Below are 115,343 nucleotides of genomic sequence, written 5' to 3'. Positions count from 1 at the left end.
CCGTAACCCGGTTTTGAGGGAAGTTGTACGTCCGGATTCGTTCCGAACGGTCCCCAGTTCCAACAGCGCTCTTACGTTGCTCGTCGTATTCGCTCTGTTCACGAGAAGCGTAATAATCGTACACACGCTGTTTCAGAATTTCCATCGCCTTGACACGGTTTTGCTGCTGCGACCGTTGATCCTGCATTGACACAACCACGCCGGTCGGAATATGCGTCATTCGAACGGCTGAACTTGTTTTGTTAATATGCTGACCACCGGCACCGGATGAACGAAACACATCAGTCCGGATGTCTTTTGGATCTAAGTCGATATCAACATCCTCGTACTCTGGCATCACACCAACAGTCGCGGTACTGGTATGCACACGACCAGCAGATTCTGTCACCGGAACCCGTTGAACCCGATGTGCACCATTTTCAAACTTCAGTTTGGAATAAACTTTATCGCCCGTAATCATCAGGACAATTTCTTTAAAGCCACCCACTTCAGTCGCATTTTCGTCGATGACTTCTACTTGCCAGCCTTGCTTTTCAGCATAACGAGAATACATGTTGAATAAGTCCGCAGCAAATAAGCTAGCTTCATCACCACCGGCAGCTCCATGAATTTCCATGATGATGTTCTTGTCATCATTTGGATCCTTAGGTAGCATCAAAACAGTGATTTCCTGTTCCAACTGGGCTTTTTCGTCTTCCAATTCTTTTAGTTCTTCCTTAGTCAGCTCTTCCATGTCAGGATCAAGCTTTTCATGAAGTAAATCATTATCGTCGCTGATTTCATCCATCACTTTGCGATAACGACGGTACTTTTCGACTGTTTCACGAATGCTCCCCTCTTCTTTGGACAGCTTCATAAAGCGATCTGAATCCGCAATGACCTCAGGGTCGCTCATGAGTTCATTAAGTTCCTCATAGCGGTCCGACACGGCCTGCAGTTTATTAAACATTTCATCCATAACTTCTGTCTCCTACTTCGCTCGTTCTGTCAGTTTACTTCTGTAAAGGCGGGTTAAAATAATGCTCACGGCACACTGGATAATAACTTTCATTTCCGCCAATCTGGACCTGTTCACCCTCATAAACGGGTTTATTATCGTGAAAACGAAGATTCATGATTGCTTTTTTGGCACAGAACCAACAAATCGTTTTCATTTCTTCAATCTTGTCAGCGTAAAGTAATAGGTATTTTGATCCCTCAAACAATTCGTTGCGAAAATCATTTTTCAGTCCAAACGTCATCACCGGAATGTGTAGTTCATCCACAACCTTAGTTAACTCCAAAATGTGGTGTTTTTGTAAAAATTGAGCTTCATCAACCAGCACGCAAGACGCTTCCGGATCAATTTCATTAACGGCCTCGAAGACGTTAGTATCTGCTTTGATGGTGTGAGCCGGACGCTTCAAACCAATTCGGCTTGAAACGTAACCTTCACCATCACGAGTATCCACGGCACTTGTCATAATAATGACGGACTTGCCTTGTTCCTCGTAATTGTGCGCGACTTTTAAGATTTCAATCGTCTTACCTGAGTTCATTGCCCCGAACCGGAAAAATAACTGTGCCATGCGTTGCCTTCCTCTGTCAAAAATTTTATCGCTTTCCATTATACCGAATGGACCAATACTTGAACAGCACGACGGCCAAACATGTTTGAACTTGCTTTCTCTGATCGACAAGTTAAGTAGTTAGTGAATTCATTAAAACTGAGCATTGGACCGTGGGTTTTAGACGAGATGTGCTAAACTGGCTAAAGTTAATTACAGATTAAAGGAGCTTTTCATGTCATTACGAAGCGGGGTTGCCACAGCAGTTGGCAAGACATCATACTGGTTTTTACACACATTTATGCACGGTGGTTCATCATTACCTGGCAAACTAGCCGCTCGGATTGACCCCGAAATTTTGAAACATTTGGGACAAAATTATGATGTTATCGTGATTACTGGAACAAACGGAAAGACACTGACGACCGCTCTAACCGTCCGTGTTTTACGCGAAAAATACGATCATGTTTTGACAAATCCTACTGGTTCAAATATGGAACAAGGTATTGTCGGCACATTTCTTCATGCCAAACGTTCCCGGGGTCAACGCCCACTGGCCGTCTTGGAAGTGGATGAAGCAAACGTTATTAAAGTAACGCGTTACATTAAACCCATTGCGTTTGTGTTCACCAACATCTTCCGTGATCAAATGGATCGTTACGGTGAAATTTACACGACGTACAAAAAGATTATCGATGGCGTGCGGCTTGCACCTGAAGCGACTATCATTGCGAATGGTGACGCTCAACTCTTTAACTCAGTTGATCTGCCTAACCCCAAAATTTACTACGGCTTCAATCACCTCCCACAAGGCGATATGAAGGCCCCGACGAATACGGATGGCATCTTGTGTCCAAAGTGTCAGCACGTTTTGCACTATCATTTTATGACCTATGGTAATTTAGGCGATTACTTCTGCCCTAATTGTGGTTTCCATCGTCCAGAGCTTAACTATGCAGTTACTAAATTGGGTGCCATGACGCCCACTGCATCAACGTTTGATTTGGATGGTGAATCATTTAAGATTGGCATCGGCGGTTTATACAATATCTATAATGCCCTCGCTGCATACGCTGTTGGCCGTTTTCTCAATGTAGAACCTGCTCAAATTCGCCAAGCTTTCACCAGTGATGAACGTGTCTTTGGCCGCCAAGAGGTCATTCACGTCGGCGATAAGGACGTTACCTTGATTTTGATTAAGAATCCCGTTGGTGTGAACCAGGTTATCGACATGATTTTAACGGAACCTGAGAACTTCTCATTCGTCGGCTTACTCAACGCCAATTATGCTGACGGTATTGATACTAGTTGGATCTGGGATGGTGAGTTTGAAAAGCTTGGTGCTGCCGGTACTGGCGAGAATCCCAAAATAAAAGCATTTTTGACCGGTGGCGAACGCTATAAGGACATTACGTTCCGACTTAAGGTGGCAGGTATCGATCAACCAATGATTGAACCAGATTTAACTAAAGTCACTGCCAAGATCAAGGAACTGCCAACCAAAAAAGTGTATGTACTGGCAACCTATACGGCCGTGCTACAATTACGTAAACAATTAGCCAGTGAAGGTTTGATAAAGGAAGGAATGGGTGCTTAATGGCTAACTATCATTTAACAATCGCCCATCTTTACGGCGATCTGATGAATACCTATGGTGACGTCGGTAATATTTTAGCAATGCAGTATTACGCCAAAAAAATGGACGCTGATGTGACAACAAAATTGGTCAGTCTCGGTGATCCATTTGATCCTAATGATTTTGATATTGTTTTCTTCGGCGGTGGACAGGATTTCGAGCAAACCATCGTGGCTAAAGATCTGCCAACAAAGGCGGCAGCTATTACCGACTTTATCGAAGACGGCGGCCCTACCCTAGCTATCTGTGGCGGCTTTCAATTACTGGGTCAATATTATATTGGCGCGGATGGTGAGCGGATTACTGGAACCAAGTCTATGAGCCACTACACGAAGAATCAGCATGACCATCGTTTTATCGGTGATACGATTATCAAGGATGAACAAACCGGCGAAGTTTATCATGGCTTTGAAAATCATCAAGGAATGACCTTTCTTGGTAAGGATGAGGCGCCACTAGGAGTTGTTTCCGAAGGTGCTGGTAATAATGGTGCGGATGGCACTGAAGGTGTCCATTACAAAAATGTCTATGGCACCTACTTCCACGGTCCCATCCTGACCCGGAATGGTGACATTGCTAAACATCTACTAGTCGCCGCATTAAAGCGCAAGTATCCAGACCAAGATTTTAGCGAACAGGAAAACATGGTGATTCCAGCAACGTTTTAGCGTTTGCTAGAATTCAAACAATTAAAAACGACACAGCGTGAAAAATCACGTTGTGTCGTTTTTGCGTAACGCTAAAACCAAGATTCAAAGGACACTCTTTGATAACTAACTATGCTCGTGCATGTGGTGCTGCCAACTGTGGCCGTTCGCCGTTGCGGGCCTGGACCCAGTCGTCATTGTCCCACTCTTCTGTAGCACGGCGACCACCAAAGTAATCCCATTCGGAATTACGCTCAACTTCAACAATCTTGTTGCCACCAGCAACCGTGACCCAATTATACGACCCATTCTCATGAGCAAATTTGACCCACAAAACTGGGAACTGGTGCTCCTCACCATTAGCGTCCACATAGGAACGTTGCTGATTTTCCACAACCAACAAGGATAGACCGCGCGCAAAATCTGGATCCGTATCGGTCCAAACATCTTCGGCCAGCTTCTCTGCCTCCTGAGTGCCCGGCAATGGCTGATCGGGTGCCTGTGTATAGTTGTGGTAACTTTGTAAGTCCTGGCCATCGTTTGCATAGATAGTGGTTACCTGTGCACCATGTAATAAAAACGTTGGCTGCTCCTGATACCGTTCAATTGTGATTGGTTCGCCGTTACGTTCATGCGATTCAGTTGAAATCAAAGTATAGTCGTCTGGAATCCATAAGTAACGTGATTTATGATCCTTTAATTGAACAAATGCCATGTTAATTTCCTCCATTCATAAACCGGTATTGTTGATTAAATTGCGTGCTATTTCGTCCGTTGAATAATGTCCGTCTTTGTTCGTTTGATGACAAACAGCAAAACCAGCCAACCGCCGACAACGAAGACTGACACAATTGTTAACGCATTAAATAACATCACAATAACAACAAATGCCAAAAAGCCCAGTACAAAATAGTCACTTACAGGTGTTAAGGGCGTCAAAAACGTCCCGTCACCGACACCTACCTTCTGCCGGTATCGTAAATGAGCCACAACAATCATGACCCAAACAAACAAGAAACAAGTAGTCGACATCGTTGCTAAAATCGTAAAGATTTGATTTGGAATGATGCCATTTAAAATTAATGCAATCATGATAATGCCCGCCGAAAAAGTCAGTGCGTTGCCCGGCACCTGTGTCTTAGATAAACGGCCCAGCTTAGCAATTCCCCGACCATGATAACGATTCGTCAAGGTATAAAGCATCCGACCGGTCGAAAATAACGCACTGTTACAAGCCGATGCTGCCGCAGTGATAACCACAAAATTAATAATGCTGGCAGCGGCCGGTATTCTAGCAGCTGCGAATACTTGAACAAACGGGCTTTGGTTCGCATTGGCCACCGTCCACGGAATGATCGTCATGATAATGAATAGTGCGCCGACGTAAAACAAAATGATTCTTACCGGCAGTTCATTGATTGCCTTGGGGAGAATCTTTCGGGGGTCTTTCGTTTCAGCAGCGGTGAGACCGATTAATTCAATGCCAGCAAAACTGAAGACAACCATTGGCAACGCGGTCACGAAGCCGCGCCAGCCGTTTGGCATCAAACCTCCATGACTGACCAGATTCTGCAAACCAACGACCCCGTTGGCCGTTCTGACATGCATGACAATCATGACCGTACCAATGATAATCAATAAGATGATGGCCGCCACTTTGATCAATGCAAACCAAAATTCCGTTTCACCGAACAAACGAACTGTGATTAGGTTCAACCCCAGCAAAACCAGCAGCAATACGAGCCCTGGTAACCATTGAGGTAGCGAAGGCCACCAGAATCGAAAGTAAAGCCCAACAGCAGTCAGTTCGACCATCGCCGTCACTAGCCAACACAGCCAGTACGTCCACCCTGCGATAAAACCAGCCGTCTCTCCTAAATATTGGCGAATAAAATCAACAAACGAATTAAATCGTTCATCAGACAGAAGCACTTCGCCTAGCGCACGCATGATGATAAACGTGACTACCCCCGTTAACATATAACTCAGGAGAATTGACGGGCCCGCCAGATGAATTGCACGGCCAGATCCTAAAAATAGGCCGGTGCCAATGGTGCCACCAATCGCAATCAACTGAATTTGACGATTGCGCAGATTACGTGCCAGTTGTTGTTGTGCCATACAGATGCCCCCTTACTGTGAGCCTGCTACCCATGGTGCCTGTTGGAACAAAGCTAATGCCGCCGGTCCGTCCAAATGCTGTGTTTGATAAATAAACGCATCGTCCTGCAATCGATTATATAAATCTAAGTCCGTCTCACGCAGATGAATCATATCTGTGACATTAATCTCAAACGGTGAAAAAGACCCATCATCATTAATGATTGTCAGAAAAATACTATGGTGACCGACAGCCGCCAGCATCGCGGAAATATTATTCTGCAGTCCCTTCAGGAATTGTTGCTCAGCAGGGGCCACCTCATCGTCAATCACAACGCCGGCAAGCTGATGCTGATATTGTGCTGCGACATCATCTGTTAACGTGTCGTGTTCCACGAGCTGCTTCATTCGTTCATACATCATCATAAGTTGATTAAGTGCCGAACTTGGCATAATTGTCACCTTCTTGTCCCTTTGTCAGTCTCACTGAACCTGCTTAAATATCAGATCCACTATGTAGCCTACCCATTTTCAAAAATGACAGCTATCAATGATAACTACATTTTCGATGCAAACATTAATTTCCTTATTTCAATTGGTAAGTTCGGTTGATTTAATTTAGTTCACATCGCTAATCACCAAAACCACTGTTTTTCGAATATGTTTACTTGGCAAGATTAGCTTTTACGCTCGATTGATGAGTACACAAAAAGACCTGCTACGTGTTAGTAACAGGTCTGGTTGACTTCTTAACTGTTCAATTAATGCCCCTTCCGGTGACAGTGATTGTGACACTAAGCCTTAGCGCCGGGTTCGCTGGCGATGATTTGTACGTCGCCTTTAACGGTCCATTCCTTGATGCCAAACGGAATAATGAAGTGCATTCCCTTAACCAGGGTATATGGCTGCTCACCGGGAACAATCAGTTCACCACGGCCATTAAGTACAGATGCCAAAGTGTAAGGCGCCTTGCCGCGACTAAAGTGGGCTTCCCCACCGTTTGTCCGCCATTCATAAACCGCAAAGAATTCAGAGGCAACGAACTTTGTGATTGTGGCCTTGCCAACTGTTGTTTTTGTAATATCAAGCTTTGGATCAACATGCGGTACCGTGGTCACATCGATACTTTGTTGCTTGTGTAATGGGCGTTTGCGACCCTTAGCATCCGTCCGGTCCCAATCGTAAACACGGTACGTTGTGTCCGAACTCTGCTGTGTTTCAAGCACCATGATCCCAGCGCCGAGCGCATGGATCGTGCCACTAGGAACATAGAAGAAATCGCCGGCCTTCACCGGTACCGTGCGAAACAACTTGTCCCACTGGTCATTATTGATCCAGTCAGCGAGTTGTTCGCGAGTTTGTGCATGGTGGCCGTAATAAAGTTTGGCACCTGGTTCTGCGGCAATCACGTACCAACACTCAGTTTTACCAAGTTCATGCTCATGTTCTTCCGCGTAAGCGTCGTCTGGGTGAACTTGCACTGACAGGTCCTCATGGGCATCCAAGATTTTTGTCAATAATGGGAACACATCACCCTTAGCATTGCCAAATACTTCACGATGCTGAGCCCAAATTGTGTCCAATGATTCACCTTTGAATTCACCATTTACAACCGTTGCGGGACCATGTGGATGAGCAGAAATGGCCCACGCTTCACCGGTGTGATCCGTTGGAATATCATAATTAAAGCGGTCGTGAAGACCAGTGCCACCCCAAATTTTTTCATGGAACACTGGAATCATAAACATTGGTTCAGTCATCAAACGCACCCCTAATTGTAATTAATTTGGCTTTAGCCCACAGCTGGACTATACACTTCTCTCAGTTTAGCACAGTGTGTCGGCCGTTATTTTAACCACCAGCAACTTCATCTAAAAAGGTCCGGTATAGGGACGGTCGCCACTCAATAAAGCGGTGATTTTTCTGGCTCGGATGCACTCGATTTGTCAATAACACTAACCCCTGTTTCGTAACCCGATCCAAAATGATGATGGTGCCGGTAAAGCCGGTGTGAAAACTGACCAAATGTGTGTTATCCGAACTCGCTAATAAATTCCACCCTAATGAACGGCCCAAGTTGTGCGATGGTGTTTGATCTGTCCGCAACAAGTCACGCGTCTTGGCAGTCAAGACGTCGTCACGATCACTTAAAAACCACTGTGCAAAAGTTGTCATATCAGCTAATGATGCAAACAACCCAGCAGATCCGCAATGCTTACCTAAAATAGCGGCTTTCGGATCATGAACACGCCCGCGAATCAGACCCTGTTGAGTCAATTCGGTTGGCACACTGTTTGACGGATCTGGTGTAAATGTCGCCGCACCCATTTTCAGCGGTTTCAAAACGTGCTCCTCAATAATCTGTTGCACTGGTTGATGACAAACGGCTTCCAACACATAGCCGATAAAAATCAGGCCAATATCGGTATAATGGTCGCGCTGTTCAAACGTGTCACCGACTGGCAACTGTAATAACGCTTGTTTAAGCTGATTGGCGGGCAACTCATTACGATGTGGAATGTATCCCGCAATTGCCGACGTATGAGTCAGCAGATCCCGTAATGAAACGCGTTTATCATGCCATTCAGGAACGAACTGGGCCAATTTATCATCGACACTAAGCCGACCCTGTTCGACTAATTGTAATAATGCGGTCGTGGTACCAACTACCTTAGTCAACGAGGCCAAATCGTACAGCATCCCCGGTTTTAACGGTTCATGTTCCGGCCACCACTGGGCATCACCCTTCACCTTTTGATACACTTCTGAGCCATCGATCAACGCGTAACTGACCCCAGGTACAATCTGATCATCCAGCAAGTCCTGAATTACACGTTGTGTTTGTTTATAATCACGCATTTACTGTCACCTTTTTCAATAAAAGGCGCTGTCGTCAACTACTTCAGTGAACAACAACGCCTAGCACTCAATTTAAATAACAATCCTCATAAACTGAAAATCCTGAATAGATCATGGATGTTTAGCATCCGTTACACTGACCGGAAACGCCGTTCCATGGGACTGGGTTCAACCCGCACAAAACGCGGTTTTCACCCTTGATTATGAGCCGCCAAACCACGTCTCATAAGTCATCCCGCAACACTAAGCGGCCAAATTCTCGCCGCCAAGTGTTGCCGACACGGAACTCTGTTTCCGGTCAGCTCCACTCTTGTACCAATCAATAAAATGTTTACACGCAAGCCCATTCTGTCAAATGATAGCTGTCATGAAGCTTTTACTATATTAGCTGGAGGGCGTCAACATTGATACCGAGCCGTGAAAATTGTGTTAATTCGACTGTTTCTCTCGAATTTACACAACGGACTGTCGTTAAGACTCGGATTTTCACGAGGCTTTACGGCGAGGTGAAAGACCGCGAACTTCGGGCTCGAACCGGTCCCACGGCGAGTGTATCAATGTTGACAACCGTAAGCGTAATCCACGCTCATTAAAGTAGTGGCGCCTAATTATTGAGGTTACAAATACTGTCTACTCTTCTGCACCCTGCGCATGATTGCGTCGTGCCGAGGGATCAAATAGCTTTTGTAGCCAACCCAACACTGCGTCGGAAACAATGGCCATTAAGGCGGTCGGCAACGCACCAGCTAAAATGATTGCACCACCATTTGTGGCATTCGTCCCTCTGATAATGATATCACCAAGGCCACCAGCGCCAACGAATGAACCAATCGCAGTGATTCCGATTGCCAACACTAAAGCGTTTCGAATGCCTGCCATAATAACAGACAATGAAAGCGGCAGTTCAATGTAACGCAGTACTTCAAGACGGGTCATTCCCATCCCCTTGCCGGCATCCAGAACATCTGGATTAACGTTTAACATCCCGGTATACGTATTTTTGATAATTGGCAATAGCGCATACAGAAACACTGTCACGATAACGGTATTTACGCCGAGGCCAAGGCCAAGCATCAACACCGACAGCATCGCTAAAGACGGAATTGTTTGAATAACATTGGCAATTCCGATTACCCAGCCACTCAAATGACGGTTACGGGCAATCAAGATACCAATCGGAATGCCAACGATTGCAGCAAACAACACACCATAAATCGAAATAAGGAAGTGTCGGTTAAACTGACTCAAAACATATAAGCCATTATGCTGAAAATAATACAGTAATTGTTGCCATATATTTAGCTGACTCATATTACCGGCCCCCTTCAAAATAATGATGTTGATGCAAGTAACGTTGGGCAACCGTCGCAGGTTCCTCAAGATTATTGTCCACTTCGTAATTCAACTTCTGCATCGTGTTCAAACTGATTTTGCCGCTCAGTTTACGCAGTGTCTTTTTCAGTTGAGGATACTTCTTCAAGGCAGCATCGTTGGCCACAACGCTACAGTTATAAGGCGGGAAGAAATTCTTATTGTCCTTTAAAACCTTTAAGTTATAACTCTTAATGCGCCCATCTGTAGAATAGCCTAACACAGCATCCATCCGGCCTTGTGACAACGCTTCATAAACCAGACCAATTTGCATAGGATATAAATCGCCAAACGAGTACCCATAAGTCCGTTTGAAATCGGCGTAACCGTCGCCATGACGATTCTCCCAAATCGGATCGATCCCCACTTTCATCTGACTAGCGTGTGACTTTAGGTCGCTAACTGTATCCACATGATTCTTTTTGGCATAATCTTTCGTCACCATCCACGCATAAGTATCCGCAAATCCATAGCTCGGGAAGTACGTCATGTGATAATGCTTCTTAAAGTATTGATGAACGTAAGCATCCGTTTGGGCCTGCGTGCGAGAGCGGTCAATCTTTTTACCCATGATTGACTCTAAATCCGTTCCCGTATAACGCACCGCAGATAAATCCGCATCGTTACGCTTTTGCGCGTTGAAAGTAACGTTACCTGAACCCAGGTTTGAAACAATCGTTGCCTTATAACTTGTGTCATGCTCAATCAGATCTTTCAGCATTTCTGCCATGATCTGTGATTCCGTTGTCGACATGGATGCGATCCGAACTGTCCCTGTTGACGAGTTGTTGAGACCGGGGAAACCACAGCCACTCAAAAGCATCACACCAGCTAGCGCAACAATGACTAATGACCAAACTTTTCGTTGTAAATGTCGCATTAGCTTTGACCTCCTTCATCGCCGGTAACCCGCGGTGTTAGAGCCTTTTCTAACAGACCCAACAAATAATCAACAACTAGCGCCAAAATAATAACGGGAATCGAGCCACCAAGAATCAGGTCACCCCGGTACAAGTTCAAACCGTTGAAGATAAAGTCCCCGAGGCCGCCTGCCCCGATATAAGAAGCCAACGTTGCCCACGCGATGACGTAAGTGCCTGACAAACGGACACCGGCCATAATCACCGGCGCTGCCAACGGTAACTCGACCATTCGAATGGACTCAAGTCGGCTCATGCCCATCCCTTTGGCAGCATCCAAGACACTGGGATTCACATCTTCTAATCCTAAGTACGTATTTCTTAAAATCGGTAACAACGAATAGATAAATAACGCAATAATAGCTGGTTTAGCACCGATACCAAACAGCGGAATCATCAATGCTAGTAGAGCCATCGCCGGCACCGTTTGTAAGACGCTGGCTAGTCCAATAACAATTCCGGCAATCTTTTTAAAGCGTGTCAACAAAACGCCAAGTGGAATCGCCACGATTACGCCAAGAAACAAAGAAATTCCTGAAATATACAGATGCTGCCACGTTTTAAAGATTAATTGGCCACCAAAATTTTGTAGGAAGGTGATCATCATTAATCACCCACCTTTGTCTCATCGGATGTTGCTGTGCCAGCAGATTCTGCACTGGCTTGCTGGCTTGGGGTAGACTTAGCGATTTGACTCGTGGCGCTGTCAGAACTCGGTTGAGTCGTCCCCGTTGTCTCCTGATCCTCATTGCCCGTACTATCCAATTTATCATCGACAAATAGCGCATCGTACACGATGTCCACCAATGCAGCCCGTGTCACGATACCGACCAGCTTGCCATCGTCGTCCACAACAGGGACGTTTTTATAACCGTGTTTCAAGATACGATCCACAGTATCACGAATGACCGCATTCTCATTTACATAGAAAATGCGTTCGTTAAAAATATCACCCAGTTGTTTAGTTGGTGAGTAGTTATCATTTAGGGTCTCAATATCAACAAAGCCACGCAAATGGTTTTCTTTATCCGTGACCAGTAGCGTATCAACCCGTCGGTCATGCATCAACTTCAACGCTTGCACCAAAGTAGCAGATGAAACCATCGCAACCGGCGTTTTTAACATCACCTGACCAACAGTGGTGATACTTGGCTTAGCCTGAATAAGACGGTCACGGCCAATCAATTCTTCAACGAAGTCATTGGCCGGGTGGCGCAAGATTTCTTCTGGCGTGGCCACTTGGACCATTTTTCCATGAGACATCACGACAATACGTGTTGCTAACTTCAACGCCTCGTCCATATCATGCGTAACAAACACAAAGGTCTTACCAGACTTCTGCTGCAAACTTTTCACGAGGTCTTGTAACATTTCACGGGTCACGGGGTCCAATGCACTAAAGGCTTCATCCATCAGGATAATGTCCTGATCCGCTGCTAACGCACGGGCCACACCGATTCTTTGCTGCTGACCACCAGACAATTCAGCCGGATAACGGTCTAGGAAACTGTCTGGCAGTTCAACCATCTCAATCATTTCTTTAGCGCGTTGATTACGTTTGTCCTCGGGCCATTTCAAGAGGCGGGGCACCAACGTAATGTTGTCACGAATCGTCATATGCGGTAACAAACCAATATTTTGAATCACATAGCCAATTCGACGTCGCAATTGGACCGGATTCATCTTGGAAATGTCCTGACCCTCAATCTGAATCGTACCAGAAGTTTGATTCAACATCCGGTTGATCATGCGCATGGTCGTTGTTTTGCCGGAGCCAGAGGTCCCGATAAAACAGATAAACTCGCCTTTTTCAATTTCCAAATTAAAATCTTCAACGGCGACCTTGTTACCGGAGTATGTCTTGTTTAAGTGGCTCATCGATAAGAACACGGTTATTCACCCTTTTTCTCTAGTTTTACAAATTTACTTGCCTAAATTCATTAATTAATTGATGTTACCTACCACCCTAACGTGTTCAGCGTGTAAAATGCAAGAAAAGAGGAAGGATTGGTCAGTTTGTCTCAACAAGAGCTTCGTCAGCACCTCGACGCCATTCAACGACGGTTAGTAATCGCCGCTGTTCTGGCCTTAGGATTGTTGGTCGTCCGAATGTTTATCATCAACACTTTTATTATCGTTGCCTTCTGGGCATGCGCCCTTTACGTGCTGGTCTTGTTTGGCCTGTGGCTGTGGTTGGAGTGGCAATTGCTGTTCCGCCACTAATCCAGCTTATTGAAAGTAACTGAATATGCTAAAATTAGTTTAATCATTCACAATGATGGGCACTTAGTGTCGCAAACGGAGGAAGTTAACATGGCAAAACACGTAACGTTAGCAGATGTTGCCAAACGCGTCGGAATGGCCCCGTCGACTGTTTCTCGCGCTCTGAGGGATAGTCCCCGCGTGACACCTGCCACACGAGCACGAATTCATCAAATTGCAGAAGACATGAACTTTCAGCCAAATACGTTGGCGCAAAGTATTCGTAACCAACAAACAGACACAATTGGCATCATTGTCAGCAACATTCTTAATCCTTACTTCACGGAACTTCTTCGCGGTATCGGTGATGAACTAGCTTTGTCCGGTAAACGCATGGTGCTGTTTAACACGGACGAACAAGCCGCTAAAGAGACGCGTTTTTTAAATGCATTGACGGGTCAGATGGTCGATGGCTTAATTATTGCCAGTACTGGCGGGATTGATAATTACGATAAGTTAACGCAAACCACACCCACTGTTTTCGTGGACCGAGTGCCCAATGCAGATAGCATTCATCACTATGACGCCGTGTTGACGGATAATCCGACGGCTGCCCGTGATCTGACCCAACGCTTGATTGATGCCGGTGGCAAGCGGATCGGTTTCATCGGTAGCCAGGTCGCGTTTTCAGCAATCGAACGTCTCAATGGTTATCAACAAGCGCTCACGGACAATGGTTTGCCGGCCAAACGCAACCTCACCCGTCAAACGGACTATACGCCTGCTGCCACGGCCAAAGCGCTCAACGAACTCCTACAACAGGAAAAAATCGATAGCCTGATAGTTGCCGACAGTGTTATCCTCAGCCAAGTCATGAAATTGCTCAAACAACAGGGAAAACTAGCAGCCTTTAGGTTAGGTACGTTCGATTACCTCAGCTGGTTTGATTACCTCGACGTGGATCTGGTTGCTGTCCAACAGTCGACGTATGCGATTGGTCATGCCGCTGTAACAACTCTGCTCAACCGAATTGCGACACCGACTGCGCCAGTTACGACCCAATGCTTACCTGTCACGTTACACCAGAACTTTTAGCGTTCAACAGCCAACAGAAAGGACGCCATAGACCATGACTACAATTGCCCCATTGACTCAAAATAACGCTGAGCTAATTGCTAATACTTGGCATTATGACGGAATGTACAGTTTTTATGACATGTCAGCAGATCCTGAAGACTACGAAGAGATACTTTCCCCTAAATTACGTTCCGATCATTATTTTCAGGTGGTGACACAAAACCAACTCACTGGTTTTTTCATGGTCGAACCGACCGATCAATCATCGATTGTTGAAGTTGGTCTCGGAATGAAACCATTATTGACGGGCCAAGGGGCGGGCAAACAATTTGTCCAGTTAATTTTGGCTTACGTTAGTGCGCATCATCATCCAGAAACTATTATTTTTGATGTTGCTGAATTCAACGTTCGGGCTCAAAAATGCTATCGTAACTTAGGCTTTATGCCAGTAAAACGTCACCTGCAAGCCACAAATGGTGGTCAGTATCCATTTGTAGAAATGCAATTAATCTTAAACGCAGATTCGGATCATCGCTAATTAAATAGTTTCTGTAGTAAGTAAAAGCACGCGTTCTCCTCCTTTTTAGTGAGGGAACACGTGCTTTTTGCATACAACAAAAATTTAATTCTGGAAAAATATCACTTAACTATTTAACACTTTCGCTAACGTTGACGATGGCTTTGTTGACTTTGTGATCAAACTTGCCACCAAGAAAATCAGCAACTTGATCAAACGTTAATTCATCTGAAATTAATGATTCAACTAATTCCTGATGACCTGCCAAAAATGCCAGTGAATCTTCAAAAGCGTATGGGTTGATGAAGGAACCTTTAATTGTCAGTTCTTTTTGGAAAATGTCGTAAGAGTTCAGTGCGAAAGTTTGATCTGGGTTAGCAACCCCAAACATCAAGACCTGACCACCCTTCCCTGCAGCGTCAACCGCGGCAGCTTGAGTCGCAGGCGCACCAACAACTTCAACGACCACGTCATAACCAGAGGGAACGGTTTCGGTGCCGTTGTTATAAACGTTCTCAGCACCCAAACGTTTCATCAGGTCACGTTTTTGATCATTGTGACCACTAACGTCAACATGTGTCACACCCAGTGACTTAATCATCGCTGTAAAGAGTTGGGCGATAAAACCATCACCAATAATTAACACGTGTTGAGCAGGATCTAAATCCAGTAATTTCACCCCATGCACTGCGCAACTAACTGGTTCGGTTAAAGCAGCCGCTTTAAATGAGAGTTCATCAGGAATTGGGTAAACGACAGATTCTGGTGCAGTAACAAATTCTGCAAGTCCACCGTTCCGTGTTACACCAACGGCTGACAAGTTCTCACACAATTGAGGACGACCTTCACGACAGTAACGACAATGACCACAGTAAATGTTGGGGTCAATTGTCACCCGATCGCCAACTTTAATTGTCGTGACGTCAGCACCAACTTCAACCACTTGACCTGAATTCTCATGACCTAAAACGATTGGTGGCGTTGCTTGAGCCGAACCTGGGAGTCCTTGGTAAAGATGCGTATCCGTGCCACAGATGCCTGCATATTTCATTTGGATTTTTACTTCATTGGCTGGAACCTTGGGTGCGTCGATATCACGCACATTCATATCTTTTAAGCCTTCAAGAACAAGTGCCTTCATTTCATAAACCCCGTTTCTGATTTGTATGTGAATTTCATAACATTCGTTATTGTAAAAATTCCCCGCGGATGAAACAACCCACTTTTAAAGCAAATTAGGCCAAATTGACCCCAGTTGTCGACCTTGTCCAAGCAGTATCTTCCCTTGCCTCAGGCCTGTTACTTCAATGTTTTACTCACCTTCATTGCGTTTAAAACAAACGTTTGTCTCTATTGTTTTTAAACTATCCTCATGAAAACGATTAACCATTTTCATACTGATTTTTCGACTTTCAAAGACAAACGTTTGTCTCGGTGCTTTGACCTTCCATCGGCTTTCACAGCCGCCTAATTGATTTCCTTTACCCCCTTTAAAAGCCCATCACAACGGGAGTATAACAATCAACATGGTTAGTGATTAAGTTAACAATATCCTCAAATAAAGATTGTTCTCCTTTCTGTGTGTGGCTATGATTAGACATTGTAATCGCTTACAAGATTTAAATTAATCATTCACATTTTTATTTCAACCACATTTACTGAGTATCAGAAAGGAAGCATCACTATGTTATTAGGCAGCGTTGAAGCAGGCGGTACTAAATTTGTTTGTGCCGTTGGTGACGAAAATTACCGAACGAAAGATATTGTTAGTTTCCCCACGACCACGCCGGCGGAAACCCTCCAAAAGACGATTGACTACTTTCGTCAATTCGATATTAAAGCACTATCGGTGGCCTCATTTGGCCCAATTGAACTACGCCGTAACGATCCCAAGTACGGTTACATCACCAATACACCTAAGCCTAACTGGGCAGATACAGACTTCATCGGCACCTTAAAAGAAGCCTTTGACATTCCCATGTTTTGGACAACTGACGTCAATGGTTCAGCTTATGGTGAGTATGTTATGTCGACGCTAACTAATGAACGAATCAATTCATTGGTTTATTACACCATTGGTACCGGTGTTGGCGCCGGCGCCATTATTGATGGCGACTTTCTTGGCGAAATGGGCCATCCAGAAATGGGCCATGTGCGTCTCAAACGTCATCCTGATGACCTCGATTTCAAAGGCATTTGCCCATTTCACGGCGACTGTCTTGAAGGTTTAGTCGCTGGGCCAACGTTTGAAGCTCGGACTGGCAAACCTGGCAAGGAAGTCCCGTTAACTGACCATGTCTGGGACATCATGGCGTATTACGTTGCCCAAGCAGCATTGCAGGTCACGCTAATTATGAGACCTGGCAAAATCATTTTCGGTGGTGGCGTGGTCAGCGAGCCATTTTTAAAGAAAGTTCGCCAACAGTTCAGTGAACTTCTGAACGATTACGTTAATGTTGGTAATCTTGACGATTACATCGCCATGCCTGCCATTAAACATAACGGCTCAGCGACACTGGGTAACTTTGCATTAGCATTGCGAGAACTACAAGCATAACGCGTTTATTTGGTCCTATATTTAAGTGAGGAGTTTTCAACATGACGACACAATCAAACAATGGCCGTACCATTTCCATGGGATCTGCAATCGGCCTCTTCATTCTTTCATTGGTAATTAACTCGGCGGGAAATGTTTTAACTTTGGTCACGTCGTCAAAGATTCACCCATCTTTTCTCGGTTCCGCGTATTGGACAGCTGCTGAAGCGAATTTAGGGACTGCCATTCACTGGAATCTGTTCTGGGCATTCCTTATCTTTGGAATGTTGACCACTGTCTTAAACGCCATTTTAGTGGGCAAATGGGAATGGCGCCGGGCTCTCGGCAACTTGATTTTTATGGTGCCCTTCTCAGCCTTGATTCAACTATTTGCGGATTTCTTTAACGGTGTTTATCCACAATTATTTGCTGGTCTCCCGCAAGCCCATGGTATTTGGATGATTAGCTTTTACGTCATTTTAAATTTTCTCGGCGTTGCACTCATCGCTATCGCAATTTCAATTTACCAACGCGTCAACCTCGTTTTGCATCCAGCAGATGATTTAATGCAGATTCTCCGTTTCAAATATTGTCGTGGTAACGCCAACCTAGCAATGTGGGCTTCTTACATTCCACCGACCATCATGGCCATCATTGCGTTTGCCATCACCCGCGACTTCACTAACTTTGGGATTGGCACCCTGTTTGCCTTCGTCTTCCAAGGCGGCATCACGGGAATCGCAGACCGTGTTGTGTTCCCCAACTTAAAACATCAAGCGTTGGATGTTGGCCATGCAGAAAACGCCACACCATCCCCTTCGAAACAAACGAATGCTTAACCAAAAGTCACTCAAACTTGAAAGGATATCATTATGAAAATTACAGATTTTATCGACGACGTTCAACACGTGGGTATTCCAACGACAGATTTATCTAAGTCCATTGCTTTTTGGGAATCACTTGGTTTTACTAAACGGGGCCAATTCAAGAATGGCGACGGTCAAGTTGCTTTCATGACGCTTAACCACCTCACTATTGAAACTTGGACTGCTGATGAAACGCCAATGAAGCCTGGTGCAATCAATCATATTTCCCTAAATACTAGTGACGCGGATAAAGCATTCATTGCTGCTAAAGATGCCGGTTTCACGATGATTGACCACGAAGTTCAATCACTGCCCTTCTGGGAGCACGGGATTAAATACTTTAATATTCAGGGTCCTAATGGTGAAATTGTTGAATTTTGCCAAATCCTCACTGCATAAAAACAGCATCACAAAAAGTTGAATATAAAAACACAAAAAAGTTTGCCAATTTAAAACGGCAAACTTTTTTTGTGGCCTACTATGTTATCCCGACATTTACCAAACGTTTACATAGTCAATATAAACGCAACATTAAGACGTTACATTGCTCCGTTATACTGTGGCTAAAAGTTAATTGGCCTCATCCATCACCTGCCAATCAACTAACTACAAAAAGCGGGGGAAACAACGTGTTAGATATCATCAAAGCAGCTATTTTAGGCATTATTGAAGGCATTACCGAATTCTTGCCGGTCAGCTCAACTGGCCACCTTATCCTAGCTGACCAGTTTATTAAGTTACACCAGTCCACCGCATTCATTAATATGTTCAACGTCACCATTCAACTTGGGGCCATTCTCGCCGTTGTGATCATCTATTTTCATAAGTTGAACCCCTTTTCACCTCGTAAGACATTAGCCGAAAGACAAGCTACATGGCAAATTTGGGGGAAAGTCATCTTTGCCGTTCTTCCATCTGTAGTCGTTGGCCTGTTGCTCAATGATTGGATGGACGCTCACTTAATGAACTGGGTTGTTGTCGCCATCACACTAATTCTGTACGGTATTTTATTTATCCTCGTGGAAAACCACAATGCCGCACTAACGCCCACCATTTCAATAGTTCCGCAAATTTCTTATCGCGTTGCCTTTCTAATTGGCTGTTTTCAACTCTTATCCCTCGTACCAGGAACTTCACGCTCTGGCGCAACGATTCTTGGCGGTATTTTTCTTGGGGCCTCACGCCTGGCATCCACTGAGTTTTCCTTTTTTCTCGCCATTCCAACCATGTTTGGCGCTACGCTGCTCAAACTCCTTAAGTTTTTCATGCATGGTGGCACACTCGCTGGCGAGGAAGGCCTAATCCTGTTAACTGGCGTTGTTGTATCTTTTGTCACCGCCTACATTGCGATCAAGGCGTTGCTCGATTACGTCAAAACAAACAATTTCAAACCATTTGGCTGGTACCGAATTATCTTAGGAATCATCGTTATTCTTTATTTTCTAATCGCCTAATCTGCTCAGTATTAATCATGAAATGGAGGATTATTATGTTGAAAACGATGGCTTTAAAACTTGTCTACCAAATTCCGTTTGGTGCCGGTGTCTTCTTCTTTTTGTGGGGCCTATTGGCTGGTCTTGATGCCTTACTTCTATCGCCCGTCCACATTCAATTTGCAATTCACCTTGGTACGATTGGTTGGTTACTGATGGTGCTGGGGTGGGCGCTACGTGCGATTCACCATTTGTGGCAGCACAGCTCAAGGCAGCAACATCAGCACCTCAGTGGTCAATTATAATTACAACAAAAACAAAAAAGGCCGAACCAGAAAATGGTCGGCTTATTTTGTAACGACAACGTCAAACACTGTTTAGCGATTAAATTTTATTCATATCAGTTAGCAGTATCTAACACTAAGGCCGTAAGCTTTGCAATACTGTCAGAAACGATGGTAACCTCTGGCAATTGGTAAAACGTGCTGGTTTTGGCAACATTCCAAATATCATGATTTGTAGCATAAATATATATTTTTCTATTTGCGGCTAACGCCAATCCCAGCTCAGTGTTGGCGCCCTTTCCGGCCGGATAAATCATGATAAATACATCGCAACTCATGACTGCCATTTTCTCGTGAATACCAATTTTTTGTAACGCTTCAAGCGTATTGGCTTCATTAACGGTCCAGTCATACACGTTTTGACAACCTGATTGATCCAAACGAGCCGCAACTTCACGAACGAGCGATATGTGAGCAAACGAGCTTGCAATGTAATAATTGATAAAATCACCTGATTATCTTTTTTAAGATTCGATGTGTCATCTGTTTCTGGCAGACTTTGCTTGAAAATCATTCTTAAGAATCCGAATGTACGACACATTTTAGTTTGAAAACAAAAAAGAGCTCTAAGTCTTCAACCATGCACACGAATTGTGCACGGTTTTGAAAAGAAGGCTTAGAAACCCTTTGATACCGGCGTTCTTGTGAACGCAATAATTGGGTATACTGGATTCGAACCAGTACATTACGGATTCAGAGTCCGGTGCCTTACCAATTTGGCTAATACCCAATAATCCATTATTAAAGTCGTAAATCTGCCAAGCAAGCGCCCGGGTGACTTTAAATCACCCCACTGGGGATCGAACCCAGAACTCCGCCTTGAGAGGGCGACGTCTTAACCAATTTGACCATGGGGCAAATTTACTTAATTAATTATACAGTACTGACAGATGACGTCAACGCCTTAACGCATAAAAATGACGACTTTTTTAAATTCTCATTTTTCATTGCTTTTTTTAAGTCTAAAACCAAAAATAACGGCCGTTGCAATAATGTAACAGCCGTTAAGCTACCGAAATAAAAACACCACCCTGCGGCGGCCATTATTAGTCTATCGAAATTTGTTTACGAACAATTTTAAATGGCTCCTCAAAGTCTCGATCGTAAATGTCACATAAGGCAACTATCAGCAAAAGTGGAATCGACTTAAGGCTAGTATCAGGATCTTCATAACGATAAAAAGCTGATTTACTAATTCGAAAGTTGTAACGCTCCTCCAGTTGTCGCAACACTTCCTTGCCAGTGAGACCCTTTTGCTTTCGCGAAAGGTGTAACCACGTTTGAATATCAGTTGGTTTTGTTTCCATGTTGCAAGTCAGCTCCTTTAGTGCTCATTTTATCAATTTATTGACGGGAATACGCAGTAAATAAGAAATTCAACTTGCGAGCATCGAGAATTAAGGTTACTATTCCCATATAAGGGAACGGTTTAAACATTTAATTATTAGGGGCGTGGTAACCATGGAAATTTTCCCAGTCTCGGGATGGCTGAAATCAAGGGGTATAACACAGCTTGAGGTCGCCGATCTATTGCAAATCAACAAAAGTACTGTAAGTCGTAAGTTACACGGACATTCTCAATTTAACGTTCGTGAGATTTCTTTACTTAACCAGCATTTTGGCATTCCGCTGGAAGTGTTTATGCAAACGACACAAAGTGATGATCCTACTAAATTGTCTTAATAATTATCATGATTGTGGAGAACCAAATTAAACTCAAAAAAAACGACGTCCTGAATATCAGGTACGTCGTTTTTTGTTGTCAATTCCGAATCTATTCAGTTTCATCTTCCTTGACAACTAGCACATCCACGTCTGCATTGCGCACCACGTAACCTGTTGTTGATCCAAGAATCGCTCGCTCAAATGCGTTTGTTCCAGTAGCACCGATAACAATTAAATCGATGTCATGATGCTCTGGAAAAGTCTTCGCAATCGTCGGCTTAGGCGCGTCTTGCATCGCAAAGGCCGAAATGCGGTCAAAGCCCGTTTCTGCTTGCATCTTTTGAGCTAATTCGCCAACATATTTTTTGGCCTGTGTCAGCATACCTTCCGACATCCCCGCCATTGCGTATTCAGGAGCTGCATATAACGGCGCGACAACTTGTAGTAATAGAATGTCTGCACCAGCAGCTTTAGCAATATCAACTGCTTTACGCAGGGCCAATTGTGCGTTTTCTGAGCCATCTGTCGGAACTAAAATGCGTTTTGGTTTAAATGTCATGTTATGCCTCCTATATTCTATTGCTTTATCTTATTGTATTTATAACATATAACTATTTTCACTGCATTTTTTACGCCTGTATTACTGTTGTTGATCGTCAATCATTATTGTCACAAAACTTGCTAGGCACTGCCGCAGATATTCAGCAATACGCCAGATTGTTTTTGAAGACATTTTTGTTTGCGTCGATCATTAATTTCGTTCATGATTGTCCTATACAGAACCTAACGAAACGGAGCCATTGGCATGGAGAATACATTCTTTCTTCTCATCATTTTAATTGCAGTCGTGGCCGCTGTGATAATTCATAATCACTTGAACCGCGTGCCGCTCCCCATCGTCTTTATTGTGGTGGGGATTTTATTGGCGCTGCTGCCGCTGTATCACCACTACATTTTTAATCCCAATTTATTTTTATTTTTCATCGTAGCACCTTTGCTCTATAACGAAGCACAATCGGCCTCTCGCTACTGGATTGGTCGCGGTGCCATCAACATTTTTTCGCTGTCCATCATGCTTGTCATTGCCACCGTGATTGTCGTTGGTAGTGCACTTCACTTACTGTTTCCATTTCTGCCACTAGCCTTAGCCATTGCGCTATGTGCCATTGTGACCCCAACCGATGCATCAGCAGTCAGCGCATTTGCTCAGCCCAATCCAAACTTCCAAGTGCCCTTCACCATCATGCAAAACGAATCATTATTTAACGACGCATCCGGCTTTGTGGCATTCGATCTGTCCCTACTAGCCTTTACGACTGGTTCATTTTCAGCTAACAGAGCCGTTGGTGTGTTTGCGTTAGAGTTTATCGGCGGCTTGATCACCGGCGCAATTATCGGTGCACTTTTTTTAAGCATTCGCCGCGAGCTTATTCAAGCTAGTGATGACACACCATTCGTCATGATTACATTAGAATTATTAGTGCCATTTCTAGCTTATTTCGTCGCTGAACGCTTAACGTTGTCCGGAATTTTGGCGGTCGTCGCCGCTGGCTTGTTTCAAGGAATGGAAAATGACAGTTTACAGCTTGTTTCAAGTCGGGTACAGCTCGTCCGGTCAAATATATGGGAAATTGTTCAGGAGGCGCTCACAGGTGTTGTTTTCGTCCTTCTAGGCGTATCCTTGCCGACAATCATGGAACAAATCATTTCTAAGCATCCAGGTCTCCTTGGTTTACTGATTCTTATAGGAATTGTGCTGTATGTTTTGAAATTTGCTATTCGCTTGCTGTGGTCGCGTTTTTTAGTTTGGATGCACATTTCTAGCGATCATCGCTGGCAGGACGCTTGGTTAATGGCGGTCAGTGGTGCCAGTGGGACTATTTCACTTTCATTAGCCTTTCTGCTGCCAACAATAAACGGTCACAATTTAACTACTGACCGGAACGCACTCATCTTCGTCGTCACGGTGGTCATTTTGGTCAGTCTGACGGTAGCCGCCATCGCCGTGCCGATCATCACAAAAATGCCCACCGGCACTCAGACAAAACCGATGAGTCAGTGGACACGAGAAATGATTATGACGGCTATGAACAAGGTCCGCTCAACCAAGGACGCGCCAACTGAAACGCACATCGTGGTTGATGCGTTGAGCCAACAACTTCATCAAAACAATCGTCCGCATCGTCGTGAACAACGCCGACTGTTTGAAATTACCGATGCTGCTGAACGTGAAGTCATCAACCGTAAACACGATCAGGGCGATTTTAACGATGACGAAACGTATTATTACCTGCGTTTTTTAGACCTGACCAAGTTCACGTTCAATAATACTGTTTGGCAGAATCTATGGCTCCGAGTGCGTTTTGGTGTTCACTCCAGTCGCTTGAGCCGCGACCTTAAGTTTGGCGAAGAAATGTTTTTCACCACGCCGTTGATTGCTGAACAATTTTATTGGCAACGTCAATTCCATGCACACGGCGAAGATATTCGTCCTTTAGAAGAAGTTGGCTATCAAGCTGTCATGCACGCCCTACGACAGGAACGTCATCAACACGGCGAGGTAACGACCGTCGAGCTACATGATGTTCAACGTTTTTATCGGGAACGCCATCGTCGGATGAACATGCCGGATCCCGTCCCTCAAGTCGTTTATCAACTTTTTCTAACCGCATTCCACGCTGAATATGAATTTGTTCAAAACGCCCTTGATAAGGGCACCATTGATGTCGAAACAGCCGAATCACTTCAGCAACATATTATCTTTGATGAAATGGCTTATATTCAAAATAATGCTGCGTTTATCAAACAGTAAGCGTAGATTGAGATGCGGTCGACAGCTTTTCAAAATGAATAATCCCAGCAATATCGTCGTTCATCGTTAGGGTACGCTCATGCAGTGACTGTCCTTCAAAATTTCCTTCCATAATTTTGAAGGTCCCGGTAATATCGTTAACTTCCGTGACATAGGCCACGTGCATCGATTTAAACGACACCACGGAACCTACCGCTGGTCGAAAATCGACCAATAATCCCCGTTGTGTTGCCGATTCGGCCCATTGGTCGCCGTTGCCCAAATAACTGTATGTGTTAACCGGGATTTGTTGTTGGCGCAAAATGGCTGCGACAAATCCCGTACACTGCCCCACTGGATATCCATCAATGCCGTCATAGAATCCTTGTTGCCCAGCTTGTTGGGCCGCCATCAATGCTTGCCCAGATAACAAATGAGTTCCGCTTATGTTCCCTGTTATCAGTGAACTGCTGTCCTGATTTTGAACCGCAGATGTCGTTTGGACTGTCGTTGCACCCGGCCAAGAAACTTGATCAGCTGATACTTGAGTATCTGAAAGACCAACCGTAATACAGCACGCACACCCTACTAACTTTAAACTAGTGCCAATTTGCTTGAGTAATTTCATTTTGTCCCTCCTACACTGTCCTTTTAATCCGCTTCATCCTGATAATGATTGTCTTAGCGACTATAAATGTACGTATAGGTACCGTCATTATTTTTCTTAAACGTAAATTCATGTTGACGCGCATCTGAACAACGCCAACGCGAAAGTTCGTAATGAAGTGAACCACTTTGTTTTAATTTATAACTGACAGTTTTGATGGTTTTAGTTATATCCTCGTCGGCACGTTTAGCCGCACCGCGTAAAACTTTGTGTAAATCGTGAATAAATTCCGTTGCGTTTGTAATCATAATAATGGCCTTCTTTCGACTAATTTTTTGCGTAACCATAATTTATAATTAATCGTTATTATTATTCAAAACAAATGCTTGTGAATTTTAAAATCATTTTTTGGGCATGTAAGTTTATTCTGCTAAAAAGCCTTTTATTGGCGTACACTTGGGTCAATATAATATCTGGGGATGACTTCATGAAATTAACCTTATCTGAATTACAGCCAAACGAAGTTGCTGACTTTTGGCAATTGGCTTTTAGCAATCCAAACGCTGAGTGGACAAAATGGAACGGCCCTTATTTTCGCGACGTTTTACCGACACGTGAAGAATTTGTGAACGGTCCTGCAAAAGACAAATATGTTCAAAATCCATTTTGCCAAGTTATTCGTGTCGATGACAAAATGGTCGGTATGGTCTCGGCCTATTACGACGATGGCAGACTTAAGCGGTGGTTAGATGCTGGCATTGCCATTTATGACCAAACAAATTGGCATCATGGTCTTGGTCATCAAGCGCTTGCCAAATGGATCGACACACTGTGGCAAATGGTCGACCTGCCTCACATTGGCCTCACAACCTGGTCCGGCAACGTTCGTATGATTGGTGTCGCTGAACATTTACACTTGAAACGAGAAGCAACGGTCAGACAGGTTCGTTATTGGCAGGGTCAATACTGGGATTCTGTGAAATATGGCGTCTTGCGAGACGAATGGCAGTCTCCCAAAGATTAATACGTTGCAAAACAAAACCGCACCTACTGAATTACTCAGCAGATGCGGTTTTACTCGTATAGTTGTAAAAATAATTGTTCAGCGTCGCTTACGAATAATTATTTTTGAACGCGTTTTTGAATTTCGGCAGTTTCTTTTTCAAAGCCAGGTTTACCCAAAAGAGCAAACATGTTGACTTTATACGCTTCAACACCTGGTTGGTTGAATGGGTTAATCCCGTTCAAGTAGCCAGAAATACCCACAGCAGCTTCGAAGAAGTAGATTAAGTAACCAAGCGAGTATTCCGTTTGATCAGGAATGTGAACGGCCATAACAGGAACATCGCCGTCTGTGTGGGCTAGTGTAACAGCGCGGAATGCTTGCGTGTTAACATAATCCATCGTCTTCCCTTCGAGGTAGCCAATTTGGTCAAGGTCGCTGTCTTCCTTAGGAATGTCAATGTCATAATTTGGTTTATCAACCTTAACAACGGTTTCCATTAAGTTACGACGGCCTTCTTGAATGTACTGGCCTAGTGAGTGCAAGTCAGTGGAGAAGTTAGCACTTGATGGGTAAATGCCTTTTTGGTCCTTTCCTTCTGATTCACCCATTAATTGCTTCCACCATTCAGAAAATGAAGCCATGGTTGGTTCGTAGTTTTCCAACAATTCTGTCGTCTTACCCTTGCGGTATAAAATGTTCCGCAAAGCAGCGTAACGGTAAGCATCGTTGTCTTCAATCTTGTCTGATGTGTAATCTTTAGAAGCGTCTGCAGCACCTTGCATCAATTTATCAATGTCGGCACCAGAAGCAGCAATTGGTAACAAACCAACCGCACTCAATACAGAGAAACGACCACCAATACCATCAGGAACAACGAATTCTTCGTAACCCTCAGCGTCAGATTCAGTCTTCAGCGCACCGCGAGCACGGTCAGTTGTTGCATAGATACGTTTCTTAGCTTCGGCTTCACCGTATTTTTCAACCAACTTATCTTTGAAGATACGGAAAGCGATTGATGGTTCAGTCGTAGTCCCAGATTTCGAAATAACGTTAACAGAAAAGTCACGGTCACCAATAACATGAATCAAATCGTGAACATATGAAGAAGAAATTGAGTTCCCAGCAAACAGAACCAAAGCGCCCTTACGTTCACTAGCAGGTAATGCTGTGTAAAAGGCTTCGTTTAAAAAGTCAATGGCTGCACGTGCACCAAGATATGAGCCACCGATCCCAATGACAACCAATACTTCTGAATCACTTTGAATTTTCTTTGCAGCGGCCTTAATGCGGCTGAATTCGTCCTTATCGTAATTCGTGGGTAAATCAATCCAGTCACGGAAATCAGCACCCGCACCTGTACCATTACGTAATTCTGAGTCAGCTGCAGTGACCATTGCCTGCATTTCACCCAGTTCATTATCGTGAACAAACTTTGTCAGATTCGAGCTATCAAAGGAAATATATGCCATGCTTCTCCTACCTCTTTCTTATAATGATTACGGTTACAAGTATACACTAATACATTGGTCTGTGGGCAATGAAAGCCAATTCATAAAATTGGTATATACCAAAATCAATAATATTTTTGCTCGTCATCCCCACGCTATCAGCACCTAGACCACTCAAAATTTTTTTGGTCTAATTTTTAATTTTCTTTTCAATTGAATGATATAGATCCTGTTCGTTTCTTTGTTTGCCAAACAAAAAACAGCAGACATCCATCGTCTGCTGTAACTTTTTTAAAGGCTATTACATCGTTCCAAGCATGATACCACCAACGATAATCAAGACAGAACCGATGATGATATTGACCATTTCCCAATGAGTCTTGCGTTCTCCCAACAGCCAAATAGAACCAAAGGTAGAGATAATAATTCCCATTTGAGCCATTGAATAGGCAACTGCCAAACCAACTTTGATTGTGGCCAAGAACATGAACAGGTTACCAGTACCCCAGAATAACCCGGTAATGATGTTTTTCCAAGATGGTAATTGCCACATTTCTTTACGAGCACCAATCATGATAACGAACACGATTGCACCAAGGAACATCCCAATGGACTGCGGTAAAACAACCGCATGGGTAAAGTTCGTCACATCGCCAACGTTACCCCATTTTTCAAAGCTCTTGATCACGATCGTGTAAGCAACGTAACCAAGGGTTGAGTACGTCAAAGCACGGGCACCGGCGCCAGTATTTTCATGACGATCCGTCTTTGTAGCATTGCGTTTGTCAACTCTTGACGTAAGCGCTGCCCCAATAATCAAGGCAATCACAGCAAGCGTGCCCAACGTGTACTGACGGCCTGTTGTCCATTCTCTGAACAACAACACGCCAGCTAGCGCGTTACCAGCAAGCTGCATCCCGGTCGAAATCGGGATTGTCTTGGAAACACCCAGTGCCTTCATGGAGGTAAACTGGCCACCTTGACCAACTACCCAGAACAAACCGGACAAGATTCCGGCAATCCAAACCTTGGCATCCAATGTTGGTCGATAAATAAACCAAGCAATGATCCCAAAAACAACAGCCCCCATTGTCATACCAAGCGTTTGCTGAGCAGCAGAACCACCCAAACGGCCTGAAACAAGACCGATACTCCCCCAGGCAATGACAGGGACTAAGGCAATAAGAATGTTTGTAACTCCCATGATTCAAAAATCTCCAATTCTCTAAATCTCTTCGTTGTCTAGTTTATTCAATTATTCAGCAACCGTTGCCGCAACATTGGCTACTTTAGCAGCTTCGCTTAAGTCAGCACCGTCGACAAAACGTAATGCTAGTGATGATGCACCGATAACACCGGCATCGTTGCCCAATTTAGCCAATTTCAGTGTTGTTGAAGCACGGACGGTTGAGAAGGCTTCCTGTTGGAACGTCTTGTCAACAAGGTCAAGTAAGAACTGGCCGGCAGCTGATACGCCACCACCAATAACGACGTAACTTGGGTTCAACACGTTTGCCATGTTAGCAACGGCTAACCCAAGGTACTGGCCTACTTTGTTTGTTACTTCGTTAGCCAAGAAGTCACCTTGTTTAGCTAAATCAAAGACAATCTTGGACGTGATTTCATCACCGTTGTCGACCATTTTTTTAAGTTTGGAGTTGCCCGAATATTCTTCAGCAAAATCGTGTGCCAAGTGAACAACACCTGTTGCTGAAGCGTAGGTTTCTAAACAACCATGTTTGCCACAGGTACATAAGTAACCACCAGGTTGAACGGTCACGTGACCAATCTCACCACCGGCGCCGTTAACACCGTGTTGCAAACGACCGCTGGCAATGATACCGCCACCAACACCGGTTCCTAAAGTAATGAAGTCAACGTCTGGTTCGTTGTTACCGGCACCCTTCCAACGTTCGCCTAAAGCCGCAACATTGGCATCATTGTCCAACGCAAACTTCATGTGTGTACCGGCTTCTATCTGTTCCTTAGCGTTTTGAGTGGTCTTCCAGTTCAAGTTGAATGCTGCAGTGACAGTGCCATTTGCAAGATCAACTGTCCCTGGCGTCCCCATCCCAATACCAGCGAAATCGTTGGCACTCATTTTGTACAAATCCAAGTGGTGATTAATTGATTGCACAATATCAGGAATAATGTGTGAACCCTCATCAAGAATGTTGGTTGGTACGCTCCACTTTTGTTGAACGTCACCATCTAGGGTTAAAATCGCAAATTTAATTGTTGTCCCACCAAGGTCAACACCGATTAACTTTTTCTTCTTAGCCATAAAACTTTCTCCTCAATTCTCTTCTTATACAACTGAACATGTAAAAGGTTTACGGTTTATTCTCTTACAATGAAAGCGTTTTTACAACCCCTTTTACATAACTTTTCTAATTTATTGATAACGTTTGCAACTCACAAAGTTGTTAATCCGCACGGCTTAGCGGATTGTGGACTAGTCCATTACGAATTAATTTTTAAACGAAAAAAGTTTTCATTATTTACTAACTATGTTTATATCTTTAAAACATTGTGTCTGCAAACGTTTCTACACGCGTATTTTATAAAAAAAGCCATTCTGACTTTAAAATCAGAATGACTTTTTCTCAGTAAGACGATAATGAAGTTGAACACATATTTTCGTCTTACTGGCTATAATTTTATGGAGGTGGCGGGGATCGAACCCGCGTCCAAGCATATCGCCACCCGAACCTCTACGCTCATAGTCAAACCATTTAAATTTCACTAACCAAAACGCCGTTTGACCGGGCAACCGTGATTAGCTAAGCCTGATTAATCTCTTCTGCTCACTTCAGGCGTGAGTTAACAGCGTAGCCCAAATTTTTGAGACCCGTAACCCGCCACCTGGGCCGTAACGGACGGATCTACGTCAAGCTACAATTAAGCAGCTAAAGCGTAAGAATTGTTATCTTTTGCAGATAAAAATTAGGTAGCGTTTTTACGTGGACGCAACCCACGAAGCGCAGTTCAAGCTCGACCTATACCTGTCGAATCCAGAACACCCCCAAAAGGTGCTTTATTATCATAACACGAGACCTTATAAACGTCTACGTATGAGGCTTGCCTCAAGGCTAACAAAAACGCCCACCAAATATTGGCAGACGTTTTATTTCCTTACAAAGTAAATTCACGCTTTAAACCTGATCAGCCAGTGAAAACCCCAGCAATCAACCATAGGTTTAAAATAATCAATACAACAGTGACGAGCCATGCCGTCCACTTTACCCATGCCTTATTGCGGAAATCACCCATCAATTCTTTGTTACTGGTGAACAGAACCAGTGGCACCATGGCAAACGGTAACGCGACACTCAAGAAAACCTGTGATAACGTCAGCAAGTTTTCAATTTTGGCCTCATTGCCATGATAGATAAAGGCAAATATCAGCACCGGTGTAATGGACATCAGTCGTGTTAAGAGCCGCTGAGCCCAAAGCGGAATCCGAAGATGAATGAACCCTTCCATAATAATTTGCCCGGCCAGCGTACCGGTAATGGTCGAACTTTGACCGGAAGCAAGTAAGGCGATGGCAAACAGCATGCTGAGCAACGGACTGGCAATTGCACCCACAATCTTTGAGTTGCTTAACGCATTGAATAAATCAACGAAGCGACCGAGTTCACTGTTAGTGCCGTAGAACAACGCCGCACCCAGAATCAACAACAGACAGTTGACCACAAATGCAATCGTTAATTGAATGTTTGAGTCGGCAACTGTAAAACGAATGGCCTTTTTAACACTGTCATGATCCTCACGATCCAAAGCCCGCGTTTGAGAGATAGATGATCCCAAGTACAAGTCATGTGGCATAACCGTAGCCCCCACAATCCCTAATGCCAGATAAAGCATTGGTTTGTGCGTTAGCAATTGTCCCGGATGTGGCACGAAGCCAGCGAAGATCTGTGGTACGTTTGGTTGGGCCAGAATGACTTCATACAAGAAGACAAACAGGATAACAGCCACCAGTGTGGCCACAATGGCTTCAATTTTACGGAAGCCCATTTTCATCAACACTAGCAGCAGCAAGACATCAAACGCCGTGATAATCAAACCAACGATCAACGGGAAACCAAACAACAACTCTAGCGCAATCCCTGAACCAATAATTTCTGCGACATCCGTCGCCATAATTGCAAGTTCTGTAATGATCCATAGAAAGATTCCCATACCACGGGACGTTCGCTCACGGGTCATCTGTGCCAAATCTTTACCGGTTACAATTCCTAACCGAGCTGACATTGCTTGCAACAACATCGCAATTAAACTCGACAACAGAATGACACTGATTAATGCGTATTTGTACTGAGCACCACCAGCAATTGACGTGATCCAGTTACCAGGATCCATGTACCCAACGGCAATCAATGCTCCTGGTCCAGTGTAGGCTAGTAACGTTCTGAAATAGCCTGCGTGCTGCGGCACCAGAATGGAACCGTTCACTTCGTCCAAACTCTTGGCATGATTACCAGTTGTATCAACAAAGTGTTTTTTCTTAGAAGTCTTCTTCTCGGCCACCAACGTGTCGTCCATGACTTCTTTTTTTTCGTGCTTTTTGCTCATTTTCGTGCCCTCTTTTCCGTTTTGATTCCTGAATAATCAGGTCTAATCCTTCAAAGATGGTCGCTAGCGTCGCATCATCAAAAAACACATCAGTGATACTGATTGGCTTTTTGCTAAGTCGACGTAACATCGGACTGTTACGCATTTAATTTTTAGATTTTAAAACCGTCACAATCACTCCGTCTTTGCGAAATTGATAGTCCTTTTTGAACCACGTATACTATGTGCCGAAATTGCCCAAATTACAAGCCATAAAGGTCGTTTGAAAATGGTTACATTGAAATTTTTTTGTTATTTTTATCAAATCCATAAAAAAAGATGCTGATCAACTCAGCATCACGTTAATTTCATTAAAATAACAATTCTCAACAGGTGTATAAATTTCATCTTACTGCAACTGATGTATCTGTCCCGCCGCGTCACGCCAAGAGACCACATTAACATCTTGGTTAGTCGCATCAGCTAGCGCATCACCAATTGCGTCCTCTTTTTCGTTCATTAACGAGACGAGTTGATCTGCACTCACATTGCTATTAGTCAGAACCAATAATACGCCCTGCTCAACATCGTGAATCTCAAAATGAGCTTGAACGCTCGCACCATTTACTAAATCAACACTGCCCTCATTCACAACGACTGTTGTCATTCATCAACTACCCCGTTTTCATTAAAATTAACTTATCTCATTTTGGCTTGCGCGAATCGTGTGTGCCATTTGGATCGGCAAACTTAGTTCCAAATTCACGAATAAAGGCTAACACTTGTTTAGCCTGATCCTCACCGAATTCATTAATCCAAACACTGAAGCGGTGAGTAACCCGTTCACTAATTTGCGATTCCGCCTTGCTACCTTTAGCAGTTAGGCTGAGATTCATTCGACGACGATCATGACTATCCGCAACTTGCTTAATCAAGTCCTTAGTTAATAAGGCACGAATTTGACGAGAAACTGCGCTCCGTGTGACATTCCGACGCGCTGCGATTTCCATCAACGTCAAGTTTTTCTCCCGCGAGACATCGTGTAAAATCAAATACTGTTCAAACGAAATTTGATACTCTGCCGCTGGTCGTGACACAAATTCATCTAAGTATTTTAAAAAGTGAATATAAACATCAATTGATTCGTTCAATAATTCTTCGTTGGCCATTTGCTTCTTCCTCCATTTACAAACGAGGCACCACCCAAAAAACGACTACCGTGGCCTACATACTCATCTACTATTATATACATAAACGGTGTGGCTTCTAGGAAAAAGGCCTACGCCTTTGCACAACCGTTTTAACCACATTAATTGCGTTAACAAATAAAATAGTGCACGATAAAATAAACGTCAGCTGCGAAAATATAAATATACCTTTTAGGAGGTTTTCATGAATAAAATCGTCTCTTCTTTATTGGCCACGGCTATTTCAGCCACTGTATTGACTGGTTGTGCACCATCAGCAAAGCACTCGCCATCATCTCAACGTCAAACATCGAGTAAAAAAGTTTCTAGTGAATCAACACGAACAACTCGTACAAACAAAAAAGCACCGGTAGCGACGTTTGCAAACAATACGCTTACAGCCAGCACCGGTACTATTAAAATTACAGGCCAACGTCAAGTTGCCTCGGCATTTCCAAACCATCAGCAATTGCTCATCACTTACGAGTACTCAAATCAATCGACAAAACAGCAAGTGCCATCAGATTTGTGGTCAAAACATTTCAAGGCCGCCCAGGATGGTAAAAACTTAGTTAGCGGCTCATTATCACTATCGGGTCAAAACAGTGACAGCGACAATGACGACATCAACAATTCTGTGACGCCAGTTGATGCTGGCCAACACGTCACAGTGGCTGCCATGTATAAAATTTCGCCGTCAGATGGACCGGTCACATTGACCGTGCATGATGGTCAGAAAAACATCGGCACGACGACATTGACAATCAATGGAAACGAATAGATTAACTGAAAAATCATCTACTGTCGCCACTGCTTAGGACTCCACAGTTGCCCTTCCATCGACCCATGCAAACTTTCAATTTCATCGCGCTGTTCCTTGATTAAATCAATTGCTGCATCAACAGTCACCCGATTGTCGTCAGTTCGCAATTTTGCTAGTTCATCTAATACCCATTTTGCATCATGATCATTCATAAAGGGTCTTCCTCCTTAGGCGTGCTACGGGTAGTGTAGCATGTCCTCCGGTGAAAGACCCTTTATTTTGCTTGCCACTTTATGAGCATTGGTTTCGAGTCGGTTCAAATTATCCCTTTAAGAAATTTTCATCCTCAAAGGCTGGGTTAGGATAATGGTAAAATCCTTCTCCGCTTGAGACACCAAGCTTTCCTTTATCAAGGTACTCCGTTTTCATCATTGTCGCCAACTGTTTGAAGTCTGGATCCCCAGTTGTTGCGACATAGTTCTGGATAATATTGTAAACCGTCTGAATACCGACCATATCTAAGATTGCAAACGGACCCATTGGTGAACCTGTGGCAATCATCCAAGTTCGATCAATTGTTTGTGGATCACCGACACCCTTCAAATACAAAAGTTGTGCTGCATGTAAAAACGGGACCAAAATAGAATTCAAGATGTAACCGGGCTGTTCTTTTTTAACTTCAATTGCAATCATGCCAATATCTTTTGCAAACTGAACGATCGTCTGATAAATATTTGCATCAGTCCCCGCGTGTCCCATGATTTCAGCAGTATTGTTCTTCCAGATTTCATTAGCAAAGTGCAACGCAAGAAACTGTTTAGGACGCCCGGTTGCTTCTGCAAATTGACTTGGAATTAGTGTAGACGAATTAGTCGCAAAAATCGTTTTGCTGGGGGCTACTTGGCTTAACTGTTGATAAAATTTTGTTTTTAAATCCAACAGTTCAGGAATAGCTTCAATCACCAGGTCGCTGTCCTGAACGGCGGTTTTCAGATCCGTCGCATAGCTTATTCGAGCTGGGGTCTCTCGCGCAACTTTTTCCGCATCCTGAATCCTGCCAATAATGGCGTCCGGTAATCCGGGCAGCAAGTTAGCATTATAGTTTGTTCCCTTCACAAGGTTACTAAACTGACTTTGCGAGCTCGCAATTTGACTAGCATAGATTTCAGCCAGTCCACCAATACGCGTCTTGGCTTTATCAATTACATCATCATTGATGTCATAAATAGTGACGTCAAACCCCTTAAAGGCGACCTGAAACGCGATTTGACTCCCTAAAACACCGCTACCTGCAACGGTTACATGTTTAATTGACATGATTATCTCCCTTTCCAAATCTTAGTTCGGTTATAAAGCAGCCGCTAAAAACTTTCCGCCTTCACTATATGATTCTGTTAACGTAAGAGATATTATTCATCCTTAAAAATGAACCAATTACACTGTTTTGCTGACAATGAACGAACGGTAACTTTTCCAACAAAAAAGGTAACTACCAGTTGTCATTCAACCTAGCAATTACCTTGATATTTTTTTAATTTCCAAAATCACAAACCAGTCTCCCTAATTATTCTCATCAGAAGTGGTGTGTTAGTTTTTTGTTAAAAAGTTTAAAACATTGGGTGGCCGTTTGCACTATGATTTGGAAACGGTTGTTTCACAGCCCAGTGTTCAACTAACTGACCATCGCGAACCCGGAAGATATCAACTTCGGCCATTTCGGTCGCTGTCGGAGAATCCTGTCTAATAACATGCAAATACACAAGATCATCTCGATCAGCTACACTGACAACCGTCCGTTTCGACTCGCGCAAACTGCCCTGAGGACCAAACAAAACTCGATAATAATGTGTAAATGTTTCCGCACCATCGGCAATGCTTGGATTATGTTGAATGAACTCTGGCGCCACATACTGTGCCACCGCAGAAACATCGTGACGATTAAAGAAGGCATTCCAAAAAGCTAACACGATTTGGCAATTCGTAAACGGACTCAAGTCAGGCGTTCCATCATCATTTAATAATTGAACACTACCGGCAAACCGTTGTGGTCCCTTTTCCGAATCAAACCGAACGCCGACTAATGTATGCCGATTAAAATCCATCGTTTCTGACATTGCGCCGCGTAATCCCAACCAATTCAAGTTGAATACGCCGTCAGCGAGCCGCGTGATTACAGCATCCACATCGCGTTGTTGTAATGTTTCATCAACTGTAGACGTCCAGGATAAATGCGTTGCATCCTCGATGACATCAATAAATTGACGTCCATCATCTTGTTTTACCAATATTTTTCGATTAAAAAGTTGCTTAGTCATCTAACCCCACCCCCGTTTTATTAATCTTACGGATATTAAGTGTGTAGGTGACGACCGTCATGCAGTCCCAAAATGCCCAACAACACCATAATTACAATTGCGGTAATGGCAATGATTGCTAGTTCAACCTGAAACCCCATAAGCTCATCTCCTTAAGTAATAGCTTCTTTCTACACCTCTATTCTAACCGATTTTGCATATTTTGTAACCGCTTACAACTCGAATTATTTTAAATCCCGTCTTTTGCTAAATCGTGGGGCTGCTACCCAAAAGACTATCAGACTAATATAGAAACTTGCGGATCTCACAAGGCTTTGATACTGCAATGAAAATCTTTGAATCACATGGTTTTTGAACTGATCAAGTAGTCCCTAATGATCAATTCCTGATAATAGGTCTCTTGGAACAAGAAAACTGTAAAGCACGCTATAAAAGTATTTTTAAAATAGTCATTGACAGCGCTTTCATTATTAGGTATATTGTTCTCGTAAGGTATTTAGTAATTACCTTCTAATCAATTCTCTTTCTCTCTTATGCCGGCCACCGTCGCAAGATGGTGGTTTTTTTTTACTCTTTTTTCGTCAACAAATAAGTTTCATGCGATAATAGACTAGCGTTGTTTTTACAGAAAGGAGTCATATACGATGGCAGAAGAACCAGCACCATTAGAAGAACCAGGCCATGAATCGTTAGACATGATCGAGGAAATCACCCGAAATGATGGCTCAAAGTACATGGAAATTGGCAACATGGTTCACAATGGACGTGCAGAATTTGCAGCCGAGAAAAAGTTCATTAAAGAAGTCCGTATTCTAAAACTCAATATTCCTGAATCAGCAAACGTGATTAAATATGAAGATTACATTAATCATCATTTTCTCATGCAAGGTTGGGATATGGATCACTGGGAAGAATGGATTAAGACACCAGAAATGCAAGCTGTTGTCGATGCTATTCTCAGAGAAAACCAAGTCGGCTAACTAAAAAAGCGGCCAAAAAAGGAACCGACGGGCATCGGTTCCTTTCAAGGGCCATTTAGGTTAGGAACACCAAATCAACGATGTACCGTTCCAAGGCGTCATTGGGGTGAACGTCCTTGGAAGAGGAAGTAAATAAATGGTAATTTAAAGTTATCACGTATTTTAAATTATGTCTATCCATATTTTAATGTTTTTATTAGAAAAATAACCAAATTGCCATTTATAAATGATGGTTTGGTTATTTTTCTTTATAAACACGCAGGCATTGGAACATAACACTTCAGTTTGAATTTTAGTGAAATGGCAACAAGCAGCTCCCCTTCAATCGCAAAATTTGCGCAGATGAAAATTGTCGTAAATGCGAGCCATAACGCTGCCTTTTGCTCATTTAACACAAATTAGACGTCCATGGGCATATCCACCACCCATGAACGTCTATTTGTGTGACCTGAGAAAGCTTAAACGTGTTATATCTGCTTTCTTTTTATTTCTAGTATTTCTTGCTGAGCTTTGAAGCAGCTGCTTCGTCAATCACAACGATAACATTATCGTGGTTCTGTAATGAGCTAGCAGGTAAATCAGGCGTAACAGGGCCCTCAATCATACCCTTCACTGCATCGGCTTTTTCTTCACCATAAGCTTCCAGCAAAATTTGTTTGTCCTTTAAGATTGAACCAATCCCCATAGAGTAAGCATACTTAGGAACCTCTTCTTCGTTATCGAAGAAACGTGCGTTGGCAGCAATAGTAGATTCTGTTAATTTAACCTGATGTGTTGTGGAATCAAATGGCGTACCTGGTTCGTTGAAACCAATGTGCCCATTACGGCCTAATCCCAGAATACCTAAATCGATTGGGTTATCAGCAATTACCTTGTCGTAACGCTTCGTTTCAGCTTCAGCATCTTTGTTTAACCCATCTGGCAAATATGAGTTTGCAAATGGCTTCTTGTTAAAGAAATGCTCGTGCATGAAGTAGTTGTAGCTTTGTGGATGATCAGGTCCAAGACCAACGTATTCATCCAAGTTTACAGAAGTCACATGACTAAAGTCCAAGTCTGAACTCGTAATTTCATCATATGTTGAAATTGGCGTACTACCAGTTGCCAACCCAAATACCTTAGCACCATTAGCTAATGCGTCCTTAAACACTTGAAAACCTTGCTTACCGCCTTCAGCGGCGTTCTTTACAACAATAACCTTCATGTCGAGTCTCCCTTTTTCTTATTGGTATAGTCCAATTATAACAGGTCTAGACAATTTTACAAGTCACCTAAGCTGTAAATCTGATTTTTGTTTGTCACTGCTTTCTTCATACCAGTAAAGACCGGCCATTTAGCTGATTCAGAAGGACTTGTTAAATAGAGCAGAACCCTCGGCATGAGTCCATTTAGAACAAACACTGTGAGCATTATCGCATTACAAATTTCTTGCCTAACGTAATAGCACCTGATTCCCAAAGTAGGAATCAGGTGCTATTACGTGTAATGCTTATTCTCAAAAACGGAGATATGTCACAGCTCCTGTCCAAACTAAAAACAAGCTATTTATTATTGAACCGTGACACTCTTAGCCAAATTCCGTGGTTTATCAACATCTAATCCCTTCAGCAAACTCGTGTAGTAGGAAATTAGCTGACCCGGAATAATGGTTAATAGTGGCGTTAACATCTCATCGACGTCTTCCAAAATGATATCATCATGTGCTTTAGCCAACGACTTCGTCACAATCGTCATGATGTGAGAACCCCGAGCGGCAGTTTCTGCCAAATTACTACGGGTCAGTGAAGCCGTTCGTTCTTGAGTAATGATACCGATGACCGGCGTGCCGGACTCAATCAATGCAATTGGGCCGTGTTTTAATTCACCGGCGGCAACCCCTTCGGAATGAATATAAGTAATTTCCTTTAATTTCAACGAGGCTTCAAGTGAAACCGCATAGTCAATGCCACGCCCAATGTAAAAGGCATCACGTTGATCGACAAAATTATCTTTAGCAACAGCTTCAAAACGTTCTTTCTGATCAACTAAAGCTTGAATACCATTAGCGACCAGTCCCAATTGGCGACGTAAGTCAAAATCGGCTGCGGCTGCTTGCTGCGTTGCTTCTCCTAATGCCTTAGCAATAATTGCTTCAACAGCAATTTGAGCCGTATAAGCCTTGGTCGAAGCAACCGCAATTTCTGGCCCCGCATTTAACAGCATTGTGTAAGTTGCTTCACGCGATAACGTTGAGTTTTGCACATTCGTGATTGTCAAACTGTGATAACCCTTTGCGTTTACCTCAGTTAATACTTCACGGGAATCAGCTGTTTCACCACTTTGACTCAGGAAAATAAAGAAAGGATGTTTGGAGAGAATGGGTGAATTATAAGCAAACTCTGAGGATACGTGGGCTTCGGTCGGTACCGCTGCCAATCGTTCAAACAAACGTTCACCGACTAGACCAGCGTGGTAGCTTGTCCCCGCAGCAACAATATACAACCGGTCGGCTGATTGCAAATCCGCCAACAGTTCGTCATCGATAGTCACTTGGCCGTCATCATTGAAGTACGTTTGCGCTAATTTACGCATGACAGTTGGTTGGTCATCAATTTCTTTCAACATGTAATGTGGATAAGTTCCCTTATCAGCCTCACTGGCATCCATGCTGACGTGGAATGGCAAGCGGGTAATGTGGTGGCCTTCTTCATCTTCAATGTCCACTTTTTCGGGCGTCAAGATCATGATTTCGCCATCCTGCATCTCAATGAAATCATGGGTGTAGTTCAGCATTGCGATGGCATCTGAGCAAACAACATTAAAGCCATTGCCGACACCAACTAGCAATGGGCTTTTGTTTTTAGCAACAAACAAAGTGTCCGGTTCTTCGCGATCCATCAGCAAGAAACCGTATGAAGAATCCCCCACCAAGTAAAGCACCTTACGGAAGGCCTCTAAGGTTGTTAAATTATCATGTTTGACGAAGTAATCGATTAATTGGACAACGACCTCAGTGTCTGTTTCACTCTTGAACGTCACATCTTGGAGATACTTGTCTCTTAGTTCAATGTAGTTTTCGATGACACCGTTGTGAACCAAGTAAAAACGCCCATCAGCGGATACTTGTGGATGCGCATTGGCAACGCTAGGCTGTCCGTGTGTAGCCCACCGCGTATGCGCAATTCCCGTGGAACCGTGGACATCTTCACCGATTGCCTTAGCCAGATCAGCCACGCGGCCTTTTTCCTTTACTAAGTAATCTTTACCATTTTGGTCGTTTACGTAAATTCCAGCTGAATCGTAGCCACGATATTCCAAACGACGGAGACCATTCATCAACATTTCAACCGCATTTTCGTTTCCTGTCACTCCAACAATTCCACACATAACGTTCATCCTTTTCAAATTGGTATAGACTTTTATAATACCGTTTTCTTTTTTGAAAGCAGTATTATAATAACGTTTTTAAGCATATCACGTCAACTTTTTGCCTTTAGTGGTCTATATGATTACCAAACCTTAATTTTCTCAAAAATGGAACGTTTAGGACAAACCCACCCAGCACGACTAATGACGGATCAGCGTGCCTACCAGATTCGTGTTTGACCACATTAATGTGATATTTCGAATTGCAAACAAAAAAAGCTGTGCGTCCAGAAACGGAAACACAGCTCAAATTTTCGTACTCAGTGACTAACTCATCAGCCAATAAAACAATCAGCCTGCAGTGTGCGTTGTCACTATTCAATGCCGACTTCTTGGCGCACAACCTCAGCAATTTCATCGACATAACCGTCGACAACTTCCTGAGTCGGTGCCTCAGCCATCACCCGCAGCAATGGCTCCGTACCGCTTGGACGAACCAACACGCGTCCATCACCATTCATTTCAGTTTCGACCTTTTTAATGATCGCCTTAATCTGGTCATTTTCCAAAGCTGCCTTTTTATCAGCAACTTTAACGTTAACCAACTTTTGAGGATATGTCGTTACTTCACTGGCCAGTTCAGATAACTTTTTACCAGTCGTTTGAACAATGTACATAAGTTGTAAAGCAGTTAACATGCCATCACCGGTTGTATTGAAGTCCAAGAAAACAACGTGTCCAGACTGTTCTCCACCGACGTTATAGCCATCCGCTAACATCTTTTCAACCACGTATCGGTCACCGACTTGCGTTTGCACGCTGTGCATTTCATTGCCTTCCAGGGCCTTATAAAGACCAAGGTTACTCATCACAGTGGTAACCACCGTGTCCTTCTTAAGACGCCCATGTTCATGCATGTATTTACCACAGATGAACATAATCTTATCACCATTAACGATGTCACCATTTTCATCAACAGCAATACAACGATCTCCGTCACCGTCGAACGCAACACCCATAGTGGCACCCTTTTCAACCACAAATTTTTGTAGTGCCTCAGGATGAGTAGAACCAACACCATCGTTAATGTTCAACCCATTAGGATTCGTTGCCATCGTGTCGAAATCAGTGTCTACATCTGCAAATAAACGCGACACCAACTTGCTGGTAGCACCATTAGCCGCATCCACAGCAATGTGCAAACCATTTAGTTGATCAGGAATTGTTTGCTCCAAGAATTGCGTGTATTTGGCAGCACCTTCTTGATAGTCTTCAACAGTTCCTAATCCTTCTGCTGATGGGCGTGGCAATTCATCTTTAGGCGCATCCAAAAGGGTTTCGATTTCTTCTTCCAAAGAATCAGATAGTTTAAAACCATCACCACCAAAGAACTTAATTCCGTTATCGGCAACTGGATTGTGAGACGCCGTAATCATGACACCAGCATCTGCCTGTTGTACCCGGACAAGGTAGGCTACTCCAGGAGTTGTGATAACACCGAGTTTAAGTACTTCAATCCCAACTGACAGGAGCCCTGCAATCAGTGCTTCTTCCAACATTTGACCCGAAATACGCGTATCATGCGCCACCAAAACCTGTGGTTGATGATCTTCATCGGCGTGCTCCGTTAACACGTACCCGCCGGCACGGCCAAGTCGGAATGCAAGTTCAGGACTCAAATTCTGATTTGCAATGCCTCGTACACCATCTGTTCCAAAATATTTCATTTGTTTCTTCCTCACTTCGTTGTTTGTCCCTAAAGACTTGTTTATTTGCTAACTAGTTGCTACTGGCAGCTGAACTACTGGACGCACTTGTGCTACTGCCCGTTTCGCTGCTACTCGCCGAGCTATTCGTATCACCACTACTAGAAGACGTTTCACTGCTACCAGCCGCTTCACTAGATGATTCATCAGAGGAACTTGTTGACGAATCGCCATGCTGAACCCCATTACTATCTGCGTTACTGGAGGTCACTTTAATCGTGACATTGGCAGTCGTCTCAGAATAGCTTCTAATGCCACTGGCAGAAGGCGTTAAATTAACTTGTTGCTTAGTCGTGCCAATTGGCAGACCAGAAACATCTACGTTAGCTACTATACTACTCTTTAATTTGCTAATCGCACTCTTTGTGCCGTATGCAGTCAAACTATCAACGTCACCGGTAATCGAATAACTCTTACCATCCTCAGCATTCTTCGGCTCGTAATTAACCTTAACCTTCTTAGAACTTTCGTTGGATGTAATTGGCACGGTCACACTAGCCGTTGAAGGTGTCATCACCACGTTAACTGTATGGCCATTAGCATCTTGAGCCTCCAGCTGAACAGTCGCCGTTAAGGTTGATGTACTATTCTTAGTCAAATTAATTGGCGCAACCACTTGGGCTACCTGTTCAACTTCAGATGTCGCACCGGTTACCGTCACGCTATTAACTGACGTTGTCGGCGTACCAACCTGATAGCCGCTCGCCAAACTATTGGCGTCATATTTCACGTGGACAGGCATTGTAATCGTTTCACGATGAGCAATCGTAACGTTGATTGTCTTCGGCTCAATTTGATAGGTTAATTCTTTGTTGAGTCCATCGGCCTTCAACGTCACCTTGTGTTTACCCATTGACAACTTTGACAAGTCTGCATTAATGCTAAAGTTCTGCGTGTTCGTCGTTGCCGTAACCAATGCAGCCGGTCCTGTGATTTTAACTTTAACGCGCTCTGGATAACCTGTTACAAAGTATTTATTTGAATTGATATTTAGTTGCAATGGCATCGACACTGTTTTCGTTTTGGTCGAAGTCAGTGAAGATACCCTACTAGGATTGTCCTGACGTGCTAAACGGGTGTCATTGCCAGTTGAACCGGTGACGTAAACAACTAAGAAAATGGCCAAAACTAACGCTGATAAACGGTAGAAGAGCGTGCTATTGAGAAAGCGATTAAACTTTTTCATTTATGGCCACCTCCCCTAAAAATTCGGTTAACAATGTCCAAGAACCAATTGTGACGTTCTGGCTCTGCCGGGATCAATTGTTTGCGAAGGTAATTTAAATAGTCTTCCTGAGTCAAATTACGCATCATTTCATTATTCCGCGTAAACATCACTTCGCCAGTTTCCTCAGAAACGACGATGGTCAACGCATCCGTTACCTCGCTAATCCCCACAGCAGCACGATGACGTGTCCCTAACTCTTTAGGAATCAAATTACTATCTGATAACGGCAAATATGCGGTAGCAGAAGCAATCCGATTATCCTTAATGATAACCGCGCCATCATGCAACGGTGTATTAGGGATGAAAATGTTGATCAATAGCTCGCCGGTTACGTCCGCATCCAAATCAATCCCAGTTTCAATGTACTCTTCCAAGCCAGTTTCCATTTGAATAGAGATTAGCGCCCCGATTCGACGTTTGCTCATATATTGAATAGCTCTATCCAACGCATCAATTAATTTTTCTTCTTCGTCATGAGCCGTCCGACCTCGTTGAATGAATGAGCCGCGGCCCAAACGTTCAAGTCCTTGCCGAATTTCCGGTTGGAAGATGATCACTAGGGCAATAACCCCCCAGTTAATGATCTGGTCCATGACCCAGGAAACTGTCTCTAAGCCCAGATACCAACTAGCAATCTTAATAATGATAATCACAAGGATCCCGCGGAACAACGTCACTGCTCGCGTGCCTCGTAATAGCATAATCAGCTCATAAATAACAAACCAAATCACTAGAATGTCGAGCAAACGTGCTGCGGCCGTCCAAGTGAACCAGTTGCTAGGATTAAGTAACATAACACTCCTCCTAAAATCGCCAAATATTGGCGTGCAATCTTCGCATTACGCGACAAATCGCTCATTTAAGTATAGCAGATTTACCATCGTGCAAACCAATCCGCTAGCTTGTTGCCTCCGTTTGTAAATCTTCACCAAGCATCAGCACATTTTCCGAGTAATTAACGTATTGACGCAGGTTAGCTGCCATTACAGCATTGATCCGCCCAGCATCCAACAATTCTGTCACCGCTGAACGTTCCGCTGCCAGTGCACGCACCCGCAAGTCTCGTAAATTAGTCTCATACTGGAGCTGTCGAGCACTGCCATTTGTCACAGGATGACGCCGTTCAATCCGGTAGCGGTAGTGGACGATCAAATGGTAAACGCTTTGTCGTTGCTGTGCGTTTTTCTTGGCGTTATGAACTTTAAAGAAACGCGACAATCGGGCAATCGCTGCCTTGGCAGTTTCCGTTTCAACTAACTGACGTTGCTGACGAAAAGTGACCATATCATTGCCGGTCATTAAAATTCGTAGACGCCGTAAACCATGTCGAATCAAACGCCTAGCTGTTCGCCAAGCGGGTAAAGCTTCCCGTCGCTGATGGGCATCCACATTACGTAGCCGCCACTTGATTTGGCGACGGTAATAACGAAAATTCCAAATATTGACTAAGCCAGCATCATGTAACTCTTGTAGCCGTTTCAACTCACCTTGCAAAGCAATTCGACGAATATCAACTTCAAAATCGATCATTGTTTTCACATCTTCGGAAGGCTGCGTTCGCATCTGTAACCGTCGAATAATAAATTGATAATCGAGAATCAAGTCATACGCAGCCCGTTGATTTTCAGGCCGTCGCAGTGACTCCAGCACTCTAACTGCCGTTTTAGAAAGGTATGTTTTTGCCTCATCTACCGACATTAACGGCACCGTTTCACCATCATCGGCCTCTTCTTGCGCAGTCAATTCTTCCAAAGTGTCAACCTGACTACCCCGGGTCAACAGCATGGCCCCACGCCGACTGATCAATGGCAATGTCACTGCCGCGATGACCAAACTCAGCACAATAACACCGGCAGCGACAAACAAAATTAATGAGCGTTCCGGAAAGGCATCCCCATTACTAATGGTCGCCGGAATCGTCAACACACCCGCTAACGTAATTGCACCACGAACACCTGTCAAACCAGAAACAATCGCTGTTTTAACCGTAACTGGCTCCGTATTCTTATGTTCAATACGCCAGTTTTTGCTTAAACGACTCAATGTACCATAAACATAAATCCAAACAGCTCGCAGAATAAAAAGAATGAGCCAAATCACAATGACATAGCCGATTGCACGCCACGTTCCTGTTGCCGGGTCAGCAATTGTTGCCTTCGTCGCGCTAGGCAACTCATCCCCAAGAATAATGAACACAATCCCGTTTAACACGTACACCACAATATCCCATGTCCGCTCAATCAAAAGCCGTTGTTCCGGTAAATCCTCAACAATTCGGTTTTCTGAAACATGAGCTAAAACGCCAGCCGTGACAACGGCAATAACACCGGAAGCATGAATCGCTTCTGCACCTAAGTAGATCACGAAAGGACCCACTAGTTGTAACACTGTGTTAAACACTGGATCATTGATTCCCGAGCGCCTCAACACCTCCCGCAACATTTGCAATCCTGTCATCACGACAAAACCGACCACAAAACCGGCAATACTGGTGTAAAGAAAGTCGCCAGCTGCAGACCAGAGTGAAAAGGTTCCAGTCACGGCCGCTGCTAACGCATATTTAAATCCAATCAGACCGCTGGCATCATTGATCAAACTTTCGCCACTGACCAGATGAATAATTGCGGACGGTAAACTCACCTGCTCAGCAATAGATGTCACGGCTACGGGATCCGTAGGTGACAAAATAGCGGCCAACGCAAATCCCACGGATAACGGCAAACCGGGAATGAGCAAGTGAAATAACCAGCCACCTAGCAACGTGGTTAGGAACACAAGTAAGACTGCGTTTGCCAAAATTGGCCCCCGCAATGTCCACAACTCACTTTTGGGAAAACGTCGCCCATCATTAAATAGTAGTGGCGCGATAAATAATAGTAAGAACCAATCAGTTTCGAGTGGAATCGTAATGTGAAAAATAACGGACCATAATAATCCCAAGGTCACTTGAATCAAGCTGACCGGAATGGCCTCCAAGTAGTGTCCCAGTATGTTTGACAGCAGCACTAGCAGGACAAGAATGATCACCGCTTCAATAATGTTCAAGTTGTTGTCTCCCTTCCTGTGGCCACGTATTGGCACCACACTCAACGTGCATCTACTTCTATCATACAAAAAAATTGACGCATGACCAATCAGATTGGCCTGCGTCAGCAGATAAAATAATATTATTTAAAGTTTGAAAACTCATCTTTGTTTAATTAACTATTTCAATAAGTCAGCAAGTACGTTAATACGCTCAGCCAACAGCAAACATTTAGTTGTCACCAATGATCCTAACTTCTGTTTCAAGATGTACACCGAACTTGGCATAGACTGTTTCTTGAACATGGTGAATAACTGCTAGGTAATCCGTGGCCGTCGCTTCACCAACATTCACGATGAAACCAGCGTGCTTGGTTGAAACCTGTGCACCGCCAGATGTATAGCCGCGTAATTCGCTGTCCGTAATCAATTTGCCAGCAAAGTAACCCTCTGGTCGTTTGAACACGGAACCGCAAGAAGGCAATTCCAGTGGCTGTTTGGCGGCCCGCCGTGCATTCAAATCGTCCATTTTTGCCCGAATTGTCGTTGCTTCGCCTGGCACCAAGGTAAAGCTGGCGCCGACGACAATATCGCCGGTCGTTTGAACCAGACTGTGTCGATAACCAAACGCCATTTCTTCAGCAGGATACGTCACAAACTCACCAGCACGCGTCAGCACATCAACAGAACTGACAATGTCCTTGACTTCCCCACCATATGCGCCGGCGTTCATGAAAACTGCCCCACCAACACTGCCGGGAATGCCAGCTGCAAACTCAAAACCAGTCAGGTGATGTTGATAAGCAACCTCAGTCGCATCAATTAACGCTGCGCCAGCATCAGCAGTGACCGTGTTACCCGTCACAGTAATCGTCTTCATTTGGGTCAGAATAAGTACCAATCCACGAATGCCACCATCACGAACAATCAAGTTACTAGCATTGCCGATGACCGTTACTGGCATCTCGTGAAGTCTGGCAAAATCAACAAACTTAGCCACTTCAGCGCGCGACTCAGGAAATGCGAGCCAGTCAGCTGGCCCGCCTGTTTTCGTATTTGTGTAATTCCCCAATGGTTCGTTTTGCATCACCTTGCTGGACGCAAAAACAGTTTTTAAATCAACCTGTTGCATGATGTCACCCATTTACTTTCTTCATTAATTAACCGTTTCGGTTTCACTTCGCAATAAAGTGGCTGGTTGCCACAATTAGCTGGTGCCCGTAAACCTCGTCCTATTTTACCACGATTTGAGTTCAAACCAGTTTTCCTTATTAAAGACTTCATTTTTATGGCTGTGGTAAAATCAATTTGTTAAACTACATAGCGCGACCACCGGTGGACAACGCCGCTCACACAAAATTCTTGGAGGATAGCATCATGAAATTTGTATCATGGAATGTTAACGGATTACGAGCAGTTTTAAAAAAAGGCTTTGAACAAACGGCGATGGATTTAGATGCCGATGCTATTTGTATTCAAGAAACCAAGATGCACGAGGGTCAAGCGACGGTCAACCTGCCCGGATACCATCAGTACTGGAATTATGCCGATCGTCCAGGCTACTCAGGCACAGCCATCTTTACCAAACATGAACCGGTGGACGTCACCTACGGCATTGGCGTCGATGAATATGATCACGAAGGTCGCGTGATTACGCTAGAATACCAAACGTACTACCTGCTCACAAGTTACACACCTAACTCTGGTCAAGAGCTTAAGCGGCTAGACTACCGTGACGGCTGGGACGCAGCCTTTTCTGCTTATGTAAATGAATTAGCAACTAAGAAACCCGTCATTTTCTGCGGTGATTTAAACGTCGCTCATGAGGAAATCGACCTCAAGAATCCCAAGACCAACCGTCAGCATGCCGGCTTTACAGATACTGAACGTGACAATTTCACAGCCTTACTGGGCACCGGCTTTACAGATAGTTTCCGGCACTTCTATCCCGACCTAACCGGCCAATATTCATGGTGGAGTTATCGTTTTAACGCTCGTAAAAACAACGCAGGATGGCGAATTGACTACTTCGTTGTATCAACGCCTTTGATGGCTAAAGTCACCGATGCTAAAATCCTTAATGATGTGCTTGGCTCTGATCACTGTCCAGTTGCTTTAGAAACAGAAGTGTTGAACTGATCCCAGTTCGTTAATCAGCACCCTGCCTAAACCCGTTAACAGATTTCTTTACATTTAAACGTGAAGGCCTTAGACTGACATAATAAATTTAAGTTTAACGTTACCTAATGATTAAGGAGGTCACAGCGTCGTGAATTTTGTCGCAATGGATTTTGAAACTGCTAGTGCCAAACGCCACAGTGCGTGTTCATTGGCACTGACCATCGTCAGACAAAACAAGGTCGTCGATGAATTTTATACGCTGATTAAACCCGATACAGAATTCTCTTGGCGCAATACGCAGATTCATGGCATCCATGCGAGTGATGTCGCGGACGCGCCAACCTTCCCAGAAATCTGGCCGCACATTAATCAGTTTTATACAAACAACCAACTTGTCGTGGCTCACAATGCCCCATTTGATAATGGCGTATTAAAAAGCACGTTAGCTCATTATGATCTGGCACCAGTCCACTACTTGACCTTAGACACGGTCAAAACAAGCCGTCGCTTTTTCCCAGAATTTCCAAACCACAAGCTTAATACTGTCAGTGAACGGCTCCACGTTAATTTGGAACACCATCACAATGCACTAGATGATAGTTTAGCTTGCGCCAACATTTTAATCTACCAAGATCAACAGTTTGGTGCTTCCGCGATCAAGCCATTTGTAAAATTACAATAACTTGTCTTGATTCCCGTAACCTATCATAGACAATAAAAATCGTTTCGCCATCAGATTTTGTATCTGTTGACGAAACGATTTTTATTTTTGCTAGTGCATTTGGACAGAATTAATACTAGCAACGTTGCCGATCAAGCCTGACCTCAGTGACATTCATATACGAGTTACGCCTGATGCCCATGATGAACGGTTAACGTCATTTGCTGGGCAGGCACCTCATCCCCGACAGCATTCACAACAGAATCGGAATGAGTGACCTTAAACCCTAAATTGCGATATAGCCGTTTGGCATACGTGTTCTCCAGCTGGACGGTTAAAACAATGTTTGTCAGTGAACTGGTCGTTTTCGCCCAATAGAGCATCTCTTCCATGAGGGCCGATCCCAGCCCCTCATTCCAATACGACTTTAAGATGGCTACTCCGATTTCGCCAACGGTTTCGTTTTTAGCAATGATACTGGCAACGCCAATTAACTGACCACCATAATCCGCTACCATCAGATGATTTTGGGGTGAACTGATCATCACCCGTAATTGAGCGGCTTCCTCTTCAACAGACAAATGTGCCAAAGCAGGATCAGCAGTGAATGTGGTAGATTCTTTTTTTAAATCTTCCAATAGGGTTAGCAGGTCTGCTGCATCATTTTCAGTAACAGGCCGAATGTCTACAGTCGGTTCACTCATCGTATTGTGCCTCCAATTTATCAGTCATTTTTTGATAGTGTTCACCTTGTGGATCAAACGTTAAAGTGCGTCGATCAATATTACTTTCATCACGGTGTAAATGAATCGTTAACCGTTCAGCTGGCAACTCACCCTTAACAAACTGTGACCACTCAACGACACTGACACCTTGTCCATTAAAATATTCATCGAGGCCCAAATCATCACCACCGCCATTTTCCAGTCGGTATACATCCATGTGATACAGTGGCAAACGGCCTTCTTTGTACTCACGAATGATGGTAAACGTAGGGCTTTTAACATACCTGTGAATGCCTAAACCGGCCGCCAAGCCCTTAGTCAGGGTCGTCTTACCAGCACCAAGATCGCCATCTAATAAAATAACATCGCCCGCAGACACCAGCTCTGCAAGGTGTCGCCCAATAGCCTGTGTTTCTTCGTCAGTCTTCGTGGTGATTGAAAACATGTGTGATCCACTCCTCAAACGTACTTAACACGTCATTCTTTGAATAAAAATCGCCATCCCAAAACAAGTGGAATCGCGATTAATTGTGACCTTATCTAACTACTTAACGGATTGTGCAGCGGTGATGATTGCAACCTTATAAACATCTTCTTCGTTACAGCCACGAGAAAGATCAGATACCGGTTTGTTCAAACCCTGTAGGATTGGGCCGATTGCTTCGAAACCGCCAAAGCGTTGGGCAATCTTATAGCCAATATTGCCAGATTGTAGTTCTGGGAAGACAAACACATTTGCGTGACCAGCAACTTTTGAGCCAGGTGCTTTGGCCGCGCCGACCGTTGGTACAAACGCAGCATCGAATTGTAATTCACCATCCAGTGCTAAATCAGGCGCCTGTTCGTTGGCTAACTTAGTAGCTTCTTGAACCTTAGTCACCATGTCGCCCTTAGCGGAACCCTTGGTTGAGAAACTCAACATAGCAACCTTTGGATCGATATCAAAAACCTTCGCCGTGTGGGCCGATTCAATAGCAACTTCAGCCATGCCAGCAGCGTCTAATTCGATGTTAATGGCACAATCGGCAAAGACATAACGTTCGTCACCCTTTTGCATCACAAACGCACCGGAAATTCGTTTGACACCTGGCTTAGTTTTAATGATTTGAAGTGCTGGGCGAACCGTATCACCAGTTGGGTGAACAGCCCCGGAAACCATCCCATCAGCTTGGTCCATATAAACCAGCATCGTGCCGAAGTAATTAACATCCTTTAACCAATCTGCCAACTGTTCGCGCGTGTTCTTACCAGCACGACGCTCAGCGAGGGCATCAAGCATGTCCTTTTTCTTATCTTCAGGATATGTTTCTGGGTCAATCAATAATACGCCGCTGGCATCCAAGTTGTTGTCAGCTGCGGTCTTTTCGATATCAGCCTCGTGTCCCAAAATAATTGGCTTTACCAAGCCATCCTTGGCCAACCGAATCGCAGCACCCAAGATCCGCGGATCCTGACCTTCTGGAAAGACAATGGTTTTGTCTTGACCACCAATTTTATCCTTTAAACTATCAAATAAATCCATGCGTGATTCCTCCAATAATTTAGTCTAATTACCCATTTTTTAAATCCGCCATCGAAACTGAAGCTGGCAATTGCCAATTAATGGGGGCTTCCCCCATCGCAACCAACGCCTCATTTGTTTTCGAAAACGGTTTGGAACCAAAAAAGCCACGATATGCAGAGAGTGGACTCGGATGTGCTGACTGCAACACAATGTTAGTATGCGTATCAATCAGTTTAATCTTGTCTCGAGCAGCACGACCCCAAAGAATGAAGACAACCGGTGTCTCACGTTCCGACAATCGTTTGATGGCCGTATCGGTCAGGCGCTCCCAGCCTTTACCAGCATGAGAGAATGCCCTGCCATCCCGAACCGTCAGAACGGAGTTGAGTAGCAACACGCCCTGCTGAGCCCATGATTTTAGAAAACCGTGATTCACTGGCGCAATCCCAAGGTCATCCTGCAATTCCTTATAAATATTTTGAAGCGACGGTGGCACTTGCACACCGGGCATCACAGCAAAACTCAGACCAAATGCCTGATGCGGTCCATGATACGGATCCTGGCCTAAAATAACCACTTTAACATCTTGAAACGGCGTCCATTCGAAAGCCGTGAAGATGTGGTTCATCTCAGGATAAATCGTTTGCGTGCGATATTCCTGTTTCAAAAAGTTGTGTAATTCTTGGTAGTAAGCCTGTTCAAATTCAGGCTGTAAAATATCCCACCAGTCATTATGAATAAACGGTTTCATTCCCTGCACCTCAACGTTTATTGTAGCAGACCTCTAGCGTAAAATACATTATCAACTAACTGTCTTCATCGATCTAAAAGTTAGTCGAGAGAAACAACGAGTTTCCCGCGGTTCAGAGCGTTGACCGTGTTACAATCAAACGTAGACAACAGTTTACTAAATCACTCGTCCTTATAATGGAGACTAATCATGCGTCAGTTATACATTAGACAAACCCCGGGCGTTTTAAACGGTGTCCGCCCCGTATTAGATGTTCATCGACAAACACTCTACCTAATCTCCGGTCAGTTCGGCTGGTCACGGGCACAATTAATTGCTTCTTCTGCCTCAGGTGAAGCTCTGGCGGAAGCAAAACAACTCTCTTTAGGCATTATGCCAAAGTTTGCAATTTACTTTAATGGTAAAGAAGTTGGCTCGGTTCGACGCACATTTGGTTTTTGGCGCGAGGTTATTTATATTCACGGTCTTAACTGGGTCGTTATGGGTAACCTCATGTCTGGAAAATACAAAATCTACCATGGCACCCATATTATTGCCAGTATGCGCCCAGTTGACGGTTCAGACGGTGGCTATGATCAACTCAGTGTAGCTAACCATTCGGCCGAACCTGTCTGCTTGCTGATTGCGGCAATCATGGATCGTTGGTCCAAACAAAATGGGCGGCGGCGCCTCGTTCATAATCAGGCCCTTCGTTTGGGCCAAGAACCAAAAACACTTGGACCCGAGTATCGAGAAAAGGAATGAATTAGTAAAGAAATGCGCTGCGAGTATCATTATTTGATGCTTCACGGCGTTTTCATGTGCGATAAATGCCGTCAAATCAGCGTTTCTAGGGATAGTTACATGTTTGTAATCATGCCCATTGCCGTCAGTGCGGCAACACTTCAATAATTTTCGAGTTATAAACATTATCATGTTACAAAATATTTCAAAAGCATCTTTATGTGACAAAACACTCTGATTTTGTAATGTCTACGGTATTTCGTTGTTATTTACACCATGTATAGTAGGCATCGTTGTTTGGAAGAGAACAACACCCCAGCCACGAATCCTCGTGAGGGGTTGCCAAGCGCGTCGCCAATTAAGATGCGACGCCATACACAATATAGGAGTGAAAATTTCTACATGAAGATCAAACAAATTTTGTTAACTACTTTAAGCGCCGGTGCTTTATTAGCCGCTGGAACTGTTGCCGCAAACGCAGACTCAAACGTTACTGTTAAGAGCGGAGACACTGTTTCCGCATTGGCACATGCCAACAACACAAGCATTGATGCAATCATCAACGCTAACCAGTTGCAAAACCAGGGAGACTTAATCTACGTTGGTCAAAACTTGATTATCCCTGACGGCACTTCCAACACTACAACAACTACGACGACACAAGCTGCAGCCCCTTTACAACAAGCTGCACCAGTTGTACAAACACAGACTGTTGCTAAGACACAAGCTCCAGTAGCCCAAACAACTACTACACAAGCTGCGTCTGCACAACAGACTCAAGCAACTACACAAACAACACAGGCCTCCACTACGCAAAATACACAAGCATCAACTACACAGGCTGCCTCAACTTCAACAGCTTCATCATCTGACGAAGCTGCCATGGCTTATATTGCTGCCGGTGAATCTGGTGGTAGCTACACTGCCCGTAACGGTCAGTACATTGGTAAATACCAATTGAGTGCTGACAAGTTGAACGGTGACTACTCCGCTGCTAACCAAGAACGTGTTGCATCTGCTTACGCTGTTTCACGTTACGGTTCATGGTCAGCCGCTGCTGCCCACTGGGCTGCATACCGCGGTTGGTAATCTACTGTTAATCTAACAACTATGCTCTGACTTAAGACTCATCTTCGGATGGGTCTTTTTTTGTGACCTCTTTTAAATTCTTAAACAAAAAAACGATCCTGTAATTACACAGAATCGATGCGGACCAAACACTCTACGTAGCTGGAGGACGTCAACAGTGATACCGAGCCGTGAAGGTAACCTAAATTCGAGCGGTTTGCTCGAATTTAGGTTACGGACGGTCGCCAAGACTCGGCTTTTCACGAGGCTTGGCGGCGAGGTGAAAGACTCCGAATTTTAGGAGGCTTGAACCGGTCCCACGGCGGGCGTATCACTGTTGACAACCGTAAGCGACAGTAAAATAGGTACAAATACTACAAAAGTAAAGTAATTATCGTCGGCGCGACAATGCACGATCGATATCACGTTGTTGGTCGCGTTTTTTCAGTGTCTCACGTTTGTCATAAGAATGCTTTCCTTGCGCCACACCAATCAGCACCTTCGCAAAACCATGCTTGATGTAAACCTTTAATGGCACAATGGTCATCCCCTTTTGGGACACTGCCGACTGTAACTTGCTAATTTCTTTTTGATGTAGCAATAGCTTTCGTGTACGCAACGGATCGTGGTTGAAACGATTCCCCTGCGTAAACTCGGCAATATTGACATTCATGAGGTAAGCTTCCCCATCTTTAATCGACACAAACCCGTCACCGATCGTGATTCGGGCCGCCCGAACGGATTTAATTTCCGTACCGGTCAGTGAAATACCAGCTTCATATGTGTCGAGAATCGAATATTCATGACGCGCCTTACGATTATTTGCCAGCGCGTCGTTGCCAGTTTGTTTTCGTTTGGCCATGTTCACGCCTGCCTTTCGTTCAGCATTTTGGTCTTAAACTTACTTTTTCCGGTCACCGTGAAAATTGGTTTTACCACTACGACCAGCCTTATTGCGATTACTTTGATAGTGGTTAAATTTCTTGCCACCATTCTTCTCATCACGTTTGGCATTGTTATGAAAGTTACGGTTACCACGGTTGCTGTTTCCACGACGGCCGCCATTGCCATGATTATCATGGGCCACACGAATGTCTGTCGTTGGCGCAGTCCGCGGGTCCACAATGGTAAAGTCCACTGCAGCAGCATCCTTATCGACCTTCTCCAAATGAACCTTGATTGGCTGGCCAATTTGGAAGATGTGATGATGCCGTTCACCGATCAATGCTAAATGACTTTCATCGTAATCGTAAAAGTCATCTTTCATGTTAGAAATGTGAATGAGTCCTTCAACCGTGTTTGGCAATTCCACAAACATCCCAAACTTCAGAACAGAACTGACAACTGCGTCAAAGTCCTCGCCAACATGATCAGCCATGTATTCGGCCTTCTTCATGTCGTCGGTAGCCCGCTCAGTGTCGATTGAACGACGCTCGCGTTCAGAAGTATCTTGGGCAATCTGTGGTAGCTTATCTGCATATTTTGCCTTAGCAGCATCACTGTCACCGTTTGCCGCATACCAGCGAATCATCCGGTGAACCATGTCATCTGGATAACGACGAATTGGTGACGTGAAGTGTGTGTAGTATTCAGCACCAAGACCAAAGTGTCCTAATGGCTGATCTGAATATTTCGCCTGTTTCATGGAACGAAGCATCATGGTTTGAACCATCTGCTCTTCAGGTGTTCCGGCAACTTCCTTCAACACAGACTGTAACATCTTCGGTTTCAGGTTGTTTGGATCACCCTTGGCATTAATGCCAAAGACATTCAACAAATCAAAGAAGCTCTTTACCCGATCACCATCTGGTGTTTCATGGACACGGTATAAGAACGGAACATGCATCCGGTCATAATGTTCAGCCACGGTTTCATTAGCAGCCAGCATAAAGGATTCAATCATCCGTTCTGCCAGGCCACGTTCACGTAACTCAATGTCAGTCGGATGCCCTTCTGCGTCAACAATGATCTTTGCTTCTGGAGCATCGAAGTCAATTGCACCACGCTGGTGACGTTTCTTAACCAGAATCTTGTGTAATTCTGCCATCGTTTCAAACATGCCAACAAGACTGTCATAACGTTCCATGGTTTTGGCATCATGAGCTTCCAAAATCTTATTAACACCCTTATAAGTCATCCGGGCATGACTCTTCATCAAGCTAGGATAAATCTTATGGCTAACGACCTTACCAGTACCATCAATTTCCATGTCACAGGTCATTGATAAACGTTCAACGCCCTCGTTCAGTGAACAAATGCCGTTTGATAAGCGTTTTGGCAACATTGGAATAACGCGGTCAGTCAAATAAACAGAAGTTCCACGTTTGTAAGCTTCTTTGTCGAGCGCAGAACCTTCCTTCACGTAGTAACTAACGTCGGCAATGGATACGCCCAGATGATAATTACCATTTGGCAGTTTCCACGCAACGACCGCATCATCCAAATCCTTACTTTCAATACTATCGATGGTAACTAACGGTTGATCAGTAATATCAACTCGACCGGCCTTGTCAGCTTCTTGCACCGTATCAGGAATTGCATTGGCTTCATCCAATACTTCCTGTGGGAATTCGGAAGGCACATCATGAGCGTAAACGATTTGGAGAATATCGATACCTGGTTCGTCGGCGTTCCCAATCACCTTCGTGGCCACACCACTTAACAACTGTGGATTGAGATCCGTTGGATAACCGGTAACATCGGCCGTGACAACTTCACCATCAACTGGATGAATACCGCCGTCGAGTACATCAAACGTATAACTGCCGAGTTTCTTATCTTTAAGGAGCACTTCACCAATAACACTAGGCAACTTGGCGTCACGTTTGGACCTAAACTCACCGACGATTTGTGTGTAGTGGCGCTCAGTCACTTTTGTTACTTCACCTTCAGGTCCACGATCAGATCCCGGTTTAGATGGGCGTAAAATCTTCATCTCAACCGTGTCACCTGTCATGGCATGCTTGGTATGATCTGGATTGATGTAAGCATCAGGTTGTTCATCATCATATGCGACGAAACCAAACCCCTTGTCGTTACCATGGAAAGTTCCTGATAACCCAGCTGCCACTTTAACAATGGCCCACTTACCGGTGTCCGTAACAGCCACTTTGCCAGCACGTTCCAACCCAGCAAGTGCCTGCACACTTAGCGTGAATTCAGCTTCTGGTTGTTTAAGTGCAGTGCCGATTTCGGCCGCTGTAAACGAGCCCTCCTGATTGGCGTTTAAAAACGTCAAAATTTGTTGTTGTAAATTGCTTTCTGTCATAATTACCTCATTTTTACTTTCGCGTTAGGTTAAAACAGTCGTCCAAGAAATGCTTCAACGTCTGTTTGCAATTGGTGATGCGCGTTATTTACTGTTAAAACATGGCCCGCGTTCGGATACAGCTTAAACGTGACATCTTTATTTAAACTCTCCATTCGTTCATTAAAAGCCGCCCCACTGCCAGGATCAATCATTTGATCCGCATCACCCTGGGCGATAAAGAATGGCTTATTAATCATTTGTAAATTTGCTGCCACTTGTGTTTGGACAAAGGTCTCAATGTCGCTCAACTGTTCTGGATTGTGCTGAGCTAACCAGTCGAGACTTTGTTGCTTTTCATCCGTTGACATTTGTGTACGTGAATAAATTTTGTTGCTCAAACTTAAAAAGCTTTGTGGCACGTTCGTTTGACCAACCCGAATAACTGGCGATGCAAACGTCCCACCACCGACTAACGTGTTATCAATTTCCAATAAGCGTGTGGCAAACAAACCGCCCATAGATAGACCAAAGACTGCAATTTGTTGATAGCCGTGTGCTTTTAAAAAGGTCACTGCATCTTGCGCGTTCTTCAGCCAAGCGGCCACGCCGCCCTTTGTGATAATATCTTTGGGCTCCATGGTGCCATGACCAGCGAACATTGGGGCATAGACTGTATAACCGTCACGCGCCAAGCCACGCCCAATCATCCCCATGTCATTGCTACTGCCAGAGTACGCATGCAGCAACAAGACTGCGTTTGCACCCGCCTCAATAAACAGTGGTTCTGGTTGACGAAAATGAATTGTCATTCTTTCCATCCTTTCACTGAAAAATTGCATGAAAAAAAGCCGGGACTAAGCCCAGCTTTGTCATACATCAATGAAGATGGCACGAGGCCATCACCAATTTGTAAACGTTAGTCGTCAAAAAACAAGCCTACTTATGCGAGGACAAGTACACTAACGCCAAGGCAATAGCAAAGAACAAAATGCCAAGGATTACTGTAACCCGTTGCATAAAGCCTTCAAAGCCCCGTGACTTTTGTTGAGCAAATAAGTCGTTTGCACCGCCGCCAGACAAGGCACCTAATGCATCATCTGTTTTCGTGGGTTGCATCATGACTGCAATAACGATTAAGATTGCGATCACAATCAGTGCAGTTAACAAAAAATTATACAAAGTGGTTCCTCCCATTCAAACTTCGCGGTATGTCTCAACTAATTTAACATAAAATGGTGGGGATTGCTAGTGTGAGCATGCTACTAAACGTACGCAAACAGGTAATCCTTCAGTCTTCACCACGCACACTAATTTGCTCTGCCATCCCGGCAATTCGTTCACGAATAAAGGCACGATTATCATGTTGTGTTTCCACAATCAAGGTATCCCCGGCACGCAAAATCGTATCGCCGTGCGGAATAATCTGCCGTTCGCCACGATGAACACCAATTAATAGAGCATTTGCCGGCCATCTAAATTCCCGTACCTGATGGCCAACTAAAAACGAGCCATCGAACACGGGTACTTCAATTCGGTCCGTAAAACCAGCAGCTCGTTCCGCCGTCGGTGACAGCATTCGTCCCAATAGGGATTCATAAATTGGCGCGCCGCCGCACACATCTACTGTAATATAGGCAACTAGACAAACCACGGCTAATGGCATCAAATGCTGCAGGGACCCGACCATTTCCGTAATCAATAGAATCGCCGTGAACGGTGCTTTCCCAATTCCGGCGAAATATCCCGCCATTGCAAAAATAACTAAGTTAACCACGTAAATACTGGGCAGTAAGCCCATCATGACCATCGCCCGGCCATAAATTGCACCGATGACGGCACCTAACGTTAAAATCGGTAAGAAGATCCCACCGGGTAATCCGGAGCCATACGCCACCATCGAGAATACGAACCGAACCACAAACAGCCCGATGAGCACCCAAATGCCTGGATGGATGCGCGCCAAATCCAAAATAACGCTATTACCGCCACCCAAACTGGACGTCCACCACCAACCAACAGGAACGGTCAGTAGCAGTGCCACAATGCCGTCTAAATAACGCGGTAGTCTTAATTTAGCGTACCAACTTGGCAAACGCAGCAGAACGGTTTGATACAAACGCCCTAATAAGCCCAAAATGATTCCCAGTACAATCAAATGACCGTAATCACGTAATGGTAGTCCACTGGAGTAGGGAATATGTAAGACCGGTGTTTGCCCGAAAAATCCCAGTGACACAAAGTTTGCTACGACGGCACTGGTCAACGAAGTCAGCCAAACTAACGGTGAAAAGTTATGATAAATTTCTTCCAAAACAAACAGTGTACTGGCAATCGGTGCATTGAATGCCGCTGACAAACCTGCCGCTGCCCCACTAGCGATTGCGACCCGACGATTAGTCCCTTGATGGCCACGAAGCGTGGCGTAGCCTTGCCCCACAGCAGCCCCAAGTTGAATCGAAGGACCTTCCCGACCCAGCATCAGACCAGAACCAATCGCTGCAATGCCACCAACAAACTTTTTCCAGAGCGTTGGCCACCATGGTTCGTCAAACTCCCCAGCCAATTGGCCCTCAACCTGGGGAATCCCAGACCCACTAATTTGTGGACTGGTCTTAACCAGCAGCCCCACTAAAATGCCCAAAATAATCATGCCCAAAAGCCACGGTAAAATTAACCAGGGTTGATGATGCATCACCGCATAACCCATTTTCACCAAATCAAGGCCATGCTCAATTGCCAGGCGAAACAAACTAACGATAAGTCCCGTCATTAAGCCAACTGCTAAGCCTGTGATGACAGTTCCAACTCGCGTTAAATCGAGCGAAAGTCGGCGTTTACTTTTTTTCTTCAAATGATCATCTCTCTTTTTAGGACATTTTTTATAAGAACGTTCGATTATACTCATTCACAAAATATTCAATAATCAACCGAACAGGCTGATCATCAATTACGTTTAACTGCTCAGGTAAAAGCAGCTGCGTCTTCTTTAAATTATAGTAATCAGTCAATACCTTCGTGAGGTTCAAACTATGGCGCAATAAAAAGTGACGGTCAATTAGGCCGCGTACCATCACGCGATCTTGCAGTAATAAAACATCCCACTGATACGTGCGAAAGAGGCCGCGTTTTACGCCGGTCTCGAAGTAAATAATTGCTTGCTGCTGTTGCTGATTAAGCGCATCTTGCAAATTGCGATAATCTGAATCATTGGCTGACTTCAGGTCAGTCAAGAATTCATCAGAAATTGTTCGTGAAATTGTCAAAGATTGATCGAACAGCATTTGAAACTGACGAAAGAAATTTGCCACATCCCCATCAAGCTGAGGAATGTCAAGATCCTCTATGTAGTCTAAGTACAGCTTAACAACGGCGTGCACGATGTCTTCTTTCGAGCTGAAGTATTTATAAGCCGTTCTTCGCGAAACCCCCATTACTTTAATCAGGTCGTTCATTGTTAGCTGATTAAAGCCTTCCCGCATGAAAACAACGGCCATGCGTTCTAATAGCGCGTGCCGTTTTGCCACCTCATGTTGTGTTGCCATTTAGCTCCCCCGTTTCATTGTTGCCAAAAACATTCAAATTTAGTATAGGTGAACAAAGTAAACACATTAAGGGCTTCATGTATATTTCAGTTTTTCTTTTAAATCTTTAGAAATTCATAATCTATCAAAACTTGGCGACAAAAAAACTCCCCACTTCGAAAAGTGAGGAATTTTATTATCATAACAACCTATTTCAAGACGAAATTACTTGTTAATGATGGCGTTACGAGCTTGTTCACTCAAGTTGTAGAATGAGTGGATACCCTTGTATTCAGCGGTTGTGCCTAATTGGTCTTCAATCCGCATCAACTGGTTGTACTTAGCGATCCGTTCAGTCCGGCTCATTGAACCAGTCTTGATTTGGCCGGCGTTTGTAGCAACAACCAAGTCAGCAATCGTTGTGTCTTCAGTTTCACCAGAACGGTGGGAAACGATGGCAGTGTAGCCAGCTTCTTTAGCCATTTCAATAGCTTCAACAGTTTCAGTCAAAGTACCGATTTGGTTCAACTTGATCAAGATAGCGTTAGCAACGCCCATCTTGATACCCTTAGCCAAGTAGTCAGTGTTAGTAACAAACAAGTCGTCACCAACAAGTTGTACTTTCTTACCTAACTTAGCAGTTAAAGTTGCCCAGTCATCCCAAGTGTTTTCATCCAGAGGATCTTCGATGGAAACGATTGGGTACTTGTCAACAATACCTTCAAGTAAGTCAGTGAATTCTTCGGCAGTGTAACTCTTGCCGTCACCAACTAAGTCATACTTCTTAGTGTCAGTGTTGTAGAATTCTGATGCAGCACAGTCAAAGGCAATTGAAATGTCCTTACCAGGTACATAACCAGCCTTGGTGATAGCTTCAACCAGAATTTCAAATGGTTCTTCATTGTTCTTCAAGTCAGGTGCAAAACCACCTTCGTCACCAACGGCAGTGGAGTAACCACGGTCGTTTAAGATGCTCTTCAAAGCGTGGAATGTTTCTGAACCGTAACGAACAGCTTCTTTAATTGTTGGCGCACCAACAGGCATAATCATGAATTCTTGGAAGTCAACCTTGTTGTTGGCATGCTTCCCACCATTGATAACGTTCATCATTGGTGTTGGCAGAACGTGCGCATTGAAACCACCTAAGTAGTTGTAAAGCGGAACTTCAAGTTCGTCAGCAGCTGCACGGGCAGCGGCTAATGAAACACCTAAGATGGCGTTCGCGCCTAATTTACCCTTGTTTGGTGTACCATCAAGCTTGATCATTGCTTGGTCGATAGCAACTTGGTCAGTAACATCGTAACCAACAATTTCCTTAGCGATGATGTTGTTTACATTATCAACCGCTTTAGTAACACCCTTACCTTGGAACCGGCTCTTGTCGCCGTCACGTAATTCAACAGCTTCGTGTTCACCAGTTGAGGCACCTGAAGGAACGATTCCACGGCCCATTGCACCACTTTCTGTGTACAATTCAACTTCAACAGTTGGGTTACCGCGTGAATCTAAAACTTCGCGTGCATAAATATCTGTAATAATAGACATCTTATTCTCTCCTTATATGGGTAAATGTAGTCGCAATGACTTCCCTACTATTATATGTGTTACGCGTTTCACTATCAAGATTATGAGCAATTATTTTCCAGGATCATTGCTAATAAGTTCCAGAAACGATTCAGGTTGAAGGCTAGCGTTGCCGACCAAAACCCCATCGACATCCTGTTTCTGCATGATCGTGTTTATATTTGCAGGCTTAACAGAACCGCCATATAATACCCGCACTTCGTCAGCAATTTCATCATCATAAACGTCTGCGACCGTTTGACGAATCAGATAACAGCCTTCCTCAATTTGATCAGGTGACGCGGGTGTACCAACGCCAATCGCCCAGCTTGGCTCATACGCAATAATCGCAGTTCTTGCCTGCTCCTCATCAACGCCCTTTAACGCCTCAATTACCTGAGCAACAACCCAGTGAACAGCATCATTAGATTCTCGCTGCCCCATCGTTTCATCACAACAGATAATCGGTCGCATATGGTTCCGAAAAACGGCTTGAACTTTTAAATTAATCATCTCGTCGGTTTCACGGAAAATCTTCCGACGCTCAGAATGTCCTAAAATAACAAAATCAACGCCAGCTTTGCTTAACGCATATGGACTGGTTTCACCGGTAAACGGACCATTGTCCTCAAAGTAACAATTTTCCGCACCAACTTCTAAAGGCATGTCGCGAGTCTGATCAACCATTTGTTCTAAAAACAGGGCAGGTGCACAAATAGCTGTTTCTAACTGTATCGCATTAGGCAAATTGCCTCTAATACCATTTACAAACGATTCTACTGAGTCCGCAGTCTTATTCATCTTCCAATTTCCAACAATCATTGGAATCCGCATGGGTTAGCCCCCTCTTCATAATGGGTCTTAGCATTACTCTTTTAATCTGTCAAAGTACTCGTTGCCAAACGAACACTCACAACTCTTTCTCCTACACATGCATTGTAGTGAAGTCAGTCCTAAAAAGCTAGTTTCACCTGTTTGCTGATCGACTTACTACCTTGCTAAACAGCGTCATGCCGTTGCGATGGCCGAAGACGCCGTTTCGTGGGGAACGTTTCAGCCCGCTGAAGTACACGGTCTTCAAACTCGATTCTGAACCGAACACCACGTTTCAGAACTCGTCCCGCAATACTAAATGGCAGAACCCGCCATCAAGTATTGTCGACACGAAACTCTGTCTTCGGTCATCTCCACTCACATATAAGTCGTCAGGACCTTCAACAGATATATTAGTGCACATTTAAATTCGCTGCTCGACCACTTCTTGGGCTTTTCAAGGTTATATGAATATGAGCTGAAGGGCGTCAACATTGAAATCAAGACGTGCAAGTGGTGTTAATTCGGTTGTTTTGTACCGAATTTACAGCACGGACGGTCGTGGAGACTCAGGTTCTCATGAGGCTTCACGGCGAGGTGAAAGACTCCGAATTTCAGGAGGCTTGAACCGGTCCCACGACGCATTTCAATGTTGACAACCGCAAGCGTCCTTAACCACTCAAAACACAAAAACGCCCGTCAACCCGTTAAGAAACAGACTGAAGGACGTTAATGTAGAACGGTATTAAACTAAATTACTTGTCGCTGATTGCTGCGATCCCAGGTAAAGTCTTACCTTCAAGGTATTCAAGGGAAGCACCACCACCAGTGGAGATGTGAGTCAATTTATCTGCAACACCCAATTGTTGAACGGCAGCAGTTGAGTCACCACCACCAACAATTGTCGTAGCATCCAAGTCACCCAAGAACTTACCAACAGCTAAGGTACCCTTAGCAAAGTTAGGCATTTCGAAGACACCCATTGGTCCGTTCCAAACAACAGTCTTAGCGTCACGCAAAGTGTTTTCAAATAATTCAACAGACTTTGGACCGATGTCAAGAGCCATGTAGCCATCAGGAATTGAACCATCAACAGTTTCTGCAGGTGAGTCATTCTTGAATTCCTTAGCAACAACAGAGTCGATTGGCAACACAAGCTTGTCGCCAGCCTTTTCAATGATTGCCTTGGCTGTGTCGATCTTGTCCTTTTCAAGCAATGAGTTACCAACTGAAAGGCCTTGGGCAGCGAAGAAGGTGTAAGCCATCCCACCACCAACGATAACCTTGTCAGCTTTGCTCAACAAGTTGTCGATGACGCCGATCTTGTCAGAAACCTTAGCACCACCCAAGATAGCAACGAATGGGTGAACAGGGTTATCAACAGCGTTACCTAAGAACTTGATTTCCTTTTCCATTAAGAAACCAGCAGCAACTGACTTGCCGGCTGCTTTCATGGCCGTTGCGATACCAACGTTTGAGGCATGTTCACGGTGAGCAGTACCAAAGGCGTCGTTAACGAAAACATCGCCAAGTGAAGCCCAGTATTGACCCAATTCAGGGTTGTTACCGGATTCCTTCTTGCCATCCAAATCTTCAAAACGAGTGTTTTCGAATAACAGAACTTCGCCGTCTTTCAAGTTGTTGATGGCGTCTTCGAGCTGAGGACCACGGGTAGTTGGAACAAACGTTACAGGTTTGCCCAATAAGTTGCTCAAACGTTCTGCAACAGGACGCATGGACAATTCCTTTTTGTCCTCTTCAGTCTTAACACGACCTAAATGACTGAATAAGATGGCACGGCCACCATGATCCAGAACATAGTTAATCGTAGGTAATGCAGCCACGATTCGGTTGTCGTTACCAATCACGCCGTTTTTAATCGGCACATTAAAGTCAACACGCATTAAAACTTTTTTTCCAGTTAAATCTAAATCAGAAACAGTTAATTTAGCCAAGGTAGTTTCCTCCCAACGATTTTTGCGTACGCATATATTTTAACGATTTTTAATGGTAAAAGCCACTCACAGCCCAATTTTCTGAAAACAAACGTGACTATTTGTGAACCATTCCACTAAATCATTCAAAGAAAAAGGCGGGCGGAGTCTTCCTCCTCCCGCCTTTGCCACATTTAATCAAAAACGTAATGATTTAAATTAAGCTTCCAAAGTGGCGAACTTCAACAACGTACGGATCATGTTGCAAGTGAAGCCCCATTCGTTGTCGTACCAAGCAACAGTCTTAACTAATTGGCTGTCACCGGCAGTTGTAACTTCCGTTTGAGTTGGGTCAAATACGGAACCGTGTGAATCGTCGATGATATCGCTTGAAACGATTTCGTCGTCGTTGTAACCAAAGGCTTCGTTGCCTTCAGTGTGCTTCTTGATAGCTGCGTTAACTTCGTCAGCAGTAACTTTCTTGTCCAGAACAGTTACTAATTCAGTTAATGAACCATCAACAACAGCAACACGTTGTGCGTGTCCTTGTAATTTGCCGTTCAAGTCTGGGATAACCAAACCAAGGGCCTTAGCAGCACCAGTTGAGTGAGGAATCGTGTTAACAGAAGCAGTACGGTTGTTACGAGGCTTTGAACCACGAGGGCCATCAAGGATTGATTGGGTTGATGTGAAGGCGTGAACCGTCGTCATCGTACCAACCTTGATACCGAATTCTTCGTTCATGAAGTAAGCCAGTGGTGCAAGACAGTTGGTCGTGCATGAACCAGCGGAAACGATCTTATCGTCGTTGCTCAAAACGTCCAAGTTAACGCCAGGAACAACAGTTGTGATCTTACCAGCAGGTGCTGAGATCAGAACACGCTTTGCGCCGGCATCCAAGTGGGCTTGTGACTTTTCTGCTGAAGTGTAGAAACCAGTACATTCAAGCACGTAGTCAACACCGTCGTTCTTAACCCAAGGAATGTTCTTTGCATCGCGTTCTGCGTATACAGGGATTTCCTTACCGTCAACGACAATGCCCTTGTCCGTTGAACTAACTTCACCAGGGAACTTGCCATGAGTGGAGTCATACTTGAGTAAGTAAGCCAACATTGAAGGTGTAGTCAAATCATTGATTGCAACAACTTCGATGTCGTTAGTGTTCAATTCGTGGATCCGCTTTAAAGCTAAACGACCGATACGGCCAAATCCGTTGATACCAATTTTAACAGTCATTGGTGAACTTCCTCCCTTAAGGAAAATATATGTTTAACACAGATGTAATTATATGACAATCGACCAAATCCTGCAAACGTTAGGATCGTTTTCACAAGTGCTTTCATTCGCTTACATTTGATTGTTTCATAAGCGTGACGCGACTTAGCAGAAGATTCTTCCGTTTGCTAAAAGTTCAAATTCTTACCAAACTCTAAGCGTATTTGTGTGCCATTTTTGCAGCCACCGCTGCCGCAATCGCACCAATGATATCGTCAATAAAGGTATTGACCTGGTCGGTTTTTTCTTCATCCAGCCGTTTGATCACGCCTTCTTTAACCTTATCCACATAGCCATAGTTGGTTACACCGATCGTGCCATAGATATTTGCGATGTTGAGCGCCAGCCCCTCATCGACACCAAACACGCCGGCATCATTTCTGATAATCGATTCCAACGGTTCTTTCAGTTGATTCTCAGTTGCCAGTCGATCCAACTCAAGCGCCACCATCACGTTGTTCATCACTTCGCGTTTGTGGAGTACATCCTCAGTTTCCGTTTCAAACTCGCTGAGCGGAACGTCTGGCAAATAGTCGCGTTGCATGTCCTGCGTAATCGCAGCAATTTCTTTGTAAGTAATGTTCTTTGCTGCTAACTGGGCAGTTACTAGTTTATAAGCAGCCTGATCTGGGTATTTAAATGATGCGTTATTCATATCTTAAGTGTCATTCCTTCCGTAAATCTAAATGTGTTCACTATCATCCCACTAGGATGACGGTCTTCTGCACACCTATTCTAGCGTACACACTTTAGGCAAAAAAAGCATGTTTGACGGGTCAAGATTCTTCCTAATTACCCATAAAAAAAGACGGAACATAAACGTCAAAATATAAACGTTAATCCGTCCATCTTTTATTAGCTGCTTTAAATCAACCCAATCACTGGAACATTATGCCACCATCAACTGCTAAGGATTGTCCAGTAATATAGTTGGCCTGATCAGAAACTAAGAAGGATACGTAGTTCGCAATATCTTCAGGTTCCTCACCACGGCCAAGCAAAATTGAATCGACAAACTTTTGACGTGTCTCGCCAATAGCCGCACCAGTACGCTCTGCAAAACGCGCATCAATTTCGTCCCACATCGGTGTTAAAACAATACCAGGATTATATGCGTTAACCCTAATCTTATCTGGACCAAGTTCCTTTGCTGCTGCCTGAACTAGTCCGCGTGTGGCAAACTTTGTTGAAGAGTACAGGCCTAGCATTTCAAAGCCCTGCATTCCAGCAATTGATGATGCCAAGATAATGGACCCACCAGCATCGCCATTCTTACGCAATGCCTTTGGTGCCGTTTGTAGAGCCCATACTTGGGATTTGAGATTGATGTTTAAAATATTGTCAACCTGTTCTTCAGGGGTATCTTCAATGGTGTCCACCCAATCAATCCCAGCGTTAGCGACAAAAGAATCGAGACGTCCATATTTATCCAGTGCAAATTGAACTAAATCTGTATTGGTTTTCTTGAATTGAACGTCACCAGCAAATGCTGAGGCTTCGCCACCATTAGCTTTAATCTTATCAACAATAGAAGTTAGCTTTGATTCAGTTCGCCCATTGACTACAACAGCCAAGCCATCCTGCGCTAATCGCAAAGCAATTCCGGCACCGATGCCCTGACCGCCACCAGTAACAATTGCAACTTTCTTACTCATAAAAAATACCTCATTTTCTGATTTGTCTAAAGTGACTGAGACATTGTTATTGTAAGCGCCCTCATAACAACTGTCTATTACTTTCGTTTTACATTCATCAGGTAAATAAAAATGAGTTTGGAACATAATATTTCAACTTAAAGTTCGGTGAAACCGCAACAAACAATTTTTCTGCAATCGTGAAATATAACACTGACATCTGTCCATCTAACACAAAAATGCGATGCTCATGGTAACCACCCATAAACATCGCATTTGTATTATCCAAGAAAGCCAAACCGCGTTAAATCTGCTTTTAGTCCTGTTCAAAATTTTGTGCTTTCACGTTGAACCAACCGCGTACCCAAAACGATTTTCTTTGCTATCGGATGATCGGCCTTAGTAATCTCCTGGGCTAACTGAACCGCCGCCTCGCCCATGTGATTAGTTGCGACGTGCACCGCAGTTAATCCTGGAATCGCATAACTGGCGATTGACGTGTCATCAAACGTAACTAGTTGAACCCGATCAGGCACGCTGATGTTAGCTTCGTTCAACGCTTTCAACGCCCCAACTGCCATGGCATCATTCGTAATGATAAAACCGTCTGGCAACTGGTTCTGTAAGTCACCAATCAATGCTTTCATTTGTTGGTAACCCGATTGACGCGAATAATCGCCTTGTGTAACGAACGCTTCATTGTAGTCCAGGCCCATTGCCATCTGAAACGGCGCTTTTCGTGGATCCTCAATGACTCGCTGACGGTCTGTGGTCATCTCCGTACCGCAAATCATCCCAATATGGCGGACACCGGCGTCAGTTAAGTGATGAACTGCATCACTTATCGCATATTGAAAATCCGTAACGACCGAATCATAACCTAATCCCATCGCATCGAAATCCACAAATACAATCCGATCCGTGATGCCCGTTAATTTTAGGATTTCCGCCTGAGAATACTTACCCAGTGCAATGATCACGGATGTATCCTCGTGAATCTGATCCAAGGAACCAGCAAAGACCGTTTGAACTCGAAAACCTGCTGTCATTGCCGCATGCTCAATGCTAATGCGAATCGACATATAGTACAGGTCTTCCATTTCCTGCATCTGAGAATACCATTCAACCACTGTGACTTGTTTGACCACGTTAGTTTGATGATTCCGTTTGCGTTTGGAATAATTTAGCGCCTCGGCAGCTTCAAAAATCCGTTGCCGCGTTTCTTTGCTGACCGCCATCGTCGCATCATAGTTAAGCACACGAGAAACAGTCGCAAGTGAAACATTTGCTCGTGTTGCAATATCTTTCAGCGTTGCCACTGCCTCTCACCTTCCCACACATTCAAAATATTATTCAATCGCTTTAATAAACCGAGATTGTGCCTCACGACCAGCAGCATTCCACTTGAACACACCAGCATCCTCCAAAACGCGACCAAAGACTTTACCAATCGCATCGTCGACTACTTGTTCGACATTATCATCCGTAACCGTATTGTTTTCCTTGAGCTCCTCTGCCCAAGTACGGTGATAGTCCGCCATGTCGTTTGGCTGATCCAACAAGAATTTTTGAACTTCTTGCATTTCGGTCTTCAAACGAGCAGGCAAAATTGCACGGCCCATAACTTCGATTAAACCAATGTTTTCTTTCTTAATGTGTTGCACATCCTTGTGGGGATGGAAAATGCCATCCGGATAAGCGGCGGAAGTTTGGTTGTCCCGCAACACGATATCGAGAACAAATTGATCACCATCGCGATAAGCAATTGGCGTAACTGTATGATGTCGGGTCTCACCGTCATATGCTTTTACAGAAACTGCTGGATCGTCATAATGATTCCAAACTTCACGAATGTGTTCAGCGGCATCTGCGACGTTCTGCTGATTAGTGCCAGTCAAACGAATTGTCGACATCGCCCATTTCACAACACCACACTTAACGTCTGGATAATCAGCTAATTTAAACGTTGAAGCAATCGGCGCCTTCATCATTGGGAAGTTGTGCCGACCACCCTGATAATGTTCATGGCTCAACATAGAGCCGCCCACAATTGGTAAATCAGCATTGCTACCAACAAAATACTGTGGAAATTGCGTAATAATCTCAAACAAATTAGTAAATGTTTGCCGATTAATTTTCATTGGGACATGTTGTTGATCGAGGAAAATCGCATGTTCGCCGAAGTATGCGTATGGTGAATATTGGAAGCCCCATGGACCACCCCCCACCGTAAGTCGAATCACCCGGTGATTACTTCGTGCGGGATAACCAAGGCGACCTAGGTAGCCTTCATTTTCCAAACACAACTGACAAAGTGGATAGCCACTCGCTACTGTGTGTGCGGCTGCCGCAATCGCTTTGGGATCTTTTTCCGGTTTAGATAGGTTGATCGTGATTTCCAAGTCACCAAACGTTGTTGCTGAATTGAAGACAATGTTTTTTGCAATTGCCTTTGTTTTAATGTAGTTATTGGCTTTACTCAAGCCGTAAAAATACTTTGTTGCTGCTTCAGGACTAGTCTGATAATCTTCCCAGAAACGTTCGTTGACCTGGCTTGGTCGTGGCGTTGTCAAGTCCATCAGCTGCGCATCCAATAGTTCGCGGGCTGTTTGGTTATCTTCGATTTTACCGTTTTCCACGGCCGCATTAACCAGTGCCTCACTGATAGCTTCAACCCCATCACCCTCTAGGGCAACAGCCATTTCATCACCAATTAAGGCAAAAATCCGATTTCTCAAATAAACCCGGTCTAGCGGTTCTGCTGCGCCATTCTGAACAGCTAAGCTAATTAAATTCTCTACTGCATCTTCTACCATAATGTCACTCCTACGTTTATGCCGTAACTTCGTGAGTCCCATCGGCAATTTCAGCCACGTAAAAGTCCGCTGCATAACCAAAGCGCTTCAGGTACGTGTCGCCAACAACTTGCTTAACATGATCAACCTGGTCGCGTTTAACGATTGCAATTGCACAACCACCGAAGCCACCACCGATGATCCGAGCACCAAGAACACCTTCTTGTGCCCAAGCAGTATCAACTAGCGTGTCGAGTTCTGGGACGCTCACCTCATAATCATACTGCAATGAGATGTGTGATGCGCTAACAAGGTGACCAAACGTCTTTAAATCATGATTATCCAATGCTTGTTTGGCATCAATTGTCCGCTGGTTTTCAAACACAGCGTGGCGTGCCCGACGGATCAAGGTCGCATCGTTAATTAGGTAGGTTGCTTGGTCAAATTGTTCTTTGGTCAAATCACCCAATGTTTTCACATCAACCCCCTGTTGAATGCGACGCAATGCTTCTTCACACTGTGAGCGACGTTCATTGTACTTCGAACTAGCCAAATCATGAGACTTGTTACTGTTCATGATTAAGACAACGTTATCGCCTAAATCAACCGGATAATATTCATATTTCATGGTGTTAACGTCTAGGAACATGGCTTGGTCTTTTTTACCCATGCCAATTGCAAACTGGTCCATGATACCGGAATTCAACCCAATATAGTCATTTTCGACTTGTTGACCGGCATAAACTAAGTCCATCTGTTCAACGTCGAGGTTGTAAAGTTTCTTGGCAATGACACCAACCAATAATTCTAATGATGCTGAGGACGACAAACCAGAGCCATCAGGCAAGTTCCCATGAACGTACAAATCGAAGCCATGGTCAAACTTGGCACCTTTCTTGGCTAGTTCGTAAAGCATCCCCTTTGGGTAGTTACCCCAACCAAAATCCTTGTTGAAGGATAAGTCGTTTACATCAAAAGTAAGCACGCCATCCTTGGGTAAGTTGCCTGAGTACAAACGAACCGTTGTATCTGTCCGTGGTGAAGCAGCGCCGTATGTGCCTAATGTAATCGCACATGGAAATACGTGACCACCATTGTAATCAGTGTGTTCACCAATCAGGTTGATTCGGCCAGGTGAGAAGAAAACAGACTGTGGTGCGACATCAAAAGCATCTTGATATTCTTGTTTAATACTTGCTGCATCCATAATGTATAAACCACCTTTTAACATTTTTTATTGCTGCATTTTAATTACTTAATCTTGGCGATATCTTCTGAATCCGCACCAAGCTTCTTTTCCAATTCCTTAACAACTTCAGCATGTTTAGCTTCAGTTAAGGTAACTTTTGTTAAGTAAACAACAGCGGCAATGACAAGCATCGCCATTGGTGCGTAGAAAATGTAAGTCTTGAAATGAAGCATTTCGGTAGCCGTAATGCTACTTGGTTTAGCATTACCAATCATTCCTGCGTGAACCGCAGCAAGACCAACAATACCGTTAGCAAATGCACCGGCCAATTTGTCTAACAATGGGCGAACCGCTAAAGTAACCGATTCGTTACGAGTTCCTAAACGTAATTGACCATATTCAACACAATCAGTAATTGTCATTAAAGCAGCTAAGAAAATCATTGGGTAAGGGAAGAAAATCAGCGAAATAGCAAGCAATACTAAGAATAGATTAGTGCCAGCAAACATGAAGACAACGTAGCCAACTAACATGAGGCAAATACCGCCAACATAAATTGCTTTCCGTTTAATCAGTGATTCCAAGAATGGGAACAGGATGACCGAGATGATCCCTAAGATAGCAGTTACTAAACCTTCTAGCGAGAATAATCCAGCCTTTCCCATAACGTACTTGAAGTAGTACAGGAATAATGAACTAGTGATAACGTAACCGAATGCTAGCATAAAGTAAGACAATGCTAACCACATCAATTGGTCATTCTTGAAGAGCACCTTAAAGATTCCAACAATCCCAACCTTCTCAGTGTTTTCACGAATGATGTTATCTTCTTCTTTAGTTCCCAAAGCGGTTGCCAAAGCGCCTAAGAATGAAACAGCACCAATCAAAACGGCGAAGCCAACCCAACCAATTTGGGTTTGCTGACCTCTTGCACCACCGAACCAACCAGATACCAAAGTGACTGTTGGCATGATAACCAAAGCGACACCTTGTGCACCTAAAGTAGAACCGAAACGGGCAATCGTCCCAAAACGAGCACGTTTACCAGAATCAACAGTTAAGGCAGGTAACATTGACCAGAAAGAAATATCTTTAAACGAATAGAAGATATCCAATATCACGAACGCTACTCCAAAGAGAATCAGATATAACGTTGGCTTGTTAACAGTCAAGCCACCAAAATCCGTAAAGATCAGGATAAGCATCAAAGAACTAACGGTCGCACCAATCATTAACCAAGGCTTAAATTTGCCCCATTTAGTGCGCGTGTTATCAACCATCCCACCAATCAGTGGATCAAATGCAATTTCGATAATCCGAATGACCATCATGGTAAGCGTAACAGCACTGATCATCTTGGCATCATTTGCATGATTACCTGAACTAAATAATTGACTAGTAACGAAAATAACAAAATAAGTGCTAAGTGTTGCATAGAATGCGTCGTGACCAAACGCCCCAAGCGCATAGGATAAATATTGTTTGACTTGATTCATTTTCAAGTTCTCCTTTTTCCATTCGACTAATTTAACGTTCGTTTGTCGAATTAGTTATAGCGACGCTCAATGACTTTTTCGAGAATGGCATTACGTTGCTTTTCTTTTGCCATGTCGAATGATGTTTCTTCCAAACCGTTGAAATCTTGCACGAGTAAAACGGATTCAAGGTACAACGTCAATTGACGTTTGATGTACAACTTGTTTTCCTCGCCCTCGCGTTGCGCATTGCCACCCAGCACCGCACGTGCAAACTTATCAGGGTCAATTTTGATTTTCTGATTCTTATCAGCCATCTTGCTAACCTCCAAATAAAATAGTTATGTAAGCGATTTCAAAGTCGATAATAACAGTTTTACTAAAAGTTTCAACAATGTGATTTTGTATACAAATGCTATGCAACCGGTTGTTTTGCCTGCCCAATCAGTTTCATAGCTTATAAATATTTTTACTAAACTTTTTTAGTCTCTTTTTTCAACTGACAAACAAAACGTCCGTTTGATATCAGCTACTGCTGAACATCAAACGGACGTTATTTAACCTAACTCAACTATTTCATTTCCCGATATTGATAACTAATACTATACGTTTGTGGTGCATTTGCTGGTAACACAACATCGCCAAAGCCATCGTGATGAATGGCATCTGGTAGCCACTGTGCTTCCATGGCCAAGGCCGTATAAGGATGACTAGCCTGATAAGCTTCGTCCTTATCATAGGCTAGTGGGTCAGCCGTAAAAATCACTAAGCCATTCCGGCTAGAATATAGGTCCACAGCGCGGCCACTAGCCGGGTCACTGACCGTTGCAATCGGGGTATGTTCATCCCCATTGACACGATAGGCATCGTCGAATTCTTTGCCACCGTTTTCTTCTTTCAACTGAGCCAAATGATCTGTCACAGTCCCTGTCTTACTGAAATCATAGGCTGTACCGGTAGCATCACTGAGTTCACCAGTAGGAACTTTTTCGCTGTTCAACAAAACGCGCTGCTTGCCATTAATGTGCAACTGTTGTGTGGTCAGTGCTTCGTTATCCGTCACATTAAAGTATGTGTGTAACGTAGGATTAAATAGTGTCTTAGCTGTTGCCGTACCCGTAATTGACCAGGTTGCCCGGTTAGCGTTCGTCAAACTATAGGTCACAAGAACATCCATGTCGCCAGGAAAATTATCTTCACTACCCTGAACACTAATTCCTAACGTGACGGAAACAGCATCAGTCGTCTCTTGGTGACCAACAACCCACCAAACACGGTCAGAAAAGCCATGTAAACCACCGTGCAACGTGTTTTTGTTTTCGTTTTGGTCACTGTGATAAGTCGTCCCATCAATGTCATAAGTCGCTTGGCCGATCCGGCCAGCTACCCGACCTACTGTCTTACAAACATAAAACGGTGTGGCTTCGTAATCCTTGAGTTGATCGTAACTGATCAACAAATTCTTACGATTGTTACCATCAGGCACGTCAAATCCTTGCCACGTGGCGCCTAACGTTAATACACGCAATGACACTTGATTATCATTACTTAAAATTAACTGGTCGACTGATCGACCATCACTTAATTTACCAAACGGTTGCTGACTAAAATTCATAAAGGACGCCTCCACAATTTTTACTAAACTTTACTAGAGTCATTATAGTTTTTGATGGAAGCGGTTTCAAGGACATTTAATTAACTCCTTCTTCCAACTGGCCTCTTAAACATAAAAACATTTCAAAAGCTAGCCATTTTAGCCTCTAGCTTTTGAAATGTTTTTATTGACCAATCGTTTTCACGGAACTCAAACGTTGAAGTGAAGTATGTCGAAAAAACTGCAAAACGGTAACAATAAACCGATTCCACTAGAAATATGCATATTTGCCCACCACGGCTGCCAATCAACATGCACATAACCATAGCAATTAACGAACGAGTTTGTCCCAAATCACAACCTTGTCTTGAGCTAACGACTTCGGCACATCAATAATTCGTTGGTTTGAACTCCCACGAAATTGCAGCGTTAAGTCCTTTTTTGACTCAAGGAACCGCCCATCAACCAAAATATCAATCAACGCCAATAACTCAAGCTTGTCATCAGAATCTTTCAGCAACTCGTCCCACTTGTAACCGGTCCATGACCAAATATCCTTATTGTGACCAAACTCCCGACGAATTCGTTTGCACAGCTGAATGCAAACATGCGTGTTGAGAAATGGTTCGCCACCCAACAGGGTCAAGCCTTGGACATAATCCTGACTCAAATCCGTGATAATTTGATCCTCTAGATCTTGTGTATACGGATGCCCATAATGAAAGTTCTGTGCGGCCACATTGTAGCAGCCTGGACAATGAAATAAGCAGCCGCTCACATATAGGCTGCAACGCACCCCTTCCCCGTCAACAAAGTTAAACGGTTTATAGTCCGCTACATAATCCAAACTGTGCTCACTAGCGAGCCATTCTTTGGGTGTCGGATTGTTTGGTCCTTTCGTACGCTGCTGCATGTTTAATCATCTCCGAAGTCATGTTTTTCTTTCGTGACGTAATCTCAATGTGACGACCGTGAACCATTGGACGTTGCTGTGGGTTGCCCAAATAACCACACGTCCGTTTGACCACGTCACAATATTGCGGATCGTGATTGCCACATTGTGGACACTCAAAGCCCTTAGCTGTCGCTTTGAATTCACCCTTAAAGCCACATTTGAAGCACTGGTCAATAGACGTATTTGTGCCTAGATAGCCGACGTGATCATAGGCCCAGTCCCAAACGACTTCGAGAGCTTTAGGATTCTGCTTCAAGTTCGGGTACTCACAGTAATGAATAAAACCGCCTGAAGCATATTTTGGAAAGACTTCTTCAAACGTCAGTTTTTCAAACGGTGACGGGTGTTTACGAACATCATAGTGAAAGCTATTCGTGTAATACTCTTTGTCTGTCACGTCAGCCACCCTACCAAATTTCTCAATGTCATCCTTGGCAAACGTGTCGGTCAGCGATTCAGCTGGAGTGGAATACAAACTATAGTGATACCCGCTTTCCTTTGCCCATTGATTACATTTTTCGCGCAGTGCGGCAACAATCTTTTCAGCGAAATCGTGCGCTTCAGGATTATGTTCCCATTTAGGTCCATAGAAAGTCGTGCACACTTCATAGATACCAATGTAACCAAGTGAAATTGTCGCCCGTTCATTCTTGAACAACTCATCAACGTCGTCGTCCGCTTTAAGACGTTTGCCAAACGCACCATACATGTAGAGTAACGGTGCATTCTCCGGTTTAGCTTCTTTCGTTCGCTCAATTCGGTAAGCCAGTGCCGTATGACAAACGGCCATGCGTTCTTCAAAAATATCCCAAAACAGCTTCTTGTCGCCGTGTGCTGACAACGCAATCCGTGGCAAGTTGACGGTCACTACACCTAAGTTCATGCGGCCAGAGTTAACCTCCACGCCGTTTTCGTCTTTCCATCCTTGGAGAAAAGAACGACACCCCATTGGCGTCTTAAAACTGCCAGTGAGCGCTTTGATTTTGTCATACATCAAGAGATCTGGATACATTCGTTTGGTTGAACACTCAATTGCTAATTGCTTAATATCATAATTAGGATCTTGTGGATTCAAGTTGAGACCGCGTTTAACAGTAAAAATCAGTTTCGGAAAAATTGCGGTCCGGTGTTCTTTTCCCAAGCCTTTAATCCGAATCTGTAAAATAGCCCGCTGAATTTCACGCTCAATCCAGTTGGTTCCCAGTCCAAAGTTCACCGTTGTAAATGGCGTCTGCCCTTGTGACGAATACAACGTGTTGATTTCGTACTCCAAGGCCTGCATGGCATCGTAAATATCTTTTTGCGTCTTCTGACGCGCGTAATCTTCACGTTTGTCTTCGGCGACCCACTGTTCAGCATCCGCCATGTGCTTGTCGTAATTCAGTTGCGCGTATGGTGCCAGTAGCTGATCAACTCGGTTTGCCGAACACCCACCATATTGAAGTGACGCAACGTTGGCAATGATTTGTGACATTTGAGCGGTCGCTGTTTGAATGGAATGTGGCGATGAAACCCACGCGTTACCAATTTTAAAACCATGCGCCAGCATTTCATCGAAGTCGATTAGGCAGCAGTTTGTCTCAGGTGTGACTGGTGAATAGTCAAGATCATGCCAGTGAATGTCACCACGCAAATGGGCCTTAGCCACAATATCTGGTAGCATTTTTAAACCAATGGCTCGACTCGCCGCACCAGCCTCAAGGTCACGCTGCGTGTTAAAAACATGACTGTCCTTATTCGCATTTTCATGAACCACGTCCGCGTCCCGACTAAACAACCTTTGAATACGAGCCTCAACACTGGTCGCTGCTGCAAATTGATCCTGGTCATGCTTAAAATAGGCCTCATAAGCATCAGCAGCCTCCATTTGATCGTGTTTCAATAAGCTATTATGTAAAACTCGGTGAATTTCTGCTGTTGGAATAGTCTCTAAATCGTGCAGTGCATTCACAAGGTCATGTTCAATTTCGTTAATTAAATCTTCATCACTGACCAATTTGTGGAGGACAAACACAATCTTATAGGGGTAGAATTGAGTCATTGCTCCGCCGCGTTTTTGAACTGGCAACAATTTTAATATTGCCAAGGGATTCGTAATTTGAACATTCTCCATTCGCTCACAACCTTTTATTGATGATAGTATTTATAATACTGGTTGCGAGCGTTAAATCAATATGTAGTATGTGTATATCCTGTGGATAACTATATATGGTGTGCAATTAAATGATTCAAAGACAAAATTGCCTAGATAACGAAATGACAACCTGTTGTGCAGCACAACAGGTTGTCATTTTTTTGGATTATTTTTTGTTTATTGCGTTTGTGTTACAAAATTTTGCCACAAGGCACTTAAAATTCTTCGTAAACAGTGGGATCCTGATTGAATGTCCGTCCATCAGGCTTAGTAAGCTGATTTATTGCAGTGATGTCTGCCTGGTCTAAATCAATTGCATCCAAATTCAAGCTTGCCCGTTGCCGATCAACATGTGCTGCCTTAGGTAATGGCACGACATTTAACGACTGTTCCCAGCGCAAAATCACTTGACCAACGCCACATTGATGTTTATTAGCGATTTGTTGCAACACTGGATCTTTCAACATCGCCGAGGCACGCCCTAGTGGACTCCACGCTTCGGTGATGATGCCATTTACGTAGTCATACCGACGTTGCGCTTCTTGATTAAAGTACGGATGAAGTTCGATCTGATTGACTACCGGCTGAATGCCAGTTTCATTTTGCAAACGATCAATGTATTCACCAGTAAAGTTTGAAACACCAATGTACTTAACATACCCACGGCGTTGCGCTTCGATCAAAGACGTCCAAGCTTCCACATACAAATTCTGTTTAGGATTGGGCCAGTGTAATAGAAACAAATCGAAGTAATCTAAGCCACTTCGATATAGGGATTCTTGAACGGCACTAATCGCATCGTCATGATGATAGTCGCGACCGGGCAACTTTGAACTCACAATCAACTGATCACGATCAACATCGCTGGCCTTAATGGCGGCACCCACTGCGCCTTCGTTTTCATAGCTAATCGCCGTATCGATTAGGCGGTATCCTGTATTAATAGCTTGTTTAATCGTGTTCATACCAGTCTCGCCCGTCAGTTGATACGTACCGAAACCGACTTTAGGTAATTCAAATTTTATTTGACCCATCTGCGCACCTCTTCTTAGTTTTCACATTCAAACAAGATTATCATAAACCGGATTGCCTACGACCTGTCAAGTCGGCTGAATCCAGCGAAACTCATTGCTAACACAATCTGGAATTAGTAGAATCAAGTTATTAAACTATTATTATGAACACGAGGTTTCTAGTATGGAAATGAAATATGGCCGCAATTCTTTCTTTGATGGTGGTTTACTCGCTTACATCGGTTGGTCAATTTTAGGCTTTCTTGTCACCTTTTTCACTTTAGGCATTTGCTATCCATGGTCGATTACGATGCTCTACGGCTGGCGGATCAATCATACGGTCATTGATGGTCACCGAATGCAATTTACCGGTTCCGCCGTTGGTTTATTTGGCAACTGGATTAAGTGGCTGTTGCTGTCAATTATTACGCTAGGCATTTATAGCTTCTGGGTTCGCATCAAACTAAATGACTGGAAAGCCAAAAATACGCGTTTCATCAACTAAGCCGACTATGCATTTAACGCATGGTCCAAAACTATATTAATCGTAATCATGATCAAGTAGATAATTGCCAATTTTGAACTAAATTTTTGAGCGACCAAAACACCTGTGCCACCAAACAAAACACATTCGGCGATTATTCGACGACTTTCTGTCAAACGATTGGGAGAGGCCGGCGCCATAAACCGTGCCCAAAAGATGATGGCAGCAATGGGGATTAAAATACCAATTATCAATTTACTCGCTAAATTGCCTCTGAAACCACTCCAAACAATCAATAGCAGTGTGGCCTGTTCGAATACAAAACGAACACCATCGTTTGCCAGTTTAAGCATTTCCCTCGCCTACCTTTTTCAATGTTTTTTGAAGCGTAGTTAAGGATTCGCCATTCATCACCTGTGACTCCAAAGTGTTGGTGATTTTTGCTAACCGCGTAAACAATTCGGCCTTCTCTTTAAAAGATTGTTTTTGTCCGGCAATAAATGAAAGTGTGTCTTCGTAACATGCCGTTGTCACCGGCGTTTTGAAAAGGACCATTATTTGTTTAATCGTCTTAACGTCAACGTCGGCTTTACGAAGATTAATAATCATTTTGACGACATCTAAATCAGTCTGAGCATACTCACGATACCCATTTCCACGGCGGAGCGGTTGAAACAGTGCGGCCCGGTCATAGTATCTTAGCGTTTCAACAGTGCAGCCTGCTAACTTAGCAAATTGAGCAATATTCATCTGCTTTGCCTTTCGAGTCATCAGCGCTAACATTGCGCTCAATATAACATTAGTGTACAGACAAGGGTCAAGCAATTTACAGCAACATTTTTTAGATATTTAACAACAGAAAGCGTTAAAAACATAACTATGAAATTTGATAGTCTTTTCAATGAGCTTACTGACATCAATGCACACTACCACTTCAATGGTGCATTAGCAGTGCTGACGCCATCTCAAACGCTCTACCAGCATACTTCTGGTTACGCCAGTTTTGAACGACACACGCCATTTACGGATGAAACAACCATGGGCATTGGTTCACTTACCAAGCAATTTACCGCTACTGCGATTCTTCAATCGGTGGAATCTGGTAAACTCAGTTTGGATCAATCGCTTAAAACATATTTACCTGATTATCAGCTTGGTGATAAGGTCACAATTCGACAACTGCTCAATATGGACTCTGGTATTCCAGATTACACAGATCTGATTGTTGCCAAGGCTGAAGAAAAAGCACAACATACTGGCTTATCGCCAGAAGTCACAGAAGTCATAATCAATAAAACATTAGGTACGGATTTCTCACTTAAAACGATTGTAAGTATGATTAATGGCAAACAGTTGGATTTCAAACCAGGTTCACAGTTTGCGTACAGCAATACTAATTACACTTTACTAACTGGAGTTCTAGAACAAGTGACAGGTGCCTCCTATGCTGCCTATATTCAAGAGCACATTTTGACTCCACTGACCCTTTCCAACACCCACGTTGGCACAGAGAAAAGTCAGGCAGACAGTTATCTTTACCAAGGCAGCAATGTCGTCAACCTTGGTCGAGGCAATCACCAACTTGGTGACGGTGCCATGGTAACAAATTTAGTCGACCTTAAAAAATGGGCCTGTGCGACCATGACAAACACTTTGTTATCACCCGCTAGCCAGCAGCTGTGCTTTAACTTAAAACACGAAAAATACGGCATGGGTTGGATGAAAATTAACAGTTGGTATTGGCACAGCGGTCAAATTCTTGGCTACTGGTCAGACTTTTTCTTATCCCCTGAACATGATTTAGCCATGGTGTATTTATATAATGTCTCACCTACTGATGAAATCGTTCAGGATTGGCTAAAAGCTTCAGACGGTTGGCGTGAACGATTCTTAGCCTCATTTAACTCTAAGTAACTCAATGCACACTGTCGTTTATAGTGCAGACAAACTGACAAATAGTTGGTCATTCGTAAGCACCTAACTTCCCTTTCAACCGGGAACCAACCAATTCCATTGAAAATCGGTTAAATAGACTTGTGTTTCCGAACCGTTTTCGCTAATATAGTAGGGTACCTGTTCGGTATAAACGGTTTGCGCTTGTAGTGTAATGGATCGCACGTAAGATTCCGGTTCTTGAGATGAGGGTTCGATTCCCCCCAAGCGCATCGGAAGCTTCAATAGAATAAACACAATTAACCGACATTTCAGACTCATTGGAATGTCGGTTTTTGTTTTAACTTTTTTATGTGGTCAACCTTTCATACTTGCAAAGCTAACAGGCGTAACTGTCTCGACTACTAGCTAACAAATATTTTTAAACTATGTAATTCATTTTTCGATCTCGACGCTCAATTCCGAGATGCCCTTTTGATCAATCATTACGCTTCTTTGACATCAAAACTTGCTCGAATCATTACTTTAGACCATATTAGTATTAGATTTATGTGATCATAGGAGCACACAAAAACCCCTTAATTTTTTTAAGGAGATTCATAATGAAAAAGACATTGACCTTTAGTATTGCAGTTTTAAGCACACTCATTCTAGCCAGTTGTAGTAATAACACAACTAATCATCATACGAATTCTGTTCGCACAAATTCAAGTGCAAAACAAAGCGATAAGGCTGGTTCAGAAAAAGCCTCAAATTCAAATAGCTCGTCCGCTGCCATTTCCGCAACATCTAATTCCAGCTCAAGTAATCAAAACACCAACATGGACTCTAGTATGGAATTAGCTGCTAAACTTAGTGACGACGAGTGGTATGTTCTAGCCTATATCAAGGACTGGAATTATTCGTCAAATGATAGCATCAGCGCAGCCAATTTAACATCGTTTAGTTTAGATACCGATACTGAAAATCATCAACAAATGCTCTCACAAGGCACGGTGGATTCTAGTTGCAAGTTAATTTCTGTTGATGCTAATTCGGTCACAATTGCACCATCTTCAGGCGAAGGTGCAAGCAGCACCTTTACCAACGAAACTCATTCCAAAAAGGCCCTAGCTGACGAATGGATTCATTCACAATCGGACATAGATGCACTCGCCAATTTAACTGCTGGTGCTGAAAGTCTGGGCGCTCAAGACGCAAAGGAAGAATCCGAACAGGAAAGTAATAGCTCCAGCGAGGATAGTAATAGTCAGGACAGTGACTCTGATAATCAACAGGATACCGACACTGATTCTAATGACGATGATAGTCAGTCCAATGATAACGACACTAATAATGATCAAAATGATACGGATTCAAGCAACCAGTCTGATGACAACAACTCTGTTGATACAAACGACGATGCCAATCAGGATGACGATTAATCGTTAAAACTATTAAATTTCTGGATACAAAACACTCTAGCAAACATTTATATTTTTAACTCACAGGCACATAATTACCTCTCCTCAAAAACGCATGCTAAACTCGTACTCATACTTAGCAAACACAAGGAGGAATAACTATGATTACAATTTTCCATAACGAACTTGGCCATCACAGCATTCACTTCCCTAAAGGTAAATACATCACATTTAACCTGATTCACCCGGCGCCAACTGCCGCGTACCGCATTGAAATTCTGGACACTAACTTGGATGGCGTTAAACGCCTGCAATTACGTTTCAGCCACCTCGGTCAAATTTTCAAACTGCGCGACCAACAACTGAGTTTCCAACTCATCTAGTCGACTCACTCCCCCTCAATGAGGCATCTAGATGTTGTGGCTCCATAAAATGGGCTTTCGTAGCCATTTTGTGGAGCCTTTTCTTGTTCTAACACGGTTTTGACCTTGAAATGCAAAAATTACTGCGGATTATTTTCATTCATTTTCATGAATTTTACATACAATATATAGATTTTTCAAAAAAGTTTTCACATCATCTTGTGTCCATCACAAAATAGCTCTCAGTGCCGCCATCACGGTCTCAAATCGCCACGCAGCGTTAACTCATGCTACATACAATAAGCGTTTGACAGGCATTTTGTTTTCCACGGTCTGGGTGCTAACATATCTATCAGTGCGTTGCGGGCCTGAATCTTTTACTTCTACCGGGCCACAAATACAAATCATAGAATGGAGATCTTTTCATGCGTCACGTTACCAATTATTTTAAGTTTCTCGGCCACCAGCTAACTGGTTGGCACAAGGCTTCATACTGGCTCTTTGGTTTTTCATTAGGTGCACAAGTGATGACCTTAGTTTCAAACCCCTTCAGTTTGGTTAGCCTGATTACGTTCATCGGAACAACACTTGGGGTACTTTGTATCTTGGCCATCAACCAAGCTAAGAGTGTTAACGGCTTACTTGGTGTGTTATCTGCACTTTGCTTTATTTATGTTGGTTTTTCTGCCAAAAACTACCTGTCCATCGGTGAACAGATTGTTTACATGGCAACACTTGACCTGCCAGTTTTGCTAAGCCCAAGCTGGAACAAAAACATGGTCAGCAAAATTCGTTCATTTACATGGCGCAGTACCACAGTTGCTATTATTGCTACATTAATTGTTTACGGGATCTCCGGTTACGTCATTGGTGCAGTTACCAACGACCCACGTCCTTGGATTGATGCCATTTCATTCAGTATCTCCGCATGTGCCGGTGTCATCTGCTTCATGCGGTTCAAACAGCAGTATATCTGGTGGGTTGCTTCCGGTTTAGCACAAATGGTTTTGTGGGCCGTTTCCTTCCGTCAAGGTGATGCTACGTTTGCCATGTTTGTTAACAGTTCTGTCTACTTGATGAACGACTTCTTAGCCTTCACTATCTCACCTTGGTACAACAAAAAGAACCAGGCTGCTGAAGCTAAGAAGGAAACAGCTTACTTCGAACAAATGGAAGCTGTTCACCAGAACTAATTTCCGCATCAACACATAGATAGAGCAACGCACAGCTAAATTTATCGAACGAACCCCGGCAATTTTGAAGTTGTTGGGGTTTTCTCGTGCCATTTACACTATTTCTATAATTTGGGGCATGAGACCTCAGTTTGATTTTGGTGAAATTGCCGTAACTGCGAGACATAGCATTGTCTTTTGTTCATCTAACTTAAATAAAATACGACGTCCATGAGAAAGCCCCATAAACGTCGCATTTGAATTATCTGAGAAAGCCAATCGCCCTCTCCTAATATCAATTCTATTTCTCCGTTAAATTAACGGTCATCATCCGTTTGACTGGTGCTTTGCTGCTTAAGGCCACTTCCTGTCCGTCACAGTAAATCGTCACCTGATCACCCTCAATCAGGCTAAAGTGCGCTTGATTACGTGTGATGTGCATTTCAAACTGACTGCCACGATAACGAATCTTAAACGTCAACGCCGACCACTGAACTGGTAAGTGTGGATGAAACTCCAAGCCACGGTCAGCGCGAATCATGCCGGCTACGCCTAACGTCATTTCCATCCAACTAGCACCCATGTTGCCAACATGCACGCCGTCTTGGGAATTGCCCTGACTATTGTTCAAATCGGTTAGGATTGATTCTGCAATATAACGGTACGCTTTGTGATGCGCTAAAATTCGATGGGCCAGAATACTAAAGATTGGTCGCGACAACGATGAATCTTGTGTCGTTAATGGCTCATAGTAATCAAAATCACGTTTGAGCTGTTCAATATCTTGATCTGCCGGGAACAATAAATCACTCATCAGTGTGTCGGCTTGCTTGTTGACTTGATGGCGATACAAACGCATTGGATGGTAATGAAGCAACAATGGGTAATTATCCCGTGGTGTCTGATCGAATGGCCAAATCTCCATGTTAAAGGCACCATCATCCTGCATCTTGACACCGAGTTCCTTATCAAACGGCAGGTACATGCTATCTGCAATGTGTGTAAAGGACTGTAATTCTTTTTCGGTCACCCCAAGTTCTTCTAACTTACTTGGATGACTCTTCTTAAGTTGTTTGGCATAGCTAACGGCTAGACGGAGATTGTGTTGAGCCATCCGGTTGGTGTAATAATTATTATTCACCATTGCCGAATATTCATCGGGTCCGGTCACTTTGTTAATCACAAACTTACCGCCCTGTGGTCCGTCAATACCGAAGCTACCGAAACGTTGCCAGAAGCGCGCTGTCTCCAAGATCAGTTCAAATCCCATCTTTACCAAGAAATCCTGATCATCTGTGACCTGCACGTATTCAGCGACCGCATACGCAATATCAGCATTAATATGCACAGCTGCCAAGCCAGCAGGAAAGTAAGGCGACGCCTCCATCCCGTTGATTGTCCGCCAAGCAAACATTGCCCCGCCGTCCAAGCCAAAGTCTCGGGCCTGACGTCGCGCCTCATCCAGCGTATGGTAACGATACGTTAGCAACGCCCGGGCCATTTGCGGATCTGTATAAATGAAGGCTGGTAGCATGAACATTTCGGTATCCCAGAAATAATGTCCTTCATAACCTGCCCCAGTGAGTCCTTTGGCCGGAATGCTGGTCTTTCCATCGTGACCAGCAGACTGATGCAGATGGAAGAGATTGAAGCGAATCCCCTTTTGCGTTTCAGGATCACCATCAATCCGAATATCCGAATTGTGCCAGAACTCCTGCATCTTGTGGGCAGATTCTGTAAACAATGTTGAAAACGAATGATGCTCCAGATGTGCATTTGCGTTTTTCAAGTATTGCGTGTGGTTCATCGCGACATCCATCAGACTGTGAATACGCCCGACGGAATAACCGAAGTCAAAGGATTCTGCCAAACCTTGTTGGAGGTCAAGGTCCATTACGTATTTGGGCATACCGTCCGAACGGTCAAACTTGACCAAGGAGTCTTCACCCAAATAACGCCACATAAGGACTAGCCCCAATTGACTCCGTTGCGTCGTGATCTGCATAGCCGGAAAGTCTGCATTCAAAAACTGCCGATCCAAAATGTTATTTCGCGACACCGCACGAATATCGCCATCCCGGGTAAACACCTGATCAATATAAGGGTGCTGCTTGTACAACTTCACCGCCCCACTAAAGTTAATCGGCCGAATGGTGTAGCTGACACAGTAAATACCATCATCAGCCTGTGATGCAAATGTCGATAAGGATAGCTGAAGTACTTTTCCAGAAGGTGTGGTTATCTCAAACAGTTCATTAAGTAACCCCGTTTCCATATCGAGGTTTTTATCCACAACTCGAGTGGCAAATGTCGTTTGATCCGATCGCTCTCCATCGACCTCAATGACGAGGTATCGTGGATCGGGTAACTGAGCGATGGTTTGGTTATTTTCTGGGTAACCCGCGTATGATTCCCCATATGTAATGTGGCTCAAATCATAAAAGCCATTCACAAATAGGCCAGGCATCCCCTCATCTAATCGCAGGTTCCCTTGTAATGGATTGCTGGCGCGCACGCCTAGATGTCCGTTTGCCAACGCGTAGATGGTCTCTAGGAATGAGGCATTACGGTTCGTTAAATCCTGTAAGTGAAGTTGAAACGACTGTTTTTGCTCACTTATTGCCATATGAATTACATCTCCAACAAATCAGCGTTATCATCGTGTTCATCATAGTGCAACCGCTTCAATATGCGCAAGATTTTACCTTTAAACTATTGAACCTTACTGCCCTTACTGCCGGTTGTCACCGTTGATACACTTGTCGTGGGACCGGTTCAAGCCTGAAAGTCACAGTCTTTCACCTCGTTGGGAAGCCTCGCAAGACCCCGAGTCTTCCCAGCCGTCCGTGCTGTAAATTCAACAGAATCATTCGAATTAACACCACCTTCACGACTCGGTATCAACGGTGACGCCCTCACATACATGTAACAGCAGATTCAATTGCGACCCATTTTCTTATTTTTAGCTTTAAATTTAGCTAAATCTAGTACAACATGAGTGAAGCCGGTCGAGGTTGAAGACCCTTGGGGGTTTAAGGGCTGAGATCGATCCCATGGTACGATGTCCTCGACCGGCGAAACGAAATCAATCTACTCAAATTTTGAGGAATTGATTTTAATGTTGTAATTTCAGACATATCGTCAATTACATGAGTCCTTGACAATTCATCTAATTGGTATTTAGATAGAAAAGTGTTTTAATATTAAGTTAGAACAAGTCTAAGGAAGGAGTTGCCTATGGCACAGGTTATTGATGAAGCAGCGGTAAAAGTATTAAAGGACAAACGTCTGCGGGTTACCCCGCAACGGCAGATTGTGCTCCATTACCTCATGACACACCACAATCATCCTGACGTTGGCACCATGTTTGACGAACTGAAACCCGTTCACCAAGGACTAAGCTTGGCAACGATTTACAATACGTTAAATACGTTAGTCGAAACAGGGATTGTGATTGAACTAGAAAACGGTGATGCCGGAACACATTATGACTACTTTGGCCGGCCACATTTTCACGCCGTTTGTCAGAACTGTGGGAAGATTACGGACATCTTTTATGATGATTTCGCTAATCTGGAAAGCGCTGCGGTTAAACAGTCCGGTTACATGATTACCGAAGATCACATCGAACTCTATGGTTATTGTCCAGATTGCCAACGCAAACTGGGACTAACACCAGATGCAAAATAAATCAGATATAAAAAAATCGTCGCTCACAATTAATGTGAACGGCGATTTTTCTTATCCCTACTTCGTTGGCGCCTGTTTACCACGCGGTAAGGTAAACGTTAATGCCAGACCTAAGATTCCGATAATCAGAAATGTTAAGAACGTCATCTGATAGCCAGTCAGTGTGGCCTGATGCAAACCTTGAGCAGCCTTATGCGCATCTGTCACCCGCGTCAAAATAATCGTGGCGGCAGCAACCCCTGCCGATCCCAGAATCTGACGAGCAGTCGTTGTTACAGCGGTTCCGTGAGAAATCAGTTTATCCGGCAATGAGTTTGCCCCCAACGTAACGGCTGGCATCATCACAAATGCATTCCCACCTTCTGTCACAATTGAAGCCAAAATCAAGCTAAACACGTTTAAATGACGTGCAAAGATAGTCAGGTAGCCAAACCCAAGCACAATCAAAATCATCCCTGTAAGGACAACATTTCGTGGTCCGACTCGATCCATCAAATGACCGGATAGTGGGTTCAACAGACTGAGACCCACGGCCGCTGGAACCAGTGACAAACCAGAAAATAGTGCTGATAAACCGAGCACATTTTGATAATACAACGGTAGCACAATCGTGGTCACAATCAGTGCAATGTAAGAGGCTCCCGTTAGCAACACACCGGTCGTGAACAAACGACTGTGGAAAACTCGTAATTCCAATAGCGGTTGGTCACGATGTAACTGACGATAACAAAAGCCAATCAGTGCCAGGATACTGATAATTAACAGCGTTGTCAGCCACCAGTTAGCACCCTTTACCCCAATTTGATTAAGGACGTACAAGACACCGATGAATCCCAGCGAATAAATAATCGACAACCAGTCCATCGTCGACCGATTAACTGGCATAACATCTTTAATCGTCCAGAAAGACAGAATAAACACAGCGGTAACGAGCACGAAGAACAATACGAACAGACCACGCCAACTTGCAAACGAAAGGACAATCCCGGAAACGATTGGTCCGGTTGCTAAGGCAGATCCCATGATTAGCCCTGCCGTGCCCATCGTTGCTCCCCGATGAGCTTCAGGCGTAATCGTCAACAACACCGTCTGAAACGATGGAAAGATGATGCCAACGCCAAGCGCCTCAATCAAACGACCAATTAACAATACTGGATAACTCGTCGCCGTCATACACAGCAATGTCCCAAATGCAAACATGGCGGTCACCCAACGAAATAGCGTTGTAAATTTAACGTTGTCCAGTAGCCACGGACTCACTGGAATCATGACACTCATCACCAACATAAATCCGGTCGTCATCCACTGCACTTGTGGTGCCCCGATATTAAACGTGCGCATCAAGGTCGGATATGCAGTCGATAAAGACGATTGACTGATGGACATACTGAACGTGCCCGTCAGTAACGTAATAATGAACCATAATCGATTATAAACGTGCCCCCTATTGTCGACACTTGCTGTTGCCTCTTTCTCACTCATACCAATGCACTTCTCTCTATGTGTTCGCCGACTCACATAAAAACGGCGTCTGAATTATTCAAGACGCCGCTCATATTAGCCAACGATTAATTTAATTTTGGTTCGTTCGGTTGTTAACATCATCCATACTTAGCAAGTGGAACGTTTGTGGGTGGTCTGGATCGTAAGCTTCAATCTGAGCCATCATTCCTGTATCCTCATGTTCCAAAATGTGGCAATGATACATGAAGACCCCAGGCACATCAAACATAACCCGAATTCTAACAGTCTCACCAGCATTAACACCGACAACGTCCTTGTAACCGTGTTCATTTGGATAAGGTGCCTTACCATTCCGTGATAGGACTAAGAAGTGACAGCCATGCATGTGGAACGGGTGAATCATGCCACTACCCATGTCATTTGTGTTAGTCACATCCCAGTCGACGACATCGCCCAACTTCTGTTTGCGGTCGATCCGTTGCATATCAAACAGCTTACCGTCTAGGCGGACTTCGTCGTCCATACCTGACATAACTGTCTTTTCAACGGGCAAACCTGGCGTTGGTTCCCAATCGGCCAAATCAAGCAAATGATCTGGCAGTTGTGTGTTATCTGGTTCAAAGTCGCCAATTTCAAACGTCATCAACGGCACATCATCAGACATCAATTGAACCCTGTCACCCGGTTTGTGATCGCCAAAGTCGACGATAACTTCTGCCCGTTCAGCACAGGTCAGCATCAATTTAGTCAACTTAACTGGTGCTGGTAAAATCCCGCCATCAGAGCCAACTTGAGTGAATTCGTGACCATCACTAAAGTGCAAACGGTATTCACGCCTGTCAGCACCGTTCAAAATTCGTAAACGAATCCGTTGCTTCGTGACTTTAAAGACACCGTTTACAGTGCCGTTAACTAGCGGCGTGTCGCCTAACGTACCATCCACGTCATAATCGGCATCATAATCCAATTGATTGTCGTGATAACTACGATCTTGCAAGATAACCGGAATGTCATCAACACCATAATTACGTGGGAATGGTAGCTTACTCTCGACGTCGTCAGTCACAACAACTGCCGCTGCCAAGCCGTTCCAGACCTGACGAGCAGTGTTCGGACATGGATGCGGGTGAATCCAGTCCGTTTGGGCCGGTTGATTCAAGGTGAAGTCAATGTCACGAGATTCACCAGGATAAATTGGCGCATGTGGCCCACCATCTGTGACAGGGCCAGGCACATTAAGTCCATGCCAGTGCAACGTTGTCACTTCAGGTAATTCATTGACGATATGCACGTGATAATGGACACCATCCTTCAACACGACCGTTTGGCCCAACAAGGATGCATTGTAGCCCCATGTCTTCGTCTTAGCACCGGGTAAAATTTGTGTTTCACCAGCTTGAGCACGAATGGTATACCAAACATCATTGCCATCCACTTTATCTGGTTTTAATACACTCGGAATTGTTAAGGGCTTTTCCGGCACATCCGGTACCTTCAACGGCACATAACCCCCGTCATGCAAATCATAAACAGGTTCATCGTAAAAATAATCGTTGTAAACCTTCTGTTCACTCATGCGAACGCCTCCTATAAATATGTATCATGGTTTTGACTTGCGAAAAGCACACCAGCAATCAATGATGGCTTGCAATAACATCCCCACAGCCATCACCTCCATCGCCAGCATGTTCTTGTTAGCAAATACTAAATAAAACAGAAACGCATACAAAATCACGAAAAAAATCGTGATGGGTTTAGAACCAGTTCCCATAATTCCACCTCCCGAGTACATTGTATTCATTCTAAGTTAAAATGTCATCGCAGAAGGCTGAAAAATTTCAATTTAATTTGGATTACAGATCTAAATCACTTAATGACGGTCAAATTAGAAGTTAAAAATGATAGTGATAATTTCAGAAAATTGATTGTAGGACATATCCAATTATGTAGTCAGATTTACTGAGGATTAACAAAATTACTGAACCCGACCACTTTCCTACTTCCTAACCATAACGTGCCCGATCCCCAGGGCCCTGTAAATAATCATATTTTCCCTATTACATTGTCGCAAACGTGCTCTCACCCACTGAAGTCTGTGCATAACACAAATACGCCGCCATAAAGACAAGATTCGTCTTCATGACGGCGTATTTACGTTATTGCTCGACTTCAAACCGCGGGCGATCACACTCTTATATAAAAAACCGCAACCCCATCATTTTCATGACGAGATTGCGGGACTAAATGCTTTTTGATGTACTGAATTAGAGACGATCAGAAAAGCCTACCAACCGAAATTACTTAGCCTTTGGAGCTGCTTCGATCGTGTCAGTCTTACCAGCAGCCCAACGTTGGATTGCGGCAATTTCTTTTTCACGGCGAATACGACGTTGACGTTTAGCAACGGGACGTTGGCCGGCGAATGAGTTCAATGGTTTCTTTTCTGCCATGATGCTTCTCCTCTCAATACTATGTTTAATAACACGTAATACTATACCAGCTTTAGACAACGTGAGCAAGTCCGGTTTAGTCATCAATGTAATAACAGCACCACAAACGGCCATAATAATTATTTTATTTTGGTCACGACTTCGTTCACACGCTACCGTTTTAACCGGACGTATTACTCTTCTACAGCCGTTGAAGCCGTGACCTGCTTAAAATTTTCTGACTCCGTTTTTGCAACATCTTGATGCTTCAAACCGATACCAGTCAAGCCACTTAATATAGAAAATACTGGTGACAATAAGCTAAATAATGCGAATGGTAAGTATTGCATCGTTGGAACACCAAGCGTGTTAGCTGCGAACACGCCAGCAACACCCCACGGAATCAAGTAGTTAATAACCGTTCCGCCATCTTCAAGCGCCCGTCCCAATGCGACAGGAGCTAATCCGGATTCATCAAATGTTTTCTTGAATGCCTTACCTGGAAGGATAACGGATAAGAATTGTTCACCGATGAAGATGTTAACGCCAATACTTGAGAGAACGACCGCAATGATCCGTTTGCCATCGGAGTTTAAATGTTTCGCAAACGGCGTCATCACAGCGTCAATCAGCCCAAATTGCATCAACAAACCACCAAGTGATAAGGTCAATACGATCAGTGAGACCGTTCCCATCATACTTGCAATTCCGCCACGTGATAGTAATAAATCAACTTCTTTATTACCAGTGTGAGAAACAAATCCTGCTTCAATGATGCTAGCAATTTTAGTTAACTTAGTGCCTGGATGCTCGATCAGTAACATCACCAGCGAAACACCAATGTTTAAAAACAATGTTGGAATCGCTGGTACTCGCCGCCATGCACAAATGAACATGCAAGCAATCGGCACAATCGCCCAAGCTGAAATAGTAAAGTTGTTGTCTAAAATATTGATGACATGATTGATACTGGCTAGACTAGCACCCTTTTCACCGCTTCCCATAATGGTAAATACAACTAACGCAATAATAAATGCGGGAATGGTGGACCACATCAAGTTCATAATGTGTTTGAATAAATCTGCGTCAACAACCGCTGCAGTTAAGTTGGTTGATTCGGATAGCGGTGACGATTTATCACCAAAAACTGCGCCGGAGATAATCGCACCTGCCACTAAAGCTGGGTTAACGTGCATCGTAACGCCCATCCCGAAGAACGCAATGCCGACTGTAGAAATAACGGTAAAGGCACTACCAACGGCGCTACCAACCAGTGCGCAGACGACAAACACAGAAGGAACGAACCACTGAACACTGATTAAATGAAAACCGAAAACCATCAAGGATGGAATGATGCCAGCAGCAATCCATGTACTAATTAACGCACCAACCAGAATGAAAATGAAAATTGGTACAATCCCGGTTTCAATCCCATCCTTGATTCCTTCGTTAATTAACGACCATGGCAAGCGGTGAGCAACACCCCATGCCATCAATAATCCCATAACTAACATAACGGGAACTTGAGGCGATAAACCAAATTTAATCACGCCAAATCCCATAATTAACAACATGCCTAGTAAGACAATTAGTGCTTCGTTACGACCAACTTTAAATGTTTGTTTTTCCATGTGAATACCTCATTTTTTGAATGTCCAGATTGTTGTAAACGTTGAGTGTCATTCATTGAGGTTCTATATCGAGGATTGCCCCCACAATTTTCTGTCATTTTCCATTGGCCCCCTTTTCTCTCTTTTTAATGCCGGGCTGCGGCACCATTTTCCTAAACGTGCACCTAACTTCTGAATCCGAAGTTATGCAACACTCTAAAATACAAAAAATCGTCCCTGCTATGCAATTATGCATAACAGGGACGATTAGTTTACCGTGGTACCACCCAGCTTAATAAAATGAGCCTAGCGCCCATCATATTCACTCTCGCTGGGATAACGGTCCAGCGGTGCCCGGTCATTTTCGTTTTCAGGTATTTCGATGAGATGATCCTGATCGGTTCGCAGCAACCACCGACTTCCTGACACACAGATCATTCACTACTAGGTTTGAAAACAATGATTAAATGTTGATTAGAAATATACTAGCATTTTAATCGTTTGTCAAACGATTTTTCTGATTTTACTTTTACAGCCATGCGCCAATTGCAAACAGTGCGGTGTACCCAATATAAAATAAAGATGTATTTTTAATCACTTTCATGTACGTTTTCTGCTTGTCCTGAACTGCGTAGAACGATTTAATTCCCCGCCACATAATCGGCAGCAACACCACGCTTAGCACAGTAATCCACGGGGCTAGTCCAAAAACCAAGTTTACAATTGGCCATAAACTGCCAGCAATCAATAAGACTTGCATCACTTTGACGGCCCGTTTGCGGCCAATGAAATAAGCCAATGTATGACGATTGTTTTTGACATCTTCGTCAAGATCTGCCGTATTATTCCCTAATTGAACGGTAAAGAACAGCAGCGTAATTGGCAGACATAATGCAAACGTCGTACCTGCCACGCCCCATGTAAACGGGTGCTGACCGTAAATGCTGATGTAAACACAGACGAGTTCAATTAAATATGTAATGGAAAAAGCGACCACAGTTTCACAAATTGGCATGGCATTTAATGGGTACGGACCAGCGGTATAGAGAATCCCAATCAAGTAACCAATAATCCCAAACAGCAATACCGGCCATCCGGTGCGCATAACTAAAATTACCCCAGGGATTGCAGAGACAACGTACAGGGCAACTGCTAGCCACCACACACCACGTTTGGGCAAATGCAACCGGCCAATTGGATTTGTATGGGCGGCGTACCCCTCACGATCCGCAGCGTGTACGTAGTCGTAATAGTTATCGGACACGTTAACTGCGAGATCAAAAATAAACACATCCACTAAACACAAAACAACGTTAATCCAGTTGACGACACCATACTGATATTGGGCAATGGCAGAGCCCAAAATAAACCACATAATATTTAACTGCGCGATATAAATCTCACTTAACGTGACAAATACTGGCCACGTTAACCATTTTTTATTCATCTCTAACTCCCTAACCCCATGATACTCTAAGGCTATCACATTGTACGCAACTTTTTATCACATTTTTTCAAACAATCGCACCATTTTGTTTGACCTTTTCTGACCTTTGGGTTAAACTACAATTACGTTGATTAGCAGAGCACCATTACAAGTGCTAAATGACAACGCAAATTACAAGGAGGCCTCAATTATGGCTTTGATTCCAACTGTTATTGAACAGTCCAGCCGTGGCGAACGTGCCTACGACATTTACTCACGACTATTAAAAGACCGGATCATTATGGTTTCCGGACCAATCGAAGATGACATGGCCAACGCCATCATCGCTCAATTGCTCTTCTTGGATGCCCAAGATTCTGATAAAGATATTTACATGTATATTAACTCGCCCGGTGGTGTTATCACTTCCGGAATGGCAATCTACGACACCATGAACTTTGTTAAGTCTGATGTTCAAACGATTGTCATGGGAATGGCTGCTTCAATGGCTTCCATTCTGGCAACTTCTGGTGCTAAGGGCAAACGTTTTGCCTTACCACACTCAGAAATCTTGATTCACCAACCTTCTGGTGGTGCTCAAGGTCAGCAAACTGAAATCGAAATCGTGGCTGAAGAAATTCTGAAGACACGGAAGATGATCAACAACTTGCTGGCTGAAAAGACTGGTCAAGACATCGAAACCATCAATAAGGATACTGAACGGGATAACTACATGACCGCTGAGCAAGCCTTAGATTATGGTTTGATTGACCACATTATGACTAACTCCAGCGAAATGCAAAAGTAATCATAATAAGCAAGCAAAGACCTTCGTCAAATGACGAGGGTCTTTTTTGCGTTTACAGTAAATTGAGGAGGCCACATTTATTCATTGACCATTTTTAACACCGTTCTGATGATAGCGGTCTGGATCATCCAGACGACCAGTCATGGGTAATTATTAGTCGAGCACTTCTAAACGGCCATTGTTCAGTTGATAGCGATGATCATACTTGGATAACAACTCATGTGGAATATGGTGGTCTACCTCAATCATTGTCAAATTAGATAACGACAACAGTGTGTCATGAATCTGTTTTGCCGTTGCCAGATCAAGGGAAGCGGTTCCCTCATCAATCAACAATACTTGTCTTTTAAACAGCAATGCCCGCGCAATTTCCAGGCGCTTTAACTGACCACCAGAAAGATTTTTACCACCTTCTGTTATTTGCTGATTCAGCTTGGATTCATTGATGACGTCACTGAGTCCCGCTTGTTTGACAGCAACTAGAATCGCGCTCTCATGGAATGGCATCCCCAACGTTAGATTAAATCTGATAGTCTCGGCAAAGATAATCGGTGTTTGTGAAACCTTGCTAAACAGGGTCTTTACCTGCGCCTCGTCATAGTCTTGCCCGTTGAGTAACAGTTGACCGTTTGTAACTGGCAACTCTTTTAACATAACCGACAACAATGTTGATTTGCCCACTCCGGATGGCCCTTGAATCAACACTTTTTCGCCTTTCTGGACTCGCAAATTAATGACATTTAAAATGTCACGATGTTCACGTTTAAAGCTAATATTTGTCAATGTCAATTTCTGAAACTGAATCGATTTCATGGGCAACTCCGCCGTTATATCTTCTTTGGAAATACTTCTGTGCAACTGTTGGCGAACAGTCTTAGTACTCCCAATCTGGTTAATACAGGTCAGCATTTGATTGACGCCGTTTAAAATCATGTTAGTTGAATATTGGACTGCGACAAATTCCGGTAACGTTAACATTCCTGAAATAGTCAGGTAGATACCGATGGCAATCGGCATTTCTGAAAATAGATAAAACAAATACATTAGCAGACTGTTGGCCAGTGCAATGTGATTCTTAAGCGCAGCATTCGCCTCTTCAACACTACCGACATCCCTGATTAGCTTAGTTCTGTAACCAGCCTCAGCATGGTAGCGACGAATGGTCATTGCCCCGTGTAATAGGTCCTTTACGCGTGTTGCCAACTGTGCATTTTTTTGTGACCAAACGGTTGCTTTAGTCGTCGTCCCTTTATTTGCCAAACGCTGAAAGACCATTGGCACCAACATAAACGCTAAGAAAATTCCGGTTAGCCGAAAACTATTGTGTAGTGCATACCCCGTGGTGACCAAAATGGTCGTGCCGTATCCTAATAATCGAAACACGTTGCGCCAATAATTATCCTCGAGTAGCTTCAAATCGTTCATTAAAAATGACAGGCCGTTTGCTTCGAAATCCTGCTGGCTGGGATCATCTCGCTCGACCTTTGCTTCTACATAACGGGTTTTCAGACGTAAATTGATAAACGCCACATTTTTATTGACTACCCAGCTTTGACAGTATGACAAAGTCGAAAAGAATAAATATCCGCCTAGAACAATCACCAGATAAATCCCGACGCCGGCCAAGTCACGCGTAGTAATTAGTTTAAAAATATAGGCATAGGTAGCCGTGTTAAAAGGAACTTCTAAGCCATTGATCAGCGCCACAATAATAGCGATGTTGAACCAACCGCGATGAATTATTTTGGTCATGCAATCTCCCCCATTCGCTCTTTATTAAAGCGAACCTATCACTGCTTGGGAGGCCGCAACAACACCTTATCGTTAATATTTGCGTATATGCAAATTTATTTCTATCTACTAACCATACTGTTTCTTTCGGCTTAAATTAGTTATTCTGAACTGCCTTCATTAGCATGCGTTGGATTCTTTCAAACGGCACGTCTGCTTCAGTGTACACACCTTGCCGCAAGTTGTCCGTGTGCAGTTTGATCGTCGAAAAAATGATGTTTCTAAGTAGTGAAATATCCACTTGCCGTAATGTTTTGTCAGCAAGCCCCTTAAATAACAACTGTTGTACGGCGCTTTGATGAACGATGACATTAATTTGCTCACCAGCCTGCTCGTCAAAGACGTAATCCTCTTTTAACTTTTGAATGATCGTCATACTTTTAGGATAGGTCAAACCATAGTGAAACAGTTGCTCAAGATACTGTTTCATCGCTGTTTCAAACGACAGCGAACGCAAATCTTCCCCGTCGTCCTGAGCATACAAACGCTTCAGTTCACGAACATATAGAGTAAGCAACAGTGCCTCACGATTCTTGAAATAAACGTAGATACTGGACTGGGAAATGCCAACCTGCTTAGCAATTTTTGTTGTTGAAACCGCACCGACACTATCGGTAATAATCAGATCGCCAGCCACATCAAGAATGCGATTATATTTTTGATCGTCTTTTTTCTTCATCCTTCTGATCCCATTTCTTTGAAAGTAATTTATTTTAGTTTACCACTTGATACCGATAAGTCTATCGGTTATAATCTTTACCGATAGAGCTATCATTTATAAAATCAACTTTATCAAATAAATGAAATTTAAAAAGAAGGCACTTATTATGAAAGTTTTCGTTACAGGTGGTAATGGCTTCATTGGTCAGGTTGTTGTTAAAACGCTAATTGAACATGGTCATGAGGTTCTTGCACTGGCTCATTCAGATCATTCGGCTCAACAATTAACTCAGGCAGGCGCCACACCCGTTAAAGGCTCACTGGACGATTTAGATAGCTTATCAACGGCCGCAAAGAGCAGTGACGGTGTTATTCACCTCGCCTTTACTAATGATTTTAACCACTATGATGAAGCCGTCGCTAAGGACATGGCTGCTGTCAAAGTGCTAGGCGATACTTTAGCTAACACCGGCAAGCCACTAGTTAATACATCTGGCACCTTAATGGCGGTTGGCATGGGACGCACTGCTACCGAACAGGACCATATGGCACATCCCGTTGGTCGAGCAGCTTCCGAAGCACTGGCGCTCAGTTATGCACAACAGGGCGTTCGCGCCAGCGTTGTTCGTTTGGCACCAACAGTTCATGACGTTCAGCGTCAAGGATTTGGTAGCATTCTGGCTCAAATGACGGTTAATCAAGGCAAGATTGGCTACGTTGGTGATGGCGCCAATGTTTGGCCATCCGTTCATCGTAACGATGCAGCGCGGCTGTTCGTTGCTGCATTAGAAAACGGCGAAGCCGGCGCGACCTATAACGCGGTTGCTGAAGAAGGCATTCCTGTAAAGACCATTGTGGAAACAATTGGCAACACATTGCATGTGCCGGTAGAACACTTTGATGAAGAGACTGCTAAGGCCTACTTTGGCTGGTTTGAACCTACCATCGTCGGCAGCAATCCCACCAGCAGCACATGGACTCAAAAGGCGTTGAACTGGCATCCACGCGAAACAGGTTTGCTTGACGATTTAAAGACTTGTTTGAGCAATCCCGCTAATGTCGCCGCACTGCAACAACCACGCAATTAACTCGAGCATAAATAAAATGACCGGTTTCCCAGTTAAAGGAAATCGGTCATTTTATTTAGCCTTTATCTATTAATCAAATCAAACTACAAACACGACAACTACGCTGAAATTATATCATCCTCACGCAGTTTATCAGCGAATTCATTGATTTTCCGCAAACGGTGGTTAACACCAGACTTGGAAATTGGTCCTCCCGGAATCAGGTCACCTAGTTCTTTCAAACTAACTTCACGATTGGCCAATCTAGTCTCGGCCATGGCCTGAAGCTTAGCTGGTAACTGGCCTAATCCAACACGCGATTTGATGTACTCGATGTTATCAATTTGACGAGAGCTGGCAGAAGCAACTTTCTCCATGTTCGCCGTCTCACAGTTAACAAGCCGGTTGACTGAATTACGCATGTCACGCATAATGCGCACATCTTCAAACTTTAACATGGCATTAGTCGCCCCAATTAAAGTGAGAAAATCAGAAATTTTCTCGCCTTCCTTAAGGTAAGTAATGTAGCCACTTCGACGATTGGTCATTCTGGCATTTAAGTCATATTGATTCATTAACTCACAAATCTGTTGATTCTGTTCTTCATATAAAGAATAAACCTCGAGATGGTAACGACTGGTGTCCGGGTTATTAACCGAACCACCTGCCAAAAACGCGCCTCTTAAATAAGAGCGAACTTCGCTATCTTCGGTAAGCACATTTTGTGGCACCACCTCTTCGATTCCCATGTCACCTAACACATGAAGATCGTTTAAAACTTGTTGCGTACCGGTCTTTAGCCGCACGACATACATGTTGTTTTTCTTGAGTTTGACGTTTTTACGAACAATCAGTTCTGCCTCCAAACGGTAAAACTGCTTTAATAATGCATAAATTCGTCGAGCAATCGCCGGATTTTCCGTTTGCACGTTTAACACAAACGCGTGGTTAACAATGCTGACCGCGCCATTCATGCGAATCAAGGCCATTAATTCAGCCTTTCCATTCGCAGCGTGCACCTTTAATCCAGTCAGCTCTTTTTTTACGTCACTGGCATAGGACATCGTGCTGCCTCCTTTTCTATCACCTTATTGATCAAGGCAGTTATTGAATATGTTTATGTGCAAGCAACTTCATCAGCTCAGCAACCACTTTGGTCCCGTCATGAAAAGCACCGGCATCCCGTAACTGGAGTAAATTGGCTCGAATCGACCGGACACCCATCCTGGTCAATGCGTCGGTATCTGACGTTACTTGCGTTGACACCTCGTTCCAGCGTTTCCAATCCATGTAATCCTCTGGAACCCGTTCAGTATTCACAAGGACTGTATCGACGAAATTGGCACCCAAATGCTTGTTTAATACCTGAACGTGATCGGCATCAGTAAAGTGATCCGTTTCACCCTTCTGCGTCATAATGTTACAAATATACACAACTTCCGTAGGAGTATGCATAATTGCCTCGCCCACGTTTGACACCATGAGGTTTGGCAAAATGCTTGTAAATAGACTACCAGGTCCCAACACAATCAAATCGGCGCCTAAAATAGCATCGATTACGGCTGGCATCGCCTTAGCAATCTCATCGTTAGAATCTGGCTGTGGTGTGACCCACACACGTTTAATCTGTTTGTGAGCAGCCGTAATTTCAGCCTCTCCCGCGAGTTGCGTGCCATCGGTAAACTCAGCATGAAGTACCAACGGTTCGTTGGCAACTGGATAAACATGACCGTCTACATGCATCATTTCAGACAGCTCCTGAACAGCGCCAAACACGCCGTGCTCCATTTCAGTAAGCGCCGCGATAATTAGATTGCCAATCGCATGACCGGAAAAGAAGTTATCGTTAGCTTCAAACCGATACTGAAAAACCTTCAATTCCAATGGTGACAACCGCGACAAGGCGGCCATGACATTGCGAATATCACCAGGCGGCACTACGTTAATATAATTCCGAATGATTCCCGAAGAACCACCGTCATCTGCGACCGTCACGACGGCTGTTACATCGACGTCTTGCTTATGCAAGGAATTAAGGACAACAGGCAAACCCGTGCCTCCACCAATGACAACTACGCGTGGCCGCCGCTTCTCCATGATTTCTTTCATGAGCGGTTAACCGTTTCCTTTCGTTTCTCTACGTCACGATGACTGACATGAACGCGATAGTCCTGACTTAAATCTTTACCTAGTCGTTCTGTGATAGCGACTGACCGGTGTTGACCACCAGTACAACCAATTGCAACGGTCAAACTGGGTTTGCCCTCTTTTTGATAGCCAGGCAAGGTCAGTTTTAAAAGCTCTAAAAACTGCTTGTAAAAGGATTCCGTAACCGGCTGTTTCATTACGTAATCATACACAGCAGGGTCACGGCCAGTCAGTGATTTTAATTCAGGTACATAATATGGATTTGGTAAAAATCGAACGTCCATCACGATGTCCGCATCGATCGGCAAACCATATTTGTATCCAAACGACAAAATTTCAATATGAAATTCCGACTGTTTATCTTGATTTTCAAATTGTTCAAAAATATCTTCGCGTAGCTGACGTGGCGTCAAATGATCTGTGTTGATGACCAAGTCTGCCCGTTCTTTCATTTCCGACAGCAAGCTTCGCTCCTGATGAATACCATCTAAAACGCGGCCATCCATGGCTAGTGGATGTGCTCGCCGGGTTTCCTTGTACCTTGCCACCAATTCGGCATCCGACGCATCGAGAAATAATACCGATGTATCTACCGTGCCAGTGCTTAAGGAAATTGCGATCATTTCCTGCAGGTCATCAAAAAATTCACGTGATCGTAAATCTACGACCAGCGCAACCTTTTTAACATTGCCTGACTGTCTGACCAGCTGCCAAAACTTAGGCAATAATTTGGGTGGCATGTTATCCATAACAAAGTAGCCCAAGTCCTCAAAGCTTTGCATGGCAACCGTTTTGCCAGCACCACTCATCCCTGTAATAATAACCAATTTCAGTTGTTGTGCCACTTCTTTGCCCCCTTACGTCGCCGCTTGTTGCTTTTTTTGCTCAGCTTACGACGTCACTTCTAACAGTATAACATACCGGGTGTGTCTTTTTATTCATCTGCGTCTACTTTAGTCTCTACTGTCTTTTTTTGCGATTGATGTGGCTGTCGATGCAAACGCCAACTAGCTACTGCTGCAGTCATTGGAACCGTAATGAGAACGCCAATAAACGACAGTAACACCATCAATAGCTCAGCGACAAACACTTTGTCATTAAAAACCTCACCAATCGAGTAACGAAGGCCGACGAACCATATAAATAACGATAAGAAACCACCAAAAAAGCCGAAGAACAATGTATTAAACGTGGTCCCAATAATCTGTTTACCCACGTTCAGACCATCACCAAACAAACGTTTTCCAGTTATTGTAGGCTGTTGCGTTTCAATCTCCGATAGGCCGGATGAAATGGCCATGGCGGCTTCAGCAATAGCTCCTAATGTGCTCAACACGACGGTGCACATTTCGACTTTCAAAAAAGAAATGCCGATATACAGCGACATGCCTTCCAAATCTTCACTGTCCTCATCCCCGAATCCAGCGACCTGCGCCCAGTGCTCCACGGGCACAATAAACAACAAAAGTAATAACATCACGATAACGGAAGCGTAAAAAGCTGTCGTCGTACTGTTATCATCATCATTCCCAAAGAAAATCGTCACAGCCAATATGATCGTCCCCGCAACTAAAGTGACAGGCAGTGGCGGCAAATGAAACTGAACTAACACGATGGTTAAAAACAACAACGCAAAGTTCACACCGAGGCTGACAAACGCAATTGCACCCTGTTTACCACCAACAGCCCACATGGCAAAAAAAAGCAATAAAGCCAACACACTAAAGGTTGTCATCTGTCATCACCCTCTTTTTCATCAATCGACTTGCAACGAAGCTGGCCACTGGAATAGCTAATACAATTCCTAAACCGCTGATTAAACTTTGAATAACCCCCATCGACATATTCATCATGTAGGTATACCCCCAGTTATTGCCATTCTTTAAGTACAAGAGTGTTAACGGAAACGTGTCTGCTACAAAGATAAGAAACAACACATTGATCAAAGGCCCCATAATGGAGCGACCAACGTTTCGCCCTGATAAGAATAGTTGATTCCTGCTGACATCTGGCCGTTCAGCCTGAAGTTCAAACAGTGTCGCCACAATATCTGTTGACTCGTCCATCACTGCCCCCAAAGACCCAATCAGCGTCTCCGCTAAAAACAACGGGCGTGGCAATGTGGTCACATATTGAAGGCCCTCATAGTGCATGCCTCGCTCATGGGTAAGTGCGAACACAATCAGGCTGATTATAATTGCTAGCGCCGTCCCGGATAATGTTGCTGTTAATGTAATGACCGTTTGTCGACTCCAACCTAGAACCAACCACAATGTTAACGCTGCAAAAACAACACTAATTAGACTAAAAATGACAAACACATTGCCATTTTTTAAACTCAAATCGATGTTGATTGCTAAGAAGAACAGTACTGCATTTAACCCGACGGATAACAATGCCATAAAACCAGCTGAGCGCATAAAAACAAACAGCAAACTGATTACAATCCAGGTCAGTAAAGCAACCACGGTATCTCGTTTTGGTCCTTTAATGTTTGACTGCTGGCCTCGAGTTAGCTTCGAAATGAATACCTGGTTGCCCGCGCGATAGGGTTGATCCATTGCGCCGGAACGACTGTATGTATTGCTTAAAGTAATCTTTTGTCCCTTGTGAATTGTGTTAATCAAAACAGCATTGATTCGCTGATGGACTGTTGCATCTTGATTTTCAAACTCATCTTGCTGTTTGACAGGGCGTTCATTACGTACATTAGTAATTTTAGCGATTGGTCTTTGATAAATTGGAGCGTCATAAGCAACACCCAGTACCAACAGTCCGCCAAACAAGACACAAACCAGGGTTACCCACCAGTTTGCAGAGTGTTTTGGTTTAACATTCATGTGAAGATTCCCCGCTTTCAATAACGCAAGCACTCTAACCCAACTCGTTTTTTCATAAATCTACGTTTCATTCTACCACCCGCACTAACACGTCTTTCAAAACGTAACTAAAACTAAACTTGCCAACGATTTTTTAACAGTAGTTAATAATTGTAAGAATTTTTGTGTCTAAAACAACACAACTGTTTTGATCGATTGACCAAAACAGTTGTGTTGTTGTTTTAAATAGATGGCTAAATTGTGAATCAATATTAAATAACATTGTCCGTGAAGATGAATTAAACCGCTCTTGGCGGACTAATAAGTGCCATTTATGTGATCGCTTAACTAGGTCAGCGGGAGGGCGCCAACATTGATACCGAGCCGTGAAAGTGTTGTTAATTCGAATGCACTTCTCGAATTTACAACACGGACGGTCACGGAGACTCGGAATTTCACGAGGCTCTGTGACGAGTTGAAAGACCGTGAACTTCGGGCTTGAACCGGTCCCACGGCGAGCGTGTCAATGTTGGCAACTGCAAGCGGCATTTTCACCACGCCCACAACCTCCTCTGAGGTTAAATCAATTACATCACATCAATAGAATCATCGTTTTTATAATGCCGCTTCAACCAATAATAAAGTGGAATTCCTAGTCCAATAATAACCAGTGACGTTGCCGCCCCAACAAAATCGAAGAACAGTTCACTGATAACCACAAAACTAGTTCCGATGATGGCAATAATTGGAACTACTGGATACCCCGGCGTGCTAAATCCTGCCGGTTTGCCACCATTTCGACGACGCAAGATAAAGACACCGACAAACGCAGCAATATAAAAACTGTACATCGCAAAAATACAGAGCTCAGACAGTCGGTCAGTATCAACAGTCAGGATCATTAAACTAGTCAATGCCAGTAAAATCGTCGTTGCAACAACCGGAGTTTGTGTGTGACGGTTCAGGCTACTAATTTGTTTGGCAAACGGCAAATGGCGTTTAGCAGCCATTGCATAATAAATTCGTGGAAAAGACATCATTTTACCATTCAACGCACCAATAATGGAGATCATTATTCCAATATTCACGAGTCGCCCACCGAATGCCCCAAACGCATTTAAGGCAAAGTAGGCCGTCGCGTTCTGGCCGAGTTCATTAATTTTAGCTGCACTCAAAGACCGAAAAATGCCAAATGTTACCCCGAGGTATAACACAATAACGATGGTGATTCCCAGAATGATAGCTAACGGTAACAACTTTTCGGGCCGTTTAATTTCGCCACCTAGATTAGTAACCAGAATCCAGCCATCATAGGCAAAGATGGTGCCTAACACAGCAACACCAAAGTTGCCAACGCTCTGATGGATGCTCGTTACTGTCTCACCGAAGCCGGTCTCACGACCAAAGAAGAGTCCAAAAATCACGATCGCCGCAATCGGCAGCAATTTACAAATGGTGGTCACAATCGCAAAGGCAGCACCATAGCGATTTTCCAACATATTCAACATCGCAATCAGAATAATGGTGCCAATCGCAATTGGTGCCTTCCAAACTGCTCCGAGGCCAAAGAAGTTAGTGACCAATAAGCCTAAATACCCAGCGATTGAGCCGACAATTGCCGGTGCATAAACGATAACCTGCATCCAACCTGACATGAAGCCCCAAAACTCACCATAAATATGGGTCATGTATTGGTAAAGACCCCCAGTATGCGGAATTTGAGAACCAATTTCAGATAATGTCAGCCCATCAGCTAGGGTAATTAAGCCCCCTAATAGCCAGGCCAACATCGCTAGGTTGGTAGAACCTGTCATTTGTAAAACGGATGCTTGTTTAAAAAATATCCCGGAACCAATGACTGTACCAATTACAATCGCTAGTGCAGACCACAGCCCTAGAGAACGTTTCAATTCAACGTGACTCTCTTGCATTGCCTATACTCACTTTCCTGAATCTTCTTTAACAAAATCTTCTGCATGATTGTGTTTAATTTCATAGTAATAAACTGGGATACCAACGACAACCATTCCCAAAGAAAATAGTACACCCGTGAAATCTGAGAAGACTTCACTAATGAGCACAAATAGCGAACCACCAATCGCTACAATCGGCGTTAACGGGAACAGTGGCATCGAAAATGGCCGCTCCTTATGTTGACGTCGTAATTTAAATGATCCCAAAAATGCCATAACGTAAAAGCAATAAACTGTAAAGATACATAGCTCTGACAGCCGGTCTGCATTTGCAAACAACACCATCAACGCAGCAATCAACAACACTGCAATGGTCGAAAAGATTGGTGTCCTCGTTTTAGGACTTAAATAACCCAATACGCGGCTAAATGGTAACTCCCGATCACGTGCCATTGCGTACATGATACGTGGAAAAGTCATGATTTTACCGTTGATACAACCGATAATCGAAATAATGACACCGATGCTCAACAGCTTACCGCCAATTGCGCCAAAGTCTTTTGTAGCAAGAAACGGAATTGCACCCGTTCCCAGTCGATGAATCGTTGACGCTGGCAAACTTGCAAAAACGCCGTATGCTACCAACAAATAAATAACCATAACGATACTAATCCCACCGATAATCGCACGGGGCAATAATTTCTGCGGTTCTTTTATTTCGTCACCCAGATTAGCAACCAGAATCCACCCGTCAAACGCAAATAACGTAGCCAAAATGGCGACACCAAAGTTGCTACCATGCTGAGTCGCGCTCGACACACTGTGGCCCAGCGCATTGCCATCGCCAAAGAATAATCCGAATACAATAATTGCAACGATTGGCAACAATTTACAAATCGTCGTTATAATCGCAAACGTTGCGCCATATCGATTGAAAAATAAATTAAGGGCGCCAACCGCTACCAATGTTCCGAGTGAGACAGCCAATCCCCATCCGCCTGACAGGTGAAAAAAGTCAGTCATTAAAATACCTAAGTATGCTGCAAGCGCTGCAATAATTGCCGGTCCATAAATAATGATCTGCATCCAACCAGATAGAAAGCCCCACAGACGGCCATACATTCGTTCCATATAAACATACAAACCGCCAGTATGCGGCATTTGAGAGGCAATTTCAGCAATGGTCAGCCCGGCTGTTAATGTCAGAACCCCACCTGCTAGCCACGCAAACAATGCACCCGTAGTAGAGCCTGCGTCATCAAGTACTGCCGCTTGTCTCACGAATACGCCGGCGCCGATAATAGTCCCAATTACTAAGGACAGGGCTGACCAAATGCCTAAGGAACGATTCAGTTCTACCACTGGTGTTTTTTGTTTCATGTCGTCACATTCTTTCTTGCACACATATTTATTAGATAAGTTTGTGCTAGTTTACCAAATTTTAATCTTGTAGGCCAACTTTAAGCAGAACTTCAACTTCAAAACGATCGTATTAAAACAAAAAAAGACTGACCAAAACGCCTACAGATTAGGATTTGATCAGTCATATTATTAAATCATTAAAAATTGTACCGTTATTATTTTGCTTGTTCAGCAACCTCTTCAGTACGTTTCGTATCTCGTTCCAATACTGGTTTCAGGTATTGACCAGTGTAGCTTTCTTTAACTTCAGCAAGCTCTTCCGGCGTCCCAGTCGCAATAATTTGTCCACCGCCAGCACCACCTTCTGGACCAAGATCAATCAAATGATCAGCAGTCTTAATCACATCCAAATTATGTTCAATAATCAAAACTGTGTTGCCATGATCAACCAATCGCTGTAAGACAACCATCAACCGTTTGATGTCATCAGAATGCAATCCTGTTGTTGGTTCATCCAGGATGTAGAAATTACGACCATTGGCCTTCTTGTGTAGTTCAGAAGCTAACTTCATCCGCTGAGCCTCACCACCTGAAAGCGTGGTTGCTGACTGGCCCAAATGAACATAGCCCAGACCGACATCAACAATGGTTTGCAATTTACGTGTGATCTTAGGGATTGCAGCAAAGAAGTCCAAGGCTTCGGAAACTGTCATGTTCAAAACATCTGAAATATTCTTCCCCTTGTACGTCACTTCAAGTGTTTCTGAATTGTAACGAGACCCATGACAAACTTCACAAGGCACATAAACATCTGGTAGAAAGTTCATTTCAATCTTTAAAATTCCGTCACCATGACATGCCTCACAACGACCACCTTTAGTGTTGAATGAGAAGCGGCCTTTTTGATAGCCACGCAATTTTGCTTCATTCGTTTGAGCAAACAAATCACGAATGTCATCGAACACACCCGTATAGGTAGCGGGGTTGGAACGTGGTGTCCGTCCAATCGGCGATTGATCGATGTCCACAATCTTTTCAATGTTATTCACGCCGGCAATGCTCTTGTATTTACCAGGCTTGGCCGAATTGTGATTGAGCTTTTGAGCCAGTACCTTTTCAAGAATACTGTTAACCAATGTAGATTTACCAGATCCTGACACACCAGTCACAACTGTTAATTCCCCTAATGGAAAACGTACATCAACATTCTGCAAATTGTTCTCTGCGGCCCCTTTTAACACGATGGCCTTACCATTCCCCTTGCGTCGCTTGAGCGGCACCGGAATGAAGTCCTTACCAGCTAAATACCGACCGGTTAATGACTTAGTACTACGTTCAACTTGTTTAGGCGTTCCAGCGGCCATAACCTGACCACCATTTTCACCAGCACCAGGACCAATATCAATTAAGTAATCGGCTGCCCGCATTGTATCCTCATCATGTTCGACCACAATCAGGGTATTACCTAAATCTCGCATTTTCTTAAGTGAACTGATCAAACGATCGTTATCACGTTGATGCAACCCAATGGATGGCTCGTCAAGGATATACAATACACCAGACAAATTTGAACCTATTTGGGTAGCTAACCGAATTCGTTGCGCCTCACCACCAGACAATGTTCTAGCGGACCGACTCAGGGTAAGGTAACCCACACCGACACTCGTCAAAAAGGATAACCGATCGCGAATTTCCTTAACGATTGGTTCAGCAATCACTTTATTTTGTTCGCCCAAAGTTAAACCCTGAAAGAATGGCAACTCATCATCAATCGCCATTTCGGAAACTTCACCAATATGCTTCCCGTTAATTTTAACGGATAGTGCCTGGCGATTTAACCGGTAACCATGACAGGTCTGACATGTCAGTTCAGTCATATATTGACGCATTTGATCACGCGTAAAGTCAGAATTAGTTTCCTTGTAGCGACGTGACACATTGTTCATGACACCTTCAAAATCGGCATCAACATCACGAACACCACCAAAATCATTTTCGTAGTGGAAATGGAACTTTTTGCTTGATCCATGAAGAACCATATCACGTTGTTTCTTAGGCAGTTTATTGAAAGGTGTATCCATGTCAATCTTGTTTTGTTCAGCAAATTGTTCCAACATGCTTGGATAATACATGGAACTGATTGGATTCCACGGTTCCAAAGCACCTTCACGAAGTGTTTTACTGGGATCTGGAACGACAAGATCTTCGTCAACTTCCAGTTTAACCCCTAACCCTTCACAATCGGGGCAGGCGCCAAGCGGTGCATTAAATGAAAACAACCGTGGTTCCAATTCGCCAACTGTAAACCCACAAATAGGACATGAATAATGTTCTGAGAACTGCATCGGTTCACCATCAATGATGTCAGCAGTTGCATAGCCATCACTCAAACGAAGAGCAGCTTCAAATGAGTCAAACAAACGACTCCGACTATCACCGTCTGGATGCACAATTACCCGATCAATGACAATATTGATGCTGTGATATTTGTTTTTATCTAGTTCAGGCACTTCATCGATATCATAAGTTTCACCGTCTACTTGAACACGCACAAATCCTTCACGCTTAATCTTCGCAAAGATTTTGGCATGCTGTCCTTTTTTTCGCCGCACAATCGGTGACAATACTTGGAGCCGCGTCCGTTCAGGGAGTGCAAGGACCTCATCAACCATCTGCTCAACAGATTGACTGGTAATAACTGTGCCGTCGTTTGGACAGATTGGTGTCCCAACCCGCGCCCACAATAACCGCAAATAATCATTGATTTCCGTGACAGTCCCAACGGTTGACCGCGGATTTTTACTGGTTGTTTTCTGATCGATAGAAATCGCCGGGCTCAGACCATCAATGGAGTCCACATCCGGTTTATCCATCTGCCCAAGAAATTGCCGCGCATATGCGGACAAACTTTCAACATAACGCCGCTGGCCCTCGGCATATAACGTATCAAATGCAAGTGAGCTTTTTCCTGAACCAGATAACCCCGTAATGACTACCAGCTTGTCACGTGGAATCGTGACATCAATATTCTTTAAATTATGGGCACGTGCCCCGTGTATTACAATTTTGTCGTTATTTGCCATTGGTTACCTTTGCCACCCTTTACTGTTTGGCTTTTAATTCCATGATTGTATCACGCAATGTTGCTGCTTCTTCGAAGTCGAGTTTCTTGGCAGCTTCTTGCATTTGCTTGTTTAAGCCAGCCAACATTGCATTCTGATCGGATTTTGACAGATTATCAAAGTCTTCCTCATTAAGTGTTGATTCTTTCTGACCATCACCAGTTGGCGCTGTCACCGTGATGTTATCACGAATTGGCTTAACGATAGTTGTCGGCGTTATGTGATGTTCTTCGTTATACTTTTCCTGAATCTCACGACGCCGTTTGGTCTCGTCAATGGCCGCCTGCATTGACCCCGTAATGGTATCCGCATACATAATAACCGCCCCGTGTGAATTACGGGCAGCCCGACCAATCGTTTGAATCAATGACCGTTCATTTCTTAGGAAGCCTTCTTTATCAGCATCCAAGATGGCAACCAACGATACCTCAGGTACATCAATTCCTTCACGTAGAAGGTTGATGCCGACCAACACGTCAAATTTGCCCAAACGTAGATCCCGGATAATTTGCGTTCGTTCCAAGGTTTTAATGTCACTGTGCAGGTAACGAACCCGAATTCCCAGATCCTTCAGGTAATCCGTCAAATCTTCCGCCATTTTCTTGGTCATCGTCGTGACAAAAGTCCGCTCATGAGCTTCAATCCGCTTATTAATCTGACCAACGAGGTCATCAATTTGTCCCATAATTGGTCGAACTTCAATCGTTGGATCGAGCAAACCCGTCGGCCGAATAATCTGTTGAACGACTGTGTCCGTTTGCTCATGCTCATAATCACCAGGTGTTGCGGACATGTAGACGACTTGATTAATGTGTTTTTCAAACTCATTAATTTTTAGCGGTCGATTATCCAGCGCACTTGGCAAACGGAAACCATAATCAACTAGCATCTGCTTTCTAGAACGGTCACCTTTGTACATACCACGCACTTGTGGCATCGTAACGTGACTTTCATCCACAACTAGCAAAAAGTCTTTCGGGAAGAAGTCTAGCAGCGTAAACGGTGGTTCACCGGGTTTACGACCATCCATGTGACGGGAATAGTTTTCAATCCCACTCGTATAACCCATTTCACGCATCATTTCCATGTCGTAAGTCGTCCGTTGCTGCAAACGTTGAGCTTCCAACAACTTGCCTTGATCCTTCAACACCTTCAGCCGGTCTTCCAACTCGTCACCGATCGTCGTAATGGCATGATCCATAATGGCATCATTCGTCATGAAATGAGTAGCTGGGAAAATTGTGACATGATCACGATCACCAACTACTTCACCAGTCAGTGCATCGACTTCCCGCATCCGATCAATTTCATCACCGAAAAACTCGATTCGTAGCGCATGTTGATCTTCAGATGCTGGGAACACTTCAACAACATCCCCGTGCACTCGAAAACGGCCGCGTTGGAAATCAATATCATTACGTTCAAACTGAATGTCAACCAACTTGCGCATGAAATCATTACGTTCGATTGTCTGACCGACCCGTAAGGAAATAACATGGTCTTTATACTGGCGTGGATCTCCTAAACCAAAGATTGATGACACTGAAGCCACGACAATCGTATCATTCCGTTCCAATAGCGAACTAGTGGCCGCATTACGTAATTTATCGATTTCATCATTGATCGATGAATCTTTTTCAATATACGTATCAGATGAGGGAACATAGGCTTCCGGTTGGTAATAATCATAGTAGGAAACAAAATATTCAACCGCATTGTTAGGGAAAAACTCTTTAAATTCACCATAGAGCTGTCCTGCCAATGTTTTGTTATGCGATAAAACCAGCGTCGGTTTGTTAACGTTGGCAATCACATTGCTGATTGTGAACGTTTTACCGGTTCCCGTAGCACCCATCAAAATCTGCGCTTTTTTTCCGTCTTCAATCCCATCTGTCAACGCTTTGATGGCCTCCGGTTGATCACCAGTTGGCTTATATTTTGAAACTAAATCAAACTTTCGATCTGCTTGACGTTCAATCATGCCAGACGTTACCTCCCCTAGTTCATTTACATGGTCTAATTATTGTGATGGCAAGTGCTAAACCATCATCAACACGATTTAAAAAACAGGTTCATGACTGCACTGGTCGGCTTGATTCGCTTAGGTAATTCATTGCGACCATATTGCTGTTCTGAACCCGTCAACTTAGCGTAACTATTCTAGCATACCGAACATACTTTCGCACGAGATATGCACACTTTCGGTTAAAAACATGCATTCATTCATAACAAAAAACGCGTCCACGTTAATAGGATCTCTTATCCCGTCAATCGTGCACACGTTCTTTTTACTCATTGTCAAAGTTTGTATCGAGCAAAACTAGTCAGCAACAAATGCATTGATGTCATTGGCAAACTTCTTTAATTTGTCGTTTGCTTCATCCAAAGTGGTACCGTTCGTACCAATGTAGAACTTGATTTTTGGTTCAGTTCCTGAAGGACGAACAGCAATCCACGTACCATCCGTTAACCAGTACTTCAACACTTCAGCATGTGGTAGGTCTAGTTGTTCAACGTGACCATCTGTAAAGGTCTTTGTGCCCTTAGCAATGTCATCGACAGCTGTCACATCGTAACCAGCGAAACTCTTGGGGGCAGCCTGACGGAACTTCTGAATGATTGCTTCGATCTTCTTTGGTCCTTCAATACCTTCAAAGGTTTGTTGAATCGTTTGTTCACGGAAGTAACCGTATTGCTTGTATAAGCCTTCCAAGCCATCGTATAACGTCTTTCCTTGTTTACGATAGTAAGCAGCAATTTCAGCCAGCAACGTTAAGGCCTGAATAGCATCCTTATCACGAACAAATGGCTTAATCAGATAGCCGTAACTCTCTTCAAAACCAAACATAAACGTGTGACTGTTTGTGTCCTGGAAGTTTTGGATCTGTTCAGCAATAAACTTGAAACCAGTCAGCACATTGATCATGCCAACGTGGTAGCTTTCGGCAATCTTGGTGGCAAACTCAGTTGAGACGATAGACTTAACAGCCACCGCATTAGCAGGCAATGTGCCGGCATTCTTGTTTGCTTCCAAAATATAATGCAACATCAATGCGGCGATTTGGTTACCAGTCAATAATTGGTAGTCGCCGTTTGGCAAACGCACTGCGGTTCCCAAACGATCAGCATCTGGATCTGTTGCAATCAGCACATCCGCATTCTTTTCTCTACCCAATTTTATTGCTAAATCGAAAGCTTCAGAAAATTCTGGGTTGGGGAACTTAACCGTTGGAAAGTCACCGTCTGGCTCAGCCTGTTCTGGTACCGTGATGAAGTTTTTAAAACCAGCATTGCGTAACGCACGTTCACCGGGCATCCGTCCAGTACCGTGAAGTGGTGTGAAGACGAAGGTCATGTCCTTGCCTTCTTCAGCGGCCAAATCATGATCAACTGTGACAGTGGCGACGTTATCCAAGTAAGCTTTATCAACGTCTTCACCGATAATCGTTTCCAACCCGTTGGCTTTTAATTCAGCTTCATCGGCAGTTTGGATAGCAAACAAATCAGTTACCTTACGAATGTAACTCGTGATTAAATCAGAGTCCTTCGGTGGCATTTGAGCACCGTCTTCACCATAAATCTTGTAACCGTTGAACTGCTTTGGGTTATGACTTGCAGTAATCATAATGCCGGCAAACGTCTTTAAATGACGAACCGTAAAGGACAATTCTGGTGTTGGCCGTAAGCCTTCGAACACAAAACTCTTGATGCCATGTTGGCCTAAAACTTTCGCGGCCTCGTGGGCAAACTCAGTTGAGTGATGACGAGAGTCAAAACTAATGGCAACACCACGTTGCTTCACGTCATTGCCCAATGTATCCATATATGTAGCTAAACCCTCTGTAGCCTGACGCACCGTATAGATGTTCATTCGGTTGATTCCAGGTCCCATGACACCACGCATCCCCGCAGTACCAAAACTCATTGGCTGATAGAAGGCATCTTCCAATGCCTCATCATTACCCTTTAAAGCTGTTAATTCTGTCTTCAAACTTGTTTCCAGATTTTCTTGATTATTCCAAACCTGGTAAGTATCTTTCCAATCCACAGTTGCATCTCCATTCATCTAGACCAAAGTCACAAATATACGTTAAGTATACCGCATTCATATTGTTTACGTCGCCCGTTCATCGGGCTTTATCAATCAAAATAAATAAAAAAAAGCGTGCCTCACACAAAAAATGGTTCTATCATATCTGTTGTTGGTCATGTCACAAGACATGATCGACAACAGATTTTTCTTTCTGTAATCTATGTATGTTGACACGAAAAAAAGGATATC

General features: G+C 43.8%; 106 protein-coding genes, 3 tRNA genes and 1 other RNA gene (1 of these 110 running past the window's edge). 28 read left to right on the top strand and 82 right to left on the bottom strand.

All coding sequences use genetic code 11. The features are described 5' to 3' along the window. Window positions 1-958, bottom strand: the 5' portion of a protein-coding gene (prfA, locus tag GB993_RS10445) for a peptide chain release factor 1 (protein ID WP_017261025.1). The gene continues 125 nt to the left of window position 1, outside the view; 958 of the gene's 1,083 nt are visible here — the first part of the coding sequence; its start codon is at window positions 956-958; the stop codon falls past the left edge of the window. Window positions 959-992: 34 nt separating this feature from the next. Continuing rightward, the gene (locus tag GB993_RS10440) at window positions 993-1,568 is read right to left on the bottom strand and encodes a thymidine kinase (RefSeq protein WP_017261024.1); all 576 of its coding nucleotides are present in this window, start codon (window positions 1,566-1,568) and stop codon (window positions 993-995) included. A gap of 214 nt (window positions 1,569-1,782) precedes the next feature. On the opposite strand from GB993_RS10440, the gene GB993_RS10435 reads away from it, so the two are divergent. Both GB993_RS10435 and GB993_RS10430 read left to right on the top strand, forming a co-directional pair. Then, window positions 1,783-3,144: a Mur ligase family protein gene (locus GB993_RS10435; RefSeq protein ID WP_161004246.1), complete on the top strand. Its 1,362-nt coding sequence runs from the start codon at window positions 1,783-1,785 to the stop codon at window positions 3,142-3,144. Beyond that, on the top strand, window positions 3,144-3,851 hold the full coding sequence (locus GB993_RS10430) for a type 1 glutamine amidotransferase (RefSeq protein ID WP_017261022.1): 708 nt from the start codon (window positions 3,144-3,146) through the stop codon (window positions 3,849-3,851). The genes GB993_RS10435 and GB993_RS10430 overlap by 1 nt, the downstream gene beginning before the upstream one ends. Before the next feature lie 109 nt (window positions 3,852-3,960). Here GB993_RS10430 and GB993_RS10425 read toward each other — a convergent pair whose 3' ends face one another. From GB993_RS10425 to GB993_RS10385, 9 genes are all read right to left on the bottom strand, one after another. Beyond that, window positions 3,961-4,545 carry a hypothetical protein gene (locus GB993_RS10425; RefSeq protein WP_161004245.1) on the bottom strand — a complete coding sequence of 195 codons (585 nt, stop codon included), beginning with the start codon at window positions 4,543-4,545 and terminating at the stop codon, window positions 3,961-3,963. Window positions 4,546-4,592: 47 nt separating this feature from the next. Continuing rightward, window positions 4,593-5,951, bottom strand: coding sequence for an amino acid permease (locus GB993_RS10420; protein ID WP_161004244.1), 1,359 nt, complete (start codon window positions 5,949-5,951; stop codon window positions 4,593-4,595). A gap of 12 nt (window positions 5,952-5,963) precedes the next feature. Beyond that, entirely contained in the window at window positions 5,964-6,383 is a 420-nt protein-coding gene (locus GB993_RS10415; protein ID WP_161004243.1) for a hypothetical protein, read from the bottom strand. A gap of 341 nt (window positions 6,384-6,724) precedes the next feature. Beyond that, window positions 6,725-7,690 (bottom strand): mannose-6-phosphate isomerase, class I, encoded by a 966-nt coding sequence (gene manA / locus GB993_RS10410; RefSeq protein WP_161004242.1) that lies wholly within the window; start codon window positions 7,688-7,690, stop codon window positions 6,725-6,727. A 91-nt stretch (window positions 7,691-7,781) separates the two neighbouring features. After that, window positions 7,782-8,789: a serine hydrolase domain-containing protein gene (locus GB993_RS10405; protein ID WP_161004241.1), complete on the bottom strand. Its 1,008-nt coding sequence runs from the start codon at window positions 8,787-8,789 to the stop codon at window positions 7,782-7,784. A 630-nt stretch (window positions 8,790-9,419) separates the two neighbouring features. Continuing rightward, window positions 9,420-10,100, bottom strand: coding sequence for an ABC transporter permease (locus tag GB993_RS10400; protein ID WP_161002455.1), 681 nt, complete (start codon window positions 10,098-10,100; stop codon window positions 9,420-9,422). A gap of 1 nt (window position 10,101) precedes the next feature. Then, window positions 10,102-11,040 carry an osmoprotectant ABC transporter substrate-binding protein gene (locus tag GB993_RS10395; protein WP_161004240.1) on the bottom strand — a complete coding sequence of 313 codons (939 nt, stop codon included), beginning with the start codon at window positions 11,038-11,040 and terminating at the stop codon, window positions 10,102-10,104. Next, window positions 11,040-11,684: an ABC transporter permease gene (locus tag GB993_RS10390; protein ID WP_161004333.1), complete on the bottom strand. Its 645-nt coding sequence runs from the start codon at window positions 11,682-11,684 to the stop codon at window positions 11,040-11,042. The genes GB993_RS10395 and GB993_RS10390 overlap by 1 nt, the downstream gene beginning before the upstream one ends. Before the next feature lie 2 nt (window positions 11,685-11,686). After that, on the bottom strand, window positions 11,687-12,958 hold the full coding sequence (locus GB993_RS10385) for a betaine/proline/choline family ABC transporter ATP-binding protein (RefSeq protein ID WP_162854114.1): 1,272 nt from the start codon (window positions 12,956-12,958) through the stop codon (window positions 11,687-11,689). Window positions 12,959-13,096: 138 nt separating this feature from the next. Between GB993_RS10385 and GB993_RS10380 the strand changes: the two genes are divergently transcribed. From GB993_RS10380 to GB993_RS10370, 3 genes are all read left to right on the top strand, one after another. Further along, window positions 13,097-13,303 carry a hypothetical protein gene (locus GB993_RS10380; protein ID WP_161004238.1) on the top strand — a complete coding sequence of 69 codons (207 nt, stop codon included), beginning with the start codon at window positions 13,097-13,099 and terminating at the stop codon, window positions 13,301-13,303. A 90-nt stretch (window positions 13,304-13,393) separates the two neighbouring features. After that, window positions 13,394-14,377 carry a LacI family DNA-binding transcriptional regulator gene (locus tag GB993_RS10375; protein ID WP_161004237.1) on the top strand — a complete coding sequence of 328 codons (984 nt, stop codon included), beginning with the start codon at window positions 13,394-13,396 and terminating at the stop codon, window positions 14,375-14,377. A 34-nt stretch (window positions 14,378-14,411) separates the two neighbouring features. Then, the gene (locus tag GB993_RS10370; protein ID WP_161004236.1) at window positions 14,412-14,897 is read left to right on the top strand and encodes a GNAT family N-acetyltransferase; all 486 of its coding nucleotides are present in this window, start codon (window positions 14,412-14,414) and stop codon (window positions 14,895-14,897) included. Window positions 14,898-15,006: 109 nt separating this feature from the next. On the opposite strand, the gene GB993_RS10365 is transcribed toward GB993_RS10370, so the two are convergent. Continuing rightward, the gene (locus GB993_RS10365) at window positions 15,007-16,017 is read right to left on the bottom strand and encodes a zinc-dependent alcohol dehydrogenase family protein (RefSeq protein ID WP_161002450.1); all 1,011 of its coding nucleotides are present in this window, start codon (window positions 16,015-16,017) and stop codon (window positions 15,007-15,009) included. Between the two features lie 543 nt (window positions 16,018-16,560). On the opposite strand from GB993_RS10365, the gene scrK reads away from it, so the two are divergent. From scrK to GB993_RS10340, 5 genes are all read left to right on the top strand, one after another. Further along, entirely contained in the window at window positions 16,561-17,433 is an 873-nt protein-coding gene (gene scrK / locus GB993_RS10360; RefSeq protein WP_161004235.1) for a fructokinase ScrK, read from the top strand. Between the two features lie 41 nt (window positions 17,434-17,474). Further along, the gene (locus tag GB993_RS10355; protein ID WP_161004234.1) at window positions 17,475-18,251 is read left to right on the top strand and encodes a DUF6198 family protein; all 777 of its coding nucleotides are present in this window, start codon (window positions 17,475-17,477) and stop codon (window positions 18,249-18,251) included. A gap of 33 nt (window positions 18,252-18,284) precedes the next feature. After that, window positions 18,285-18,677 (top strand): VOC family protein, encoded by a 393-nt coding sequence (locus GB993_RS10350; protein WP_161004233.1) that lies wholly within the window; start codon window positions 18,285-18,287, stop codon window positions 18,675-18,677. 230 nt (window positions 18,678-18,907) lie between these two features. Beyond that, a complete protein-coding gene (locus GB993_RS10345; protein ID WP_161004232.1) occupies window positions 18,908-19,732 on the top strand; it encodes an undecaprenyl-diphosphate phosphatase in 825 nt (274 codons plus the stop codon). Window positions 19,733-19,767: 35 nt separating this feature from the next. Further along, complete coding sequence (locus GB993_RS10340; protein ID WP_161002445.1) at window positions 19,768-20,016, top strand: hypothetical protein; 249 nt, start codon at window positions 19,768-19,770, stop codon at window positions 20,014-20,016. 95 nt (window positions 20,017-20,111) lie between these two features. Here GB993_RS10340 and GB993_RS10335 read toward each other — a convergent pair whose 3' ends face one another. From GB993_RS10335 to GB993_RS10320, 4 genes are all read right to left on the bottom strand, one after another. After that, window positions 20,112-20,411, bottom strand: coding sequence for a group-specific protein (locus GB993_RS10335; RefSeq protein ID WP_186337682.1), 300 nt, complete (start codon window positions 20,409-20,411; stop codon window positions 20,112-20,114). A gap of 301 nt (window positions 20,412-20,712) precedes the next feature. Beyond that, a tRNA-Gln gene (locus tag GB993_RS10330) sits at window positions 20,713-20,785 on the bottom strand. Window positions 20,786-20,840: 55 nt separating this feature from the next. Further along, window positions 20,841-20,913: transfer RNA gene (locus GB993_RS10325), tRNA-Glu, on the bottom strand. Between the two features lie 188 nt (window positions 20,914-21,101). Then, the gene (locus GB993_RS10320) at window positions 21,102-21,362 is read right to left on the bottom strand and encodes a hypothetical protein (protein WP_161001683.1); all 261 of its coding nucleotides are present in this window, start codon (window positions 21,360-21,362) and stop codon (window positions 21,102-21,104) included. A 154-nt stretch (window positions 21,363-21,516) separates the two neighbouring features. Here GB993_RS10320 and GB993_RS10315 point away from each other — a divergent pair, with 154 nt between their 5' ends. Further along, window positions 21,517-21,738 carry a helix-turn-helix domain-containing protein gene (locus GB993_RS10315; protein ID WP_017262261.1) on the top strand — a complete coding sequence of 74 codons (222 nt, stop codon included), beginning with the start codon at window positions 21,517-21,519 and terminating at the stop codon, window positions 21,736-21,738. 91 nt (window positions 21,739-21,829) lie between these two features. Here GB993_RS10315 and GB993_RS10310 read toward each other — a convergent pair whose 3' ends face one another. Further along, on the bottom strand, window positions 21,830-22,279 hold the full coding sequence (locus GB993_RS10310) for a universal stress protein (protein ID WP_161001681.1): 450 nt from the start codon (window positions 22,277-22,279) through the stop codon (window positions 21,830-21,832). Window positions 22,280-22,525: 246 nt separating this feature from the next. Between GB993_RS10310 and GB993_RS10305 the strand changes: the two genes are divergently transcribed. Next, the gene (locus GB993_RS10305; protein ID WP_161004231.1) at window positions 22,526-24,532 is read left to right on the top strand and encodes a cation:proton antiporter; all 2,007 of its coding nucleotides are present in this window, start codon (window positions 22,526-22,528) and stop codon (window positions 24,530-24,532) included. Here the strand turns inward: GB993_RS10305 and GB993_RS10300 are convergent. Both GB993_RS10300 and GB993_RS10295 read right to left on the bottom strand, forming a co-directional pair. Beyond that, complete coding sequence (locus tag GB993_RS10300; RefSeq protein WP_161004230.1) at window positions 24,522-25,139, bottom strand: CHAP domain-containing protein; 618 nt, start codon at window positions 25,137-25,139, stop codon at window positions 24,522-24,524. The two genes, GB993_RS10305 and GB993_RS10300, sit on opposite strands and share 11 nt — an antisense overlap. A gap of 53 nt (window positions 25,140-25,192) precedes the next feature. After that, window positions 25,193-25,426 carry a hypothetical protein gene (locus GB993_RS10295; protein ID WP_161004229.1) on the bottom strand — a complete coding sequence of 78 codons (234 nt, stop codon included), beginning with the start codon at window positions 25,424-25,426 and terminating at the stop codon, window positions 25,193-25,195. A 179-nt stretch (window positions 25,427-25,605) separates the two neighbouring features. Here GB993_RS10295 and GB993_RS10290 point away from each other — a divergent pair, with 179 nt between their 5' ends. After that, window positions 25,606-26,142, top strand: coding sequence for a GNAT family N-acetyltransferase (locus GB993_RS10290; RefSeq protein WP_161004228.1), 537 nt, complete (start codon window positions 25,606-25,608; stop codon window positions 26,140-26,142). Window positions 26,143-26,240: 98 nt separating this feature from the next. On the opposite strand, the gene GB993_RS10285 is transcribed toward GB993_RS10290, so the two are convergent. The 7 genes from GB993_RS10285 to GB993_RS10255 all read right to left on the bottom strand — a co-directional run bounded on the left by GB993_RS10285 (window position 26,241) and on the right by GB993_RS10255 (window position 33,301). Next, complete coding sequence (locus GB993_RS10285; RefSeq protein WP_161004227.1) at window positions 26,241-27,593, bottom strand: glucose-6-phosphate isomerase; 1,353 nt, start codon at window positions 27,591-27,593, stop codon at window positions 26,241-26,243. A 280-nt stretch (window positions 27,594-27,873) separates the two neighbouring features. Next, window positions 27,874-28,776, bottom strand: a complete 903-nt coding sequence (locus GB993_RS10280; protein WP_161001676.1) for a GRP family sugar transporter — start codon at window positions 28,774-28,776, stop codon at window positions 27,874-27,876. 51 nt (window positions 28,777-28,827) lie between these two features. Beyond that, entirely contained in the window at window positions 28,828-29,856 is a 1,029-nt protein-coding gene (locus GB993_RS10275) for an ROK family glucokinase (RefSeq protein WP_161004226.1), read from the bottom strand. Window positions 29,857-30,232: 376 nt separating this feature from the next. Beyond that, window positions 30,233-30,599, bottom strand: a transfer-messenger RNA (tmRNA) gene (ssrA, locus tag GB993_RS10270). A 138-nt stretch (window positions 30,600-30,737) separates the two neighbouring features. After that, window positions 30,738-32,123 carry an Nramp family divalent metal transporter gene (locus GB993_RS10265; protein ID WP_162854112.1) on the bottom strand — a complete coding sequence of 462 codons (1,386 nt, stop codon included), beginning with the start codon at window positions 32,121-32,123 and terminating at the stop codon, window positions 30,738-30,740. A gap of 418 nt (window positions 32,124-32,541) precedes the next feature. Continuing rightward, window positions 32,542-32,799: a hypothetical protein gene (locus GB993_RS10260; RefSeq protein WP_161004225.1), complete on the bottom strand. Its 258-nt coding sequence runs from the start codon at window positions 32,797-32,799 to the stop codon at window positions 32,542-32,544. Window positions 32,800-32,836: 37 nt separating this feature from the next. After that, entirely contained in the window at window positions 32,837-33,301 is a 465-nt protein-coding gene (locus GB993_RS10255) for a MarR family winged helix-turn-helix transcriptional regulator (protein WP_161001673.1), read from the bottom strand. A gap of 223 nt (window positions 33,302-33,524) precedes the next feature. On the opposite strand from GB993_RS10255, the gene GB993_RS10250 reads away from it, so the two are divergent. Continuing rightward, window positions 33,525-34,100, top strand: coding sequence for a DUF5067 domain-containing protein (locus GB993_RS10250; protein WP_161004224.1), 576 nt, complete (start codon window positions 33,525-33,527; stop codon window positions 34,098-34,100). Between the two features lie 17 nt (window positions 34,101-34,117). On the opposite strand, the gene GB993_RS12930 is transcribed toward GB993_RS10250, so the two are convergent. From GB993_RS12930 to GB993_RS10240, 3 genes are all read right to left on the bottom strand, one after another. After that, window positions 34,118-34,294, bottom strand: a complete 177-nt coding sequence (locus GB993_RS12930; protein ID WP_162854104.1) for a hypothetical protein — start codon at window positions 34,292-34,294, stop codon at window positions 34,118-34,120. A 109-nt stretch (window positions 34,295-34,403) separates the two neighbouring features. Beyond that, window positions 34,404-35,399, bottom strand: coding sequence for a 3-hydroxyacyl-CoA dehydrogenase (locus tag GB993_RS10245; protein ID WP_161004223.1), 996 nt, complete (start codon window positions 35,397-35,399; stop codon window positions 34,404-34,406). 290 nt (window positions 35,400-35,689) lie between these two features. Beyond that, complete coding sequence (locus tag GB993_RS10240) at window positions 35,690-36,397, bottom strand: nuclear transport factor 2 family protein (RefSeq protein ID WP_161004222.1); 708 nt, start codon at window positions 36,395-36,397, stop codon at window positions 35,690-35,692. Between the two features lie 644 nt (window positions 36,398-37,041). Here GB993_RS10240 and GB993_RS10235 point away from each other — a divergent pair. Next, window positions 37,042-37,377, top strand: coding sequence for a hypothetical protein (locus GB993_RS10235; RefSeq protein ID WP_161004221.1), 336 nt, complete (start codon window positions 37,042-37,044; stop codon window positions 37,375-37,377). A gap of 490 nt (window positions 37,378-37,867) precedes the next feature. On the opposite strand, the gene nagB is transcribed toward GB993_RS10235, so the two are convergent. The 7 genes from nagB to murB all read right to left on the bottom strand — a co-directional run bounded on the left by nagB (window position 37,868) and on the right by murB (window position 47,884). Continuing rightward, entirely contained in the window at window positions 37,868-38,581 is a 714-nt protein-coding gene (gene nagB, locus GB993_RS10230) for a glucosamine-6-phosphate deaminase (RefSeq protein WP_161004220.1), read from the bottom strand. Window positions 38,582-38,925: 344 nt separating this feature from the next. After that, window positions 38,926-40,743: a glutamine--fructose-6-phosphate transaminase (isomerizing) gene (gene glmS, locus GB993_RS10225; protein WP_161004219.1), complete on the bottom strand. Its 1,818-nt coding sequence runs from the start codon at window positions 40,741-40,743 to the stop codon at window positions 38,926-38,928. A gap of 353 nt (window positions 40,744-41,096) precedes the next feature. After that, a complete protein-coding gene (gene glmM, locus GB993_RS10220; RefSeq protein WP_161004218.1) occupies window positions 41,097-42,449 on the bottom strand; it encodes a phosphoglucosamine mutase in 1,353 nt (450 codons plus the stop codon). 52 nt (window positions 42,450-42,501) lie between these two features. After that, window positions 42,502-43,674: a CdaR family protein gene (locus GB993_RS10215; protein ID WP_161001666.1), complete on the bottom strand. Its 1,173-nt coding sequence runs from the start codon at window positions 43,672-43,674 to the stop codon at window positions 42,502-42,504. Beyond that, window positions 43,671-44,510 (bottom strand): diadenylate cyclase CdaA, encoded by an 840-nt coding sequence (gene cdaA / locus GB993_RS10210; protein WP_161004217.1) that lies wholly within the window; start codon window positions 44,508-44,510, stop codon window positions 43,671-43,673. The genes GB993_RS10215 and cdaA overlap by 4 nt, the downstream gene beginning before the upstream one ends. Window positions 44,511-44,613: 103 nt before the next feature. Next, window positions 44,614-46,761 (bottom strand): cation:proton antiporter, encoded by a 2,148-nt coding sequence (locus GB993_RS10205; RefSeq protein WP_161004216.1) that lies wholly within the window; start codon window positions 46,759-46,761, stop codon window positions 44,614-44,616. A 211-nt stretch (window positions 46,762-46,972) separates the two neighbouring features. Further along, entirely contained in the window at window positions 46,973-47,884 is a 912-nt protein-coding gene (gene murB / locus GB993_RS10200) for a UDP-N-acetylmuramate dehydrogenase (RefSeq protein WP_161001663.1), read from the bottom strand. A 233-nt stretch (window positions 47,885-48,117) separates the two neighbouring features. Between murB and GB993_RS10195 the strand changes: the two genes are divergently transcribed. Then, on the top strand, window positions 48,118-48,879 hold the full coding sequence (locus GB993_RS10195; RefSeq protein WP_161004215.1) for an exodeoxyribonuclease III: 762 nt from the start codon (window positions 48,118-48,120) through the stop codon (window positions 48,877-48,879). Window positions 48,880-49,009: 130 nt separating this feature from the next. Further along, complete coding sequence (locus tag GB993_RS10190) at window positions 49,010-49,543, top strand: 3'-5' exonuclease (protein ID WP_161004214.1); 534 nt, start codon at window positions 49,010-49,012, stop codon at window positions 49,541-49,543. A gap of 164 nt (window positions 49,544-49,707) precedes the next feature. On the opposite strand, the gene GB993_RS10185 is transcribed toward GB993_RS10190, so the two are convergent. The 4 genes from GB993_RS10185 to GB993_RS10170 all read right to left on the bottom strand — a co-directional run bounded on the left by GB993_RS10185 (window position 49,708) and on the right by GB993_RS10170 (window position 52,502). Beyond that, on the bottom strand, window positions 49,708-50,226 hold the full coding sequence (locus GB993_RS10185) for a GNAT family N-acetyltransferase (protein ID WP_161004213.1): 519 nt from the start codon (window positions 50,224-50,226) through the stop codon (window positions 49,708-49,710). Then, a complete protein-coding gene (gene tsaE, locus GB993_RS10180; RefSeq protein WP_017262231.1) occupies window positions 50,219-50,692 on the bottom strand; it encodes a tRNA (adenosine(37)-N6)-threonylcarbamoyltransferase complex ATPase subunit type 1 TsaE in 474 nt (157 codons plus the stop codon). The genes GB993_RS10185 and tsaE overlap by 8 nt, the downstream gene beginning before the upstream one ends. A 99-nt stretch (window positions 50,693-50,791) precedes the next feature. Further along, the gene (gene pta, locus GB993_RS10175) at window positions 50,792-51,769 is read right to left on the bottom strand and encodes a phosphate acetyltransferase (protein ID WP_161004212.1); all 978 of its coding nucleotides are present in this window, start codon (window positions 51,767-51,769) and stop codon (window positions 50,792-50,794) included. 28 nt (window positions 51,770-51,797) lie between these two features. Then, complete coding sequence (locus tag GB993_RS10170; protein ID WP_161004211.1) at window positions 51,798-52,502, bottom strand: uracil-DNA glycosylase; 705 nt, start codon at window positions 52,500-52,502, stop codon at window positions 51,798-51,800. A gap of 189 nt (window positions 52,503-52,691) precedes the next feature. Here GB993_RS10170 and GB993_RS10165 point away from each other — a divergent pair, with 189 nt between their 5' ends. Both GB993_RS10165 and apf read left to right on the top strand, forming a co-directional pair. Next, entirely contained in the window at window positions 52,692-53,246 is a 555-nt protein-coding gene (locus GB993_RS10165) for an LURP-one-related/scramblase family protein (RefSeq protein ID WP_161004210.1), read from the top strand. Window positions 53,247-53,627: 381 nt separating this feature from the next. Then, entirely contained in the window at window positions 53,628-54,314 is a 687-nt protein-coding gene (gene apf, locus GB993_RS10160) for an aggregation-promoting factor (RefSeq protein WP_161004209.1), read from the top strand. 370 nt (window positions 54,315-54,684) lie between these two features. On the opposite strand, the gene smpB is transcribed toward apf, so the two are convergent. From smpB to GB993_RS10055, 21 genes are all read right to left on the bottom strand, one after another. Further along, on the bottom strand, window positions 54,685-55,155 hold the full coding sequence (gene smpB, locus GB993_RS10155) for an SsrA-binding protein SmpB (RefSeq protein ID WP_017262226.1): 471 nt from the start codon (window positions 55,153-55,155) through the stop codon (window positions 54,685-54,687). Window positions 55,156-55,194: 39 nt separating this feature from the next. Beyond that, complete coding sequence (rnr, locus tag GB993_RS10150) at window positions 55,195-57,561, bottom strand: ribonuclease R (RefSeq protein ID WP_161004208.1); 2,367 nt, start codon at window positions 57,559-57,561, stop codon at window positions 55,195-55,197. A 29-nt stretch (window positions 57,562-57,590) separates the two neighbouring features. Beyond that, a complete protein-coding gene (locus GB993_RS10145) occupies window positions 57,591-58,352 on the bottom strand; it encodes an alpha/beta hydrolase (RefSeq protein ID WP_161004207.1) in 762 nt (253 codons plus the stop codon). A 127-nt stretch (window positions 58,353-58,479) separates the two neighbouring features. Then, a complete protein-coding gene (gene secG, locus GB993_RS10140) occupies window positions 58,480-58,722 on the bottom strand; it encodes a preprotein translocase subunit SecG (RefSeq protein WP_017262223.1) in 243 nt (80 codons plus the stop codon). A gap of 109 nt (window positions 58,723-58,831) precedes the next feature. Then, window positions 58,832-60,394 carry a ClC family H(+)/Cl(-) exchange transporter gene (locus GB993_RS10135; RefSeq protein WP_161004206.1) on the bottom strand — a complete coding sequence of 521 codons (1,563 nt, stop codon included), beginning with the start codon at window positions 60,392-60,394 and terminating at the stop codon, window positions 58,832-58,834. Between the two features lie 28 nt (window positions 60,395-60,422). Beyond that, window positions 60,423-61,085 carry a TetR/AcrR family transcriptional regulator gene (locus tag GB993_RS10130; RefSeq protein WP_161004205.1) on the bottom strand — a complete coding sequence of 221 codons (663 nt, stop codon included), beginning with the start codon at window positions 61,083-61,085 and terminating at the stop codon, window positions 60,423-60,425. A 204-nt stretch (window positions 61,086-61,289) separates the two neighbouring features. Beyond that, entirely contained in the window at window positions 61,290-62,609 is a 1,320-nt protein-coding gene (gene eno, locus GB993_RS10125) for a phosphopyruvate hydratase (RefSeq protein ID WP_017262220.1), read from the bottom strand. A 90-nt stretch (window positions 62,610-62,699) separates the two neighbouring features. After that, complete coding sequence (tpiA, locus tag GB993_RS10120) at window positions 62,700-63,461, bottom strand: triose-phosphate isomerase (protein WP_161004204.1); 762 nt, start codon at window positions 63,459-63,461, stop codon at window positions 62,700-62,702. Between the two features lie 734 nt (window positions 63,462-64,195). Then, the gene (locus GB993_RS10115; protein ID WP_017262218.1) at window positions 64,196-65,395 is read right to left on the bottom strand and encodes a phosphoglycerate kinase; all 1,200 of its coding nucleotides are present in this window, start codon (window positions 65,393-65,395) and stop codon (window positions 64,196-64,198) included. A gap of 198 nt (window positions 65,396-65,593) precedes the next feature. Beyond that, window positions 65,594-66,610, bottom strand: a complete 1,017-nt coding sequence (gene gap / locus GB993_RS10110) for a type I glyceraldehyde-3-phosphate dehydrogenase (RefSeq protein WP_161004203.1) — start codon at window positions 66,608-66,610, stop codon at window positions 65,594-65,596. A gap of 193 nt (window positions 66,611-66,803) precedes the next feature. Then, window positions 66,804-67,304, bottom strand: coding sequence for a phosphatidylglycerophosphatase A (locus tag GB993_RS10105; protein WP_161001648.1), 501 nt, complete (start codon window positions 67,302-67,304; stop codon window positions 66,804-66,806). A 223-nt stretch (window positions 67,305-67,527) separates the two neighbouring features. Continuing rightward, entirely contained in the window at window positions 67,528-68,304 is a 777-nt protein-coding gene (locus GB993_RS10100; RefSeq protein ID WP_161004202.1) for a glucose 1-dehydrogenase, read from the bottom strand. Window positions 68,305-68,609: 305 nt separating this feature from the next. Beyond that, window positions 68,610-69,602, bottom strand: a complete 993-nt coding sequence (locus GB993_RS10095) for a substrate-binding domain-containing protein (protein ID WP_161004201.1) — start codon at window positions 69,600-69,602, stop codon at window positions 68,610-68,612. Between the two features lie 30 nt (window positions 69,603-69,632). Further along, entirely contained in the window at window positions 69,633-71,099 is a 1,467-nt protein-coding gene (locus tag GB993_RS10090; RefSeq protein WP_161004200.1) for a UDP-glucose--hexose-1-phosphate uridylyltransferase, read from the bottom strand. Window positions 71,100-71,115: 16 nt separating this feature from the next. Beyond that, window positions 71,116-72,285: a galactokinase gene (locus GB993_RS10085; protein WP_161004199.1), complete on the bottom strand. Its 1,170-nt coding sequence runs from the start codon at window positions 72,283-72,285 to the stop codon at window positions 71,116-71,118. 44 nt (window positions 72,286-72,329) lie between these two features. After that, window positions 72,330-73,763: a glycoside-pentoside-hexuronide (GPH):cation symporter gene (locus GB993_RS10080; RefSeq protein WP_161004198.1), complete on the bottom strand. Its 1,434-nt coding sequence runs from the start codon at window positions 73,761-73,763 to the stop codon at window positions 72,330-72,332. Between the two features lie 50 nt (window positions 73,764-73,813). Then, window positions 73,814-74,059: a hypothetical protein gene (locus tag GB993_RS10075; protein ID WP_017262211.1), complete on the bottom strand. Its 246-nt coding sequence runs from the start codon at window positions 74,057-74,059 to the stop codon at window positions 73,814-73,816. Window positions 74,060-74,313: 254 nt separating this feature from the next. Then, window positions 74,314-75,357, bottom strand: coding sequence for an aldose epimerase family protein (locus tag GB993_RS10070; RefSeq protein WP_161004197.1), 1,044 nt, complete (start codon window positions 75,355-75,357; stop codon window positions 74,314-74,316). A gap of 310 nt (window positions 75,358-75,667) precedes the next feature. After that, window positions 75,668-76,249, bottom strand: coding sequence for an anaerobic ribonucleoside-triphosphate reductase activating protein (gene nrdG / locus GB993_RS10065; protein ID WP_161004196.1), 582 nt, complete (start codon window positions 76,247-76,249; stop codon window positions 75,668-75,670). Next, window positions 76,194-78,404 carry an anaerobic ribonucleoside-triphosphate reductase gene (gene nrdD / locus GB993_RS10060; protein WP_161004195.1) on the bottom strand — a complete coding sequence of 737 codons (2,211 nt, stop codon included), beginning with the start codon at window positions 78,402-78,404 and terminating at the stop codon, window positions 76,194-76,196. The genes nrdG and nrdD overlap by 56 nt, the downstream gene beginning before the upstream one ends. Window positions 78,405-78,640: 236 nt before the next feature. Further along, window positions 78,641-79,459: an aldo/keto reductase gene (locus tag GB993_RS10055; protein WP_161004194.1), complete on the bottom strand. Its 819-nt coding sequence runs from the start codon at window positions 79,457-79,459 to the stop codon at window positions 78,641-78,643. A gap of 163 nt (window positions 79,460-79,622) precedes the next feature. Between GB993_RS10055 and GB993_RS10050 the strand changes: the two genes are divergently transcribed. Further along, on the top strand, window positions 79,623-79,943 hold the full coding sequence (locus tag GB993_RS10050) for a DUF898 family protein (protein WP_161001639.1): 321 nt from the start codon (window positions 79,623-79,625) through the stop codon (window positions 79,941-79,943). A 5-nt stretch (window positions 79,944-79,948) separates the two neighbouring features. Here GB993_RS10050 and GB993_RS10045 read toward each other — a convergent pair whose 3' ends face one another. Then, a complete protein-coding gene (locus GB993_RS10045) occupies window positions 79,949-80,275 on the bottom strand; it encodes a YrdB family protein (RefSeq protein ID WP_161004193.1) in 327 nt (108 codons plus the stop codon). Then, complete coding sequence (locus GB993_RS10040; RefSeq protein WP_161004192.1) at window positions 80,268-80,672, bottom strand: MerR family transcriptional regulator; 405 nt, start codon at window positions 80,670-80,672, stop codon at window positions 80,268-80,270. Before GB993_RS10040 ends, GB993_RS10045 begins: the two co-directional genes overlap by 8 nt. A 129-nt stretch (window positions 80,673-80,801) precedes the next feature. Here GB993_RS10040 and GB993_RS10035 point away from each other — a divergent pair, with 129 nt between their 5' ends. From GB993_RS10035 to pnuC, 5 genes are all read left to right on the top strand, one after another. After that, a complete protein-coding gene (locus tag GB993_RS10035) occupies window positions 80,802-81,836 on the top strand; it encodes a serine hydrolase domain-containing protein (RefSeq protein WP_161004191.1) in 1,035 nt (344 codons plus the stop codon). Window positions 81,837-82,015: 179 nt separating this feature from the next. Further along, window positions 82,016-82,087, top strand: a tRNA-Arg gene (locus tag GB993_RS10030). Window positions 82,088-82,417: 330 nt separating this feature from the next. Then, entirely contained in the window at window positions 82,418-83,239 is an 822-nt protein-coding gene (locus GB993_RS10025) for a hypothetical protein (RefSeq protein ID WP_161004190.1), read from the top strand. A gap of 140 nt (window positions 83,240-83,379) precedes the next feature. Next, entirely contained in the window at window positions 83,380-83,601 is a 222-nt protein-coding gene (locus GB993_RS10020) for a hypothetical protein (protein ID WP_017262197.1), read from the top strand. A 404-nt stretch (window positions 83,602-84,005) separates the two neighbouring features. After that, entirely contained in the window at window positions 84,006-84,773 is a 768-nt protein-coding gene (gene pnuC, locus GB993_RS10015; protein ID WP_161004189.1) for a nicotinamide riboside transporter PnuC, read from the top strand. 280 nt (window positions 84,774-85,053) lie between these two features. Here the strand turns inward: pnuC and GB993_RS10010 are convergent, their stop codons facing one another. Then, on the bottom strand, window positions 85,054-87,378 hold the full coding sequence (locus tag GB993_RS10010) for a glycoside hydrolase family 65 protein (protein WP_161004188.1): 2,325 nt from the start codon (window positions 87,376-87,378) through the stop codon (window positions 85,054-85,056). 611 nt (window positions 87,379-87,989) lie between these two features. Between GB993_RS10010 and GB993_RS10005 the strand changes: the two genes are divergently transcribed. Next, on the top strand, window positions 87,990-88,442 hold the full coding sequence (locus GB993_RS10005; protein WP_161004187.1) for a Fur family transcriptional regulator: 453 nt from the start codon (window positions 87,990-87,992) through the stop codon (window positions 88,440-88,442). A gap of 57 nt (window positions 88,443-88,499) precedes the next feature. Here GB993_RS10005 and GB993_RS10000 read toward each other — a convergent pair whose 3' ends face one another. The 6 genes from GB993_RS10000 to GB993_RS09985 form a co-directional block, all read right to left on the bottom strand. Next, complete coding sequence (locus GB993_RS10000) at window positions 88,500-89,924, bottom strand: MFS transporter (RefSeq protein WP_161004186.1); 1,425 nt, start codon at window positions 89,922-89,924, stop codon at window positions 88,500-88,502. A 91-nt stretch (window positions 89,925-90,015) separates the two neighbouring features. Beyond that, window positions 90,016-91,482, bottom strand: a complete 1,467-nt coding sequence (locus GB993_RS09995) for a multicopper oxidase family protein (protein WP_161004185.1) — start codon at window positions 91,480-91,482, stop codon at window positions 90,016-90,018. Window positions 91,483-91,506: 24 nt separating this feature from the next. Next, window positions 91,507-91,677 carry a hypothetical protein gene (locus GB993_RS12925; protein WP_017262189.1) on the bottom strand — a complete coding sequence of 57 codons (171 nt, stop codon included), beginning with the start codon at window positions 91,675-91,677 and terminating at the stop codon, window positions 91,507-91,509. Between the two features lie 526 nt (window positions 91,678-92,203). Next, complete coding sequence (locus GB993_RS12920) at window positions 92,204-92,356, bottom strand: hypothetical protein (protein WP_017262184.1); 153 nt, start codon at window positions 92,354-92,356, stop codon at window positions 92,204-92,206. Between the two features lie 173 nt (window positions 92,357-92,529). After that, entirely contained in the window at window positions 92,530-93,966 is a 1,437-nt protein-coding gene (gene nhaC / locus GB993_RS09990) for a Na+/H+ antiporter NhaC (RefSeq protein WP_161004184.1), read from the bottom strand. 508 nt (window positions 93,967-94,474) lie between these two features. Continuing rightward, entirely contained in the window at window positions 94,475-95,392 is a 918-nt protein-coding gene (locus GB993_RS09985) for a prenyltransferase (RefSeq protein ID WP_161004183.1), read from the bottom strand. Window positions 95,393-95,582: 190 nt separating this feature from the next. Between GB993_RS09985 and clpP the strand changes: the two genes are divergently transcribed. Beyond that, window positions 95,583-96,179 (top strand): ATP-dependent Clp endopeptidase proteolytic subunit ClpP, encoded by a 597-nt coding sequence (clpP, locus tag GB993_RS09980; protein WP_017262181.1) that lies wholly within the window; start codon window positions 95,583-95,585, stop codon window positions 96,177-96,179. 153 nt (window positions 96,180-96,332) lie between these two features. Here clpP and GB993_RS09975 read toward each other — a convergent pair whose 3' ends face one another. Together GB993_RS09975 and GB993_RS09970 are read right to left on the bottom strand one after the other, a co-directional pair. Beyond that, window positions 96,333-97,931, bottom strand: a complete 1,599-nt coding sequence (locus GB993_RS09975; protein WP_161004182.1) for an ATP-binding cassette domain-containing protein — start codon at window positions 97,929-97,931, stop codon at window positions 96,333-96,335. A 136-nt stretch (window positions 97,932-98,067) separates the two neighbouring features. Then, entirely contained in the window at window positions 98,068-98,649 is a 582-nt protein-coding gene (locus GB993_RS09970) for a TetR/AcrR family transcriptional regulator (protein WP_161004181.1), read from the bottom strand. Between the two features lie 148 nt (window positions 98,650-98,797). Here GB993_RS09970 and GB993_RS09965 point away from each other — a divergent pair, with 148 nt between their 5' ends. Beyond that, entirely contained in the window at window positions 98,798-99,718 is a 921-nt protein-coding gene (locus GB993_RS09965) for an SDR family oxidoreductase (protein ID WP_161004180.1), read from the top strand. A gap of 98 nt (window positions 99,719-99,816) precedes the next feature. Here GB993_RS09965 and whiA read toward each other — a convergent pair whose 3' ends face one another. The 10 genes from whiA to GB993_RS09915 all read right to left on the bottom strand — a co-directional run bounded on the left by whiA (window position 99,817) and on the right by GB993_RS09915 (window position 115,109). Continuing rightward, window positions 99,817-100,761 (bottom strand): DNA-binding protein WhiA, encoded by a 945-nt coding sequence (gene whiA, locus GB993_RS09960; protein ID WP_017262177.1) that lies wholly within the window; start codon window positions 100,759-100,761, stop codon window positions 99,817-99,819. Window positions 100,762-100,801: 40 nt separating this feature from the next. Continuing rightward, the gene (locus GB993_RS09955) at window positions 100,802-101,806 is read right to left on the bottom strand and encodes a gluconeogenesis factor YvcK family protein (protein ID WP_161004179.1); all 1,005 of its coding nucleotides are present in this window, start codon (window positions 101,804-101,806) and stop codon (window positions 100,802-100,804) included. Then, window positions 101,803-102,690, bottom strand: a complete 888-nt coding sequence (gene rapZ / locus GB993_RS09950) for an RNase adapter RapZ (protein WP_161004178.1) — start codon at window positions 102,688-102,690, stop codon at window positions 101,803-101,805. The genes GB993_RS09955 and rapZ overlap by 4 nt, the downstream gene beginning before the upstream one ends. A gap of 89 nt (window positions 102,691-102,779) precedes the next feature. Then, entirely contained in the window at window positions 102,780-103,580 is an 801-nt protein-coding gene (locus tag GB993_RS09945) for a YibE/F family protein (protein WP_161004177.1), read from the bottom strand. Further along, a complete protein-coding gene (locus GB993_RS09940) occupies window positions 103,567-104,685 on the bottom strand; it encodes a YibE/F family protein (RefSeq protein ID WP_161004176.1) in 1,119 nt (372 codons plus the stop codon). Before GB993_RS09940 ends, GB993_RS09945 begins: the two co-directional genes overlap by 14 nt. A 566-nt stretch (window positions 104,686-105,251) precedes the next feature. Further along, window positions 105,252-106,595, bottom strand: a complete 1,344-nt coding sequence (locus GB993_RS09935) for an APC family permease (RefSeq protein ID WP_161004175.1) — start codon at window positions 106,593-106,595, stop codon at window positions 105,252-105,254. Window positions 106,596-106,604: 9 nt separating this feature from the next. Beyond that, window positions 106,605-107,957, bottom strand: a complete 1,353-nt coding sequence (locus GB993_RS09930; protein WP_161004174.1) for an APC family permease — start codon at window positions 107,955-107,957, stop codon at window positions 106,605-106,607. 197 nt (window positions 107,958-108,154) lie between these two features. Continuing rightward, entirely contained in the window at window positions 108,155-111,022 is a 2,868-nt protein-coding gene (uvrA, locus tag GB993_RS09925) for an excinuclease ABC subunit UvrA (RefSeq protein WP_161004173.1), read from the bottom strand. A 19-nt stretch (window positions 111,023-111,041) separates the two neighbouring features. Further along, a complete protein-coding gene (gene uvrB, locus GB993_RS09920; protein ID WP_161004172.1) occupies window positions 111,042-113,042 on the bottom strand; it encodes an excinuclease ABC subunit UvrB in 2,001 nt (666 codons plus the stop codon). A 339-nt stretch (window positions 113,043-113,381) separates the two neighbouring features. Then, window positions 113,382-115,109, bottom strand: coding sequence for a phosphohexomutase domain-containing protein (locus tag GB993_RS09915; RefSeq protein ID WP_161004171.1), 1,728 nt, complete (start codon window positions 115,107-115,109; stop codon window positions 113,382-113,384). Window positions 115,110-115,343: the final 234 nt, after the last annotated feature.

Source organism: Furfurilactobacillus milii (assembly GCF_009864005.1).
Lineage (GTDB): Bacteria > Bacillota > Bacilli > Lactobacillales > Lactobacillaceae > Furfurilactobacillus > Furfurilactobacillus rossiae_B.
This window is presented reverse-complemented; position numbering and strand designations above follow the sequence as displayed.

Bases quoted from the DNA above. Each gene is read 5' to 3' on its own strand.
- GB993_RS10440 (WP_017261024.1), bottom strand. From the start codon at position 1,568: ATGGCACAGTTATTTTTCCGGTTCGGGGCAATGAACTCAGGTAAGACG.
- GB993_RS10435 (WP_161004246.1), top strand. From the start codon at position 1,783: ATGTCATTACGAAGCGGGGTTGCCACAGCAGTTGGCAAGACATCATAC.
- GB993_RS10430 (WP_017261022.1), top strand. From the start codon at position 3,144: ATGGCTAACTATCATTTAACAATCGCCCATCTTTACGGCGATCTGATG.
- GB993_RS10425 (WP_161004245.1), bottom strand. From the start codon at position 4,545: ATGGCATTTGTTCAATTAAAGGATCATAAATCACGTTACTTATGGATT.
- GB993_RS10420 (WP_161004244.1), bottom strand. From the start codon at position 5,951: ATGGCACAACAACAACTGGCACGTAATCTGCGCAATCGTCAAATTCAG.
- GB993_RS10415 (WP_161004243.1), bottom strand. From the start codon at position 6,383: ATGCCAAGTTCGGCACTTAATCAACTTATGATGATGTATGAACGAATG.
- manA (WP_161004242.1), bottom strand. From the start codon at position 7,690: ATGACTGAACCAATGTTTATGATTCCAGTGTTCCATGAAAAAATTTGG.
- GB993_RS10405 (WP_161004241.1), bottom strand. From the start codon at position 8,789: ATGCGTGATTATAAACAAACACAACGTGTAATTCAGGACTTGCTGGAT.
- GB993_RS10400 (WP_161002455.1), bottom strand. From the start codon at position 10,100: ATGAGTCAGCTAAATATATGGCAACAATTACTGTATTATTTTCAGCAT.
- GB993_RS10395 (WP_161004240.1), bottom strand. From the start codon at position 11,040: ATGCGACATTTACAACGAAAAGTTTGGTCATTAGTCATTGTTGCGCTA.
- GB993_RS10390 (WP_161004333.1), bottom strand. From the start codon at position 11,684: ATGATCACCTTCCTACAAAATTTTGGTGGCCAATTAATCTTTAAAACG.
- GB993_RS10385 (WP_162854114.1), bottom strand. From the start codon at position 12,958: ATGAGCCACTTAAACAAGACATACTCCGGTAACAAGGTCGCCGTTGAA.
- GB993_RS10375 (WP_161004237.1), top strand. From the start codon at position 13,394: ATGGCAAAACACGTAACGTTAGCAGATGTTGCCAAACGCGTCGGAATG.
- GB993_RS10370 (WP_161004236.1), top strand. From the start codon at position 14,412: ATGACTACAATTGCCCCATTGACTCAAAATAACGCTGAGCTAATTGCT.
- GB993_RS10365 (WP_161002450.1), bottom strand. From the start codon at position 16,017: ATGAAGGCACTTGTTCTTGAAGGCTTAAAAGATATGAATGTGCGTGAT.
- scrK (WP_161004235.1), top strand. From the start codon at position 16,561: ATGTTATTAGGCAGCGTTGAAGCAGGCGGTACTAAATTTGTTTGTGCC.
- GB993_RS10355 (WP_161004234.1), top strand. From the start codon at position 17,475: ATGACGACACAATCAAACAATGGCCGTACCATTTCCATGGGATCTGCA.
- GB993_RS10350 (WP_161004233.1), top strand. From the start codon at position 18,285: ATGAAAATTACAGATTTTATCGACGACGTTCAACACGTGGGTATTCCA.
- GB993_RS10340 (WP_161002445.1), top strand. From the start codon at position 19,768: ATGTTGAAAACGATGGCTTTAAAACTTGTCTACCAAATTCCGTTTGGT.
- GB993_RS10320 (WP_161001683.1), bottom strand. From the start codon at position 21,362: ATGGAAACAAAACCAACTGATATTCAAACGTGGTTACACCTTTCGCGA.
- GB993_RS10315 (WP_017262261.1), top strand. From the start codon at position 21,517: ATGGAAATTTTCCCAGTCTCGGGATGGCTGAAATCAAGGGGTATAACA.
- GB993_RS10310 (WP_161001681.1), bottom strand. From the start codon at position 22,279: ATGACATTTAAACCAAAACGCATTTTAGTTCCGACAGATGGCTCAGAA.
- GB993_RS10305 (WP_161004231.1), top strand. From the start codon at position 22,526: ATGGAGAATACATTCTTTCTTCTCATCATTTTAATTGCAGTCGTGGCC.
- GB993_RS10300 (WP_161004230.1), bottom strand. From the start codon at position 25,139: ATGAAATTACTCAAGCAAATTGGCACTAGTTTAAAGTTAGTAGGGTGT.
- GB993_RS10295 (WP_161004229.1), bottom strand. From the start codon at position 25,426: ATGATTACAAACGCAACGGAATTTATTCACGATTTACACAAAGTTTTA.
- GB993_RS10290 (WP_161004228.1), top strand. From the start codon at position 25,606: ATGAAATTAACCTTATCTGAATTACAGCCAAACGAAGTTGCTGACTTT.
- GB993_RS10285 (WP_161004227.1), bottom strand. From the start codon at position 27,593: ATGGCATATATTTCCTTTGATAGCTCGAATCTGACAAAGTTTGTTCAC.
- GB993_RS10280 (WP_161001676.1), bottom strand. From the start codon at position 28,776: ATGGGAGTTACAAACATTCTTATTGCCTTAGTCCCTGTCATTGCCTGG.
- GB993_RS10275 (WP_161004226.1), bottom strand. From the start codon at position 29,856: ATGGCTAAGAAGAAAAAGTTAATCGGTGTTGACCTTGGTGGGACAACA.
- GB993_RS10265 (WP_162854112.1), bottom strand. From the start codon at position 32,123: ATGGACGACACGTTGGTGGCCGAGAAGAAGACTTCTAAGAAAAAACAC.
- GB993_RS10260 (WP_161004225.1), bottom strand. From the start codon at position 32,799: ATGACAACAGTCGTTGTGAATGAGGGCAGTGTTGATTTAGTAAATGGT.
- GB993_RS10255 (WP_161001673.1), bottom strand. From the start codon at position 33,301: ATGGCCAACGAAGAATTATTGAACGAATCAATTGATGTTTATATTCAC.
- GB993_RS10250 (WP_161004224.1), top strand. From the start codon at position 33,525: ATGAATAAAATCGTCTCTTCTTTATTGGCCACGGCTATTTCAGCCACT.
- GB993_RS12930 (WP_162854104.1), bottom strand. From the start codon at position 34,294: ATGAATGATCATGATGCAAAATGGGTATTAGATGAACTAGCAAAATTG.
- GB993_RS10245 (WP_161004223.1), bottom strand. From the start codon at position 35,399: ATGTCAATTAAACATGTAACCGTTGCAGGTAGCGGTGTTTTAGGGAGT.
- GB993_RS10240 (WP_161004222.1), bottom strand. From the start codon at position 36,397: ATGACTAAGCAACTTTTTAATCGAAAAATATTGGTAAAACAAGATGAT.
- GB993_RS10235 (WP_161004221.1), top strand. From the start codon at position 37,042: ATGGCAGAAGAACCAGCACCATTAGAAGAACCAGGCCATGAATCGTTA.
- nagB (WP_161004220.1), bottom strand. From the start codon at position 38,581: ATGAAGGTTATTGTTGTAAAGAACGCCGCTGAAGGCGGTAAGCAAGGT.
- glmS (WP_161004219.1), bottom strand. From the start codon at position 40,743: ATGTGTGGAATTGTTGGAGTGACAGGAAACGAAAATGCGGTTGAAATG.
- glmM (WP_161004218.1), bottom strand. From the start codon at position 42,449: ATGAAATATTTTGGAACAGATGGTGTACGAGGCATTGCAAATCAGAAT.
- GB993_RS10215 (WP_161001666.1), bottom strand. From the start codon at position 43,674: ATGAAAAAGTTTAATCGCTTTCTCAATAGCACGCTCTTCTACCGTTTA.
- cdaA (WP_161004217.1), bottom strand. From the start codon at position 44,510: ATGTTACTTAATCCTAGCAACTGGTTCACTTGGACGGCCGCAGCACGT.
- murB (WP_161001663.1), bottom strand. From the start codon at position 47,884: ATGGGTGACATCATGCAACAGGTTGATTTAAAAACTGTTTTTGCGTCC.
- GB993_RS10195 (WP_161004215.1), top strand. From the start codon at position 48,118: ATGAAATTTGTATCATGGAATGTTAACGGATTACGAGCAGTTTTAAAA.
- GB993_RS10185 (WP_161004213.1), bottom strand. From the start codon at position 50,226: ATGAGTGAACCGACTGTAGACATTCGGCCTGTTACTGAAAATGATGCA.
- tsaE (WP_017262231.1), bottom strand. From the start codon at position 50,692: ATGTTTTCAATCACCACGAAGACTGACGAAGAAACACAGGCTATTGGG.
- pta (WP_161004212.1), bottom strand. From the start codon at position 51,769: ATGGATTTATTTGATAGTTTAAAGGATAAAATTGGTGGTCAAGACAAA.
- GB993_RS10170 (WP_161004211.1), bottom strand. From the start codon at position 52,502: ATGAAACCGTTTATTCATAATGACTGGTGGGATATTTTACAGCCTGAA.
- GB993_RS10165 (WP_161004210.1), top strand. From the start codon at position 52,692: ATGCGTCAGTTATACATTAGACAAACCCCGGGCGTTTTAAACGGTGTC.
- apf (WP_161004209.1), top strand. From the start codon at position 53,628: ATGAAGATCAAACAAATTTTGTTAACTACTTTAAGCGCCGGTGCTTTA.
- smpB (WP_017262226.1), bottom strand. From the start codon at position 55,155: ATGGCCAAACGAAAACAAACTGGCAACGACGCGCTGGCAAATAATCGT.
- rnr (WP_161004208.1), bottom strand. From the start codon at position 57,561: ATGACAGAAAGCAATTTACAACAACAAATTTTGACGTTTTTAAACGCC.
- GB993_RS10145 (WP_161004207.1), bottom strand. From the start codon at position 58,352: ATGACAATTCATTTTCGTCAACCAGAACCACTGTTTATTGAGGCGGGT.
- GB993_RS10130 (WP_161004205.1), bottom strand. From the start codon at position 61,085: ATGGCAACACAACATGAGGTGGCAAAACGGCACGCGCTATTAGAACGC.
- eno (WP_017262220.1), bottom strand. From the start codon at position 62,609: ATGTCTATTATTACAGATATTTATGCACGCGAAGTTTTAGATTCACGC.
- tpiA (WP_161004204.1), bottom strand. From the start codon at position 63,461: ATGCGGATTCCAATGATTGTTGGAAATTGGAAGATGAATAAGACTGCG.
- gap (WP_161004203.1), bottom strand. From the start codon at position 66,610: ATGACTGTTAAAATTGGTATCAACGGATTTGGCCGTATCGGTCGTTTA.
- GB993_RS10105 (WP_161001648.1), bottom strand. From the start codon at position 67,304: ATGAATAACGCATCATTTAAATACCCAGATCAGGCTGCTTATAAACTA.
- GB993_RS10100 (WP_161004202.1), bottom strand. From the start codon at position 68,304: ATGAGTAAGAAAGTTGCAATTGTTACTGGTGGCGGTCAGGGCATCGGT.
- GB993_RS10090 (WP_161004200.1), bottom strand. From the start codon at position 71,099: ATGGTAGAAGATGCAGTAGAGAATTTAATTAGCTTAGCTGTTCAGAAT.
- GB993_RS10085 (WP_161004199.1), bottom strand. From the start codon at position 72,285: ATGGATGCAGCAAGTATTAAACAAGAATATCAAGATGCTTTTGATGTC.
- GB993_RS10080 (WP_161004198.1), bottom strand. From the start codon at position 73,763: ATGAATCAAGTCAAACAATATTTATCCTATGCGCTTGGGGCGTTTGGT.
- GB993_RS10075 (WP_017262211.1), bottom strand. From the start codon at position 74,059: ATGGCTGATAAGAATCAGAAAATCAAAATTGACCCTGATAAGTTTGCA.
- GB993_RS10070 (WP_161004197.1), bottom strand. From the start codon at position 75,357: ATGAATTTTAGTCAGCAACCGTTTGGTAAATTAAGTGATGGTCGATCA.
- nrdG (WP_161004196.1), bottom strand. From the start codon at position 76,249: ATGCAGCAGCGTACGAAAGGACCAAACAATCCGACACCCAAAGAATGG.
- nrdD (WP_161004195.1), bottom strand. From the start codon at position 78,404: ATGGAGAATGTTCAAATTACGAATCCCTTGGCAATATTAAAATTGTTG.
- GB993_RS10055 (WP_161004194.1), bottom strand. From the start codon at position 79,459: ATGGGTCAAATAAAATTTGAATTACCTAAAGTCGGTTTCGGTACGTAT.
- GB993_RS10050 (WP_161001639.1), top strand. From the start codon at position 79,623: ATGGAAATGAAATATGGCCGCAATTCTTTCTTTGATGGTGGTTTACTC.
- GB993_RS10045 (WP_161004193.1), bottom strand. From the start codon at position 80,275: ATGCTTAAACTGGCAAACGATGGTGTTCGTTTTGTATTCGAACAGGCC.
- GB993_RS10040 (WP_161004192.1), bottom strand. From the start codon at position 80,672: ATGAATATTGCTCAATTTGCTAAGTTAGCAGGCTGCACTGTTGAAACG.
- GB993_RS10035 (WP_161004191.1), top strand. From the start codon at position 80,802: ATGAAATTTGATAGTCTTTTCAATGAGCTTACTGACATCAATGCACAC.
- GB993_RS10025 (WP_161004190.1), top strand. From the start codon at position 82,418: ATGAAAAAGACATTGACCTTTAGTATTGCAGTTTTAAGCACACTCATT.
- GB993_RS10020 (WP_017262197.1), top strand. From the start codon at position 83,380: ATGATTACAATTTTCCATAACGAACTTGGCCATCACAGCATTCACTTC.
- pnuC (WP_161004189.1), top strand. From the start codon at position 84,006: ATGCGTCACGTTACCAATTATTTTAAGTTTCTCGGCCACCAGCTAACT.
- GB993_RS10010 (WP_161004188.1), bottom strand. From the start codon at position 87,378: ATGGCAATAAGTGAGCAAAAACAGTCGTTTCAACTTCACTTACAGGAT.
- GB993_RS10005 (WP_161004187.1), top strand. From the start codon at position 87,990: ATGGCACAGGTTATTGATGAAGCAGCGGTAAAAGTATTAAAGGACAAA.
- GB993_RS10000 (WP_161004186.1), bottom strand. From the start codon at position 89,924: ATGAGTGAGAAAGAGGCAACAGCAAGTGTCGACAATAGGGGGCACGTT.
- GB993_RS09995 (WP_161004185.1), bottom strand. From the start codon at position 91,482: ATGAGTGAACAGAAGGTTTACAACGATTATTTTTACGATGAACCTGTT.
- GB993_RS12925 (WP_017262189.1), bottom strand. From the start codon at position 91,677: ATGGGAACTGGTTCTAAACCCATCACGATTTTTTTCGTGATTTTGTAT.
- GB993_RS12920 (WP_017262184.1), bottom strand. From the start codon at position 92,356: ATGGCAGAAAAGAAACCATTGAACTCATTCGCCGGCCAACGTCCCGTT.
- nhaC (WP_161004184.1), bottom strand. From the start codon at position 93,966: ATGGAAAAACAAACATTTAAAGTTGGTCGTAACGAAGCACTAATTGTC.
- GB993_RS09985 (WP_161004183.1), bottom strand. From the start codon at position 95,392: ATGAATAAAAAATGGTTAACGTGGCCAGTATTTGTCACGTTAAGTGAG.
- clpP (WP_017262181.1), top strand. From the start codon at position 95,583: ATGGCTTTGATTCCAACTGTTATTGAACAGTCCAGCCGTGGCGAACGT.
- GB993_RS09975 (WP_161004182.1), bottom strand. From the start codon at position 97,931: ATGACCAAAATAATTCATCGCGGTTGGTTCAACATCGCTATTATTGTG.
- GB993_RS09970 (WP_161004181.1), bottom strand. From the start codon at position 98,649: ATGAAGAAAAAAGACGATCAAAAATATAATCGCATTCTTGATGTGGCT.
- GB993_RS09965 (WP_161004180.1), top strand. From the start codon at position 98,798: ATGAAAGTTTTCGTTACAGGTGGTAATGGCTTCATTGGTCAGGTTGTT.
- whiA (WP_017262177.1), bottom strand. From the start codon at position 100,761: ATGTCCTATGCCAGTGACGTAAAAAAAGAGCTGACTGGATTAAAGGTG.
- GB993_RS09955 (WP_161004179.1), bottom strand. From the start codon at position 101,806: ATGAAAGAAATCATGGAGAAGCGGCGGCCACGCGTAGTTGTCATTGGT.
- GB993_RS09945 (WP_161004177.1), bottom strand. From the start codon at position 103,580: ATGACAACCTTTAGTGTGTTGGCTTTATTGCTTTTTTTTGCCATGTGG.
- GB993_RS09940 (WP_161004176.1), bottom strand. From the start codon at position 104,685: ATGAATGTTAAACCAAAACACTCTGCAAACTGGTGGGTAACCCTGGTT.
- GB993_RS09935 (WP_161004175.1), bottom strand. From the start codon at position 106,595: ATGCAAGAGAGTCACGTTGAATTGAAACGTTCTCTAGGGCTGTGGTCT.
- GB993_RS09930 (WP_161004174.1), bottom strand. From the start codon at position 107,957: ATGAAACAAAAAACACCAGTGGTAGAACTGAATCGTTCCTTAGGCATT.
- uvrA (WP_161004173.1), bottom strand. From the start codon at position 111,022: ATGGCAAATAACGACAAAATTGTAATACACGGGGCACGTGCCCATAAT.
- uvrB (WP_161004172.1), bottom strand. From the start codon at position 113,042: ATGATTGAACGTCAAGCAGATCGAAAGTTTGATTTAGTTTCAAAATAT.